Annotated in this window: 107 protein-coding genes and 4 pseudogenes; 55 read left to right on the top strand and 56 right to left on the bottom strand. The window is 69.4% G+C overall.

From position 1 onward, the window contains the following. The first annotated feature begins 82 nt into the window (after window positions 1-82). A complete protein-coding gene (locus tag JO379_RS00545; protein ID WP_209513246.1) occupies window positions 83-2,479 on the top strand; it encodes a collagenase in 2,397 nt (798 codons plus the stop codon). Between the two features lie 147 nt (window positions 2,480-2,626). On the opposite strand, the gene JO379_RS00540 is transcribed toward JO379_RS00545, so the two are convergent. Then, window positions 2,627-3,193 (bottom strand): hypothetical protein, encoded by a 567-nt coding sequence (locus JO379_RS00540; protein WP_209513245.1) that lies wholly within the window; start codon window positions 3,191-3,193, stop codon window positions 2,627-2,629. A 115-nt stretch (window positions 3,194-3,308) separates the two neighbouring features. Between JO379_RS00540 and JO379_RS00535 the strand changes: the two genes are divergently transcribed. Next, window positions 3,309-4,343: a D-alanine--D-alanine ligase family protein gene (locus tag JO379_RS00535; RefSeq protein ID WP_209513244.1), complete on the top strand. Its 1,035-nt coding sequence runs from the start codon at window positions 3,309-3,311 to the stop codon at window positions 4,341-4,343. Between the two features lie 133 nt (window positions 4,344-4,476). Then, window positions 4,477-5,136: an MSMEG_1061 family FMN-dependent PPOX-type flavoprotein gene (locus JO379_RS00530; protein ID WP_209513243.1), complete on the top strand. Its 660-nt coding sequence runs from the start codon at window positions 4,477-4,479 to the stop codon at window positions 5,134-5,136. A gap of 45 nt (window positions 5,137-5,181) precedes the next feature. Here the strand turns inward: JO379_RS00530 and JO379_RS00525 are convergent, their stop codons facing one another. Further along, complete coding sequence (locus tag JO379_RS00525) at window positions 5,182-7,356, bottom strand: hypothetical protein (protein ID WP_209513242.1); 2,175 nt, start codon at window positions 7,354-7,356, stop codon at window positions 5,182-5,184. A gap of 219 nt (window positions 7,357-7,575) precedes the next feature. On the opposite strand from JO379_RS00525, the gene JO379_RS00520 reads away from it, so the two are divergent. Then, window positions 7,576-7,887, top strand: a complete 312-nt coding sequence (locus JO379_RS00520) for a hypothetical protein (RefSeq protein WP_209513241.1) — start codon at window positions 7,576-7,578, stop codon at window positions 7,885-7,887. Window positions 7,888-7,938: 51 nt separating this feature from the next. Here JO379_RS00520 and proP read toward each other — a convergent pair whose 3' ends face one another. Next, on the bottom strand, window positions 7,939-9,459 hold the full coding sequence (gene proP, locus JO379_RS00515; protein WP_209518392.1) for a glycine betaine/L-proline transporter ProP: 1,521 nt from the start codon (window positions 9,457-9,459) through the stop codon (window positions 7,939-7,941). A 298-nt stretch (window positions 9,460-9,757) separates the two neighbouring features. Between proP and JO379_RS00510 the strand changes: the two genes are divergently transcribed. Next, on the top strand, window positions 9,758-9,967 hold the full coding sequence (locus tag JO379_RS00510) for a hypothetical protein (protein WP_209513240.1): 210 nt from the start codon (window positions 9,758-9,760) through the stop codon (window positions 9,965-9,967). A 67-nt stretch (window positions 9,968-10,034) separates the two neighbouring features. Here JO379_RS00510 and JO379_RS00505 read toward each other — a convergent pair whose 3' ends face one another. Then, complete coding sequence (locus tag JO379_RS00505; RefSeq protein ID WP_307841832.1) at window positions 10,035-10,454, bottom strand: MarR family winged helix-turn-helix transcriptional regulator; 420 nt, start codon at window positions 10,452-10,454, stop codon at window positions 10,035-10,037. Between the two features lie 93 nt (window positions 10,455-10,547). Here JO379_RS00505 and JO379_RS00500 point away from each other — a divergent pair, with 93 nt between their 5' ends. Further along, window positions 10,548-11,579 (top strand): YhgE/Pip domain-containing protein, encoded by a 1,032-nt coding sequence (locus tag JO379_RS00500; RefSeq protein WP_209513239.1) that lies wholly within the window; start codon window positions 10,548-10,550, stop codon window positions 11,577-11,579. A 74-nt stretch (window positions 11,580-11,653) separates the two neighbouring features. Beyond that, on the top strand, window positions 11,654-12,640 hold the full coding sequence (locus tag JO379_RS00495; RefSeq protein WP_209513238.1) for an NAD-dependent epimerase/dehydratase family protein: 987 nt from the start codon (window positions 11,654-11,656) through the stop codon (window positions 12,638-12,640). A 27-nt stretch (window positions 12,641-12,667) separates the two neighbouring features. Here the strand turns inward: JO379_RS00495 and JO379_RS00490 are convergent, their stop codons facing one another. Both JO379_RS00490 and JO379_RS00485 read right to left on the bottom strand, forming a co-directional pair. Next, the gene (locus JO379_RS00490) at window positions 12,668-13,144 is read right to left on the bottom strand and encodes a DUF6314 family protein (RefSeq protein ID WP_209513237.1); all 477 of its coding nucleotides are present in this window, start codon (window positions 13,142-13,144) and stop codon (window positions 12,668-12,670) included. Window positions 13,145-13,208: 64 nt separating this feature from the next. Then, window positions 13,209-14,801 carry a CocE/NonD family hydrolase gene (locus JO379_RS00485; protein ID WP_209518388.1) on the bottom strand — a complete coding sequence of 531 codons (1,593 nt, stop codon included), beginning with the start codon at window positions 14,799-14,801 and terminating at the stop codon, window positions 13,209-13,211. A 179-nt stretch (window positions 14,802-14,980) separates the two neighbouring features. Between JO379_RS00485 and JO379_RS00480 the strand changes: the two genes are divergently transcribed. Next, complete coding sequence (locus JO379_RS00480; RefSeq protein ID WP_209513236.1) at window positions 14,981-15,700, top strand: TetR/AcrR family transcriptional regulator; 720 nt, start codon at window positions 14,981-14,983, stop codon at window positions 15,698-15,700. A 191-nt stretch (window positions 15,701-15,891) separates the two neighbouring features. On the opposite strand, the gene JO379_RS00475 is transcribed toward JO379_RS00480, so the two are convergent. From JO379_RS00475 to JO379_RS00465, 3 genes are all read right to left on the bottom strand, one after another. Further along, complete coding sequence (locus JO379_RS00475; protein WP_209513235.1) at window positions 15,892-16,488, bottom strand: dihydrofolate reductase family protein; 597 nt, start codon at window positions 16,486-16,488, stop codon at window positions 15,892-15,894. Window positions 16,489-16,733: 245 nt separating this feature from the next. Further along, a complete protein-coding gene (locus JO379_RS00470) occupies window positions 16,734-17,795 on the bottom strand; it encodes a M20/M25/M40 family metallo-hydrolase (RefSeq protein ID WP_209518386.1) in 1,062 nt (353 codons plus the stop codon). A gap of 170 nt (window positions 17,796-17,965) precedes the next feature. After that, on the bottom strand, window positions 17,966-18,769 hold the full coding sequence (locus tag JO379_RS00465; protein WP_209513234.1) for an aminotransferase class IV family protein: 804 nt from the start codon (window positions 18,767-18,769) through the stop codon (window positions 17,966-17,968). Between the two features lie 140 nt (window positions 18,770-18,909). Between JO379_RS00465 and JO379_RS00460 the strand changes: the two genes are divergently transcribed. Continuing rightward, window positions 18,910-19,248, top strand: coding sequence for a MerR family transcriptional regulator (locus JO379_RS00460; RefSeq protein WP_209518384.1), 339 nt, complete (start codon window positions 18,910-18,912; stop codon window positions 19,246-19,248). Between the two features lie 45 nt (window positions 19,249-19,293). On the opposite strand, the gene JO379_RS00455 is transcribed toward JO379_RS00460, so the two are convergent. Continuing rightward, entirely contained in the window at window positions 19,294-19,509 is a 216-nt protein-coding gene (locus JO379_RS00455) for a DUF4287 domain-containing protein (RefSeq protein WP_209513233.1), read from the bottom strand. Between the two features lie 243 nt (window positions 19,510-19,752). Between JO379_RS00455 and JO379_RS00450 the strand changes: the two genes are divergently transcribed. After that, on the top strand, window positions 19,753-20,850 hold the full coding sequence (locus JO379_RS00450) for a mechanosensitive ion channel family protein (protein ID WP_209513232.1): 1,098 nt from the start codon (window positions 19,753-19,755) through the stop codon (window positions 20,848-20,850). A gap of 5 nt (window positions 20,851-20,855) precedes the next feature. Here the strand turns inward: JO379_RS00450 and JO379_RS00445 are convergent, their stop codons facing one another. From JO379_RS00445 to JO379_RS00395, 11 genes are all read right to left on the bottom strand, one after another. After that, the gene (locus tag JO379_RS00445) at window positions 20,856-22,298 is read right to left on the bottom strand and encodes a leucyl aminopeptidase family protein (RefSeq protein ID WP_209513231.1); all 1,443 of its coding nucleotides are present in this window, start codon (window positions 22,296-22,298) and stop codon (window positions 20,856-20,858) included. Window positions 22,299-22,300: 2 nt separating this feature from the next. After that, window positions 22,301-22,837, bottom strand: a complete 537-nt coding sequence (locus JO379_RS00440) for a DUF2087 domain-containing protein (protein ID WP_209518382.1) — start codon at window positions 22,835-22,837, stop codon at window positions 22,301-22,303. A 185-nt stretch (window positions 22,838-23,022) separates the two neighbouring features. After that, window positions 23,023-24,966 carry a RiPP maturation radical SAM C-methyltransferase gene (locus tag JO379_RS00435; protein WP_245381319.1) on the bottom strand — a complete coding sequence of 648 codons (1,944 nt, stop codon included), beginning with the start codon at window positions 24,964-24,966 and terminating at the stop codon, window positions 23,023-23,025. 7 nt (window positions 24,967-24,973) lie between these two features. Next, window positions 24,974-26,113 (bottom strand): cytochrome P450, encoded by a 1,140-nt coding sequence (locus tag JO379_RS33820; RefSeq protein ID WP_209513230.1) that lies wholly within the window; start codon window positions 26,111-26,113, stop codon window positions 24,974-24,976. 40 nt (window positions 26,114-26,153) lie between these two features. Further along, window positions 26,154-27,581, bottom strand: a complete 1,428-nt coding sequence (locus tag JO379_RS00425; protein WP_209513229.1) for an amidohydrolase family protein — start codon at window positions 27,579-27,581, stop codon at window positions 26,154-26,156. Then, window positions 27,578-28,408 carry an alpha/beta fold hydrolase gene (locus JO379_RS00420; protein WP_209513228.1) on the bottom strand — a complete coding sequence of 277 codons (831 nt, stop codon included), beginning with the start codon at window positions 28,406-28,408 and terminating at the stop codon, window positions 27,578-27,580. Before JO379_RS00420 ends, JO379_RS00425 begins: the two co-directional genes overlap by 4 nt. Then, window positions 28,395-30,302, bottom strand: coding sequence for a RiPP maturation radical SAM C-methyltransferase (locus tag JO379_RS00415; RefSeq protein ID WP_209513227.1), 1,908 nt, complete (start codon window positions 30,300-30,302; stop codon window positions 28,395-28,397). The genes JO379_RS00420 and JO379_RS00415 overlap by 14 nt, the downstream gene beginning before the upstream one ends. Next, complete coding sequence (locus JO379_RS00410; protein WP_209513226.1) at window positions 30,299-31,636, bottom strand: YcaO-like family protein; 1,338 nt, start codon at window positions 31,634-31,636, stop codon at window positions 30,299-30,301. The genes JO379_RS00415 and JO379_RS00410 overlap by 4 nt, the downstream gene beginning before the upstream one ends. After that, window positions 31,572-32,720, bottom strand: a complete 1,149-nt coding sequence (locus JO379_RS00405; RefSeq protein WP_209513225.1) for a YcaO-like family protein — start codon at window positions 32,718-32,720, stop codon at window positions 31,572-31,574. Before JO379_RS00405 ends, JO379_RS00410 begins: the two co-directional genes overlap by 65 nt. Before the next feature lie 67 nt (window positions 32,721-32,787). Further along, window positions 32,788-32,925, bottom strand: a complete 138-nt coding sequence (botA, locus tag JO379_RS00400; protein WP_209513224.1) for a bottromycin family RiPP peptide — start codon at window positions 32,923-32,925, stop codon at window positions 32,788-32,790. A 79-nt stretch (window positions 32,926-33,004) separates the two neighbouring features. Then, window positions 33,005-34,891 carry a RiPP maturation radical SAM C-methyltransferase gene (locus JO379_RS00395; protein ID WP_209518377.1) on the bottom strand — a complete coding sequence of 629 codons (1,887 nt, stop codon included), beginning with the start codon at window positions 34,889-34,891 and terminating at the stop codon, window positions 33,005-33,007. 545 nt (window positions 34,892-35,436) lie between these two features. Here JO379_RS00395 and JO379_RS00390 point away from each other — a divergent pair. Further along, a complete protein-coding gene (locus tag JO379_RS00390) occupies window positions 35,437-36,282 on the top strand; it encodes a class I SAM-dependent methyltransferase (protein ID WP_209513223.1) in 846 nt (281 codons plus the stop codon). Window positions 36,283-36,406: 124 nt separating this feature from the next. Further along, the gene (locus JO379_RS00385; protein WP_209513222.1) at window positions 36,407-37,660 is read left to right on the top strand and encodes an MFS transporter; all 1,254 of its coding nucleotides are present in this window, start codon (window positions 36,407-36,409) and stop codon (window positions 37,658-37,660) included. A gap of 55 nt (window positions 37,661-37,715) precedes the next feature. On the opposite strand, the pseudogene JO379_RS34295 reads toward JO379_RS00385, so the two are convergent. Both JO379_RS34295 and JO379_RS00380 read right to left on the bottom strand, forming a co-directional pair. Next, window positions 37,716-37,886 (bottom strand): annotated as a pseudogene (locus JO379_RS34295) (hypothetical protein); the annotation flags it as partial. A gap of 95 nt (window positions 37,887-37,981) precedes the next feature. Next, window positions 37,982-38,491 (bottom strand): MarR family winged helix-turn-helix transcriptional regulator, encoded by a 510-nt coding sequence (locus tag JO379_RS00380; RefSeq protein WP_209513221.1) that lies wholly within the window; start codon window positions 38,489-38,491, stop codon window positions 37,982-37,984. A 138-nt stretch (window positions 38,492-38,629) separates the two neighbouring features. On the opposite strand from JO379_RS00380, the pseudogene JO379_RS34020 reads away from it, so the two are divergent. The 4 genes and pseudogenes from JO379_RS34020 to JO379_RS00360 all read left to right on the top strand — a co-directional run. Beyond that, window positions 38,630-38,758: pseudogene (locus tag JO379_RS34020) on the top strand (malonic semialdehyde reductase); the annotation flags it as partial. Between the two features lie 121 nt (window positions 38,759-38,879). Beyond that, window positions 38,880-40,112, top strand: a complete 1,233-nt coding sequence (locus JO379_RS00370; RefSeq protein ID WP_209513219.1) for an MFS transporter — start codon at window positions 38,880-38,882, stop codon at window positions 40,110-40,112. A gap of 136 nt (window positions 40,113-40,248) precedes the next feature. Then, window positions 40,249-40,506, top strand: coding sequence for a hypothetical protein (locus tag JO379_RS00365; protein ID WP_209513218.1), 258 nt, complete (start codon window positions 40,249-40,251; stop codon window positions 40,504-40,506). Between the two features lie 290 nt (window positions 40,507-40,796). Next, complete coding sequence (locus tag JO379_RS00360; protein WP_209513217.1) at window positions 40,797-41,888, top strand: thioredoxin domain-containing protein; 1,092 nt, start codon at window positions 40,797-40,799, stop codon at window positions 41,886-41,888. Window positions 41,889-41,912: 24 nt separating this feature from the next. Here the strand turns inward: JO379_RS00360 and JO379_RS00355 are convergent, their stop codons facing one another. The 3 genes from JO379_RS00355 to JO379_RS32980 all read right to left on the bottom strand — a co-directional run bounded on the left by JO379_RS00355 (window position 41,913) and on the right by JO379_RS32980 (window position 44,607). Further along, window positions 41,913-42,770 carry a GNAT family N-acetyltransferase gene (locus JO379_RS00355; RefSeq protein WP_209513216.1) on the bottom strand — a complete coding sequence of 286 codons (858 nt, stop codon included), beginning with the start codon at window positions 42,768-42,770 and terminating at the stop codon, window positions 41,913-41,915. Window positions 42,771-42,883: 113 nt separating this feature from the next. Beyond that, window positions 42,884-44,170 carry an exo-beta-N-acetylmuramidase NamZ family protein gene (locus JO379_RS00350; RefSeq protein WP_209513215.1) on the bottom strand — a complete coding sequence of 429 codons (1,287 nt, stop codon included), beginning with the start codon at window positions 44,168-44,170 and terminating at the stop codon, window positions 42,884-42,886. Between the two features lie 170 nt (window positions 44,171-44,340). Further along, window positions 44,341-44,607, bottom strand: coding sequence for a hypothetical protein (locus JO379_RS32980; RefSeq protein ID WP_245381317.1), 267 nt, complete (start codon window positions 44,605-44,607; stop codon window positions 44,341-44,343). 386 nt (window positions 44,608-44,993) lie between these two features. On the opposite strand from JO379_RS32980, the gene JO379_RS00340 reads away from it, so the two are divergent. Continuing rightward, the gene (locus tag JO379_RS00340; RefSeq protein ID WP_209513213.1) at window positions 44,994-45,860 is read left to right on the top strand and encodes an AraC family transcriptional regulator; all 867 of its coding nucleotides are present in this window, start codon (window positions 44,994-44,996) and stop codon (window positions 45,858-45,860) included. Here JO379_RS00340 and JO379_RS00335 read toward each other — a convergent pair. Further along, the gene (locus tag JO379_RS00335; protein WP_209513212.1) at window positions 45,812-46,429 is read right to left on the bottom strand and encodes a hypothetical protein; all 618 of its coding nucleotides are present in this window, start codon (window positions 46,427-46,429) and stop codon (window positions 45,812-45,814) included. The genes JO379_RS00340 and JO379_RS00335 overlap by 49 nt on opposite strands. A gap of 173 nt (window positions 46,430-46,602) precedes the next feature. Here JO379_RS00335 and JO379_RS00330 point away from each other — a divergent pair, with 173 nt between their 5' ends. Further along, window positions 46,603-47,142, top strand: a complete 540-nt coding sequence (locus tag JO379_RS00330) for a hypothetical protein (RefSeq protein ID WP_209513211.1) — start codon at window positions 46,603-46,605, stop codon at window positions 47,140-47,142. 141 nt (window positions 47,143-47,283) lie between these two features. Beyond that, window positions 47,284-49,680, top strand: coding sequence for a M56 family metallopeptidase (locus JO379_RS00325; RefSeq protein ID WP_209513210.1), 2,397 nt, complete (start codon window positions 47,284-47,286; stop codon window positions 49,678-49,680). Window positions 49,681-49,879: 199 nt separating this feature from the next. Here JO379_RS00325 and JO379_RS00320 read toward each other — a convergent pair whose 3' ends face one another. Continuing rightward, the gene (locus tag JO379_RS00320) at window positions 49,880-51,106 is read right to left on the bottom strand and encodes a serine hydrolase domain-containing protein (RefSeq protein ID WP_209513209.1); all 1,227 of its coding nucleotides are present in this window, start codon (window positions 51,104-51,106) and stop codon (window positions 49,880-49,882) included. A 319-nt stretch (window positions 51,107-51,425) separates the two neighbouring features. Between JO379_RS00320 and JO379_RS33815 the strand changes: the two genes are divergently transcribed. Further along, window positions 51,426-52,571, top strand: coding sequence for a methyltransferase (locus tag JO379_RS33815; RefSeq protein WP_307841831.1), 1,146 nt, complete (start codon window positions 51,426-51,428; stop codon window positions 52,569-52,571). Between the two features lie 14 nt (window positions 52,572-52,585). Here JO379_RS33815 and JO379_RS00310 read toward each other — a convergent pair whose 3' ends face one another. Both JO379_RS00310 and JO379_RS00305 read right to left on the bottom strand, forming a co-directional pair. After that, window positions 52,586-53,461 carry an NmrA family NAD(P)-binding protein gene (locus tag JO379_RS00310; protein WP_209513208.1) on the bottom strand — a complete coding sequence of 292 codons (876 nt, stop codon included), beginning with the start codon at window positions 53,459-53,461 and terminating at the stop codon, window positions 52,586-52,588. A 200-nt stretch (window positions 53,462-53,661) separates the two neighbouring features. Then, the gene (locus JO379_RS00305) at window positions 53,662-54,720 is read right to left on the bottom strand and encodes an alpha/beta hydrolase (protein ID WP_209513207.1); all 1,059 of its coding nucleotides are present in this window, start codon (window positions 54,718-54,720) and stop codon (window positions 53,662-53,664) included. 316 nt (window positions 54,721-55,036) lie between these two features. On the opposite strand from JO379_RS00305, the gene JO379_RS00300 reads away from it, so the two are divergent. Then, window positions 55,037-56,023, top strand: a complete 987-nt coding sequence (locus tag JO379_RS00300) for an LLM class flavin-dependent oxidoreductase (RefSeq protein WP_209513206.1) — start codon at window positions 55,037-55,039, stop codon at window positions 56,021-56,023. A 79-nt stretch (window positions 56,024-56,102) separates the two neighbouring features. On the opposite strand, the gene JO379_RS33810 is transcribed toward JO379_RS00300, so the two are convergent. Then, the gene (locus tag JO379_RS33810; protein ID WP_209513205.1) at window positions 56,103-56,903 is read right to left on the bottom strand and encodes a helix-turn-helix domain-containing protein; all 801 of its coding nucleotides are present in this window, start codon (window positions 56,901-56,903) and stop codon (window positions 56,103-56,105) included. A gap of 314 nt (window positions 56,904-57,217) precedes the next feature. Between JO379_RS33810 and JO379_RS00290 the strand changes: the two genes are divergently transcribed. The 5 genes from JO379_RS00290 (at window position 57,218) to JO379_RS00270 (ending at window position 59,413) form a co-directional block, all read left to right on the top strand. Continuing rightward, the gene (locus JO379_RS00290; protein WP_209513204.1) at window positions 57,218-57,820 is read left to right on the top strand and encodes a hypothetical protein; all 603 of its coding nucleotides are present in this window, start codon (window positions 57,218-57,220) and stop codon (window positions 57,818-57,820) included. Window positions 57,821-57,847: 27 nt separating this feature from the next. Next, window positions 57,848-58,162 carry an SH3 domain-containing protein gene (locus JO379_RS00285; RefSeq protein WP_209513203.1) on the top strand — a complete coding sequence of 105 codons (315 nt, stop codon included), beginning with the start codon at window positions 57,848-57,850 and terminating at the stop codon, window positions 58,160-58,162. 14 nt (window positions 58,163-58,176) lie between these two features. Then, on the top strand, window positions 58,177-58,494 hold the full coding sequence (locus tag JO379_RS00280; RefSeq protein ID WP_209513202.1) for a hypothetical protein: 318 nt from the start codon (window positions 58,177-58,179) through the stop codon (window positions 58,492-58,494). Window positions 58,495-58,514: 20 nt separating this feature from the next. Beyond that, entirely contained in the window at window positions 58,515-58,913 is a 399-nt protein-coding gene (locus JO379_RS00275) for a DUF2690 domain-containing protein (RefSeq protein WP_209513201.1), read from the top strand. A 95-nt stretch (window positions 58,914-59,008) separates the two neighbouring features. Beyond that, entirely contained in the window at window positions 59,009-59,413 is a 405-nt protein-coding gene (locus tag JO379_RS00270) for a hypothetical protein (protein ID WP_209513200.1), read from the top strand. 243 nt (window positions 59,414-59,656) lie between these two features. On the opposite strand, the gene JO379_RS00265 is transcribed toward JO379_RS00270, so the two are convergent. Then, window positions 59,657-59,995: a hypothetical protein gene (locus JO379_RS00265; RefSeq protein ID WP_209513199.1), complete on the bottom strand. Its 339-nt coding sequence runs from the start codon at window positions 59,993-59,995 to the stop codon at window positions 59,657-59,659. A 36-nt stretch (window positions 59,996-60,031) separates the two neighbouring features. Here JO379_RS00265 and JO379_RS00260 point away from each other — a divergent pair, with 36 nt between their 5' ends. Together JO379_RS00260 and JO379_RS00255 are read left to right on the top strand one after the other, a co-directional pair. Further along, complete coding sequence (locus JO379_RS00260; protein WP_209513198.1) at window positions 60,032-60,580, top strand: WYL domain-containing protein; 549 nt, start codon at window positions 60,032-60,034, stop codon at window positions 60,578-60,580. A 113-nt stretch (window positions 60,581-60,693) separates the two neighbouring features. After that, window positions 60,694-60,912 (top strand): hypothetical protein, encoded by a 219-nt coding sequence (locus tag JO379_RS00255; RefSeq protein ID WP_209519031.1) that lies wholly within the window; start codon window positions 60,694-60,696, stop codon window positions 60,910-60,912. A gap of 68 nt (window positions 60,913-60,980) precedes the next feature. On the opposite strand, the gene JO379_RS00250 is transcribed toward JO379_RS00255, so the two are convergent. After that, window positions 60,981-62,456 carry an NF041680 family putative transposase gene (locus JO379_RS00250; RefSeq protein WP_307841830.1) on the bottom strand — a complete coding sequence of 492 codons (1,476 nt, stop codon included), beginning with the start codon at window positions 62,454-62,456 and terminating at the stop codon, window positions 60,981-60,983. Between the two features lie 145 nt (window positions 62,457-62,601). Here JO379_RS00250 and argG point away from each other — a divergent pair, with 145 nt between their 5' ends. Continuing rightward, the gene (gene argG / locus JO379_RS00245; RefSeq protein ID WP_209513196.1) at window positions 62,602-64,026 is read left to right on the top strand and encodes an argininosuccinate synthase; all 1,425 of its coding nucleotides are present in this window, start codon (window positions 62,602-62,604) and stop codon (window positions 64,024-64,026) included. Here argG and JO379_RS00240 read toward each other — a convergent pair. Further along, window positions 64,004-64,264 (bottom strand): hypothetical protein, encoded by a 261-nt coding sequence (locus tag JO379_RS00240; protein WP_209513195.1) that lies wholly within the window; start codon window positions 64,262-64,264, stop codon window positions 64,004-64,006. The genes argG and JO379_RS00240 overlap by 23 nt on opposite strands. A gap of 288 nt (window positions 64,265-64,552) precedes the next feature. Between JO379_RS00240 and JO379_RS00235 the strand changes: the two genes are divergently transcribed. Further along, window positions 64,553-65,455 carry a nuclease-related domain-containing protein gene (locus JO379_RS00235; RefSeq protein ID WP_209513194.1) on the top strand — a complete coding sequence of 301 codons (903 nt, stop codon included), beginning with the start codon at window positions 64,553-64,555 and terminating at the stop codon, window positions 65,453-65,455. 125 nt (window positions 65,456-65,580) lie between these two features. Here the strand turns inward: JO379_RS00235 and JO379_RS00230 are convergent, their stop codons facing one another. Next, window positions 65,581-66,345: an NUDIX hydrolase gene (locus JO379_RS00230; protein WP_307841829.1), complete on the bottom strand. Its 765-nt coding sequence runs from the start codon at window positions 66,343-66,345 to the stop codon at window positions 65,581-65,583. Window positions 66,346-66,487: 142 nt separating this feature from the next. Between JO379_RS00230 and JO379_RS00225 the strand changes: the two genes are divergently transcribed. After that, window positions 66,488-67,279 carry an SDR family NAD(P)-dependent oxidoreductase gene (locus JO379_RS00225; RefSeq protein WP_209513193.1) on the top strand — a complete coding sequence of 264 codons (792 nt, stop codon included), beginning with the start codon at window positions 66,488-66,490 and terminating at the stop codon, window positions 67,277-67,279. A gap of 22 nt (window positions 67,280-67,301) precedes the next feature. Here JO379_RS00225 and JO379_RS00220 read toward each other — a convergent pair whose 3' ends face one another. After that, window positions 67,302-68,288, bottom strand: coding sequence for an ArsR/SmtB family transcription factor (locus JO379_RS00220; RefSeq protein WP_209513192.1), 987 nt, complete (start codon window positions 68,286-68,288; stop codon window positions 67,302-67,304). A 141-nt stretch (window positions 68,289-68,429) separates the two neighbouring features. On the opposite strand from JO379_RS00220, the gene JO379_RS00215 reads away from it, so the two are divergent. Both JO379_RS00215 and JO379_RS00210 read left to right on the top strand, forming a co-directional pair. Then, window positions 68,430-69,632 carry an MFS transporter gene (locus tag JO379_RS00215; protein WP_209513191.1) on the top strand — a complete coding sequence of 401 codons (1,203 nt, stop codon included), beginning with the start codon at window positions 68,430-68,432 and terminating at the stop codon, window positions 69,630-69,632. A 492-nt stretch (window positions 69,633-70,124) separates the two neighbouring features. Further along, window positions 70,125-71,324 carry a serine hydrolase domain-containing protein gene (locus tag JO379_RS00210; protein ID WP_307841828.1) on the top strand — a complete coding sequence of 400 codons (1,200 nt, stop codon included), beginning with the start codon at window positions 70,125-70,127 and terminating at the stop codon, window positions 71,322-71,324. Window positions 71,325-71,352: 28 nt separating this feature from the next. On the opposite strand, the gene JO379_RS00205 is transcribed toward JO379_RS00210, so the two are convergent. After that, window positions 71,353-72,300, bottom strand: coding sequence for a zinc metalloprotease (locus tag JO379_RS00205; RefSeq protein WP_209513190.1), 948 nt, complete (start codon window positions 72,298-72,300; stop codon window positions 71,353-71,355). A gap of 160 nt (window positions 72,301-72,460) precedes the next feature. On the opposite strand from JO379_RS00205, the gene JO379_RS00200 reads away from it, so the two are divergent. Beyond that, complete coding sequence (locus tag JO379_RS00200; RefSeq protein WP_209513189.1) at window positions 72,461-72,778, top strand: hypothetical protein; 318 nt, start codon at window positions 72,461-72,463, stop codon at window positions 72,776-72,778. Between the two features lie 53 nt (window positions 72,779-72,831). Here the strand turns inward: JO379_RS00200 and JO379_RS00195 are convergent, their stop codons facing one another. Then, window positions 72,832-73,599: a hypothetical protein gene (locus tag JO379_RS00195; protein ID WP_209513188.1), complete on the bottom strand. Its 768-nt coding sequence runs from the start codon at window positions 73,597-73,599 to the stop codon at window positions 72,832-72,834. Window positions 73,600-73,675: 76 nt separating this feature from the next. Between JO379_RS00195 and JO379_RS00190 the strand changes: the two genes are divergently transcribed. Both JO379_RS00190 and JO379_RS33805 read left to right on the top strand, forming a co-directional pair. After that, complete coding sequence (locus JO379_RS00190; RefSeq protein WP_209513187.1) at window positions 73,676-74,218, top strand: alpha/beta fold hydrolase; 543 nt, start codon at window positions 73,676-73,678, stop codon at window positions 74,216-74,218. 598 nt (window positions 74,219-74,816) lie between these two features. Next, entirely contained in the window at window positions 74,817-75,371 is a 555-nt protein-coding gene (locus tag JO379_RS33805) for a DUF4232 domain-containing protein (RefSeq protein WP_307841827.1), read from the top strand. 492 nt (window positions 75,372-75,863) lie between these two features. Here the strand turns inward: JO379_RS33805 and JO379_RS00180 are convergent, their stop codons facing one another. Next, a complete protein-coding gene (locus JO379_RS00180; protein ID WP_209513185.1) occupies window positions 75,864-76,694 on the bottom strand; it encodes a class I SAM-dependent methyltransferase in 831 nt (276 codons plus the stop codon). A 59-nt stretch (window positions 76,695-76,753) separates the two neighbouring features. Here JO379_RS00180 and JO379_RS00175 point away from each other — a divergent pair, with 59 nt between their 5' ends. Both JO379_RS00175 and JO379_RS00170 read left to right on the top strand, forming a co-directional pair. After that, on the top strand, window positions 76,754-77,332 hold the full coding sequence (locus JO379_RS00175) for a TetR/AcrR family transcriptional regulator (protein ID WP_209513184.1): 579 nt from the start codon (window positions 76,754-76,756) through the stop codon (window positions 77,330-77,332). Between the two features lie 390 nt (window positions 77,333-77,722). Next, window positions 77,723-78,346: a PLL family lectin gene (locus JO379_RS00170; RefSeq protein ID WP_209513183.1), complete on the top strand. Its 624-nt coding sequence runs from the start codon at window positions 77,723-77,725 to the stop codon at window positions 78,344-78,346. A 34-nt stretch (window positions 78,347-78,380) separates the two neighbouring features. On the opposite strand, the gene JO379_RS00165 is transcribed toward JO379_RS00170, so the two are convergent. Further along, entirely contained in the window at window positions 78,381-79,259 is an 879-nt protein-coding gene (locus JO379_RS00165; protein WP_209513182.1) for an endo alpha-1,4 polygalactosaminidase, read from the bottom strand. A gap of 99 nt (window positions 79,260-79,358) precedes the next feature. Continuing rightward, window positions 79,359-80,240 (bottom strand): NmrA/HSCARG family protein, encoded by an 882-nt coding sequence (locus tag JO379_RS00160; protein WP_209513181.1) that lies wholly within the window; start codon window positions 80,238-80,240, stop codon window positions 79,359-79,361. A 107-nt stretch (window positions 80,241-80,347) separates the two neighbouring features. On the opposite strand from JO379_RS00160, the gene JO379_RS00155 reads away from it, so the two are divergent. Continuing rightward, on the top strand, window positions 80,348-80,827 hold the full coding sequence (locus JO379_RS00155; RefSeq protein ID WP_209513180.1) for a MarR family winged helix-turn-helix transcriptional regulator: 480 nt from the start codon (window positions 80,348-80,350) through the stop codon (window positions 80,825-80,827). 409 nt (window positions 80,828-81,236) lie between these two features. Here JO379_RS00155 and JO379_RS00150 read toward each other — a convergent pair whose 3' ends face one another. Further along, window positions 81,237-81,605, bottom strand: a complete 369-nt coding sequence (locus JO379_RS00150; protein ID WP_209513179.1) for a hypothetical protein — start codon at window positions 81,603-81,605, stop codon at window positions 81,237-81,239. Window positions 81,606-81,917: 312 nt separating this feature from the next. On the opposite strand from JO379_RS00150, the gene JO379_RS00145 reads away from it, so the two are divergent. Continuing rightward, window positions 81,918-83,246, top strand: a complete 1,329-nt coding sequence (locus tag JO379_RS00145; RefSeq protein WP_209513178.1) for a wax ester/triacylglycerol synthase domain-containing protein — start codon at window positions 81,918-81,920, stop codon at window positions 83,244-83,246. Between the two features lie 43 nt (window positions 83,247-83,289). Then, window positions 83,290-84,120 carry an NAD(+) synthase gene (gene nadE, locus JO379_RS00140; RefSeq protein ID WP_307841826.1) on the top strand — a complete coding sequence of 277 codons (831 nt, stop codon included), beginning with the start codon at window positions 83,290-83,292 and terminating at the stop codon, window positions 84,118-84,120. A 136-nt stretch (window positions 84,121-84,256) separates the two neighbouring features. Here nadE and JO379_RS00135 read toward each other — a convergent pair whose 3' ends face one another. After that, window positions 84,257-85,903 (bottom strand): flavin-containing monooxygenase, encoded by a 1,647-nt coding sequence (locus JO379_RS00135; protein WP_209513177.1) that lies wholly within the window; start codon window positions 85,901-85,903, stop codon window positions 84,257-84,259. A gap of 496 nt (window positions 85,904-86,399) precedes the next feature. On the opposite strand from JO379_RS00135, the gene JO379_RS00130 reads away from it, so the two are divergent. Then, entirely contained in the window at window positions 86,400-87,617 is a 1,218-nt protein-coding gene (locus JO379_RS00130) for a glycosyltransferase (RefSeq protein WP_209513176.1), read from the top strand. Window positions 87,618-87,899: 282 nt separating this feature from the next. On the opposite strand, the gene JO379_RS34015 is transcribed toward JO379_RS00130, so the two are convergent. Then, window positions 87,900-88,361, bottom strand: a complete 462-nt coding sequence (locus JO379_RS34015; protein ID WP_372449129.1) for an ATP-binding cassette domain-containing protein — start codon at window positions 88,359-88,361, stop codon at window positions 87,900-87,902. Between the two features lie 2,233 nt (window positions 88,362-90,594). On the opposite strand from JO379_RS34015, the gene JO379_RS00120 reads away from it, so the two are divergent. Then, a complete protein-coding gene (locus JO379_RS00120; protein WP_209513174.1) occupies window positions 90,595-90,978 on the top strand; it encodes a VOC family protein in 384 nt (127 codons plus the stop codon). A gap of 88 nt (window positions 90,979-91,066) precedes the next feature. Here JO379_RS00120 and JO379_RS00115 read toward each other — a convergent pair whose 3' ends face one another. After that, the gene (locus JO379_RS00115; RefSeq protein WP_209513173.1) at window positions 91,067-92,224 is read right to left on the bottom strand and encodes an FAD-dependent oxidoreductase; all 1,158 of its coding nucleotides are present in this window, start codon (window positions 92,222-92,224) and stop codon (window positions 91,067-91,069) included. Window positions 92,225-92,367: 143 nt separating this feature from the next. On the opposite strand from JO379_RS00115, the gene JO379_RS00110 reads away from it, so the two are divergent. After that, the gene (locus JO379_RS00110) at window positions 92,368-92,997 is read left to right on the top strand and encodes a TetR/AcrR family transcriptional regulator (RefSeq protein ID WP_209513172.1); all 630 of its coding nucleotides are present in this window, start codon (window positions 92,368-92,370) and stop codon (window positions 92,995-92,997) included. A gap of 40 nt (window positions 92,998-93,037) precedes the next feature. Beyond that, window positions 93,038-93,385 carry a GvpU-like protein gene (locus tag JO379_RS00105; protein ID WP_209513171.1) on the top strand — a complete coding sequence of 116 codons (348 nt, stop codon included), beginning with the start codon at window positions 93,038-93,040 and terminating at the stop codon, window positions 93,383-93,385. A 185-nt stretch (window positions 93,386-93,570) separates the two neighbouring features. Here the strand turns inward: JO379_RS00105 and JO379_RS00100 are convergent, their stop codons facing one another. The 3 genes from JO379_RS00100 to JO379_RS00090 form a co-directional block, all read right to left on the bottom strand. Beyond that, window positions 93,571-93,885: a hypothetical protein gene (locus tag JO379_RS00100; RefSeq protein ID WP_209513170.1), complete on the bottom strand. Its 315-nt coding sequence runs from the start codon at window positions 93,883-93,885 to the stop codon at window positions 93,571-93,573. 522 nt (window positions 93,886-94,407) lie between these two features. After that, window positions 94,408-95,229, bottom strand: a complete 822-nt coding sequence (locus tag JO379_RS00095; RefSeq protein WP_307841825.1) for a lipase family protein — start codon at window positions 95,227-95,229, stop codon at window positions 94,408-94,410. A 354-nt stretch (window positions 95,230-95,583) separates the two neighbouring features. After that, complete coding sequence (locus JO379_RS00090) at window positions 95,584-96,024, bottom strand: YunG family protein (RefSeq protein ID WP_209513169.1); 441 nt, start codon at window positions 96,022-96,024, stop codon at window positions 95,584-95,586. Between the two features lie 103 nt (window positions 96,025-96,127). Here JO379_RS00090 and JO379_RS00085 point away from each other — a divergent pair, with 103 nt between their 5' ends. Next, window positions 96,128-96,688, top strand: coding sequence for a hypothetical protein (locus tag JO379_RS00085; RefSeq protein WP_209513168.1), 561 nt, complete (start codon window positions 96,128-96,130; stop codon window positions 96,686-96,688). Between the two features lie 17 nt (window positions 96,689-96,705). On the opposite strand, the gene JO379_RS00080 is transcribed toward JO379_RS00085, so the two are convergent. Then, window positions 96,706-97,161: an SRPBCC family protein gene (locus JO379_RS00080; protein WP_209513167.1), complete on the bottom strand. Its 456-nt coding sequence runs from the start codon at window positions 97,159-97,161 to the stop codon at window positions 96,706-96,708. 326 nt (window positions 97,162-97,487) lie between these two features. On the opposite strand from JO379_RS00080, the gene JO379_RS00075 reads away from it, so the two are divergent. Further along, complete coding sequence (locus JO379_RS00075) at window positions 97,488-97,697, top strand: hypothetical protein (protein WP_209513166.1); 210 nt, start codon at window positions 97,488-97,490, stop codon at window positions 97,695-97,697. Here the strand turns inward: JO379_RS00075 and JO379_RS00070 are convergent. Next, window positions 97,680-98,453, bottom strand: a complete 774-nt coding sequence (locus JO379_RS00070; RefSeq protein WP_307841824.1) for a DUF998 domain-containing protein — start codon at window positions 98,451-98,453, stop codon at window positions 97,680-97,682. The two genes, JO379_RS00075 and JO379_RS00070, sit on opposite strands and share 18 nt — an antisense overlap. Before the next feature lie 529 nt (window positions 98,454-98,982). Here JO379_RS00070 and JO379_RS00065 point away from each other — a divergent pair. The 3 genes from JO379_RS00065 to JO379_RS00055 all read left to right on the top strand — a co-directional run bounded on the left by JO379_RS00065 (window position 98,983) and on the right by JO379_RS00055 (window position 101,984). After that, complete coding sequence (locus JO379_RS00065; RefSeq protein WP_209513165.1) at window positions 98,983-99,891, top strand: oxidoreductase; 909 nt, start codon at window positions 98,983-98,985, stop codon at window positions 99,889-99,891. 69 nt (window positions 99,892-99,960) lie between these two features. Continuing rightward, window positions 99,961-100,617: a TetR/AcrR family transcriptional regulator gene (locus tag JO379_RS33575; RefSeq protein WP_209513164.1), complete on the top strand. Its 657-nt coding sequence runs from the start codon at window positions 99,961-99,963 to the stop codon at window positions 100,615-100,617. Further along, a complete protein-coding gene (locus JO379_RS00055; protein WP_209513163.1) occupies window positions 100,614-101,984 on the top strand; it encodes a phenylacetate--CoA ligase family protein in 1,371 nt (456 codons plus the stop codon). The genes JO379_RS33575 and JO379_RS00055 overlap by 4 nt, the downstream gene beginning before the upstream one ends. A 202-nt stretch (window positions 101,985-102,186) precedes the next feature. Here JO379_RS00055 and JO379_RS00050 read toward each other — a convergent pair whose 3' ends face one another. Together JO379_RS00050 and JO379_RS00045 are read right to left on the bottom strand one after the other, a co-directional pair. Further along, window positions 102,187-102,468, bottom strand: coding sequence for an NUDIX hydrolase (locus tag JO379_RS00050; protein WP_307841823.1), 282 nt, complete (start codon window positions 102,466-102,468; stop codon window positions 102,187-102,189). A gap of 44 nt (window positions 102,469-102,512) precedes the next feature. Next, on the bottom strand, window positions 102,513-103,019 hold the full coding sequence (locus JO379_RS00045) for an HD domain-containing protein (protein WP_209513161.1): 507 nt from the start codon (window positions 103,017-103,019) through the stop codon (window positions 102,513-102,515). A 224-nt stretch (window positions 103,020-103,243) separates the two neighbouring features. Here JO379_RS00045 and JO379_RS00040 point away from each other — a divergent pair, with 224 nt between their 5' ends. Next, the gene (locus JO379_RS00040; protein WP_372449041.1) at window positions 103,244-104,290 is read left to right on the top strand and encodes an NACHT N-terminal helical domain 7-containing protein; all 1,047 of its coding nucleotides are present in this window, start codon (window positions 103,244-103,246) and stop codon (window positions 104,288-104,290) included. Here the strand turns inward: JO379_RS00040 and JO379_RS32960 are convergent. Continuing rightward, window positions 104,218-104,758 (bottom strand): annotated as a pseudogene (locus tag JO379_RS32960) (DUF1152 domain-containing protein); the annotation flags it as partial. The gene JO379_RS00040 and the pseudogene JO379_RS32960 overlap by 73 nt on opposite strands. Before the next feature lie 624 nt (window positions 104,759-105,382). Beyond that, window positions 105,383-106,675, bottom strand: a complete 1,293-nt coding sequence (locus tag JO379_RS00035) for a hypothetical protein (RefSeq protein WP_209518367.1) — start codon at window positions 106,673-106,675, stop codon at window positions 105,383-105,385. A 631-nt stretch (window positions 106,676-107,306) separates the two neighbouring features. Here JO379_RS00035 and JO379_RS00030 point away from each other — a divergent pair. Continuing rightward, on the top strand, window positions 107,307-108,605 hold the full coding sequence (locus JO379_RS00030; protein WP_209513159.1) for a NucA/NucB deoxyribonuclease domain-containing protein: 1,299 nt from the start codon (window positions 107,307-107,309) through the stop codon (window positions 108,603-108,605). 41 nt (window positions 108,606-108,646) lie between these two features. Here JO379_RS00030 and JO379_RS00025 read toward each other — a convergent pair. Next, window positions 108,647-109,179, bottom strand: a pseudogene (locus tag JO379_RS00025) (transposase); the annotation flags it as partial. A 215-nt stretch (window positions 109,180-109,394) separates the two neighbouring features. Between JO379_RS00025 and JO379_RS00020 the strand changes: the two are divergent. Further along, on the top strand, window positions 109,395-110,135 hold the full coding sequence (locus tag JO379_RS00020; protein WP_209513158.1) for a class I SAM-dependent methyltransferase: 741 nt from the start codon (window positions 109,395-109,397) through the stop codon (window positions 110,133-110,135). Between the two features lie 36 nt (window positions 110,136-110,171). Then, complete coding sequence (gene vph / locus JO379_RS00015) at window positions 110,172-111,035, top strand: viomycin phosphotransferase (protein ID WP_209513157.1); 864 nt, start codon at window positions 110,172-110,174, stop codon at window positions 111,033-111,035. A gap of 165 nt (window positions 111,036-111,200) precedes the next feature. On the opposite strand, the gene JO379_RS00010 is transcribed toward vph, so the two are convergent. Then, window positions 111,201-111,779 (bottom strand): dihydrofolate reductase family protein, encoded by a 579-nt coding sequence (locus JO379_RS00010; RefSeq protein WP_209513156.1) that lies wholly within the window; start codon window positions 111,777-111,779, stop codon window positions 111,201-111,203. 293 nt (window positions 111,780-112,072) lie between these two features. On the opposite strand from JO379_RS00010, the gene JO379_RS00005 reads away from it, so the two are divergent. Next, window positions 112,073-112,585, top strand: a complete 513-nt coding sequence (locus tag JO379_RS00005; RefSeq protein WP_307841822.1) for a GNAT family N-acetyltransferase — start codon at window positions 112,073-112,075, stop codon at window positions 112,583-112,585. Window positions 112,586-112,677: the final 92 nt, after the last annotated feature.

Raw genomic sequence — 112,677 nt, 5'->3', positions numbered from 1 at the left:
GAAGCACCGCTGCGCCGTCATCGGCCCGCACGCCGTCCCTTCGCGTGCGGCTCACTCCACACCTCCCACACAGGAGTCATCGGTGTACCAGTCCACAACCCTGCGCAGATCCCTGCTCACCGCCGCGATAGCGGCGACGCTCTGCGCCACCGCCGTCCAAACCGGCTACGCGGACTCCTCCTCGCCCGCGTCCTCGCCCGCTTCCTCATCCGCGGCGGCTCCCGCGGCGACCGCGCGCCCGGACACGCCCACCCCGAACCCCTTCGACGAGGTCACCCGACTGGCCGAGGCCCCCCGGCCCGCCATCCAGTCACCGACCGCGCCGGGCGGCCTCACCGACGGGCGCGTGCCGGGCCTGCGCGCCGACAAGCCGAAGACCGGCAAGGGCAAGGCCGATCAGGGCAAGGGGAAGCCCGCGTCCCCCGCCCCCACCGCCACCGTCGGGAGGACCGCGGTCCCCTGCACGCTCGACGGCATCACCAGGCTCGGTCCCGAGCAGTTCGCCGACTTCCTCGCCGACCGGGCCGTCACCGCCGACGGCTGTCTGCGCGACATCCTGTGGACCTGGGACCAGCGGCTGGTCCCCGTCATGTCGAAGGCGCACGTGCAGGCCGTCTCCCGCCGGATCGAGAGCCTGGCCGCCGCGCACGACGGGAAGAACGGCACTCACCTGCTGGAGATGTTCACCTACCTCCACGCGGTCGCCTACCACGACTTCTCGCGCGACGAGATCGACGTCACCGACGCACCGACCGTGGACGCCATGCGCCGCGCGGTGTACTCCTTCGGCTCGGCCGCCCGTACCTTCGACGTCACCCGCACCAACGCCGAGTCCCTGCGCGAGGCCCTCTACGCGGCGAGCGCGCCCGGCCTGCGCCAGCACCAGCTCCCCCTGATGAAGCGCGTCCTGGCCACCATGGACGCGGCCCACCCCGCGACCTCACGGGACACCTCCTGGGCAGGTGCCGCCCTCGCCGCCCTCTCCCTCAACTACCTGGGCGTCTACCCGGGCAACCACGACAGCGCCTTCCACGCCGCGGTGACGGCCGACCCCTCCTACCGGGCGGCCCTCAAGGCCTTCGCCGACCACACCCACCTCAAGGGCACGGCCAACGCCTGGGTGGCCCGCGACGGCGTCAGCGAATACGGCAGGCTCGGCCAGGTCGGCGCACTCAAGAGCGAGATCACCTCCGCCCTCGGCGGGCTGCTGAGCACCACCGTGCGCAACTTCGGCGAAGGCAGCGAGCCGTGGGGCAAGGTCGTCACCTGGCTCAACGAGTTCGAGGCGTGCAAGCAGTACGGGGTGTGCAAGACGGACATCGAGCGCCGCATCTTCCCGCACACCTACACCTACGACAACGGCGCCATCAAGGTCCGCACCGCACTCGCCCGGACCACCGTCGACCGGCTGTACTACGCGAGCAAGCAGGTCAAGGCACAGTTCCACCGCGTCCTGGGCACCGAACAGCCGCTGGCGGGCGACACCAACACCAGCCTGAACATCGTGCTGTACGCCTCGCGCTCCGACTACGAGATCTACCACCCGCTGCTGACGGGCATGAGCACCAACAACGGCGGCATCTACATCGAGAAGGGCGCCACCTTCTACACCTACGAGCGCCGGGTCCCGCAGGACTCGACCCTCACGCTGGAGGAGCTGTTCCGCCACGAGTACACGCACTACCTCAACGGCCGCTGGGCGGTGCCGGGCTTCTTCGGCGAGGGCCCGTGGTACCAGGGCGACCGCACCACCGCGATGGACGAGGGCACGGCGGAGTTCTTCGACGGCGCCACCCGCGACGACGGCATCAAGGTCCGCAAGTCGCTGGTGCAGAGCATCATCAACGACACGGCCGGCGGCAAGCCGCGCATGAGCGTCGACCAGCTGCTGCACGCGGAGTACGACCGGGACGGCTTCCGCTTCTACTCCTACGCCGGAACGTTCTTCGAGTTCCTCTGGTCCGAACGACCGTCGCTGCTCAAGGAGATGTACGGCTACACGCGGGCCAACGACCCGGCCGGCTTTGACGCCTGGCGCAACCGTCTCGGCAGGGACGCCAACCTGCAGCGCGCGTACGACACGTTCCTGAACCAGCAGATCGCCAAGGTCAAGGACCTGTACGTGCCGAACACCACGTACACGCCCGTCGGCGGGCTGGACGCCGGCCACCCCGCCACGGTCCGCGCGTCCTTCGCCGCCACGACCGGCACCAGGCCCGACTGCCGCAGCAACGACGACCCGCAGCGCCCCCGCTTCGTCTGCACGGGCCGCATCACCGCCAACCTCAGCAGCCCGGGCAACGCCGATCTGGTCTTCAAGGACATGTCCGAAACAGTCGACTACTTCATTCTCGACCGGACGAAGAAGGGCACCAACAACTTCGCCGACATGAACTGCTCCTTCGGCAAGATCGACCTCTGGGCCGACCGTCCCGCGGGCTCGGCGGACTTCACCTGCGAAGGCCCCCTCCGCGGCTGACGGAACCACCCCGTGATCCGGGCGTGTGCCCCGGCCGGAAAACGCGTCCCAACGGGCCCGACCAGCTCGCGACGGACGTGAAGACAGTGAAGGGCCCGACGGAACGCCGGGCCCTTCACGGGCGGGGAGCGGGGGCGGGAGGAACCGTCAGCGGCCCGCGTCACCGATGACGGCCGTGGCGAGCACGGACCCCGTGTTGATCATGCTGCGGGTGACGTCGTCGATCTGCCTCCGTGCGGCGACCGGCAGGCAGCCGTCCTCCCATGCCTTGACCGCGCGGTCGCCCAGGGTCCGCTCGGCCTCCATCCGGGAGCATCCGTGCCGCTCGGCGTGGTGCACGACCTCGTCCGCCGTGGGCAGGACGGGCGGGTCGGCCAGCCATGCCCGCTCCATGTGGTGGGCGAGCGGGCCGAAGGGCCGCGCCGGGGCGACGTACGACCGCAGGAGCGTCACTATGGGGCTCCCGGACGGACACCGGGACCGCCACTGGTCGACGAGAGCGTCCGCCATGCCCACCAGGTCCGTGAGCCAGGCCAGGTACTGCGTCGTCCACGGGCCCCACGGCTCCGGCCGTACGGGCATCGCCGGACGCGGGTGCTTCTGCAGCTCACCGCGGCGGAGGAGGAATTCCCCGCCGAGATCCTGTTCGTTCCCGGTCGGGACCCATTCCCGCTGGCGCAGAGCGGCCTCGATGGCCTCGACGGTGTCAGTCACCCCGCCACCGTACGGCCCCGGCCGCGCCGGGCGCTCTCCGGCCCGCGGCTGCCCCGGCCCGCCCCGGGGGAGGTGGCGAGCGAGGTCCGGAGGGGGAGTGCGGCAGAATCCCAGTATGCGAATTGTGATCTTGTGCGGTGGAGAGAGCCCGGAGCGAGATGTCTCCCTGGCCTCGGGCTGGTCGGTCGCCCGGGCCCTGCTCGAGCGGGGACACGAGGCGGTGCTGGTCGACCCGGCCGCCGCGGAGCCGGTCCTGGCCGGGCCGCTGCGCCCCGGTGATGTGGTCGACGCGGTCGCGGTCGGCAAGGAGCCGCCGTCCCCGGCGGAGCGGCACCTGTTGCGGGGGCGCATGCACGCCGCCCTGACCGGCGGCCCGGTCCTGGAACTGCTGCGTGACGCTGAGCTGGTGTTCCTGGCGCTGCACGGCGGCTGGGGCGAGGACGGGCATGTGCAGGGGCTGCTGGAGATGGCCGGTGTGCGGTTCACCGGTGCGGACAGCGCGGTCTGTGCGGCGGCGTGGCACAAGGGCCGGGCCCAGGCGGTGCTGGGTGCGGCAGGGGTGCCGGTGGCCGAGCGGGTGCTGTGGCGGCCCGGGGTGAGTGACGTGCCCCAGGAGGTGCGGCGGCTGGTGGCGGCCGGCCCGGTGGTGGCCAAGCCGGTCGCGGACGGTTCGAGTGTGTCGGTCCACCGGGTCGACTCGCTGTCACAGCTGGCACAGGTCGCGGCCGAGGTGCACTCCGGTGATGCCGAGCTGCTGGTGGAGCCCTTCCTCCCGGGCCGGGAATTCACCGTGGCCGTGGTCGGCGGCCAGGTGCTCCCCGTGGTCGAGATCGAGCTGACGACGCCGATGTTCGACTACACGGCCAAGTACCAGCCCGGGGCCGTCAGTGAAGTGTGCCCGGCGCGGGTCCCCGCCGACTTCGCCTCCCGCCTGCAGGAGCTGGCCCTGCGCGCGCACGAGGCGCTGGGGTTCGGCGATGACGCGTACTCGCGCACCGACTTCCGCTGCGACGCCGACGGCGAACCGATGTGCCTGGAAGTGAACACGCTCCCGGGCCTGACGGCGACGAGCCTGCTGCCGCTGGCGGCGTCCGGGGCCGAGTGGACCTACCCCGACCTGATCCAGCGCATCGTGGACCTCGCGACGTGACGCGCCCACCGAGATCGCGTGCTGCCCGGGAGTGACCGCCCGGCGCTCGCTGCGGGGCCGGGCCCGAGGCCGGAGCCCGGTCCCGCCCGGCCGTAACTGGGCAGACCCGAAGGCATGTTTTAGGGTGCGCTTCATGACTGACGCCGTCACCACCAGCCTGTTCGACGAGCTGCGCAAGGATTCCGTACGAGACGTCGCGGGGCTGCGTTCGCTGTACGAGATGCCGGGCGCCGCCGCCGTCCGCAAGGAGATGGGACACCTCACCGACAAGACACGCGAGTTGGTGGGCCTCTCCTCCCTTGTCTTCGTCGCCACCGCCGACGCGGACGGCCGCTGCGACTCGACCCCGCGCGGCGGGCCGGCCGGCTTTGTGACCGTGCTCGACGAGCGGACCCTCGTCATCCCCGACGCCACCGGCAACAAGCGCCTCGACAGCATGCTGAACGTGCTGGAGAACGGCCACGTCGGCCTGCTCTTCGTCATTCCCGGCCGTACGTCCACGCTCCGGGTGAACGGCCGGGCGTGTGTCTCCGCCCGGCCCGAGCTTCTCGACCAACTCACCGCGGTGGGCAAGCGGCCGGTCAGCGCGCTGGTGGTGGAGATCGACGAGGTGTACCCGCACTGTCCCAAGGCCCTGTTGCGCGGCTCGGCCTGGAAGCCCGACGAGTGGCTCGCCCCCGATGCGCAGCCGTCCTCCGCGGAAGTGACGCTCGCCCAGTTGCGCATGCCGGGCATCACCGTCGAGGACGTCCGGCGCGCCGAGGAGGAGTCCCTCAAGTACCGCTACGCCTAGGAACTGTCCGGCGGACGCGTCCGTACCGGGGCGCACCCGGCCCGGTCATGCCGTCCGGCCGTCCGGCATCAGTTCGAGATCGCTGAAGGTGTCCGCGACCCGCGACCGTCCGCCCGCGTCCTCGTTCGTGCTCCGTGTGCCGCCGCCGTCCAGCGTGCGCAGCCGGGAGACCGCCTCCTTCAGGTGGTAGGCCCCGCCTCCGAGCACGACCCACTTGCCGACGTCCGGATGCATGGCCAGGGCGGCGTCCCGGTTCTCGGCGTCGGACGTGGGACGGTCCACCCAGATGTCGCAGTTGCCGGTCACCCCGACCGGCAGGCCGCCGGCCGACCACGCGACCGTCACCGTCACCGTGTGCCGGCCCGGTCGTTCGAGCGGGAACCCGTCGGAGCTCCAGAACACGCGGTAGCTGCCTTCCAGGGTGCCGCCCGGCTCCAGCGGGGCCAGCTTCGCTTCCTCACAGGTGATGACGAAGGGGCGGACCGGCCTCTCCTCGCCGCTCTCGTCGAGGCTCGACATGGTGGTGTACAGCGCCTCCATCCGGAGGTCGTTGGGGACCAGCAGGTCGGCGTCGGAGGTGTTGGTCAGCTTCCACGAGACGGTGACGGGTGCGCCCAGGGGCGCGCGATCGGTCTCGGCACTGACCTCGAACTTCAGCTCGCTCGCGTAGAAGAGGTTGCGGTCGGACGCCTGCGGGGCACCGGCGGGGAACCAGCCGCCGAACGGCCAGCCGCCGGGGCGCACCACCGGATCCGGCATGTGCGCCAGATGGTTGCGCACCGTGGTGTTGAAGCCGAGGCTGATCTGGTCGGGGAACACCCCGGGCGCACCGGTCGTGGGGCCGCCCAGGACATCGGCCACGCTCGGCGTCGTGGTCATGATCGAGTTGTCCGCGGCGGTCTCGGTCTCCTGGTGGATCTGGTTGAAGGCGTGGGTCACCTCGTGCGTCGCCGACCGGAGGTAGGCACGCAGTACGTCCCGTTGCCGCTGGTCGGCCGCGGTGCCGAAGTTCGGGGAGCTGCTGCTCGGGTAGCCGTCGTCGCTGAAGCTGGCCGACCCCTCGCGCGGGGCCCCGATCTGGTCGTACATCACTCCGCGGGAGCAGCCCATGGTCGCCGGGACGACCACCAGGTGGGTGCGCCACTCGGTGTCCAGGTTGGTGCCGGCCTTGCGTACGCTCGCCATGAGGGCGTGCAGGTCGGCCGTCGACCAGCAGGCGTTGGGGTCGACGCCCGCGGGTGCCGGGATGTCGGTCTGCCCTTCGGCGCGGTCGATGGTCAGCTGCCAGCGGGCCGTCGCATAGACGGTGTCGAAGAACTCCGTTCCGGTGCCGGACGGGCTCGGGACCGGCTCGGGCGGGACGGCCCCGTTGAGCGTGTCGATCTCCAGGACGGCGCGGCGCAGGAAGCTCGACACCCAGGTGAGGGTCACCGAGCCCCGGTCGATGCCGCCTTCGAGGATGCGGCCCTCGAACCTCGGTCCGGAGAAGAGCGGGGAGGGGGAGGTGCCCGGCACCTGGTTCAGCACGCATCTCAGCGACCGGCTGGGCGCGTCCGGGAACGACCCCTGGAACGAACCGGCCGACGGCTGCGTGTAGGCGAACTCGTCCACGTCGAGGGTGACCTGACACGGTTGTCCCGGCAGGGAGGCGCTCGGTACCACCAGGCGCGTGCCCTTGAGATAGGAGCGGTACTGGTCCCGGGGGAAGATCGGGATACGCCGTCGCGGGAAGGGGAGCGGCCCGTCCGCCCGGCTGGCCGCGGCGGCGACGGACTCGCCGGGGGCGCCCGGGACCACCGGCGTGTCCTCGTCGAGCACGGCACCGGACAGGGACGACGACCCCGGGGCGTCCCCGACCGGTTGCGCCACGGGTGGCGGCTGCCGGTACAGGTCGCCGCTGATGATGACGCCGTCCGGCCCGGCGGCCGGTGCCTCCCGGTCGACCCGCAACGTTCCGACGATGCTCTGGAAGGAGCCCAGGGTCGGGCGGATCGTGATCTGGTAGCAGCCGTCGCGGAAGTCCGGTCGGCACGGCCTCAGCGGAGAGGACGGCTGCGGGGCGGGCGCGTCGGCGTTCGCTGCGGAGGTGCCCGGTGCCGCCGGTGACTCGTCCTCGACCGTGAGCGGGACGGCGACCGGGACCCCGGGAGGAACCACGTCCGCGCTGTTGGGCGACAGGTGTTCGTCGACGTCGGAAGTCTGTCGTGCGCGGTCACACATGAAGTCCTCCTGGGGTCGATACGGGCCGATACGCAGGGGGGACACGGTCCGTGCCCTGTCCCTGTCCGCACCGGTCCCCGCCCCCCTCGGCCCCGGACGCACGGGCCGGACACGGCAGAGACTTCTCCCAACTCAGCCTGCGCCCCGAGAGGAAGCGCGGCAACATGGCGAGCGGCGGTCGGCCCCGGCCAGGCGAAGCCGCCTATAATTGACCGCACTATGACGGATCCGGGCGCTTCAGAACCGCGGCTCGTCTCGGGCCGCTGGCGTCGCGTCTCCGACTCCGAGTGCGCTCGGAGATACCCGGCCGCACTCACCATCGGTCCGGGGACCCGGTACCTCGCCACCCGCGACCCCGACCAGGGGCTGCCGGTGTGGGACGTGGGCACGGCCCAGATGCCGGACGAGTCGACGCTGGTGATGAGCACCTCCAGCGACGAACTCGTCAGCTATCCGGTCGAGGTCGTCGGCGGCCGGTTCACCGTCACCACCCCGGACGGGTGCGTCGTCACCTTCGAGCGGCAGGACTGACCCACGGGGCTCTTCCCCCGGACGCCGGTGCGGGGGAACGGCCGTCCCCGCTCAGCGCTCTTCGTCATGGCTGTGGCCCGGGTGGCGCAGGCGCGTCCAGATGTCCCTGGCGTGACGGCCGGCCTCGGTCCGGCTGTCGGCGACCAGCAGCCGGGCCTGCTCCGGTGTTTCCACCATCGGCCCCGAGCCGCGCAGCGGCTTGCCCGCCGTCTCATGGAGGAAGAACGCCGAAACGAGTCCGATCGCGCCCGCGGCCATCAGGTAATACGCGGGGATCATGGCGTTGTCGGTCGTTTCGAGGAGCGCGGACACCACCAGGGGAGTGGTGCCGCCGAAGAGCGAGACGGAGATGTTGTACGAGACGGACAGCGCCCCGTAGCGCATCCGGGTCGGGAAGAGCGCCGGCAGCGTCGCGGCCGCGGTGCCCGCGAAACACACCAGCAGCAGCCCGAGGACCAGGCAGCCGAACGCCGGAAGCAGGGCCCCGTCGGCGCGGACCAGGAGCATCGAGGGGACGGCGAGAGCGATCAGGGCGGCGCTGCCCGCCATGAACATCGGCCTGCGCCCCCAGACGTCGGAGGAGCGTCCCACGACGGTGATGGTCAGAGCCACCAGCACCATGGTGCCGAGGATCAGCAGATGGGCGGTCGTGGCGTTCTTGCCGAGGGTTTCGGTCATGTACGTCGGCAGGTAGGAGGTGACCATGTAGCTGGTGACGTTGTAGACGACCACCAGCCCCATGCAGATCAGCACGGCCTCCCAGTGCCGGGTGAAGATTTCCTTCAGCCGTCCGTGGCCGGACTGGCGTGCCTGCTCGACCTCTTCCTCATGGGAGCCCACGGCGCCCGATGTCCGCGCCCGGGCCGCCTCGGTCTCCGCGCGGAAGGCGGGCGTCTCCTCGAGCCGCATCCGCATGTACAGACCGATCAGGCCGAGGGGCCCGGCGATCAGGAAGGGCAGACGCCAGCCCCAGTCGGTCATGCCGTCGGTACCGAGGACCGCGGTGAGTACCGTCACCAGCCCCGACCCGAGCGCGTAGCCGACGAACGTCCCGAAGTCGAGCCAACTGCCCAGGAACCCACGGCGGGTGTCGGGTGCGTACTCGGCGATGTAGGTGGTGGCTCCGGCGTACTCACCGCCGGTGGAGAAGCCCTGCACCAGACGGCAGACGAGCAGCAGCACGGGCGCGACGAATCCGGCCGTCGCGTAGCCCGGCAGGAAACCGACGGCGAACGTGCTCACCGCCATCATGATCATCGTGGCGGCGAGCACCCGCTGGCGTCCGATGCGGTCACCCAGCGGACCGAAGACAAGGCCTCCGAGAGGCCGGACGAGGAAGGCGGCCGCGAAGGTGGCGAAGGCGGCGATGACCTGCGCGCCGGAGGAGCTGGAAGGGAAGAAGACCTTGCCCAGGGTGACCGCCATATAGGCGTACACGCCGAAGTCGAACCACTCCATCATGTTGCCCAGCGCTGCGGCCAGCACCGCGCGGCGGACCTCGGGGCGGTCGGTGACCGTGACGTCCTCGATGCTCAGCTGTTTCTTGCGGCGCCGCAGCAGGGTGCGGAGCATGCGGTCGGTGGCCACCGCGCCACCGCGCGAGGGGGCGGTGCGCCCGGCCTTCGGGGTCTTCTTGCGATCGGCGCTCACGGTCACCTGCCGGTGGGTCGGGGATCCAGGCGCTGGGGCTCCTGGGGCGTTCATGTACGCATGGGCCGTATCTTGCGGTTTATGCATTGAACCGTGTCCGGGCCCCGACGGGCCCATGACCCGCCCGTCGCGCCGGACCCGTGTGAGTGGGAGCACCGGCGCCGGTCCCGGAGGTCGCTCCCGGGATGCGTCCGGGCCCCGGCGGACGGACGCTGGAACCATGCCAGGACATGTGCGGATCGTCGTCCACCCGCCGTCTCCGTCGGGTGGCCGGCAGGTGACGGTCGGCCGGGAGGTCCTGGGCACGGCGTACGGGGTGATCGACCTCTACGAGTTCATGCGCCGGGCCGGGGTCCCGAAGGACGACGTGCGACTCGAGGACGCGGCGCTGATCGACTGGCAGGGCGGGGGCCCCGGCGTCTGGTCGTGACGCGAGGGAAGGGCCGGCCCGGAGGCGGAGCCGCACCTCCCGCCGCGGGCTCTTGCCGGCAGCCGGTTCAGGACGTGTTGTAGCGCAGCAGGTAGGCGGCGAAGCGGGCGAGGTCGGTCTCGTCCCAGTCGGCGAGGCGCTCCCGGAAGGCCGCGCGGCGATGGCCGCCGACCTGCGTCAGGGCGGCGGTGCCGCGGGCGGTCAGATGCAGCATCTGCGCCCGCTGGTCGTGCGGGTCGGGGCGGCGTTCCACGAGGCCGAGACGTTCGAGATCGGCGACCTGTCGGCTGACGGTGGACTTGTTGAGCAGGAACTGGTCCGCGAGGTCGGTGGCCCGGCAGCCGCGCTGGTCCTCCAGGTGGGCGAGGAGGGCGAAGGAGACCAGTGACAGCTCGGGGTGCATCCGGGCGGCGGCGGCCCGGGAGCGCCGGGCGAAAGCCGTCAGCTCGCGCTGGATGGTCTCGACGGAATCGTCGCGGTCGGACACGGTGGCCTCTCTTCCCTATCTAGATGTACAGTACAACCGGATTAAGTAGTTGTAGATGCCAACCATTCCCTTCGGGGGAGTCGAGGAACCACCATGAAATCCGCGACGGGCGGCGCGCTGCGCCATGTCCTCACCCATCTGCTCACCCCGCTGCTCATGTGTGTCGGCATGGGCTTGGCCTACCTCGGCGCGTTCGCCGATCCCGCACCGCACGACCTGCCGGTCGCCGTGGTGGGATCCGGCGCCGGCGCCCAGGACCTCGCGCGGACCCTCGCCGGCAAGGCGGGTGACGCCCTCGTCGTCCACACCGTCGACGACCGGGCGCAGGCGGAGGACCAGCTGCGCCACCAGGAGATCTTCGGCGCGTTCGTCCCCGACGGGAAGAGCCCCGAGCTGCTGGTCGCCTCGGCCGGATCGGACACCACCGCCACCGTCGTGCAGAAGGTGTTCACGCCCGTGGCCGCCCGCCAGGGCGCCCCGCTGAAGGTCACCGACATCGCGCCGCCCGCCAAGGACGACCCGACCGGGCAGGGCATCTTCTTCCTGCTGGTCGCCGTCAGCATCGGCTCGTACGCGTCCGTCGCGGTGATCGGCGGCGCCGGTGCGGTCCTGCCCATGCGGATACGGGCGCTGCTGGCCGTGGCGACCTCCGTGGTGGTCAGCGTGATCGGCGTGCTCCTGGCCGGGCCCGTCTTCCACCTCGTCGACCACGGGCTGGGCGGACTGTGGGGGATGGCCTGGCTCTACTCCGCCGGTGTCCTGTTGATCGGCACCGGGCTGCACACCTTCCTCAAGCGGTGGACGACGCTGACGATGATGGTGCTGTTCGTGATGCTCAACTTCACCAGCTCCGGGGGCATTTTCCGCCCCGAGCTGCAGAACGGCTTCTTCGCCTCCCTGCACGGGTTCTGGAACGGTGCCGCCTTCGTCGAGGGCACCCGCGGCCTCGCCTACTTCAACGACGCCGGCTTGAGCCGGCACGTAGGGACACTGGCCCTGTGGCTGCTCGCCGGCCTGGCGGTGACCGGCCTCGCGTGGGCAACCGAAGCCCGGCGGCGGACCCCGGCCACGACCACGGTCGCCGCCGACACCGAGGAAGAGATGGAAGAAGCCGTCGGCGTCTGACCCACCGCCCGCCCGTGGATCCGCTCGTGGCGAACCCTATTGGTGCCCGCTGTGTGCGGTGCTTGAGTGCGGGCATGGAGATCCTTGTTCTGGGTGGTACGGCATGGGTGGGCCGCGAGTTGTCGCGGCAGGCGGTCGAGCGTGGTCACCGGGTGACGTGCCTCGCGCGCGGCGAAAGCGGAGAAGTGGCGGACGGAGCGGTGCTGGTGCCCGCCGACCGGCGCGACCCTTCCGCGTACGAGCCGCTGCTCGACCGCATGTGGGATGCCGTTGTCGAGGTGTCATGGCAGCCCGGCTTCGTTCGTGGAGCCCTCGACGCGTTGGGCGACAGGGCACGGCACTGGGCCTACATCTCCTCCGTCAGCGCCTATGCCTCCCATGCCGAACCGGACGCGGACGAGTCGGCGGCGCTCCTGCCCCCGACCGATCGGAGCGAGGTCGGCCGCGAGTTGTACGGCGAGGCGAAGGCCGCCTGCGAGCAGGCGTCGACGGAGGCCGTCGGCGACCGGCTCCTCGTCGCACGGGCCGGCCTCATCGGCGGCCCCGGCGATCACAGCGGCCGCTCCGGCTACTGGGTGGCTCGGGCCGCACGGGATCCGCGGGGTCCCATGCTGGTGCCGGACGCCCCCGCCATGCCGACCCAGGTGGTCGACGTCCGGGACCTCGCCGCCTGGCTGCTCGACGCCGCGGAGGCGGGGACCGTCGGCACGTACAACGCCGTCGGCCCCATCGTTCCCTTCGAGGAGTGGATCGCGCTGTCCCGCACCATCGGCGGGCACACCGGCCCGGTGGCCACCGTCGACGCGGCATGGCTGCTCGCGCACGGCGTGGCCGAGTTCGCGGGCCCCGAGTCGCTGCCGATGTGGGCGGTCGAGCCGGGCTGGGAAGGCTGGTCGGCCCGCAACGGTTCCGCGGCGCGTGCCACAGGGCTGCGGCATCGCCCCCGGTCGGACGTGCTGGCCGACACGCTGCTCTGGGAACGCGGGCAGGGCCTCGGCCGCGAAAGGCGTGCGGGCCTCAGTGCCCGGCGCGAGCGCGAACTGCTCGACGCTCTCGACTGAACCCCACGCCACCCGTTGCCGTGGCCTCTACCGCCGCCGGTACACCGAGCGGTGCAGCTGGTCCTTGGCCGGGCCGGTGGTGCGCCAGCGCAGATGCCATTCGTCCCGGGAGACGACGGTGAACGTCCCCTCATAGAGGTCGTCGGCGCACGGGTGGCGGACGTTCCAGCGGCCCGTGCGCAGATCCAGGGAGTGAAAGAAGCGGCCGTCGGTGAAGGTCACCTCGGCGGTACCGTCCGGCCCGGGGTACAGCCGGAGCGTCCGGCCCGCCCGGTTGACGGTGCCGTTCCAGGTCAGTTCGCCGTCCTCGACGTGCAGGACGTACGCGGGGTCGCCGGACGCCCGGAACGCGGCCGTGCCGCGGAACGCCCCCTCGGTACCGGTGGCCAGATCGAGGAGCGTACGGTCGACCGCCCACTGCCCGCCCAGATAGGCCACCGCATCGGGAACGGGATGCGGGGCCGGGGCCCCGGCGGGGAGTGGATCGTGGGCGGTGGAACTCATGACCGCATTATCGCCCGGCGCCGCGCGCCACCGGTGAGCGGCCATCGGTACGGGGCCCGGCCCCTTAGGCGCCCTGCGGCAGGTCCAACGCCGAGTCCGTGTGCAGCGTGATGTGCACCGGCACGAAGCTGGTGGCATCGGCCGCCGGTTCCCCGGTGCCGGGATTACGGGCATAGCGCGGATGGGCGCCCCCGCTGATCTGCAGCCGTATGCGGTGACCGGCGGCGAAGCGGTACGCGGTGGAGCTCATCGCCACGGTGACGTCCGAGGCAACCTGACCGGTGGACCGCAGCCGGGTCAGCCCGTCGCAGACATTGGTGGAACGGCCTTGTGCGTCGACGTCGCAAAGGCGGGCGAAGACATCGGCGTATCCGGTGTCCGTCGAGATCCGCAGTTGCGCGGTGACCGGTCCGAGGACATCCATCGGCTCGGTCAGCGGCGGGCCGGTGAAGGTCAGGACGTCCTCCCGTGCCTCCAGGGCCCTGTTGTCGCGGGGACCGGCACCGCGGGAGAGCAGGGGCCCGCCCACGGAAGGGGTGGGATCGGCCGGGTCGTAGCGGAAGGTCGTCAGCGGTGTGGAGTCCGTAGGCGGCTGCCGGGTGAGATGCCCGTCCGGGGTGGGGAACCAGGAAACCGTGCCCGGGGACTGCGGCCATTCGGCGAGGTCCCGCCAGGTCTCCCCGCCGCCGACGTGCACGCGCACTCCGGTGGCGCGCAGGCCGGAAGGGTCGTCGCACAGGTGCGCGCGCAGCCATGCGAGGCTCTCGGTGAACACCTCGGGCCAGCCCTTCTGGAGCGCGGAGGTATGGGTCCAGGGGCCGACGAGCAGGGCCGTCTCGCACCCGGCCCGACGCAGTCGGCCGTACTGCTCGAGGGTCTGGTCGAGCAGTACGTCGTGCCACCCGGTGATCAAAGCGGTGGGCACGGCCAGTCGCTCGGCTGCCTCTCCCATGGACGTGCCGCGCCAGTACGGATCGTCGGCGTCGGTGTTGGTCATCGCCTCGTCCAGCCACGGCACTTCACCGAGGGCGGACGCGTGGGCCCCGCGCAGCGGCTGCGCGGTGGTGATCTCGCGCAGGCGGCGCTGCAGGCGCAGGGTCGCCTTCAGCATGGGTGCCATCCCCTGGTGCTGGAACGTCATACCGGCGCCGGAGACGAGGACGTTCTCCAGGTTGAGCGCACCGCCCGCGTGGAAATAGGCATGGGGATCGTGCATACCGACCTGTACCACCATCGCCTTGAGCTCCGGTGGCGGATCCTGGGCGAGGGCCCACTGCGTATAGCCCAGGTAGCTGGGGCCGATGGTGCCCAGGGTTCCGTTGAACCAGGGCTGCGCACGCAGCCAGGACACCGTGGCCCGGCCGTCGGCGGCCTGGTTGCGCCACAGGCTGAACTCGCCGCCCGAACCGCCGGTGCCGCGGCAGCTCTGCAGGACCACGTGGAAGCCCTGTTCGGCGAAGAGCACGCCGTACAGGGGTGACCACGGCAGGCCCCTGCCGTAAGGGGAGCGCACGACAAGGGTGGGGAAGTCGCCCTCGGTGCGGGGGAAGTAGTGGTCCGTGACCAAGGGACTGCCGTCGGCGGCCGGTACCACGAGCCCGGGCTCCCACCCGATGTCGTGCTGTTTCGCCGGAAGGCCGCGCCACGTCGCCCTCATCATCCGCGAGCTCAACGGCGGCTTCCCCGTCGGTGCGGTCCAGGCGGGCTTCGACACGACGTCGTGCGCGTGTGTGGGCATGTGGATTCTCCTCCGTCATTCCCGTACGTTGTACGAGAATAGCGGATGCTTGGATGGCCTCCGCAACCCCCGGCGATCGGGAGAGGGAAGAGAAGAACATGACCCGTCGTGATGGGACCGGCGCCACCGGCATCGATCCCCAGCAGCTCTGGCTGAGCCCCGGCCGGCCCGGCAGGGGCCGCAAGCCCACCTTCAGCCGTGAGGCGATCACGTCCGCGGCCGTCGCCCTGGCGGATGCCGAGGGGCTGGAGGCGGTCACCATGCGCAAAGTCGCCTCCGAGGTCGGGGCCGGCGTCATGTCGCTCTACAGCTACGCCCCCGACAAGGAGACGCTGCTGGAGCTGATGGTCGATCACGTCAGTGGCGAACTCCCGGTGACGGATCCCCTCACCGGCGACTGGCGCACCGACCTGAAGGCCATCGGGCATCTCCAGCGCGCCCTCATGCTCCGCCATCCCTGGCTCCCCGCCGCGCTGTCCACCCGCCGAACGCTCGGCCCCAACACGCTGGCGTTCCTGGAGCGCGCGCTCGCCGCCCTGCGGCCCACCGGGCTGGACGGCACCGCGAAGCTGGAGATCTTCAGCCAGCTCACCGGCTTCGTCACCGGACACGTCGGCTTCGAGATCGCTCAGTCCGCGGCCGCGGACCAGCCCGACCGGGCCGCGGCCGAAGCCCGCTACCTCGCCACCGTCGCCGCCGACGGACACCACCCGGAGCTCGCCGAAGCCCTCTCCGCACCCGGGCGCCCCACGGCCCCCGAAGCCACCTTCACCCGCTTCCTCGACCGCTTGATCGACGGCCTCGACGCCTCCCGATGACGCTGTCCGCTCGCCGTGTTCACGCCGGAGCGGACAAGGGCCGTGGGCTGTCGGGGCGGTAGAGCCGGGCGAACTGACCGGCGGCGTCGCGGAGAAGCACGCGCGCCCCGGGCCGGCCCCGGTGGGCGCGCGCGGCCGCGTCCCTCACGGAGCACCTTCAGGGGCAGGCCGCACGACGCCGCCGGACCGGCCTACCGCTCGGCGACCGGCCGGTAGGTGCACACATTCACGCCCGTACCGCTGGTGACCGTGGAGACCAGCTCGAACGCGCGCAGCACACCGTCGTCGGGGAAGATGGTCTTTCCACCGCCGAGGATCACCGGCTCGACCATGAGCCGGAGCTCGTCGACCAGACCCTCGCTCAGGAGGGCGCGCACGAGCGTGGGGCTCCCCATGACCAACAGGTCGCCGTCGTCCCTCGCGCGCAGCTCCCTGATGCGGGCGACGGCCTCGTCGCCGGGAATGCGTGTGGTGTTGTCCCACGTCAGCGTGTCGTCGCCCAGCGTCCGGGACACGACGTACTTCGGAATGGCGTTCATCCGGTCGGCGAACGGGTCACCGGCTCGCCCGGGCCAGGCCGCGGCCATCGTCTGCCACGTCCGACGCCCGAACAGCAGCGCCCCGGCCTTGGCCAGCGCGTCGTCGAAGACGCCGCCCATCACCTCCGGATCGAAGAACGGGTGCGACCAGCCGCCATGGGCGAAGCCACCGTCCGTGTCCTCCTTGGGCCCGCCCGGTGCCTGCACGACGCCGTCCAGGCTCATGAACTCCGTGACCACGATGCGCACGGGACTCGCTCCTCATCCTCGTCCGGAGGCACGGCACGCTCGCCCGGGCCACAGCACGGGCACCGTCGCACCACTCGGCCCGCCGCCGGCCCACCGGCCGGTCCACCCCGGCCGGTTCACCGCCACGATCCGTCTTCGGATCCGACCCTAGCCGAGCGGCCGGGAGCAACGCGGTATGACGTGACCGCGCGCGATTCCCGGCGCGGGACGCCACCGTCGGAGCTCCTCACGCGGCCCGGGACCTGCTATGCGTGCTGCACCGCGTGCACCAGTCCGGCGACGAGGTTCGCCCGCTCGGCCATGGCGTCGATCACCAGGAACTCGTGGTCGGCGTGGGCACCACCCCCGACCGCTCCCAGGCCGTCGAGTGTCGGCACGCCCAGGGCGGCCGTGAAGTTGCCGTCGCTGCCGCCGCCGACTGCCTTGCCTTCGAGGCCGGGAAGCAGGCGCCGTGCCACGGCGAAGAGCTCGACCGAAGCCGACTCGGGCATCGGGGGCCGGCTGATGGATCCCCGAACCGTGATCGTCGCCTCATCGAGATGCGGAGCCAGTGCCGCGAACGCGGATTCGATGCGCTCCTTCTCGTCGGCCGACTCGACCCGGACGTCGACGACAACGGTCGCCGCCGCGGGAACGACATTGTCCAGGGTCCCGGCGGACGCGACGGTCGGGGTCACCGTCGTGCCGACATCGGGCCGGCCGAGCGCCGCGATGTCCAGTACCTGGTGTGAAGCTTCGATCAGGGCGTTGACCCCGGCCGCGGGCTCAAGGCCCGCGTGCGAGGCCCGGCCCGCGATGGAGACGTGGAACGTGCCGCAGCCTTTGCGGCCGGTCTTCACGCCTCCGCCGTCAGCGGCGCCCTCGACCACCAGCACGGCGCCGCAGGCAAGGGCTCGTTCTTCGATGAGAGCGCGAGAAGAACGGGAGCCGACCTCCTCGTCGGCGGTCACCAGGATCTCGACGCCCGACGGGTCATCGAGCGTCGCCAGGCCGTGCACGGCCTGCACCAGACCGCCGAGCATGTCAAAGACCCCGGGGCCGGTCGCATGCCCGTCCGCGACCATGAACGGGCGGCGTTCCAGGGTGCCGAGCGGGAACACCGTGTCGTGGTGACCGAGGAGCAGGACTTTGGGTTCACCACCGGCGGACCAGTGGACGTGCGGTCCCGCTTCGCTCTCCACGAGGGTGGCCCGCCCGCCGAGACGGTTCTCGATGACAGCGGCGACAGCCTTGGCCGATGCCGCCAAGGCCTCGGGGTCGCGCGACGGGGACTCGATTTCGACGAGTGTCCTGAGGTCGTCGAGCATCGCGTCAACGCTCACGTCGACGGTCTTGTGCTTGGTCACGTCGCCAGGGTACTCGTGGGCCGTGGCGGAGTGGAGTACACCACGACCGGGGCCCGTTGACCGGGAAGCGCTCGTACCACCGGCCGAGGGGCCCTCGCGCGTTCAGTACCGGGACTCGGCCCGACCGGCCTTCACAGCGAGGTGAGCGGCTCGGCCCGGTAGGCCCGGTGAAGCAGTTCCAGGAAGGACGGTGCCTCAGGTAGGGGCACCGAGCCGATCCGGTGCACCGCCACCCCCGGCGTCCACGAGTTCATGACCACAGCCCCGGCCAACGCCGGCAGGTCGGCGCGCGTGACTTCCTGGACGCGTTGGGGGACGCCGAGACGGTCCAGCTGCCGGCGGACGATGCCCATGGTCGTCCCGCCCAGCATGTCGGCCTCGGGCCACACCACCGCGGCGCCGTCCCAGAAGGCCAGATTCCAGATCGTCCCCTCGCTGAGCCGGCCCCGGCGGTCGACGAAGGCGGCGTCGTCGAAGCCCTGCCCGACGGCCTGCCGGAGGAAGTACGTCTTGGCCACCTCCCCGACGTGCTTCACGGCGGGGAGGACCCGTTCGTACTCGACCGTCGCCAGTGCCAGCGGTCCCTGGGGGCCGGACGCGGCCGGGCCGGTGCGGACCAGCACCTCCGGCTGCGCACCGGCCTCACCCGCGGTGAACTCTCCCGTCGGCGAGTAGACGGTGGCCGTCAGCGAGACGTCGGCCGGACCGTCCTCCAGCGCGGCCCGCAGGAAGGCCCGCACCTGATCGTCGGGCCGTGCCTGACCGAACAACTCCACCGAGGCCGACCGCAATCGCTCCAGGTGGAGATCGAGGCCCCTGCCCCGGCCCCCACGCACCTGCATGGCCGTGAAGTGGGCGTAGCCCGCGAAGGCGAGCGGCGCCAACTCCTCGGTGGTCGCCGCCCGGCCGTTACGTTGCACAACAAAAGAGGTCACGCTGTCGCTCCGCGGTAGGAATCGAGAGGAGGCAGGAACAGGCCGCCCGGGCACGGTCCGCGTGCACGGAATGTTTGCTCCTGGGGCGACGTTAAGGCTTCACACCAATGGGAAGGTCAACCTCGGACGGGGTGGAATACGTGCTGATCGGGGAGTTGTCCCGGCGAACCGGGGTCAGGCCGCGGATGCTGCGGTACTACGAAGAGCAGGGACTGCTCGACGCCAGTCGTGGTGCGAACGGTTACCGCGACTACGACGAGGAATCCGTGGTCACCGTGCGGCAGGTGCGCGCCCTGCTGAATGCCGGGCTGTCCACCGAGGTGATTCGTTCGGTGTTGCCGTGCGCCCGGGGCGAGCGGCCGGAGCTCGACATGTGCGTGGACCTGCGAGCCGTCCTGGGACGGGAGCTGGCGGCCACGGACGAACGTATCGACGAGCTCCGACGGAGCCGCGACGCCCTGGCCGGCTACCTGACGTAGTCCGGAGTCGGTGCCGCGTTCATTCCTCACGGCAGCAGGGGTGTGCTACTTACCGCCGTCGGCCTCCGCGAGCGTGTGGGCGACGAGGGCGCTCGCGTGGCCGTGCCCCAGGCCGTGCTCGGCCTTGAGCCAGCCGACCAGCTCCATGTGCTTGGTCAGGGGCGAAGTGCGGATGAGGTTCTTCCACTCGGCTATCGGCCTGCCGTACTTCTTCTCGATCGACGGAAAGTAGCTGGCGGGACCCTTCACGTTTTCAGTCATGGCCGCAGTCTGCCACCGACCACTGACATCCGGCCCTGCGCTGAGCCCCCTTCAGGTACCCGGGCGTGCGAGGGGGGAACGGAGGTGGTGCAGGATGACTTCTCGCGCCGGCCCACCTCACGGCCCGGCGCGTGTTCGAACCGTCGGGACAGGCAGGGACTACAAGGTGACGAAACATCACTCCGGGCTCACGGCAGCGAGCGACCCCGTCGCTCCGCTCCACGGAACGGAGGGCGCACGCCGATGAACCGGGCTCTGACACTGCACGACGTCATCGCCGCGGGCATCGCGGTGGCCGCCGGCCTGGCCCTGGCGCTCGTGCTGCGGGTCATCCTGCGCTGGCTCGGCGAACGGGCCCGCAGGACCCGATGGACCGGGGACGACATCATCGTCGACGTGCTGCGCACACTGGTCCCCTGGTCCGCGGTGGCCGCGGGCGTGGCGGCGGCAGCGGCCGCCCTCCCGCTGACCCGGCAGGTCGGACACATCGTCAGCCAGACGCTGACGGCCCTCGTCATGCTGACCGCGACGCTCACCGCCGCCCGAGTGATCAGCGGGCTGGCGCGGTCCGTGGCGCAGTCGAGATCCGGCGTGGCCGGATCGGCCACGATATTCGTCAACATCACCCGCGTCGTGGTCCTGGCGATGGGCTTCCTCATCATCCTGGAAACCCTCGGCGTGTCCATCGCCCCACTGCTCACCGCCCTCGGCGTGGGCGGCCTGGCGATCGCCCTCGCGCTGCGGGACACGCTGGCCAACCTCTTCGCGGGCGTCCACATCCTCGTCTCGAAGACGGTCCAGCCCGGCGACTACATCCGGCTCAGCAGTGGCGAGGAGGGCTACGTCCGCGACATCAACTGGCGTAACACCGTGGTGGAGGATCTCTCCAACAACCTGGTCATCATCCCGAACGCCCAGCTCGCTGGCACGAACATGACCAACTTCAGCCGGCCCGAACAGCAGCTGACCGTCACGGTGCAGGTGGGCGTCGGCTACGACAGCGACCTGGAGCACGTCGAACGGGTCACCAACGAGGTCGTCGACGGCGTGATGAAGGACATCACCGGAGCCGTGTCCGACCACGAGGCTGCCGTCCGGTTCCACACCTTCGGGGACTCCCGTATCGGCTTCACCGTCATCCTCGGGGTCGGCGAGTACAGCGACAAGTACCGCATCAAGCACGAGTTCATCAAGCGCCTGCACCAGCGGTACCGCAGCGAGGGCATCCGGATCCCCGCTCCGGCACGAACCGTCTCCCTGGAGCAGAGCGGGGAGGCCGTGATCCCGCATCCCCGCCCGTCTCTGGACGCCGCCCCGGGCCGCCTCGGTACCACGGCCTGACCGTCTCAGCGTCCATGGTGCTGCGCCGACAGGAGCCTCAGCGTCTCGATCAGTGTGCGCACGGCGAAGCCCGTGCCGCCATGCGGCACCTCGTCGTACGGAGTCTCGTCGTTGTACGCGGGTGCCGCGATGTCGAGATGCGCCCAGGGAGTCCCGGGGGTGATGAAGTCCTGGAGGAACAAGGCGGCCTGAACCGTGTCGCCGTGCCGGTGGGAGCAGTTCACGCGGTCGGCCACCGTGGAGCGCAGATGCCGGCGTTCATGAGCGAGGAGCGGCAGTCGGCAGAGCGATTCACCCGCCCGGCGCGCCGCCGTCAGGATCGTGTCGGCGAGCGAGCCGTCGGGGGAGAAGAGGGCCCCGGTCCGGGTACCGAGCGCATGGACCGCGGCCGAGGTGAGGGTGGCCACGTCGATCACGAGATCGACGCGGCCGGGCCCGGGGCGGGTGGCGCGCACGAGGACGTCGGCCAGGATCACACGCCCCTCGTTGTCGGTGTTGGTGATCTCGGTGGTCGTCCCGTCGAGGTGCCGTACGACGTCACCCACGCGCAGAGCCCCGCCGCCCGGCATGTTCTCCGCCAGCGGCAGGTACCCACGGACCTGTATGGGAAGACCCAGCCGGGGCAGGGCGGCGAACACCCCGACGACCGCGGCCGCACCGCCCATGTCGGCCTTCATCGCGTGCATCTCGCCCGGCGGCTTCAGGGACAGTCCGCCGGAATCGAAGGTGACGCCCTTGCCGACCAGACCGACCGTGAGAGCGGGCGGCCCGGCCGGTGGCGTGTAGTCCACCTCCACGTATCCCGCTGACGCGTGGGAGCCCCGGCTGACGGCGGCCAGGCCGGCGAGCCCCAGATCCGTCAGAGCCTGCCCCTCATGCAGCGTGCAGGACAGCCCGACGGTATCCGCCAGGTGCTGGACGCGGTGGGCGAACGCCGTGGGCGTCAGGGCGTCGGCCGGGCAGTTGACGAGGTCGCGGGCCAAGCAGGTGCCGTCGCAGACGGCCAGCGCCTCGGCGACGGCACCGTGCTCGGACGTCGCCACGGTCACTTCGCGCAGAGGGCTCGCCGACTTCTGCGACCGGAAGTCGTCGTAACGGTACAGACCGAGCACGGCCCCCTCCGTGACGGCGCGGGCCCGGTCGGCGGCCGGGACGCCACTGTCGTCCGGCAGGGCGAGATCGAGTCGGAGCGTGCGCGCCGGGCCCGCCGCGCGCACCGCTGCCACGGCCGCACGGCGGAAGGCGCCGGCCGTGGCTGAGCGGGCCGGGCCCAGGCCGACGTTGAGGACGATCGAGCGGCCGTCGGGGGACGGTTCGGCGACCACCTGACCCAGTCGGGCCGTAAACCCACGGCGTCGGCAGAATGAGCTCGCGGACGCCCCCGTATGCCAGGGCCGGGCGGTGACGTCCGCCGGTGTGCCGGCGTCACCGGCCGCAACGCGGACCACGGTCAGACGCGTTCGTACGCCGTGCCGGACCTGTTCCTGGTCAGCAGCCCCTCATCCACGAGGGCGCGGCGCAAACTCACCCAGTCGTCGAGCCATTCGCCGCAGATCGCGTTGACTTTCGCCTCGCTGTAGGCCACACCGGGCTCGAACGAGTCGGTCACCACGGTCAGCACACGATGGCGTACCTCCGCGTTGCCGGGGATGGAGGTCAGCCGGCCGCGCCGGAAGTAGGACCCCGCGCCGTCGCCGTCGCCCCGGCCGGAGATTTTGACCTCCGCTTGGACCGCCAGCCGGAAGGTGTCGTCCAGCAGTCTGTAGGTGTGCTTCTCACTGTCGTAGGCGGCGATCCGCCCGTCCGTCAGCTTCCGCAGCGCCGCGGCGGCGGCCGGCGGACGGAGTTTCGCCAGGTCGGCGACTTCCGCGACGGAGGTCGCCCCGAGCGCGAGGGCCGCATAAGCGGCGCGCCGGTCGCTTTGCGCGAGGATGCCGACCAGGTCTCGACAGGAGGGCGGATGGTCCTCAGCGGGAGCCGTGTTCATGATGTCCATCTTCCGGTTGTCGTTCGGGGCGCCGAGGCCGTCGGCTGCGTGGCCCAGGTCCAATGCCACGATCCACGTGAAACGGGCTCACGTGCCACGCATCCGCTGCCACAGATCCACAGGTCCACTACAAGTACCGCGATCCCAGGCTTCGGTGAAAGCGTTATCCAGCGAAGCGGCACATTTCAGCCTGTCCGCCGGGACAGGGGTGGAGCGCCGAGCGTCAGTGGTATGGGGGTGCGGGCCAGCCGGGGTGTGCCCTTGGTGGGTGGGGTGCGGTAGGCGGAGGGTTTCTCGCGTACCGCGAGGGCGATGATCTTTGTGCCTTCGGTGTAGACCCACCGGTTGCGCTGCCAGTTGTGCAGTGTGGTGAGGGCTTGGTCCCAGCGTTCCCCTGTCCACTCTTGCCCCTGAAGATCGCGGTGCCGGGTTCCGCCGATGACGGCGCGGAAGAGCCGGGCGTCGTCGCCGCGGAGGACGACTTCGCGTGGGGGGAGTCCGGGGCGGTGGTCGTGGAGGGCGACGGAGTCGAAGCCGAGGCGGTAGGTGAAGCTCGCCTTGTCGTGGTGGGTCCGCCACAGTCGTACGCGGGCTGCCAGGCGTCGCCGGATGTCGGTGTTGCGGCTGTCGTCGGTGAAGTCGCCCTCGAAGTGGTAGGCGATGTCCCACAGATCTTCCGGTGACAGACCGGCGTACACGTACTGATAGCCCGGCAGCGGGCGAGACAGCACAAGACCGTACGACTCGGGATGCTCCACATACGGACTGAAGCGGTCGAAGTGCACGGTCAGAATGTCATTGTCCGGTGGTTCCAGATGGCTGAGCGACGGCAGCAGCTCGATCTGGGTCAGCATCGACTCGGGTGTCTCGTTCGGGTAGCCGGTAAGAATATTCCATACGGGCAGGACGCCGTATTCGGCGCAGCCGAGGAGGAAGCGTACGTTCTGGAAAGCGGTTGCGCCCTTCTTCAGCAGGCGGAGCCCTTCGGTGCTCAGGCTCTCGATTCCCGGCTGGACGGAACGGACTCCGGCGCGGCGCATGCCCCTGATGTCCGCCCATTCCATGTTCGCTTTGACTTCGAAGAACAGGGAGTGGTCGGTGTTGAGTTTCTCGACCAGGGGGAGGGCTGTGTCGAGGTATTTGAGGTCGAGGATGTTGTCGACGGCGAAGAAGTCGAGGACGCCGTAGCGGTCCATCATGTACCGGAGTTCGTCGGCGACCGCGTCGGGGTGTTTGCTGCGGTATTTCATGGTGGCGCCGTTGAGGCCGCAGAAGGTGCAGTGGGTCTTCGCTCCCCACCAGCAGCCCCGGGAGAATTCGACGGGGAGGGTGATGTCGGGCTCCAGTTTGTGCAGCCCGGCGGCCCGTAACTGTTCGAAGAACCCGTCGTAATTGGGCATCGGCACCTGGAGGGACTCCTCCGGCGCGCGCCCGGCCTCCTGTCCTTGCGGGGGCGCGGTCCGGGTGATCAGCCGGCCCTGGGAGCGAACCGGCTCACCTGCCTGGACCTGGCGCAGCAGTGCGACGAAGGCGTCCTCGCCGGGGCCGTCCACCACGGCGTCGACGGCGGGGTAGTTGGCCAGCAGTGCCCGGCCCATCGGACCCTCGCAGTTGCTGCCTCCCAGCACGATGACGCCTGTGTATCCACCGGACCGCAACCGTTCGGCCACCGCCAACGTCGGCCCGTTCTGACTGAAGGTGCTGGTGAATCCGATGATGTCGGAGGCAGAGGCCAAGAGCGCCGCGGCCGTCTCCTCCACGTGCCGGTCGGCCACCTCGCGCAACGCTTCGATCAAGGAGATCGCTGCCTCATCGATTCCGCCGGCACGCAACTCGGCGAAATACGCGTCGCGTCGCGTGGTGTCCACGTGCCGGCAGGCGAAGATCCAGTCCCCGACCGCCAGATGGTAGAGCTTCTCGGACACCATCTCATAGGCATCCGCCCATGCGTTCCGGCTCAGTCCCAGCATCCGCTGGGCAAGGCCGTAGAAATCGAGATAGGCGTAATGCGCGTCGACGTGCCATCCCTCGGCCTCGGCCACCGACCGCAACGTGCCCACCTGAATCGACGGACGCAGCACGTTGTTCCACGGCATCGCGACGAGCGTCACTCGCCCGGGGCCGCTCATGGCGCCCTCACCAGACCAGCCTCAGGTCGTAGGCGTTGCGGAGGAACGGCGGTTCCCCGGTGTCCTGCCCCGGCGGCAGTCCGTAGTGGGGGATGAGCTCGTGCCACTCCTCCAGGGCCGTGAGGATCTGCGCCCGCGCGAAAGCCGCGCCGAGGCATTGATGCGGACCGGTGCCGAAAGCGATGTGCGGGTTCGCCTCCCGGTCGAAGTCGATCCGTTCCGGATGGGGGAACACCTCGGGGTCGTAATTCGCGAGGGCCAGGGGCAACAGCACCGGCTGTCCCCGCTCGGCGATGCCGCCGACGCCGTCATCGGCGGCCATCCGCCCCGGATACATGCACGAATTGGCCCGCAGGAACTCCTCCACGGCCGCCGATCTGATACCCCGTTCGGCCAGGAACCGTGCCCTGGCCTCCTCGTGACACGCGAGATGCTGGATGGCGTTGGCCATGTGGTTCACCGTGGAGTCGACCCCGGCCAGGAAGAGCACACACAGCAGCGAGGCCCGGTCGTCATCGGTCACGGGGGAGCCGCCGATCTCCCAGTCGAAGCTGGCCGTGGTGAGATCGTCGGCGGGCTCGGCCCGCCGGAGCTCGATGTGCCGGCGGGCGTACTTCTCCAGCGCCGGGAGGCCGAGATCGGCATAGGCCGCCTCACGGGGGTCCGGCGCGGACCGCGAGTCGATCATGGCCCGGTCGATGGCCAGCAGATGGTCGAGCCCGTCCAGGGGCCAGCCCACGGCGGTCATCAGATTCTCCAGCACATACGGTCGGGCGAAGTCCTCGTTGAACGACACATCGCCCCGACCGACGAAGTCTTCGATCCGGCGCCGGGCGTTGCGGCGGATCCGCGGAGTCAGCTCGCGTATCCGCTGCGGGGTGAACCATCCGGCCAGCCGGCGACGCCACTCGGTGTGCTCGCTGCCCTCGACGGTCAGCGGGACCCAGCGTTCCTCCTCGGCGCCCTCGGCCGCGCTGACCCGTCCGACGGTGAACGCGTCCTCGTCCTTGAACGCCTCGCAGATACCCTCATAGGTGGTCAGTACCCAGAACCCCGGCCCCCGGCTGCTGTAGAAGGCACCCCCGTGAGCGTGCTCCGCCGCCACCCTCCGGTACTCCGAAGGGCCGTTGAAGAAGTCGAACTCCACGGGGCCCCTGTCCGACGGACCCGGGGCTCCGGGACAACGGTCAGCCTGCACGAGCGGTCTCCTTAGTCAGTCGGTCGCCGGCCACCGGCGGATCGAGATCACCCCGCGCCCAGGCGGAGGCGTCGAGCCCCGCCACCGCGAGGCGCAGGCTCCAGAGCCGGTCGAGGTCGTCACCGTCGAGAAAAACACCGTCCACCAGCAGAGCGTCGGGCCGGGCCAGGGCGGCGGCCTTGCCGTCGGGAGGCTGCCGGTAGAAGACGAGATTCGCGCCGCGGGCACCCGGCTCCCCACGCCACCCCATGACCTCGTACGCGTTGGTGGTCATCGCGCCGAGAAGGGTGGCGAAGTCCAGTCCGGACCGGGAGAGCTCGGCGACCTCCTTGTGGTAGGAGGGCCCCGCGAGGACGAACGGGTTTCCGCAGTCGGTTCCCACCAGCAGCCTGGCGCCCTCGTCGGCCAGCTCCCGGGTGATGCCGCCGAGCCGGTCGATCAGGCCGCTGCGCCGCTGCGCCTCGGCGGGGTCGAGCCGCAGCGCGTCCCGGGCCGTGGCCTGCCACGACCGCCTGCGGCTCGGCGTCGCCGCCTGCAGCGCCGTCCTCGACGGGCGGGTGAAACGGCGCTCCCCGCTCCGCGCCCGCCAGGCGACCAACGTCGGGCACACGAAGCAGCCCGCCGCACCCGCCCCGACGCCCCGGCGCCCCTGCCGACCGCGCCCCAGCGCGTCGGCCAGGGCATCCCAGCGATGGGACGGCGGCAGCCGGAACACATTGGGCACGATGCCGTAGAGGTGCTCGATCGACCTCATGGTCCGGTACGCCACGTCGATCGGCACCGACTCCGGTACGTGCCCCACGACGGGAATGCCCGCCCGTTCCGCCTCCCGCGCCAGGAAGTCGAACACCGGTCGCTCGAGGTCGTCGTACACCTTGATGCCGTCGAAGCCGAACGCCAGCACGTCCTCCACGACCTGCCGGACCGCCCGCTCACCGTCCACGACGGTGGCCGCGTGAGGGATACGGGAAGCCGGGCCGTCAACGACGCCGGCCGTGACCCACGGCCGGGGCAGGACGGCGTGCCGGGCCCGGTGCACGCCCGCCGAGTAGAGATGCGCGGGCTCCCCCCACATCTGCCGGTAGGCGGTCACTCCGTGGACCAGGAGGCCGACGAGGTCGGACACCGACGAGACGTGCGCGTGGGCGTCGACGAAGCCCGGAACGACGTACCAGTCGCACGGCGCGTCCCGGCCGCCGACGGGCGGCGTCGGACCCCAGCCGACGATTCTCCCGTCGACGACCTCCAGATCCCGCGGTGCCGCCGCCTCGCCGGTGACCGCGTCGATCCACGCGACCGCGCGGAAGACATGGGTGCGGCTACGGTCCGCCAGCTCCTGCAAGGCGGTGACCAGCCGGTCGCCGTCCGGCAGCAGACCCCTACGGTGACGCCACATGGCGTCCTCGGGCCCGGTCATCCTGCCCCCGTCCCGGCCGCACGGGCACTGTCGGGCGCCGCCTCCAGCAGCCCCGCCACGCGGTGCCCGACCTCCGCGAGACGGGCGGCCGCCTGCACCCGTGTCGGGCTGTCGACGAGCCACAGCCGGGCGCCGAGCCGCTTCTCCCCGGCGTGGAAAGTCGCCATGTCGGCATCGCCCGCCGCCGTGATCAGCACCAGGTCCTGATCCGGGTGGCCGCGCTCGGTCCGCCGGTGGGAGCCGTGGAGCAAGCCCCGGGTCGCCGCCCCGAGCTGGCCCCCGTCGACCCGGCCGCATGCCTCGACCATCCACGCGGGCGCGCCCTTCGCGGTGAAGTGGTCCCGCAGATACGTGTGGCCCCCCGGGCCTTCGACCGCCCGTGCCTCTTCCTCGACGGCGTCCGCGGGGATCTCCACCTCCTCGCCGTGCGCGCAGAACGAAATCGCCCGTACCACCCGGGTGTCGGCCCCCGCGACCTGCAAGGCGATCCGTCCCCCGAAGTAGAGGCCGAAGACGATGTACCGTTCGCGGCCGAAGCGGTCGAGGACCGCGCGGACGTCCTCGACGTAGCGGTCGAGAGCGTGCCCCGCGGCAGTGCCGACATGGCTGCTCGCCCCACGGCCCCGCAGGTCGACGGCGACGACAGGAGCGTCCGGGAGCCCGTCGAGGAATCCCGAGTCACCCCAGACGCGGCTGTCCATGGCCACGCCGTGCACCAGGACGAGCGTCTCGCCGGATCCGGGCCTGCTGATCCCGCGGATCACCGTGCCGTCCGCGGAGGAGACGGCAAAGGCATCCCATCCGCTGTGGCCGTTACCGCTGCGCACTCTCTCCCCTTAGCTCGAGGGCCCGCCCCAACTCGTCCCGCATGCCGTCGCGCAGGGCCAGCACCAGTCCGCGCTTGCCTTCCAGATGGATCCAACCGCGCTTGGCCCACGTGCGCAGCGTCTCGTGCACCTGCTCCTCCGTCGTTCCCGTCATCTCGCTGACCTGACCGACCGCCTGCATGAGGCGTCCGCCGTGGACGAGGGAGCGGAACAGCTGGTCGTCTCCTGCCCTCAGCACATACCGACCGGTGCCCACATGCGGGCGGTAATCGTGCAGGACGGTGACTTCCGGCCCGAACCGGAAGGAGAAGCGGGACTGCCCGTGCAGCTTCTTCCACAGTCCGACGCGCGCGCCCAGCCGACGGCGCAGGGCGAGCATCTCCGCGTCGTCCGCCTGCCGGACCGTCTGCTCGTGCTCGAAGGAGTAGGCGAGCGCACTCCGGTCGACATCTCGGCCGGAGTGGATGTACTGGTACTTCTTCTCGGGCCCGCGCAGCGCGATGCCGAAGTCGTCGGGCTTCTCGAAGTACGGGCTGTAGCGGTCGACCCGCACCTTGCTGACCGTCGACGGCGGCGCCAGGTGGGTGATGAAGGGAATCAGCCGGAGCTGCTCCTCCAGCATGCCGGGCGACTCCTCGGGCATCGCCGAGAGCAGATTCCACTGGGCGTCGATGCCCAGCTCCTGGCAGATCACGAGGAAGCGCAGATTGTGCAGGCTCGTCGCGCCCTTGCGCAGCAGCTTCAACGCACCGCTGCTGAGGCTCTCGATCCCCGGCTGCACCATGGTGACGCCAGCCGCCCGCATTTCGCCCAGCTCTTTGGGGCCCAGGTTCGCCTTCACTTCGAAGAACGTGGTGATGTCGACCTCCGCGTCGGCGAGCGCCGACAGGCCGTTGTCGTTCCTGGCGAGAATCGTGTCGACGGCGTACGTGTCGAACACGCCGTGCCTTTCCGTCAGCGTCCGGAGGGTTTCGGTGAGCTGCCGGCCCGGCTTGCTGCGGTAGACCATGCCGCTGCCGTTCTCGCCGCAGAACGTGCACTGCATCTTCTCGCCCCACCAGCAACCCCGGGACATCTGGAACGGCAGCGCCACCTGCGGGGTGATCAGCTCGCTCCACGGCAGGGCGCGCAACCGCTCGAAGTACCCGTCATACCGGGGCACGGGGGCCGACGTGGCCGGCTGGACCGTCGGCAGGGAGACCCGCAGGGCCCCCTCGTGCCGCAGGACCAACCCCGGGGCGGCCGTCAGGTCAGCCACGCTTCCGGCGGCGGACACAGCTGCCACCGCCCCTTCGCCCTCACCTTGCACCACGGCGTCGACGAACGGATAGGCGTGCATCACGGCCTGACCCATGGGGCGGTCGCAGTTCGCCCCGCCGAGCAGCACCAGCCGGTCGGGCGCACGGTCCTTGATGGCTTTTCCGACGGCCAGGGCGGGCACCAACTGGCTGAACGACGTGGTGAATCCGAAACAGTCGGCCCCCGTGGCGACCAGCCGGCCGGCGAGCTCCGCGGCGAACCGGGGAGCCACCTCCCGGAGGCCGAGCACACGGGTCACCAGCTCCTCGGCCACCCCGTGCTCGCGCAGGAACGCCGCGTACTCGGCACGGGCGGCCTCCTCGCCCTGGGCACCGGAGGCCGCGAGGGCGCCACCGAAGATCCAGTCACCGACGCCGAGCCCGTACAGCTCCTCACCGATCGTGTCGTACACGGTGACGAACTCCTCCGGGGAGCACCCCAGCGACCCGACGGCGAATTCGAACCAGTCCAGGTACGCGTACACCGGTGTGATCGGATCGCCATGCCCTTCCGAGGCCAGTGCCGCGAGGGTGGCGACCTGGATCGACGGCCGGTAGAGGTTGTTCCACGGCGGCGCGACCAGGACGAGCTTCACTTCGCTTCACTCCTCCGGGACGGCAGCCGCTCGCCCAGCCGTCCGGTCGGCAGCACCGGGTAGCCCGCGCGTGCCTTGTCCAGCATCTCCAGACCAGGGGCGACGACATCGACGACGGTGACGGCGCCGGGCCGGGTCAGGACGCGGTAGTGGAGATCGACACCCACTTTCCGCAGCCGGTCGACGAGATGCCGCAGCAGTTCCTCGGGCGTCGCGGTGGCGGGCAGCCCGTCGTCCGGACGGAACGGCTGTTTCTCGTGCGGCAGCCGGTGGACGTCGAAGCGGGCGGCGGCCAGGTGACGGGGATAGCGGGCCAGTGCGGTGGTGATCTGCCGCGCCTCCCGGTCCGCGTCGACAGGTCCGTGCTCGAACATGGTGCGGACCTGGAGATACTCCAGGAGCGCCCGTTGTACCGCGTAGGTCTGTACGGGCGACGCGCCGCTGCCGATCAGCCGGACGTCCTCCCGGCTCTCGGCATCGCAGACCACGTAGGCGGGCACACCGGTGTCGCAGTCGATGGAGACGATGAGAGCCCGGACTCCGGTCACCGCCTCGACCGTGCCGACCAGTTCCTTCAGCTCGGAGGTCAGGGTGTCGTGGTCGATGACCCGCAAGCCCGGGCCGCCGTCGGCCAGACCGAAGTACGACCGGGCGAGCTGCAGCGACCAGGCGTCCCGTTCGATCAGTTCGTTGACCGCGTGGACGAGCGCCTCGTGGAGCGTGGCCCCGGCCGCGTAGCCGGCGCTGGAGGTGTAGTGCCAGAGTGACGTGAACGCTCCGCCATCGGAGGGGTGCGGCCAGTTCCGGTATCCGCCGTCGCGGAGGAACACCGGCTGACGGTGCGGGGCCGCTCCTGCCGGCGTCTCTTCCAGCGCGGCGGCCACCGGCCGGTACTCACGGGTGAGGAAGGGCGAGTCGGCCGCGATGGCGCCGAGGCGCTGGAGCAGCGCGGACCGCCGCGCCGTGGGCTGCCGGGCGATCTCGCCCCCGCGGAGGAAGACCGACTCCGAGGCGCGGGGGTCGCGCCGCCAGTCGAGGTGGTAGTGCTCGGCGCTCTCGAAGAGCGCGCTGGCCATGCTGCGGTGCCCCAGTCCTTTGCCGGAGCTGCGCGAGCACAGCACCCCGTCGGCGTCCTCCAACCGCACCTCGTACGTGGGTGCGGAGTCGATTCCGTACTTGCGGATGTCGGCCGTGAGCCGCTCCGAGGCGAGCCAGTCGCCGACGGCGCCCAGGGCCTCTCCGATGGGGGTCTCACGCTCGGGTGGGACGTCATCCTTGAGCGTTCCGTCCAGAAGGGCAACAGTCAGCAGGTCGTTCTCGGCGGGACGGGTCAAGGATCTTCCTCACTTCCCCCGTGTCGAACACGGGTATGCCTGCACGGACAAGGCCCAGGAGCGGCTGCGGATCCGACACCACATGTGCGAAGTAGAGGCGGGTCCTCGCGATGTCCGGGCCCGAGATGTCTACGGCGCCGGAATCGGCCCATGCCGCGATGCCGTTGGCTGCCAGCTCTTCGAGGGGAGAGGGGCACGGCCGGTCGTCGGGCGGCGCGTCATAGGTGCTCAGATCGAAGTCCAAGGTGACGCAGCGTTTCAGCGGAGGCCATCTTTCGAAGCGGCGCAGGAAGAACCGCTCGGCTGACACGGCGGTCGGGTTCGACCGCCAGAGCGTCTCGGCCTGGGCGAGTTCAAGCAGCGCGCGGTCGGTGGCCTCGGCGCGTGTGGTGCCGCAGCCCAGTCCAGTGGCCGGCATCAGCCGACCGCCGCCCCTCGACACGGCGAGGACGGTCGGTGTCCGGGTGGCGCCTTCGAGAAGCAGCCTCAGCACCGGGGGTCCGCTGTCCTCCCGGTCGCCGGACGCGTGATGCGGTGAATGCGTCAGATTCCGGTAGAGGAAGGCGCCGTAGTTCAGCAGCTCGGTCAGCTCGAACAGGGCGCCTTGCAGGGCCGCGGAGGGGGACGGCCCGACAGCCCAGCCGACCGTGCTGGACAGCCGGGCTGCCTGCGCGGTGAGCTTCGCCGACCGCAGTTCACGGCCGGCGAGCCAGGGCGACGACCAGAAAAGGGGTACCCGCCGCGGTCGTTCTCCCGTCAGCGACCGGTAGTGGCGCGCCGAGCAGCCTTCGGGCGCGGTGCGTACCCCGTCGGGCCGACGGGCGGGATCCTCATCCCGGCCCGCCGTCGTCGTCGGTGGACGGGCGACCAGGGCGAAGGGGGTGCACGCCAGGAGCCGTTCCACGGCTTCGGACAGCGCCTTCTTCCGTGCGACGGCCTCGGTCGCCGCGGTGCCGTAGCCCTCGGCCGATGTGGTGCCCGATACCGGATGCACCGTGCACCGCACCGTCACCGTTCGATCCGATCGAAACGATGCGTAGGCGACCTCGCGCAGGGCGCAGTCCACCGCCGATGCCTTGAGCATGGTCCCCTTCTTCCCGGCGAACCCGTCTCACCGACTTCATGCCCGGTGTCTGGTCAGAACCCGGACCTCAGGTGGTCGGGTCGGTGTCGGACCAGGCACCCCACGACTCGAGCTCCTCCATCTCGAGGGCGCTCAGTTCCGCGTTGTTGGGATCGTCGTTGAGGAAGTCCGCCGTCATGCAGTCGAATACGACTACGGGTCCCATTGCTGTGATCCTTTCGTCTGTTTGCCGGTCGGTCTGGTGACGTCCTGCGCGGTGCCCCGCCGCGGTGAGAGCGACCTCCCTACTGTCGGACGGTGAGCGTGAGTGGTATGGGGGTGCGGGCCAGCCGGGGGGTGCCCTTGGCGGGTGGGGTGCGGTAGGCGGAGGGTTTCTCGCGTACCGCGAGGGCGATGATCTTTGTGCCTTCGGTGTAGACCCACCGGTTGCGCTGCCAGTTGTGCAGTGTGGTGAGGGCTTGGTCCCAGCGTTCCCCTGTCCACTCTTGCCCCTGAAGATCGCGGTGCCGGGTTCCGCCGATGACGGCGCGGAAGAGCCGGGCGTCGTCGCCGCGGAGGACGACTTCGCGTGGGGGGAGTCCGGGGCGGTGGTCGTGGAGGGCGACGGAGTCGAAGCCGAGGCGGTAGGTGAAGCTCGCCCGGTCGTGGTGGGTCCGCCACAGTCGTACGCGGGCTGCCAGGCGTCGCCGGATGTCGGTGTTGCGGCTGTCGTCGGTGAAGTCGCCCTCGAAGTGGTAGGCGATGTCCCACAGATCTTCCGGTGACAGACCGGCGTAGACATATTGGTAGCCCGGGAGCGGGCGTGACAGCGCGAGGCCGTACGACTCGGGATTTTCCACGTACGGACTGAAACGGTCGAACCGGATCAGGGTGATATGTGGCGGCGTCAAGTGTGTCAGCGAAGCGACGAGGTCGAGTTGCGCGGTAATCGATTCGGGTGTCTCGTTCGGGTAGCCGGTGAGAATGTTCCAGTCCGCCCGGACGCCGTATTCGGCGCAGCCGAGGAGGAAGCGTACGTTCTGGAAAGCGGTTGCGCCCTTCTTCAGCAGGCGGAGCCCTTCGGTGCTCAGGCTCTCGATTCCCGGCTGGACGGAACGGACTCCGGCGCGGCGCATGCCCCTGATGTCCGCCCATTCCATGTTCGCTTTGACTTCGAAGAACAGGGAGTGGTCGGTGTTGAGTTTCTCGACCAGGGGGAGGGCTGTGTCGAGGTATTTGAGGTCGAGGATGTTGTCGACGGCGAAGAAGTCGAGGACGCCGTAGCGGTCCATCATGTACCGGAGTTCGTCGGCGACCGCGTCGGGGTGTTTGCTGCGGTATTTCATGGTGGCGCCGTTGAGGCCGCAGAAGGTGCAGTGGGTCTTCGCTCCCCACCAGCAGCCCCGGGAGAATTCGACGGGGAGGGTGATGTCGGGCTCCAGTTTGTGCAGCCCGGCGGCCCGTAACTGTTCGAAGAACCCGTCGTAATTGGGCATCGGCACCTGGAGGGACTCCTCCGGCGCGCGCCCGGCCTCCTGTCCTTGCGGGGGCGCGGTCCGGGTGATCAGCCGGCCCTGGGAGCGAACCGGCTCACCTGCCTGGACCTGGCGCAGCAGTGCGACGAAGGCGTCCTCGCCGGGGCCGTCCACCACGGCGTCGACGGCGGGGTAGTTGGCCAGCAGTGCCCGGCCCATCGGACCCTCGCAGTTGCTGCCTCCCAGCACGATGACGCCTGTGTATCCACCGGACCGCAACCGTTCGGCCACCGCCAACGTCGGCCCGTTCTGACTGAACATCGAAGTGAATCCGATGACGTCGGGTCCGGAAGCCAGCAGGGCAGCGGACGTTTCCTGAACGTGCCGGTCGGCCACCTCACGCAATGCGTCGATCAGGGAGATGGCCGCTTCGTCGACGCGCCTGGCACGCAACTCGGCGAAATACGCGTCACGCCGCGCGGAATCTCCGCTCCGGCAGGCGAAGATCCAGTCGCCGACCGCCAGATGGTAGAGCTTCTCGGACACCAGCTCGTAAGCATCCGCCCACTCGTCCTGCGTCAATCCCAGCATCCGCTGGGCAAGGCCATAGAAATCGAGATAGGCGTAATGCGCGTCGACGTGCCATCCCTCGGCCTCGGCCACCGACCGCAACGTGCCCACCTGAATCGACGGACGCAGCACGCTGTTCCACGGCATTGACACCAGAGCGGTGCTTCCCACATCGGGCACGGAACCACCTCTCTCCGGACCGGAGTTGCGAAGACCTCATCCAGAGTGGTTCTACGTGCAATTTCTGTCAAGGCCATGCAAATGTTGGCGAGAAAGCAGCGTCATCCTGTCAGGGGCGTGCCGAGCGGAGATCGCCCGGCAGGGCAGTCATCGGGCGCCCCGAGAGCACGGCGATCGCACAGGTCACCTGCACACTGACGGCCTTCTCGGCCGGGTTGCCGACGGGCGTGAACGGCCGTCGAAGACCTTGCGGAGTCAAAAGAGATCTTCTAGTGTTCCACGGCTTGATGAGGGCACTCCCGGAAAAAGGGGCCCCGAGTTCTCGAAGGCATTTCCGCCACTTCCTGTCCCCCGTGAAGAAAGGCGATCATCGTGCCTGACCTGGTCCTTGGTGTGACCGGCCCCCGGCGGCACAGGCCTGGCCGGGCCGGACAGCAGCCACCATCCGGCCTTGATCCCTTCCTGCCGTCACGCCGAACGAGTCCGGCCACTGCCGGCCGACGGAGCCGGATATGAAGGTTTCCCTGACCGGTGCGGCGGAGACGCTGCTCGCTCCCCTCTACGCGCGGGCCCTGGACGCCCGTTCTCCCCGTCCGCTGCTCGCCGACCCGGTCGCGGAGGAGCTCCTGGCGAAGCTCGACTACGACTTCAGCCGGCTGGGGATGCGGCAGTCCAGTGCCATCGGTGTCGCCCTCCGGGCTCGGTACTTCGACCAGCGTGTACGGGAGTTCCTCGCCGCACACCCGGAAGCCACCGTGCTGCACCTGGGATGCGGTCTGGACAGCCGACTCCAGCGCATCGCACCGGGACCGGACGTGCGCTGGTTCGACGTGGACCAGCCGGACGTCATCGAGCTGCGCGAGCAGCTCTACCCGCCCCGGCCCCACAGCGAGACCGTCGCCGCATCCGTCACCGACCCCAAATGGCTGGCACGCGTACCCACCGGCCGACCGGTACTGGTGGTCGCCGAGGGCCTGACCATGTACCTCGCCGCTGACGAAGGACCGCGCATGTTGCGGAGCCTGGTGAAGCACCTGGCCCGAGGGGAGATGGTGTTCGACACCTACGCCCGGTTCGCCGTGCGGTCCACCCGCTCGATGGCGCTGTTCCGGCAGACCGGCGCCCGGCTGGCGTGGGGTGTGGACGACCCCCGTGAACTGGAGCGTGACGTTCCGGGGCTTCGGCTGGTCAAGGCCGCCAGCGCCTATGCCACCGCGGCCGACGCCGATCTCCGGCACCTGCCGCTCGTGCTGCGGCTCCGGCTCGCATTCGACACCGAGGTCCTCTCACGGCTGCCGCTGCTCCGGCGGGTAGGCCACATCTCCCGGTATGCCTTCGGTGAGGATGAACGCATTTGAGACGGAACCGAGGTCCTGGAACACTGCGCGTACCACCTCTTGCCGGGAACAACTCCTTTTCACGCCAAAGAGATCGCGCCAGCTACGCGGCTGCGTCACGCAACGGCTCTGCCACACTGCCCCTGTGCTGACCCGATACCTCCTCTCCCATGGCTTGTCCTTACTGGGAAACACCGTGGCAACCATCGCCCTCCCCTGGCTGGTGCTGTTGCGCACGGGCGACGCCGCGGCGGTCGGCCTGGTCGCCGCCGCCAGTGCGCTGCCGATGCTGGTGTCCGCGGTGGGCGGAGGAGTGCTCATAGACCGGGTCGGCCGACGCCGGCTGTCCATCGGTGCGGATCTGGCATCCGCGGCATGTGTCGCGGCGCTGCCGGTCATCGACAGCGTCTCCGGTCTCACGGTCGCCTGGTTCGTCGTGCTCGGGATCGCCGGCGCCCTCTTCGACGTGCCGGGTATGACTGCCAGGGAAGCGCTCGCGCCCGATGTCGCGTCCGCCGCGGGAATCGGCATGGAACGCCTGGCCGGGCTGCGGGAGAGTATCGGCGGTGGCGTCGTGATGCTGGGTCCCGCAATGGCCGGCGGGCTCATCATGCTCGTCGACCCGACGACGGTGCTGTGGCTCACCGCGGCCTGCTCGGCTCTCGCGGCGCTCACCACGCTCACACTGCCGCGGTCGATCGGAGCGCGGCCTGTCGCCCCGTCTGCGGCAGGCGGGCTCCGGGCGGACGTCGCGCGAGGATTCAGTGTGCTCATCGGTGACCGTGTGCTGGCTTGCATCACGCTGGTGTCGGCGGCGAGCGTGGTCGTTCTGGCGCCCTTGCAGAACCTCGTACTACCGGTGTACCTCGTGGACAAGGGCTCGCCCGGCGGCTTCGGCTTGGTGGTGTCCTTGCTGGCGGTGGGCGGGATCGGCGGCGCGGGGCTCTACGCGGCCATCGGGTCCCGCTGGCCGCGGCGTTCGGTCTTCCTCGCGGCGCAGGTCATGTCCACGGTCGGCATCGCCGGCCTCGCCCTGCTCCCACCGGTCCCCGTGATGCTGGGGGCCGCCGTCCTCGCCGGGATCGGGGCCGGCCCGCTGCCCGCCCTGTTCCTCGTCCTGGTCACCGAAAGGATTCCGGAAGAGGTGCGCGGCCGGGTGCTGGGATTGCAGAACGCGGTGTCGATGACGGCGGTTCCGCTGGGCACCTTGGGCGCCGGCCTGTTGGTCGAGTGGATCGGGCTGCGGCAGACCGGGGCACTCCTTGCCGTCGGGTGGGCCGCGGTGGCCCTCGCGGTGGCCGTGCTTCCGGCGCTGAGACACTTGGATGCCGAGCCGAAGGACCGAGGGGTGACGACGGCTGATGCCGGCGCGGTCACCCCGGCCGTGACGGAGCAGTGAGCCTTCGCGTCCGCCTGACGAGGTATCCGTCACGGCCCGGCGTCGGCGGCGGGTATCAGAAGGAGAACCCGATGATGCCGAAGCCGGGTCGGCTCTCCACGGAGACCGTGGTGCTTCCCAAGGCCGTCAGCCCTTGATCAAAGATCGACAGCCACTCGCCCTGGTACGGGCAGAAGCAGGAGTTGTCGAGGAAGGACCCGGTCAGGGAGCACAGCCGCTTGTACGCGTAGCCGAAGGCTCAGTGAGGAACTCATACGAGGAACCTCGACGCGGCCACTGACAACGCGGCGAACGGACCTGCGGCGGTGAGCGGGGGAGCGGTCACGTGATGGTGGTGTCCCCGAAGGAGACGAGGAGCCGGCGCAGCATCTCCGCGAGTTCTTCGCACTCCGCGCGGTCGAAGGGTTCCAGCATGCCGGCCTCGTGCACGAGGTGGTCGGTCATATAGGCGCGGGTGATCTCGTGTCCCCGGTCGGTGAGCCTGATCTTCACGGAGCGCCGGTCCGCGGTGTCCCGCACCCGTTCGACCAGGCCCTTGGCCTCCATGCGGTCGAGGCGGTTGGTGATGGCGCCCGAGGTCACCATGGAGGCCTTGCGGAAGGCGCCGGCGGTCAGCTCGTACGGCGGGCCCGAGCGCTGGAGTGTGGACAGGACGTCGAACTCGCCGAGCTCCAGGTCGCGTTCGGCGGCGAAGGTCCGGAGCCTCTTCTCCAGTGCCGTGCCGAGCCGCTGCAGCCGGCCGAACACCTCCACCGGCCACAGGTCGTCGGCCAGGTCGGGGCGCTCCGCGACCCACTGCTCGATGATCTCGTCCACTGCGTCGCCGCTCATCGCTCTCCCTCAGCCGGTCCGGTGCCCCCCGTATGTCACCGCCGATGGTATCTCAACGTTGAAACACTTGACGTTGAACGATCATGATGTTTTTATCTCAACGTTGAAACAATCAACCTTGAGCAAACGGAGACCACCGTGTCCACGTGCCCCCTCGTCCTCGATGCCGACGCCCAGAGCCTGCTCTTCCGCGAGGCCCGCACCGCGAATGCCTTCTCCACCGAGCCGGTGACGGACGAGCAGATCCAGGCGGACTACGACCTGATGGTGATCAACATCGGCAGGCCCGGCGAGAACGCCTGGTACCCGCGCGCCCCGCGCCTGGCCTACGGCCAGGCCGTCACCACCGTCTGACGCCCGCCTTCGCCTGCCCCGCCCAGGAGTTCTCATGTCCGACCAGTTGGTGGCCGAGCCCGCCACCGCCTCCGCGTCCCCGCTCACCGGCAAGGCGCCGTCCGGGCAAGTGCCGGCCCTGTGGCTGGCCCTCCTCGCGGCCCCCATGGCCATGGGGGCCAACGCGCCCGTACTGATCCTGCCCGCCATGGCCCGCTCCCTCTCGGTCCCCACCGCCACCGCGACCTGGCTGGTCACGGTCTTCGCCTGGGCGATGACCATCGGCACCCCGCTGTGCGCGGGACTGATCAGGCAACGGGGGCTGCGACCGGCCCTCCTTCTGAGCGGGACAGCCGTCGCCGTCGGCACCACGCTCGTCACCACCGCGCCCTGGCTGCCCCTTGCCCTCACCGGGCGCGCCGTCCAGGCCATCGGAGGCGCGGGCCTCGTGGCCGTGGCCATGAACCTCACCGGGTCCACCCGGCGCATGGGCGTCATCACCGCCGGATTCGGGATCCTGGGCGCCTCGGGGCCGCTGCTCGGCTCGGTCCTCGCGAGCGCCGTCTCCTGGCGCCTGGCCCTCGCGCTGTCCGCGGTCTCACTCCTCGCGATACCCGCGGTCTGGCGTCACACGCATCGGACACCACCCGCCGCCACCTCCTTCGACGCCAGGGGAGCCGGTCTCGTGGTGGCCCTGGCCTCGGCACTCATCCTCATCCCCACCGCGCCGCTCGCCGCCGCACTCGCCGCCCTGGCCATCGCTGTCCCCCTGACGGTCCACGCGAGGCGCCGCCCCGACGGGTTCGTCCCCGCCGCCCTCCTGCGCTCACCCGCCTTCATCGGATCCGCGCTCCTTGCCTGTGCGTTCTCGACCTCGTACTTCGCCCTCCTCTTCAGCCTGCCGAGGCTGATCGCACAACGCACACCGTGGACCACGGACGCCATCGGCACCGGGCAGCTCATCGCCCTGCTCCTCGGCTCGGCCCTGTCCTGGCTGCTCTCCGCCTCCTCCGGACGTCTGGCACCCCGCACTGTCCTCACCGCCCTGATCACCCTCGGCGCACTCGCCCCCCTCACCGCGGCTTTCGCCACCTGGGGGCCGCTGCTCCTGCTCGCTGCCACAGCAGCCGTTCTCGTCTCCACCGGCAGCAACGCCGTCCTGTCCATCCGGGCCACCAAGGACGCCCCGGACCACCAACGCCCCACGGCCATCGGGCTGTTCGTGCTCTGCTATCAACTGGGCGGAGCCCTGGGCCCCGCGCTCGCGGCCCTGCTGGTCCTGACATGAGACCGCCGCCCGGCGACTGTCGGGCCCAGGTGGTCGATCGGATGACATGACTTTTCGGATGCAGTGCCTCCACACGCGGTGGCACTGCGCTGTGCGCGCCGGTGACGTCGGGCGAAAGGGCGGGCCCAATGGTGGTATGGACACGATTCCAGCCCGCCGCGACCGGGCTCACCAGAGTCAAGTCGACGCGTTCGCAGAGCTGAGCGCCGACGCCGCCGCCGAGATCGAGGACGCATTCACGGACCTGTACATCGCTCCGTCCGCCTGTACGGCACCCGCTCCCGTGGCGTTCTGCCTGCCGGAGGGGGCCGAATGCCTACCCGGCATCGACGTCTGTTGCTCGGGATTCTGCTTCACCGCCGCGGGGGAGCTCAGGGCCCACTGCCACGGGTGACCGGCGCGGGAGGAAGAGCGGTGACCGTTCAGCTGAGCCCTGACGCCCGGTTGGTGGAAGTCGACGGCGGCGCCATACTGCTGCGCTGCGACGTTCCCGCAGCCGCCTGGGTATCTCCTGCCGCGCTGGACTGGGCACGTGGTCTCCCTGTGCCGCCTGAGCACACGGCCGACTACGCGCGGTGTCTGGAGACATGGCGGTCGGCAGGCCTCGTCAGGGGCCAGGGCCTTCGAGACGATCCGGCTCTCGCGGAGAACCCCGCGGGCCGGGAGGGGGCGGGACCCGGCCGCATGAGCGCATCCCACCCGGTACTGGTGGTGGCGTCCTCTCCCGACTGCGGCTACTGCCGACAACTACGGTCTGATCTGGACGCCAACCGGCACACTCTGATCCACCGAGGTGCGTCGGTGCTCCTCCTGGGCGAGGGCAGTCCCCTGACGTGGGGTGCCGCACTGGAATCGGACCGCGCCGACGAGCTGGCCGCGACGTACGCGGAGCTGGGGCGGCTGGGCACCCCTGCCGCGGTCCGGCTGTCACCCGGCGGTCCCCACCGGGCGGTGCGCGGATTCGAAGCGGTGACCGCTGCCCTGGTCGAGCTCAGCGGCTCGGAACCGGGCCGGGTGATCTGCGAAGTACCGACTTCCTGCTCGGTCGGAGTGAACGGTGCGCCCGTGGACGCATTGGTCATCGCGCGGGCCGGTGCGAGGGCGGTCGGGATCGCCGCGCGGGGCGAGGGGGCAGTGCGGATGGCCACGCTCGCGGCGGAGGACACCCCCGCAAGCAACACCGTACGGGGATACGTACCGATCACCCTGCTCGTGGAACGTCCCGGAAACCTGTGGTTGGTGTTCCGCGGTGGTGAGCTGGCAGCCCGCTCCCGCAGCGAGAACGAGACACTGGACGCCCTGAGACGTATCGTCGCCGGGTTCGGGCCTCCCGGGCCCCGGCAGGTGCGGCTGATGTGCGGGGCGCTCACGCGGACCGAGGGAGAGCGGGCTCTGCTCTTTCCCAGAAACTGGATGTCGTATCTGGTGGAACACAACTCCTCCCTGGCGAGAGCCGGTTGGCGACTTGCCCCCGATCCTTTCGCCTGTCTGGAGCCCGGCCCGGACGGTGCGCCCCTGCTCAGCCACCCGTCGCGGACGGCTGGGCTCGTCCAGCGCACACCGGTGGTGGGAGTGCTCGTTCCACGACCGACGGTGGTGACGCCGGGGCCGGCCACCCGGGCGAGGCTGCTGACCCGGATCGTCAATTGGGCTGTGCGGCCCGTGTCACCCGATTTCGTCGGGACCGTCTGCGCGTGGGTCGCCGACTTGCCCCTCCATCTGGGCACACAGGAAGAAGCACTCGCTTTCCTCTCCCGCTCTCCGGACGCCGTATGAGCAGCGGTTCGCAGGAGAGGGTTCTCAGTAGAGGATGGAGGGCAGATACGCTCCGGCGGGCTCGTTGTAGAGCCCGATGGTCATCAGGCTCATGAGCTGCTGGACTTTCAGGCCGCGCCGCAGACACCACTGGAGCAGGGCGCTGTTCCGCGCGGGGACGAGGATGCCGGGGCCGCCGAAGGCGGGAGCCGCGGCGATGAGCGCTCTGATGTCGTCGGTGCTCTCACCGACCGCGTGGGCGAAGAACGACAGGTCCGTGGCGTAGCCGGTGATGCGCCCGTCGTGCTCGGTCACACGGGCCGTGCCCATGGCGATCGCGTCGCTGACCTCATCGCTGCGATCGGCCCCGTGGACCTTCCGGCACACTTCGTCGCAGGCTGCCAGGTCCGCATCGGTCGCCGCCCGCACTCCGTAGCCGGGCACGCTTCCTCCGATCGGCTGCCCCTGCAGACACGCCAGGGTTTCGCGGAACTCGAAACCGAGGCCGGCATAGAGCGCGAACGACCGTGCGTGATAGCCGCTCTGCAGCAGCCGGATTCCGGGTGCCTGCCGCTCGGCCGCCCGTCGCATGACGTCGTGCATGAGACGGCGCCCGATGCCGCCATTCTGGGTGGCCGGGTCCACGGTGATCGGCCCGACACCGACGACGGGCGACCGCTCGTCGAGGAAATTGCTGCCCACGATCCGGCCGTCGAGTTCGGCGACGACGCTGTAGAAACCGGGGTGGCCGATCAGCGTTCCGCACACTCCCGCGGCCACGTCCGCACCGGGAAAGTCGGAAGCGAATCCATGCTCACGGGCGATCCCGGAAAACGCCTCGAAGCAGATCCTGCCGCACTCCGTAGCGTCATCCGCCCTTCCGGGGCGCAGTACGAGATCCACGATGGCATCTCCTTCCGGCCTGCAACCCGACCGAGGCTCTCCTTCCATCAAACGCGCTCGCCGCCGCATCGGCAAACGGGTCTCCTCGGCCGGCTTCCCGGGCGCCGACGGCGTCATCCGTAGAGGAGGTGGGCGCGGCGGTCGGCGTCGAAGGCGGCGAGTTCGTCGTGCCAGGACGCGGTGATGTCGTCGAGGCCGGCCCCGGCGTCGGTCATGGTGCGCAGGCGGTCGGATCCGGCGAGCTTGTCGATGAAGTGATCGGTGCGCCAGGCGAAGCCCTTCCAGGTCTTCCTCGCGGTGAGCAGCAGCGCCACGGCGGTGCGGACGGGGTCGTATGCGGCGCGGTCGTGGACGTGGATCTGGAGACCGCCGACGACCTTGCCCGCGTACCTGGAGAACGTCGGCGTGTAATACGCCTCGCGGAAGTGGGCGCCCGGCAGGCCGAGGCCGTTCACGGCGTCGGCCCAGGCGCCGTCGACGCCGGGGGCGCCCAGCATCTCGAAGGGGTGGACGGTGCCGCGGCCCTCCGACATGTTGGTGCCCTCGAAGAGGCAGGTCCCGGAGTAGACCAGGGCCGTCGCGGGGGTGGCCATGTTGGGGCTCGGCGGAACCCACGGCAGGCCGGTCGCGTCGTAGAAGTCGCCGCGACGCCAGCCTGCGACGGGAACGACCTCCAGATCGACCCGGCGGCCGGCCGCGGCGGGGAGGAACCGGTCGTTGAAGAGGAGAGCGAGCTCGCCGGGCGTCATCCCGTGGGCCTGGGCGATCGGCTCGCGGCCCACGAAGCTGGCGTACTTCTTGTCCAGGACCGGGCCGAGGGCCTGGCGTCCGCCGACGGGGTTGGGCCGGTCCAGGACGACGAACCGCCGACGGGCCATGGCGGCGGCGACCATCGCGTCGTAGAGGGTCCAGTTGCAGGTGTAGAAGCGGGCCCCGCAGTCCTGGAAGTCATGGACGATGGTGTCCACCGCGGAGCGGTCGATCACCTCCGCGAGGGCCTTGCCGCTCCTGAGGTAGGTGTCGAAGACGGGGAGCCCGGAGGACCGGTCGACGGTGTCACCCTCCGACTTGCCGGCCTGCGGGGTGCCCCGGTAGCCGTGCTCCCCGGTGAAGATGGCCGTCACCTTCACCCGGTCGTCCGCATGCATGACGTCCACGATCGAACGGCAGTCACGGGTGACGCCTGACATGTTCGTCAGCACCCCGACCCGCTGTCCCTCCAGCATCCGGTAGCCGTCGGCGGCCAGATTCTCGAACCCGGGCCGTACGGAGGGCAGTACGGGGCCCTTCCGCCTGCGGCCACCGTCGGTGCCGGCAGCGGACCCGTTACCGGGCGTCAGCAGCATGGCCGTGCCGGCCGTTGCCGCAGCTCCGAGGAGCGAGCGCCGAGAGGTCGTCATGGCCACGGACAGTAGCGGTAGCGGTGCAGGGGCATGACCGGGGCGCGCGGGGTTGGGCCGTGTGAGAGCGCGTCGGTATGACGTCCGAGGGCGGGTGTGAGAGCCGGAATCGGCTGTCACACCCGCCCTCGTCGGCGCACCCCTGACTGCTTGTCAGGACCTACCGGTCATCAGCAGGTGGGGCCGGCCGGCGGAGTCTCGAAGGTCTGACCGTTGGCCTGGAGCAGCCCCACGTACTTCTTGTTGCAGGGGTAGCTCATGTTCCAGGTCGTGTTGGCCCGCTCGCCGGTGCTGATGGTCTTCCACGGGCCCCAGTCCGCGCTGTTGGTGCGGAACCCGAGGCGCGCCTGGATGGTCGAGCCGGCCTTCTTGGTGTAGAAGACCTCGATGCGGGAGGGGCTGGTGTTGAGCGAAATGCAGAGCTGTCCGTTGCTCATGCTCGTGCACTTGACCCTGTCGCTCCCCGACGCCGCGGCCGGTGCCGACGCCGGCGCTGACGCCTGAGTCGACGCCTCACGCACGGATGCGTGGGCGGGCGCGGCGATGAGCGAGGTGCCGGCTGCTACGCACGCGGCGACAGTCAGAGCGATCCGACGGCTCATATGGTGTTCCCCCTGGTGGTGTTGGTCAAGATCAACGGTGGCGAGACTACAGGGAGGTGATCGTGTTTTCCATGGTTGGAAGGTGCCGATGATGACTGATCCGGGCGGGCCAGGTGCGGGCTGCCGGCCGCTGCCGGACCCGACAGGACCGGGCACAGGATGTCGGGTCCGGCAGGGTGGGTTCCTCCTAACGTGAGTGATCGAAAGGGAAGGAGGCCGCGGTGCTGGAGTCACTGAACCAGGCCATGGAGCACATCGAGGGCCGCCTCGATCAGCGGATCGAGGCGGCTGACCTGGCGCGGATCGCGATGACGTCGGAGTACCACTTCCGGCGGTTGTTCTCCGCGTTGGCAGGGGTTCCCCTGTCGGAGTACATCCGGCGCAGGCGGCTCACCGTCGCGGGAGCCGAGGTGCTGGCCGGGGACCGGACGCTGCTGGAGATCGCGGTGCGGTACGGCTACACCTCGGGGGAGGCGTTCGCACGGGCGTTCCGCGCCCTGCACGGCGTCGGTCCCGGCGAGGCCAGGCGGTCCGGTGCGCGACTGCAGTGCCAGCCGCGGTTGTCCTTCCGACTCACCGTCGAAGGGAGCAGCAGCATGCGGTACCGGATTGTGGAGAAGGATGAATTTCGAGTGGTGGGCAGGAAGGCACGCGTCCCCCTCGTGCACGAGGGGGTGAACCCGGCCATCGCCGCCTTCATCCGGGACATCGGCCAGGACACGCTGCGCCGCATACGGAGCCTGTCCGATCAGGAGCCGAAGGGAATCGTCTCCGTGAGTGACCAACTGGACGACAGCCGAGCCGAGGGAACCGAACTCGATTACTACCACGGGGTGGTGACCGGCGCCGCCGTGCCCGAGGACCTGGACGAGCTCACCGTCCAGGCCGGGACGTGGGCCGTCTTCGAGAGCTCCGGACCGTTTCCGCAGGCGCTCCAGTATCTGTGGCGGGACGTGTTCACCCAGTGGTTCCCGTCCAACCCCTACCGGAGCCGGCCGGGGCCCGAGATCCTGCGCACCCAGTTGTCGCAGGACGGGACTCAGGCTGACGCGGAACTGTGGATCCCCGTGGAACGGACCGCGGTCTGAAGATGAACCTCCAGGATGACCGCGGTGCCCGCGACCGTTCGATCCTCGTGCATGGTGATCCGCTCACCGGGCCGGACGTGCTTCCACTGGGAGGGTGTGAGGGGCACGAGGCGAACCGTGGCCCGCCCGCCGGGCTCCAGATACGGCATGTCCTCCACCCAGAGCCCGGCGATGTCGACCGCCGGTTCACCGGTGGGTGACAGGTGCCCGATGTCCCACATGGGCCGGAGAACTCCGGGGCTGGGGATCGGCGTGGTGCGTCGTGCCTCGGCGGCAGGACGGAGCGTCAGGTCCGCCCGGATCACGCCGTTGCGGATCTCGGAGCACCGCCAATGGCACCAGGCCGCGCTTCGCTCGAGCCGGAGCTGGTCAGCTGCGTCGGCGAGTTTCTCCCAGAACGGGAGGGGGAGTGGATGACCGTCCCCGAGTTCCTCCAGCAGGCCGAGGGCGATCTCCCACTCGTCGTGGACGAGGTAGTCCCAGATGTCTCCCACCGTGATGTCGTTCTCGGTGGCGATCTCTTCCGGCACCAACAGGGAAACCGATTCGAGCAACTCAGGGACATCCATGCGGTCATTGTCGACCACCTCAATTCACTACCCCTCCTGCGCCCCCGTATGCGCGCAATGCGCCCCCACAATGCCGCCGTGCGCCCAGAGATGTGAGGCGATCTGTTTCGGTCAGCGGCGCTGGCCTTGATACTGACGTAACGCCATGGGCGGGCACGGACGGGGGAGAAACGGTGGCACGCAAGCGAGCACGCGAAGACGCACCCGATCGAGCATTGATCACAGAAATTGCCAAGGATGTGATCGAGGGGATAGCCCGGGAAGAAATGCCGATGTTCTCGGCGGCCAGCCAGGCATACTTCGCCGATCCACAACGGGCGATCTCCGGGAGAGGGTCACGGCAGGCGCCGCTCGGCTTCGGATCCGGGATGGTCGAACTCATCTTGACGCCCATCGTGCTGGCCGCCACAGCCAAGGCCGTCGAGTGCCTGGCCGAAACCATCCTCGAGCGCACCCCGGGAGAAGGCACCACCGCGGCCCTGCGACGGATCTTCCGGGTCGGGCATCGTTCCCCCGGCACCCCGGTACCCGATGATGCTGATCAGAGGACACCCTCCGGAGCCGTCGCCGTCGAATTGCGGCAGGAAGACATCGAACGGCTCAGGCAGGTGGTGGAAGCCACCCTCCATGAGTGCGGGACCGCTCCGGAAAGTGCCCGTCTGATAGCCGACGCGATCATAGGCCGGTGCCGGACTCCACGGCCGACCAGCTAGCACCGCGGCACCGCGATGACCGCGATCAGGGAAGCTTTCACCGGGCGGCGTAACGGACACCGCGCATCACCAGGCCTTCCCGGTGGTACCACCAGCCGGCTCGTCCTCCTGATCGCGGCAGTGGGTGCGGGCGGGCTGTATGTGTTCCTTCAGACATACTTCCTCGTCCCACAGAACGCGGACTTCTTCTTCGGCACGTTCAGCCGGTGCTTCCAGGACCCTCGGATCGGGTTCCCGCAGCAGAGCAGCCATGCCTTCGAGGAAGCGCGGCGCCTGATGTCGGCCTGTCAGCAGCCCGCTTTCGTCCACCAAGCGCAGTGGGTCGGCATCGGCTTCTTGCTGCTGTGCGGCGTGTCGTTGGCCTGCTACCTTTCCCACCCCTGGTGGGTGACCCGCAGCAGGTGCGAGAGATTCCCAGCACTGCCGAGCCTGCGTTCGCGCCCGCTGTCGCGATTTCCGTCGAAGGACGACCCCGACGGGCGGGAGATCGCGGAGTACCTCGACCAGCAGTGCCGCACGGTCGGCGTGCACCCCCCGCCCGTCTGGATGCTGGACGCCCTGGCACGTTCGTCCAATGGGCTCGCCTTCGGGATGCCCTGGCGGCGGCGCGTCATCATCGACGCCCCGCTGGTGAGGTGTTTTCGCACCGATCGCGACGTGTTCCGCGCCGTGATCGCGCATGAGCTGGCACACCTGCGCAACCGCGACGTGGACAAGACCTATCTGGCCTTCGGAATCTGGTGGGCCTTCCTGACCGTCGCGGTGATGCCCTTCGGAGTACTGACCCTGCACAGCGCATGGTCCGGCGGGCCACCCGTGATCCCTCCCGGCGCCGTGCGGTACCTGGTGGACGTCCCGCATGCCGTGGGGCTGATGGCCGCCCTCACCGTGCTCGTCCACCTCATCCGGAACTCGGTCCTGCGGGCTCGCGAGTTGCACGCCGATGCCACGGCTGCGGCGCAGCGCGGGTACGAGGGTGCGGCGGCGATCCCCCGCGCCCTGCTGGACCCCGCCACGGCAGGCCAAGGCCACGGTTCCGCACGCGTCGCCCTTGGCCGGCTCACACGCCGACTGGGGTACTGGCCGACGCCCGAGAAGCGGCAGCGCGTCCTGCGCGAACCGGCCCTGCTCACCCGCCCGACGGTGTGGGAGCTGCTGGGCGCCGGAGTCGTGGCAGGCGTCTTCACCGCCAGTGCCGACGACCTGGTGGACACGCTGTTCCGCCTGCTCTGGGGCAAACTCAACACCCGCATGGGTGATCTGACGGTCGGCTGTGCCATCGGCGCCGCACTCACGGGAGTGCTCGCCGCAGCCGTGTGGCGCACCGTCGCGGCGTCCGATCTGGAACCTCGGCCTCCCAGGGCCGCATGGCTGGCGCTTCCCGCCGGGCTCGTCGGGGGATACCTCGCCGGAGCCAGCCTCCCTCTGCTCACGGACGGAACCGAGCTGCCTGCCACCACACTCGAGGGGCAGGGCTTCGGGTGGCTGCTGAGGGCGGGGCCGGTGCTGCTGGCCGGTGCCGTGTGTGCCACGGTCTGGCTCGTCTCCGTGGCGCGCGGTCTGCTTCCCCGGGCCCGTGGCCGCAGGGCCCTGTACGCGGTGGTGGCCACGTCCGTCGTCTCCTTCGCCCCGTGGTTCGCCGTCTGGTACTCCGTCCGGCGCACCGGACGGAGCAACGGGTTTCAGCCCCTGCTGGGGGACGCCCCGGACATCGGCTCCTCGATCGGCTGGTACACGGCACTCAGCCGGTGGACAGGCTTCACATGGCAGCCGCTCACCGTGCAAGGGCGGCTCCCGTTCGCCCTGGTGGGTCTGATGCTGCTCTGGCTCGTACCGCTCGCCTTGCTCCTGGTCGTGGGCAAGGCAAGCGGCACCCACGCGGACGTCCGGCCACAGATCAGGACGGCGCTGCTCCTGGGCCTGGCCGGAGGGGCATCAGTGATCGTCACGGCCGTGGCGTTGCCGTTTCTCGCGCGGGCCGCACTGCCACCCGCTGTTCTGCACTATCCCGGAACGCAGCAGGACATGGGGTTCCCGGGCGTCTACTGGCACACCTACATCGCCCTCGCCTGCGTCGCCCAGGGCGCTGTGGCCATGTCGATCTCCGCCACTGTCCCAAGGCACCGGCCCGCGCTCGTCCTGCTCGGCACAGCACTGACCGCGCTGGCAGCGGATCTCGGCCGCGCGTTCGCCTTCGCGATGGCCGGCTGCACGCGCCTCTTCGGCGCATCTGTCCGCCAGTGTTCCGTCCCGTTCGTTCCGGAGGTCCTCGCGGAGGACCTGCGGACCATCGCCCTGCGCGGGTTGGCGGCCGTAATTCCCGCGACCTTGCTGGGAGTCGGCACAAGAGCGCTCGCACAAAGCCGGACGGCCACACAGCACGGCACGCGCACCGCGAGCGGGCGCCGGAAACACGACCGGACCCGTACGTGGCTCCTGGCTACGGCCCTCATCGTCCTCGTCGCAGCCGACGTCGCAGCAGTGGCCCTCGCGCTTCCCGGAGACCACGACGTCTGGAAGACCTGGCTCAGAGGCTGATGCCGCCTCCTGGCCCTCACGGGAGGGGACCATGCCCGGGCGCGTGGGCGCCGCCGATGTCAACGGATGCCGCGATCGCCGGGCCGTCCCCGTGAGGGTGACGGCCCGGCGGACGGAGCGAGTTGCCTCAGCCTGCGCGTTCGGCTCTCGGCTCTCGACCTTGAGTGCTGGGCTCAAGGCTCCGTGGTGTGCACGCTGGTCAGATGCGCGTGTCCTCCACTGCGGGGACGAAGGGGCTGCTGCTCTTGTTCCCCTTGAGGGAGCGGCGCGGCGCGGGCGCCGTGGTGGACTTGCTGCAGAACGCGGGCTCAAGGGTGTTCGTCAGGCTCTGGGTGACGGCACCGTTGTTGGAGGCGTTGGCGAAGAGCACGACGGTGCGCTTGCCGTCGGGGGTGGCGAAGGTCTGCGTCTGGTAGCCCTGGACGATTCCGCCGTGGCCGAGGACCTTGCCGCAGGAGAGGGTGATCTCCCGCAGGCCCAGTCCGTAGCTGATCTTTGCCGTGTTGGTGGGAAGCACGCTCGCCATCTGCCGCAGTGAGTCGTCGGACACCAGCCCTCCGGAGCTGCCGGCGAGCAGAGCGGTCAGAAAGCGGTCGAGGTCGGAGGCGGAGGAGACGACGCCTCCCGCGCTCCAGATCCAGGACGCAGTCTGCTCGGTCGAGTCCAGCAGCGGCTTGCTGCGGTCGTCATTGGTCAAGTAACCGGTGATGCGCGGGCCGGCGATGCCCTTCTCCGGCACGGTGAACGAAGTCTGTCGCAGCTTCAGCGGCTCGAAGATCTGCTCGCGCAGCAGCTCGGAGTAGGGACGCCCGGTGAGGTGTTCGACGGCCATGCCCAGTAGCACGTAGCCCGTGTTCGAGTAGGCATACGCGCCACCCGGGGCGTACTGCGGACCGCGCTTGACCGACATGGCCACGAGGTCCTTGGGCTCGTATACGTTGTTGCGGATGCGCTTTTCGAAGGCGTCGGTGGTTTCTTCACCGCTCTGCTCGAGGAGGTTGTTGGTGTGGTCGTACACCCCGGCGCGGTGTTCCATCACCTGGCGCGCGGTGATGGGCCAGCTCTGCGGGAGAGTCCCCTCCGGCAGATAGTCGCGCAGCGGCTTGTCCAGGTCGATGCGGCCCTGTTCGGCGAGGCGCATCACGAGGACGGAGGCGAACATCTTGCTGTTGCTGCCGACTCTGAACCGCCAGTCGGTGTTCATGGGCGTGCCGTCCAGATCGGCCTTGCCGATGGCCAGCGACCGGTCGAGCCCGGGGTTGCCGTGGTCGCGGATCACCGCGAACGCGCCCGGTGCGCCCGAGTCCACGACGCGTTGCAGCGCGGCCCGCACCGCGGAATCGTCCGACGTGACAGGGGCCTGCTGGGCGGACGCGCTCACCGCGCCGCCGGCCACCAGCACCACAGTGGTTGCGAGCGTGGTCACCGAACGCGTGAGCCTGGTTGTCACCATAAATACCTCTGTCCCCCGGTGACTCGCAGAGAGTCCCGGTTTCCTCACCTGTATGGGACCAAGATCGTATATGGGTGCTGGGGCCCGTTCCTCCGTGGTGCAGGTGTCCGCAGCGACGCCGGCCCTTAGCGGGTTGATGGTGCCGAATCCTCGAACGTGCAGGCGTGCTCCTCGCTACGCTCGGCAGGCCGGGGGTGCGGTGCGGGGCTCGACCTACGCGGCCCGCAAGCGCGTTCTGTTCCAAGGCGCTCCTGGAGCTTTCCGACCACCACCGGAGCATCGAAGGACCCTTGTGACGGAAGACGCGTGGGAGTTGGTCAGGCGCCTGACCGAGCGGCTGGACGACCACAGCACGCTGCCGGTCGAACAGCGGCGGATTCTCCAGACCCTGAAGATCAGCGAGGAGGCCGGTGAGGTCGCCGAGGCGGTGATCGGCGCGTTGGGGCAGAATCCGCGCAAGGGGTTCTCCCACACCTGGGACGACGTGCGGGCGGAAGTGTGCGATGTGATCACCACCGGCATGGTCGCCCTCAACCGGCTCACCCCCGATGCCGCCGAGGTGTTCGCCCGGCATCTGGCGCGCATCGCCGAACGCGATCTCGGAGAAAGGCCCCAGTCCGTCCAGGCGCCTGCCCCTGCGCCGTCACCGTTCGCAGGGACCGCTGCCCTCTACCGCCGCTACCGCTCCGGGCCGCCGGCCCCGGCCGCCGCTCTGCTGGCCCGCTCGGTCGCCGACGTGGCCGAGCCGGTCCTGCTGGATCTCGGCTCCGGTACCGGTCAGGTGCCGCTGGCGCTGCACGCGGTGTTCGCGCAGGCCGACATGGTCGAGCCCGATGCCGGCATGGTCGCCGAGACCGAGCGCCTCCTGCCGTATCTGCGGGGACCAGGGCAGTCCGTGCGCCTGCACCAGGTGAAGGCCGAAGACTTCATCCCGCCGTCCGGGACCTGGCGCGCGGATCTGGTGACGATCTGCAGGGCCTTCCACCGGGTCGGCCGGGACACCGTCCTGCGGCAGCTGGACGCCTGGACCACTCCGCAGGCCACGGTCGCGGTCATGGGCGACAGAAGCCCGTGGACCCTCGACCATGGCTGGGCCAAGGCGCTGCGGCTGCTGATCCAGTCGTTCCTCGGGGACGACCGGTGCACCGGCCCCGGCGATATCTGCGACACACAGGGCCGTCCCTACGCCGACGTCCTTGCCGAATCGGTCTTCGGCGATGTGCGGGAGTACCGCTTCGAGGAGCAGCGGGAGTGGACGCCCCGCCAGGTCATCGGCTGCCTCTCCTCGACGTCGTTCGCCTCTCGGGCCGCCTTCGGGGACCAGTGGCAGGCCTTCGAACGGAAGGCGCTGCGGCTGCTGACCGAGCACTGCGACGAGGGGACCGGCCTGCTGACGGAGGACAACACCTTCACCGTCCTTCTTGCCAACCGCCCGTAAAGTGCCGGCGTTCTTCAGCCTTCCAGCAGCGGACGCAGTTGGGCATGAGCCCACCCGCTGAGCGGGGTGGGGGTGGTGGTGAGCAGGTCACGGGACTGCTCGGGCACCAGGTCGCGCGACCCGGTGGTCATCCCGACGATGCCCTCCACCGCCGCTGCGGGCAGCCCGGCCGCGCGCAGCGCGTCCCGCGTCGCGTCGTCGCTGACGGGGTTGAGCCGGACCGGGCGCCCGAGCGCCTCGGTGAGGATCCGCGCGACCTGATGGAAGGTGAGGTCCTCCGGCCCGTGGACGGCCTGCACGACCCGGCCCCGCCAGGCATCGCTCAGCAGCCGGGCCGCGACCACGTCGCCGATGTCGCGCGGATCGACCCACGGCATCGGGTGGTCGGGGTCGAACGCCGTGGTCAGGATGCCCTGGGAGAGTCCTTCGAGGTCGAGCAGCAGGTTGGTGAAGAAGTACGCGCACCGCAGATGCAGCACATCCGCTCCGGTGGCATCGAGTTGTTCCTCGATCCCGGCCAGGGCGTCGATATGCCCGACCCCGTGTCGCTTCTCCGCCCCGACACTGCTCAACAGCACCACCCGCCCCACATCACCCACACGGGCGGCCTCGACCAGCGGTGCCGCGGTCCGCAGTGAGGCTTCGATCGGGTCTGCCGTCGTGTGGGGAGTGGGATCGACCCAAAAGACCGTCCGCACTCCCGCCACCGCCTCGCGGACGAACTCCGCGTCCGTCAGGTCACCCCGGCGCACATCGACCCGCGCGCGGGTCGCCTCGTCCAGGCGGGCCGGGTCACGGACCAGAACGCGGGGACGGACGCCGGCCTGGAGCAGCAGCCGCACCACGCGCGATCCCACGTGTCCGGTCGGTGTGGTGACCACGATGGTCATCGGTATATCCCTTTCGTGCACGTCGCTGGCGTTCCACGCACTCTAGGGCTCCGTGTGGCCGCAGTCGCCTCAGGAGACAGGCCCACACCGCGAACCAGCCATTTCCGCCGCGGCTCATGTCCCGTGTCGGAACCGGACCTTCAGCTGCCAGGCACCGGCCGCGCGGCGCACGGTGAACCCTGTGGAAATCAAGGGCCCGTTCATCCGGCAGGGCGCCTCCTCGCGCCGGACTGCGCGAGGAGGCGCCGGAGCCAGCGGGTACGGGCGTTGCGTGCGTCGTGGCTGAGGGCCGCCTGCGGGGCCATGCCGTCGAAGCCGTGGTAGGCACCGGGCCATACATGCAGTTCGGCCTGGCCGCCGGCCTGCCAGATCGCGTTCGCGTAGGCCACGTCCTCGTCCCGGAACATCTCGGCCGACCCCACGTCGATGTAGGCCGCAGGGAGTCCGGAAAGGTCCGTGGCGCGGGAGGGGGCCGCGTAGGGCGGCAGGTCCGCAGCACCGTAGCGGTCACCCAGCAGTGCCTTCCACACGGTCGCGTGGGAGATCCGGTCCCACACGCCGACGCCCGACATCTGATGGGCGGAGAAGGTGCTGTCGCGATCGTCGAGCATCGGGCACAGCAGCAGCTGCCCCAGTGGCTCGGGGCCGCCGCGGTCACGGGTCAGCAGGGCGAGGGCCGCGGCGAGACCGCCGCCGGCGCTCTTCCCTCCGATGACGATGCGGTCCGCGTCGATGTCGAGTTCGGCCGCGTGTTCGGCCGCCCAGACGAGTCCGGCGTAGCAGTCCTCCAGCGGTCCCGGGTACCGCGTCCGCGGCGCCAACCGGTATTCGACCGAGATGACGGCCATCCCCAGCGGGAGGGCCCACTCGCGCAGAATCCGCGGAAGCACGGACCATGCGTTACCCATGATCATCGCGCCGCCGTGCATGTAGTACAGCAGAGGCAGCGGGCCTGCGAGCCCGGACGGCCGCGCGCTCACGAGCGTGACGTCCGGCCCGCCCGGGGGCCCCGGCACACAAAGCTCCGTCACCTCGAAACGGCCGTCGGCGCACAGATCCCCGGCCGTCGGCCTGGGCCGGGACGCGGCGTCCCGCTCCTGACGGGCCGCAAGGTTCTCCGGTGTGACCGGCTCCCTCGACTCCTCGCTCAAGGCCTCCAGTACGGCGCCCAGTTCGGGGTCGAAGGGGGGTACTGCCTTCGGTGCCGGGAAACGGCCGGACTCCGACGTCGACTCCGCCGGCGCACGGCGGACACTCATGACCCGCTCTCCGGCCGGACAGCGGGATACCGTCCGGCACGCTTGCCGGAACAACTCGGCTGTACACACGTGCACTCGGAGAATATTCGCCTGAGACCCATACGGCGTAGCCAATCACACCGCCGATCCCCGGGGACGGGGCCCGGCTGCCGCCGGTCCGCTGTCACGGATCGGAGAGCGCGCAGCGGCACTGGGTGAACGCCGGCCGGCAGCCCTTCCCCGAGACGCAGCGGGATCCGACGCGTAGGCCTCACCGGCGGTGGATGTGATGCGTCGGACAGATCCTGGCCGATGGCGTGATCCCTATGCTGACGACATGATCAATACACCTCTGTCAGCCTTGGAAGTCGCGCTGGTCCAAACGGGCGCCCGAGCCGTGGACACGCTGCGCGACACCGCGGCCTTCGCACAGGGACTGGAGCGGCTGGGCTACCACCGGATCTGGTACGCCGAGCATCACCACTCGCCCGCAATCGGCGCGTTCCCGCCAGTCGTGTTGACCGCACACGCCGCCGCCTCGACCTCATCCATCCGCCTCGGTTCGGGCGGAGTGCTGGCCCCCAACCACGCACCCATCACGCTGGCGGAGCAGTTCGGAACACTGGCCGCCTTGCACCAGGACCGCATCGACCTGGGAATCGGCCGTGGCCCTGGAACCTTCGACGAGGTCACCGCTCGGGCGCTGCGCCGCGGAGCCGGACCGGCGACGGATGAGGAGTACCGAGGCGACGTAGCCGCGATCTTGTCCCTTCTGGTCGACGAGGTCGCACTCGGCCCGCTTCCGGAGCCGTGGCTGCTGGCATCCAGCACCGCGGGTGCCGCTCTGGCCGCCGAGCTCGGCCTGCCCATCGCCATCGCCCACCACATCCGGCCGCAGAACACCCTCGCGGCCCTGGAACGTTACCGAGCGGAGTTCACCCCGTCCCGTTGGTGCGAGCGACCTCGGGTGCTGGTGTGCGTGGAGGCGGTGTGCGCCGAGACGGAAGAAGAGGCCGCGCGGCGCCTCGGACCGATGGAAGTCGTCAAAGCCGGACTCCTCAAGGGCCGGAGCGAGATCCCCTTCCCCACGCCGGAGGCCGCGGCCGCCCACCTCTTCACAGCGGAAGAGCGACAGGCGCTGGACGGCTTCCGTGCGCAGCAGGCCGTCGGGACACCCGAGGCCGTCGTGCACCGGCTCACGCAACTGGTCCGTGAGACCGGAGCAGACGAACTCATGCTGACGACCCCCGTCTACGACCTCCGCGACCGCATACGCTCGTACGAACTCATCAAGCAGTACATCGACGCCAGGGCAACCCGGTAGGGGCAAGGGCGGATCGCCGCGAGCGGGCCGGGTCCCGGGGGAGCCCGCCTCGGCGCCCGCACCCGGTCCCACACGTGGGTCAATGCGGTCGGACGGTCACGATCCGTCCGTAGACAGGCACGGCGGTGGTGTCGCCGGGCGTGTTGGCGAGCCGACGGAACTGATTTGCCGTCAGGCCGGTGAGTGCACGGAACTCGCGGGACAGGTGCGATTGGTCATGGTAGCCACACAGCGCGGCCAGCTCCGCCCAGTTCCTGTCGGGAGCGTGCGGGATGGTGATGACTCTTTGGAAGCGCAGGATCCGCGCCAGCCGTTTCGGCGGCAGCCCGATCTGTTCACGAAACAGCGCCTCCAGCCGGCGTCGGCAGCGACCGGTGAGCGTGGCGAGGTCACCTATCGTCATCGTTCCGCCCGAAGCGCTCAGCCGTTGCCACGCTTCCGTGACGACCGGTGAGGGCTGCGGACCCATGGCCAGCCGTCCGGCGACCGCCTCGTCGAGCACCTTCCAGCGTCTGGCCCAGTCCGAGGTCTGGGTCAGGCGGCCGACGAGTCGGTCCACCCAGGGTCTGCCCAGCACGGCGGCTGGATCCACCATCATGTCCGCCAGGTGCCGCATCGGCAGGCCGAACATTGCGTATGCGCCCAGCGGCGTCAGCTCGAGCTGTACCCCCTGAGCCGTACCACCGACCTCGGTGGTGACGGCCGTGGTGTGGAGGCCGACCAGGGCCATCTCCCAACGCGTACCCGCCAGACCGTCGTTCCCGCTGGCGACGACCCGCATGGGGTCACCCCAGGACAGCAGCAGGCTTACGGTCGTCGCCGGGATGAACAGCTTGCGCCGCGGAGGTGCGCCGTGCAGGCGGTACCCGGCGTAGCTCACCACGTGGGCCCTCAGCCAATCAGGCGCGGGCCTCAGGGCCAGCTCGACCGTTCCTCCCGGCTGCACACGTCTCCCCATGATCTGCCTCCCTGTACTTCGCATTCGTACAAGACGGCAACCCGCCCCCGGCCTCAGTGTGGACCCACGCACGAGCCCTCTGTAGGACAGATCGAGCCGAAGGGGACTTCATGCGCTCGGGCAGGGTGCCGATGGTCGGCACGACCTGCCGCAGCGGCATGCCGACCCAACGCATGCCGTGGAGGCGGCGGCTCACGGAACGAACGGCTCGCCCGACAAGGAATCGAGGAAGCAGGATGAGGAAGTCCGCTCTGGTCGCGTTGGTCGGCGCCCTTCTGGCCGCCGGCGCGGCATTCGAAGCGTCGGCAACCGCGACGGCTGCCGCGAACAGCACCACCGTGAACGCCTCCGCCGGCGCCGGCGCTGTCGCGGCGCTGCCCGAGAAGTTCGCCACGCACTCCGCGGCTCTCGCCCGGCTCCGGGAAGGGGGACTGGCCTCCAAGTTCCCCAAGCCGAGGTCCACGGGCAACTGCACGACCCGGGCCAAGGGAGTCACCAACTGCACCTCCCTGGAAAAGGTCAACAAGAAGACTGTCGACGGCATGAGGATCTTTGCCCAGAAGAGCGGATGCAAGATCCAGATCACCGGCGGCACCGAGTGGGGTCACGCTCCGCGCAACGTGTCTGACCCGGACAACCACACCAAGTACAAGAGTCACTGGAACGGCTACAAGCTGGACGTTTCCACGAAGGCAGGGGACGGCGGCACCTGCGTCACCGACTACGTCACGACCCACTACCGGCGCTACGGCTCGGTCGACGGCCACCCGCGGTACATCTCCGGTGGCGGCAACTGGTACGTCAACGAGGGCAACCACTGGGACGTCACGTACTTCTGACCCGTTCCGCAGTCGAAGGGGCATGTCATGAAAAAGACCCGCAAGGCGCTGACCGTGGTCGCCGTGGTCGCCGCCGGACTCATGGCGGCGGGCCCGGCCCACGCCTCCGCGCCCGGCGTCATCACCGGTGACGGTGTACGTATCCGCTCGTGCCCCTCCACCGGCGGCGACTGCCGGGTCCTGGCCACCGCGAACCGGGGCGACAAGGTCACCCTCCACTGCCTCGACGGTACTCCTGGTGACCCCTGGTTCCACGTCCGGCATGCGCGCAGCGGCAAGTCCGGCTACGTCAACGGCGGTTATGTCCGCAGGTCGGGCCCCGGCACCATCCCCATCTGCTGAGCGAGGAGTACGTGATGCGAGGAACGGTACGAGGTGTGCTGGCCGGACTGGTCGCGGCCACCACACTCGCGGTCGGCGCCGCACCCGCGGCGGCGTCCGTCGCCGGAAGGATCAGCGTGGACGGCGCACGCATCCGGTCCTGTGCGGGCACCGGTTCGGCCTGCCGGGTGCTGGCGCTCGGCTACTTCGGGGACGCCGTGACGATGAAGTGCGACACGACCGTGGGCGGCCTGCCGTGGGTCAAGGTCCACCACCACCGCAGCGGCAAGACCGGCTTCGTCTACGGCGAGTACGTGTACCAGGACGCAAGCGGCTCGATACCCCGCTGCTAGATCTACCAGAAGGAGTTTCCGTGCATCTGCGTAACACCGTCGCCACCGCGCTCGCCACAGCGGCAGGCATCACACTCGGCCTGCTCCCCGCCACTGTCACCACCGCCGTGGCGGCACCCGCCCCGACGGCCAACGCGTGCACCCCCGGCGACGCCCGGGTGGTCCGCAGCAGCGGCATGGCGGGTCCGCTCGTCGAACTGCTCTACAGCCCGTCGTGCCGCACCGCATGGGGCCGGGTCAGGCACGCCTCTTCCGGAGACCAGGTCGAGGTCAAGAACCGCCTCGGTGCCTCAAAGACCGCGACCGTCGCCCGTGGCAGCACCACCGCCAAGACCGGATCGGTCAACGACAGGAACACACAGGCATGGGCCTGCGTCACCACCCGCTCAGGCAACGTGGCATGCACGGAGGGGTACTGATGCGCATGCAGCACCGCGCGGACCGTGGGTACCAGCGGCACCAACCTGGTCCGGAACGTTTTCCTGGAACGTCAGGCCCTGAGAGGAGACGCCTGATGCGCTTGCACAGAACCCTCGTGGGGGCGGCGTGTGGCACGGCCCTGGCTCTGGGCGTCGCGGCCGCGCCGGCCCAGGCGGCCCGGACTCCGGCGATGTGCGGTTTCGAGGTGTGCCTCAGCACGACCAACGGATCGGCCACCCTCTACTTCGACCGTTACGGCGCGAGTGCGTGGAAGGTGTGTGACGACGCCCCGGACGGAAGGCGGGCTATGGCCGAAGTCCGGGGCCCCTCGGGTCAGGTGCTCAGGCTGCGTACCGCGGACGGATTCGGCAGTTGCAGCCCTGAGCAGGTCCTCCATCCGGAGCCCTCGAGCGGCAGCGTGCTCTCGCTGAAGGTCTGGGTGCAGAAGGGTTCAGGGGGAACGCCTCAGTACCACGGGTACGACAGCTACCGCTGGTAGAGCCCTCGGAAGCACCGGCGGAACCGACACCCGCCGCGCGCCACGGCGACCGCCCTCATCACGGGGCGGCCGCTGTAGGCGTGCGATGGGTGCTATGGGGCGACGCGGGGAAACGTCCGCTTGGTGCGGACTCAGCGGTCGGCTGTGTTCACCGGCGAGGTCGGGACCTGCGCGCAGGGCCGGTACGTCCACCGGGCATGCGGGCCCGGCACGCATGGTGGGCAGTTGGGCCGCCCACGCTGTTCAGTACGTTCTCGGCAGGCACGGCTCGCAGGGGCTTTCGACGGATCGCAGGGTGAAGCCGTGCGCGGCCAGGGTGCGCACCTCGTTCTCGAAGCGGACGTCCGGCACGACGACGGGGCGAACATCACCTGTACGTCGTTGGCCGGGCATGGGTGGGGCGATCACGCTGGATGAACCGAAGTGGATCGAGCCCTTCTCGGGAGTGCTGTCGAGGTGGGTGAAGTAGGCGTAGTGGCCGATACCGGGTGCGATCTTCCAGGGCAACACCGGCGGATACCGGCTGGTCGCCGGGTCGGCGATGCCCCCGCTGCTCCTGGACGACGACGAGGCCGTCGCCATCGCGCTCGGCCTGCGCACCGCCGCCTGCGGCGCCGGGTGGCCGCCCTGTCCCGGGCCGCCACCGTCATGACCCACACCGGACCGGCCGCCGATCCGGGCCTGCTCGCCGACCTCGCCGCCGCGTGCATGACCAGCGAGACGGCCCGCTTCACCCACACGCCCGCCGACGGCCAGACCTCCCGCCGCCACGCCGAACCCAAGCAGGTGGTGACCTCCGGGCGATGCTGGTACCTGCTCGCTGCGACCTGGACCGCGCGGGCCGGCGCACCTACCGCCTGGGCCGGATCAGCGAGCTGCACCGCACCGGCGCCCGCGTTCAGCCCCCGCGACCTGCCCGGCGGCCAGGACCCGGCCACCGACCTGGCCGATGCCTGGACCAACGCCCCGGGCATGCTCCGTGCCCGCCTCCTCGGCAGTTCTGACACAGCTACTGAGCCGAGCTTCACTCGTCTGCCGGTAGGAGGAATTCACGTGACTCGCCTGCGACCTCGCGACACGGGGGCCACGGTGACGGCCCCGAAGCGCCAGGCAGTGATGGAGCCCGCGGAACTCCAAGCCAAGGGCGAAGGAGCTGCCAAGCGATAAGGAAGTTCGATGGGTATGCTGACGCGCGCGCCGAAGGAATGCGGCTCGTGGTTCTGGGACCTGGACGACGTGGTGGAGCCGGTCTGCAGTCCGTGCTCAGGGTCGCGGGGCGCATGAGTGCGGTGCTCCAGAAGCGCGCTGTGCTGGAGCCGGACTCGCTTGAGTGGAACTGGTTCCAGCAGAAGGTCAACAGCCGGGCGTTCTCAGACGAAGGCGAACCCATGACACCGATGCCACCTGCTGCTGCAGGGATTGCGGTGATGAGCCCAGTTCATGCGGCAGCTGCGGTGAAAAACAGAGCTGCAACCGATCTTCGTCTTGTTATTCCATAACAACGAAGGTAGCTACGACATACGAGCCTCGTCTCCGCCAGTTCGAAAACAACTTCTAAGCTTGTTTTTTAACCAGTTCGGCGCGGTTTTGTGCCGACTTTGTGGTGGGTGGGGCGGCTGAATGCCTCGCCGGTGGCGAGGACTCTGCCCACGTCATGGCGGGTGGCTGGGCGGCGGTTCTTCGAGCCCGGCGGCCTGCCTGGGCCGGGCCGGGACGGTTTCGGTGCACCGGCCGGAGAGCCGGTCTTGGTGTGGAGGTTTCTGAACCCTCTGCGGACGCGGGCGGGTGTCAGTTTGTTCGGCGGAGCCGGCTTCTCCCAGGGTCTGCGGAGGTCAGTGGCCAGCGGTCGGGCGAGCCGGAGCTGGGCATAGGCGGCGATCACGAGCCAGGTCCATCGGTCGGCCGCTTCCGAGCTGCGAAGCCGGGGCCTGGTCCAGCCGAGGGTCTGCTTGAAGAGGCGGAATGTGTGCTCGATGTCGAAGCGGCGGAGGAATGACTGCCAGCAGCGGTCGACGTCCGCTTCGGTGGCGCCGGCGCGCGACCACCACAGCCAGACCGGCTTGTTCACCCCGCCGCTGGGCAGCTTCTCCACGACCAGCCGGATGACGGTGCCCTCGATGATGGGCAACGGCCCGTCGTGGTCGAGCCACGCGGCCCGGCGGGTCAGCCGCGGGTGCAGACGGTCCCACGCCTGCGCGGTCGCTTGCCCGTAGAGCCGGGTGTCCGTGACCGTCACGGCCTGCTCGACACCCCAGGTGGTGGGGTCGCCGAAGACGAACTCGCCGCCGTGCTTGGGCGGCCGGCCGCCCTTGGGGTTGGCCAGGTGGAACTCATGGCGGGAGGGTGTCGGACGCCGCATCACGCGATCTGAACGGAGCCGGCCGAGGACCTCGACGGGCAGGTCACCCAGCAGGTGAGCGATGCGCGGGGCGTCGTATCCGGCGTCCAGCACGACCAGGACCTCCTGGTCGCCCGGCCGCCACTGGCCGGCGGCGACCAGCCGCTCGACGACCTCTCGGATCTGCACGGTGGTCACCGCGGCGACGTCGGCGCCGGGCTCTAGGCGGACCGCGTCCAGCACTGCCGTCCAGGACGTGCGGCCGGTCTCCAGCGCGGCCACCACCGAGTACGGCCAGCCGGGCACCATCTGATGCTTGCCCTCGCCCCGGCCGAAGGTGTGGCAAAAGGCCCGGTCAGCAGACGTGCTGGCATCCGGTCGCAGCCACGGCGAGACATCCACCGCCAGCACGAGCCGGCCGTCCGCCGCCCTCGGCAACGGCAGCCCAGCCAGGGCACGACGCAGCCGGGCGACGTCGATCCGGCCCTGGTTCAGTCCGCCGTACAGAGCCCCGTGCCCACGGCGGTGTTCGGGCGCGAGCGCGAGGCCGACCAGCGTCCGCACCGGCCCGTCCGTGCACAGCAGCGCGTCGCATAACTCGAACAACGCGTCGCCCCGCGCAGTCAGACACGCGTACAGCTCCGACCGGAAGTGTGACACTTCCGCGAACGCATCCCGCAGGACACCCTGACGCACCAAACTCACGACCACGGCCTTCGCGCTGATCCACTCTGTGACGGAGCACAGGATCAGACGAAGGCCGCCTACGTGTCCGCTGAACTGCGGAAACACCGATCAAGTTCGAGCCGCGTTCGATGCCGGTCGTTAAATGACAAGCTAAGGTGCAAGCATGTCGAAGGTCTTGAGCAAGCTGCCGGTCGGCGAACGGATCGGAATCGCGTTCTCCGGGGGACTGGACACCTCGGTCGCGGTGGCTTGGATGCGTGAGCGCGGCGCCTTCCCGTACGCGTACACCGCCGACATCGGACAGTACGACGAGCCGGATCTCGCGGAGGTACCGGAGCGCGGTCTCGCCTACGGAGCGGAGCGGGCGCGGCTCATCGACTGCCGTGCCGCGCTGGTCGAGGAGGGCCTGGCCGCGCTGGTGTGCGGTGCCTTCCACATCCGGTCGGCCGCCCAGGTCTACTTCAACACCACTCCGCTCGGCCGTGCCGTGGTGGGCACCCTTCTGGTGCGGGCGATGCATGAGGACGACACCTCCATCTGGGGCGACGGGTCCACCTACAAGGGCAACGACATCGAGCGGTTCTACCGCTACGGCCTGTTGGCCAACCCCAATCTGCGCATCTACAAGCCCTGGCTGGACCGCGGGTTCGTGGCGGAACTGGGCGGCCGGCACGAGATGTCCGCCTGGCTCGCGGAACGCGACCTGCCCTACCGCGACTCGGCGGAGAAGGCGTACTCCACCGACGCGAACATCTGGGGCGCCACGCACGAGGCCAAGCTCCTGGAGTACCTCGACACCTCCCTCGAGACCGTGAAGCCGATCATGGGCGTGGCCTTCTGGGACCCCGAGGTCGATATCGAGACCGAGGACGTCACGGTGGAGTTCGCGCACGGACGGCCCGTACGGATCAACGGGCGCGAGTTCGCCGACGCGGTGGAGCTGGTACGGGAGGCCAATCGCATCGGCGGCCGCCACGGGCTCGGGATGTCGGACCAGATCGAGAACCGCATCATCGAGGCCAAGAGCCGCGGTGTGTACGAAGCTCCCGGCATGGCGCTGCTGCACGTGTGCTACGAGCGGCTGCTCAACGCCATCCACAACGAGGACACCGTCGCGATGTACCACAACGAGGGGCGCCGGCTCGGGCGGTTGCTGTACGAGGGCCGCTGGTTCGACCCGCAGGCGCTCATGCTCCGCGACAGCCTGCAGCGCTGGGTCGGCTACCCCATCAGCGGCAGTGTCACGGTGCGGCTCCGCCGTGGCCAGGACTACTCCGTGATCGACACGCAGGGCCCGAACCTCAGCTACCACCCCGAGAAGCTGTCCATGGAGCGCAGCCATGAGCCGGCGTTCGTCCCGGACGACCGCATCGGGCAGCTGACCATGCGGAACCTGGACATCGCCGACACGCGGAAGATGCTGGAGGAGTACGCCAAGCACGGTCAGCTCCGGCCCTGGAGCGGTCTGATCGGCGAGCTCGCCCCGGGCGGTGCGGTGGCCATCGCCGCGGGCAGCGAAGAGGCGGAAGCCGCTGCAGCGGCTTCCGACACGCTCGACCATGCGGCTATCGAGTCGGGCACGGACTGAGAGGCCCGCGCAAGGACCCGGATGCTGCGGCGGGGACGGCGGGCACGCCCGTGCTCCGGCGGTAGTAGGAGAACTGGGTCACCCCGTGGTATCCGTAGCTCTCCGGGTGCAGTTCGTGCAGTGCGACCCCGCCGCGGGACAGCGATCCGAGAAGGTCCGACAGCAGCTCACCGGCTCGGGCGATGAAGGCAGCCTTCTCCTCGGCGCTGTTCGTGCCCAGGGTGATACCGGCCTCCACGTGCGCGTCCCGGCCGCCGGTCTGCGGACCTGACCCTGCTACCGCTGACTCCCCGGACCTCCCGCCGTCTCGTACTGACCGGACCCCATGCCCGGCCCTGGCACCCGGCAGTCCGCACGCTGGCAGAATCAGCCGCTGACCTCCTGGCCCTGAGCCCAAGGCCACCGCGGCGCGGCGGATCGCCAACGGCGATGGGGACCTGAGCCCGAGCCCAGTGCGGACGTCCTCTTGTGGCGTCACCATCCGACTGTTCCCATGGTCTCGGGGTGCGATGGGTCAGGGGGCGGCATGGCTGAGTTGAAGGTCTCGCGATGGCGTAATTTCGGACACGACCGGCTGTATGTGAACCTGCCCGACGGTACTGCCGTTGCGTGGGCCGACTGCCGAAGCGGCAAGGTGAAGGTACTGGTCGAGGAACACCGCCAGGAGGCTTTGGCGCTCTTGAAACTGCGCCTTGCGGACCTACCCGCTCCTGCAGACCCGGACCCCAAGCGGCCGCCCGAGGCCAAGCGCGCACGGCCAAAGCCAGTGAACCGGCCGACCCCTCGGAAACTGCCTCCTCTTACGTCACCCGACGACCTGGCTCTCAACCGGCCCGGCTCCGGGATACGGGAGATGCTCCGGTCGAAGGGGCCGAGCCGGGTCCGACGCATGCTGGACAGGTTCCTCCGCAGGAAGACCGAGTGGGACTCGTGGTTCAAGGGGCTCGCCGGCGAGCAGATAGCAGGGGCTGAACTCGACCGCCTCAAGGCTCAAGGCTGGAAGGTTCTCCACTCGATTCAACTCGCCCGCGGTGGGGACATCGACCACTTGCTCGTCGGGCCAGGAGGAGTCTTCACCGTCAACACCAAGAATTTCCAGGGCAAGTCGGTGTGGGTCGGTGACGACATGGTCAAGGTCGACCACGGGCCACCGCACCCCTATCCGGCCAAGAGCAGGGCCGAGGCCGCATACGCACGCGGTGTCCTGGAACGCTACTGCCCCTTCCCGGTAGAGGTGGAGCCGGTCCTCGTGTTCGTAGGCGTGAAGGAGTTACCCAAGGAGGCGACACAACTCCAGGTCCGGGTGTACCGGGTAAGGGAGGTCGCCGCCCTCGGACCTCTCAGCGGAAGGCTCACGCCGGAGCAAGTCGACATCGTCTACGAGGTGGCGCGACACCGCAGGGCCTGGCTCGACTCTTCCCGGCCCTGAAGGGCGTCGGGCCCTGCGTCGAGGCTGCGGAAATCTCGCTCGAACCGGGATCGCGTCGACTGGGAACGGCTGCGTCGGGAGGCATTCGCCCGGACAGCGGAGGCCCATAGCTGTAGGCGCACGTGTCAAGAGCCGGTCGGACTGCAAGCTGTCTCGACGTATCGGCGGACAACCGGATCGAGGTAGTCGACTCGAGGCCCACCGAGTTCCGCCAACTCGGTCCCGGAGCGGATCAGGGCGATCCGGTCGAGTTCCGAGTCGCGTCCCAGCGCCGTCTCCGAGGCCACCAGAGCCGCGAACCGTTCGTGCAGCAGCTCGGCCGGTCGCCCCGGAGCGAGAAACACGAAACCGACGTTCCCGTGCTCTCCTCGCGTGATCAGCCACAGAGTCAGGTCCGTGGGCGGCGTGTCGACCCCCGTCTCTTCGAGAAGCTCCCGAGCCGCATGGTCGCGGAGCGCAGCCACATCGAGCGGCTGCCCGTGATGCGGCGGCTCCATGGAACCGCCGGGCAGCTGCCAACGGCCAGGAGCGGCTGTCGACGACGACATGCGCCCGACCAGCAGACGTCCGTCATCTGCCGCCTGCAGGACGCAGACGAACACGGAGGACACCGAGGGAGCGCCGGGAACCCGGCGCAGGGCGCGACACCGATACGTCGACCTCGCCCAGGAGAGGACCAAGGTGCCCGCCTGCTCCTCCCAATTCAGTCCCGTGCACGCTACCGCCGGCCCGTCGAAGAGGCTCGAGTTGGCCTGGACCGCCTCGTCCCACACGCGGTTCATAGCCAGCTGGTCTGCCGCCGACAGCCGGGGCCCGGCCCCTTCCACGAAGCGGATCCGGTGAGCCTCGAAAAGATCAACACGGGAGGATCGCAGCGGTGGCTCGGTCACCGGTTCATGCTGGCACACCGGAGAGCCGAGCGGTCGGCTGTCCGACGCACGAGTTCGTCACGGTGCGGTGACCTGGATCCGTCCGGCGAAAGTGGCGCGGGCTCTCCTGGCCTGATGGTGACGACGGTGGGATCATCCCGTCATGGATCTGCGCGACGCGAAGGTGTTGGTGACGGGCGCCACTGGCGGGATCGGGCAAGCGCTGGCGGCGGCCCTGGCCGCCCGCGGGAGTGACGTGGTGCTCACCGGGCGCCGTACGGACCTGCTCGAGCCGTTGGCCGAGAGGCTGGGCGGCCGGGCCGTCCCCGCTGACCTGGCCGACCGCGACGCGATCGAGGAACTGCTGGCGGCGGCAGGCGAGATCGACGTGCTCGTGGCCAACGCGGCGCTGCCGGCGGCAGGTCTGCTGGCCGACTTCTCCATAGGAGAGATCGACCGCGCGCTCGACGTCAACCTCCGCGCGCCCATCGTGATGGCGAAGCTGGCCGGGGAGCGCATGGCCGCCCGCCGCCGCGGTCACCTGGTCTTCGTTTCCTCGCTCTCCGGCAAAGCCGCGTCCGGGCAGGCCTCCCTCTACAACGCCACCAAGTTCGGAATGCGCGGCTTCGCCCTCGCGCTCCGCGAGGACATGCGGCCCCACAACGTCGGCGTCTCGACCGTCTTCCCCGGCTTCATCAGGGACGCGGGCATGTTCGCCGACTCCGGCGCGACCCTGCCCCGCGGAGTCGGCACCCGTTCGCCGCAGGACGTGGCGCGCGCGACCATACGCGCCATCGAGAGAAACCTCGCCGAGGTCGACGTGGCCCCGATGAGTCTGCGCCTGGCCGCCCTGTTCGGCGGCGCCGCGCCCAGCGTCTCCGCCGCAGTCCAACGTCGCGTCGGCGGCGACAGGACCACCGAACAGCTCGCCAAGGGCCAGCGCCACAAGCGCTGACGCTCTTTCAGGCCCCGTGGGGTCACGCCGACTGCCGGCCGGTCAGCTGATCGCCGAGGGAGCTGCGGCGATACAGGACCTGCCGTCCGTCGCGCGCCCGGGTGACGAGGCCCGTGGCGTACAGCACGCGCAGATGCTGGGACACGGCACTTGAGGTGACCCTGAGGCGGCGGGCGATCTCGACCGTGGGCAGCGGCTCGTCGAGGAGGCCGAGCAGTCCCGCTTTCGGCGCACCCAGAAGGGAAATGAGAGCAGGCGCGTCAACGACGGGCGCCCGGCCCCAGAGCGTCGCCACCCCGCGGCTGGGATACGCCAGCATCGGCGGTTCCTCCGGACTGACCGGGGGCGCGGGCTTGTGAGCGAACACGGACGGTACGAGGAGCAGGCCCCGGCCGGACGACGCGACACGGTGCCGGCCGATCATCTTCTCGATGTGCAGCACACCGTTGTGCCATCGCAGATTCGGATGCATGTCGGCGAACAACAGGCGGGCGCCCCCCACGGCCAGTTGCCGCGCGCGGTAGGTCATGTCGGCCTCCAGCAGCAGTCGCATCTGCGGCCACATCGGCTTGATGGCGGACTCCCAGTACTGCCCCAGGAGTTCGCAGATGGCATCGCGGAGCCCGACCACGGGCGCGTCGTCGGCAGAGGTGGCATCGAGCAGAGCGCGGGGGAGCGGGTCGGGGGCGTGTGCGGCCAGGAGATCGCGGCGGACGAGATCAGGGGACGTCTGGCGGACGGATGCCAGTTCCTCCTCGAAGGACGGGGCGAAACTCGCAGGCCGGGGGGTCAGGAAGTCGGGAAGGGTACGTCTCACCGCCACCAAGGACATCAGCAGGTCGGTATCGAGCGCTTCAAGTCCGCCGAGAACAGACCTGCGCCACGGAAGGTGCAGCGCGGACAGCCCCGGCTCGCGCAGCACGCGCAGACTGAGCACCGTTTCGTGCAAGGGGGAGAGGGCGAACCGCGTGTCCGCAAGGTCCTCGACGCCGAGCTCGAAGCTGATCATTAAGCCATACGCTACATCGATTGGCAGCGGAGCACCGGTGCCGTGAACTCCACACATGAGACACGCGGCTCACGCACACTGCGAAGCGATCGTCAACGGAGCGGTACGTAGTACCGGTCGCGGCCGGGACGGTGGGCCCAGATGAGCCGCCGATTGGTCCTGATCCTCGCTCTGACCTGCGCCGTAGGCGTGGGCAACATCTATTTCCCGCAAGCGATCAGCCCGTTGGTCGCGGCGGGACTGGGTGAGGCGCCCGAGTCCGCCGCCCTGGTGGTGACCGCGACCCAGATCGGTTACACAGCCGGGATCCTACTGCTGGTGCCGCTCGGTGACCGGTTGCCTCACCGCTCGTTCCTCGTCACCTTGCTCGCCCTCACCGGCGCCGGTCTGCTGGCCGCGGGCTGCGCTCCCACCCTGCCGATCCTCGTCGCCATCAGCACCCTCATCGGCATCACCACGGTGGCCGCCCAGATCATTGCCCCGCTGGCGGCCGGGCTGGTGGCCGCCAACCGCCGCGGAGCGGTCATGGGCACCCTACTGAGCGGATCGATCGGAGGCATGCTGCTGGCTCGCACGTTCAGCGGCACGCTCGGCGAATGGCTGGGATGGCGCGCCCCCTACCTGGTGGCCGCGGTCCTGGTCCTGCTGCTCGCAACCGTCCTGGCGTGCACCCTGCCAGTCACCACCCCGCCCTCGCGCCAACCGTACCGGGCGCTCCTGACGGAGCCCTTGCACCTGCTCCGCACCGAGCCGGACCTGCGTCGCTCCTGCCTCTACCAAGCGACGATCTTCGCCGGGTTCTCGGCCACCTGGACCTGCGTGGCACTTCTCCTCACCGACCCGGCCTACGGTCTGGGCGCCCCAGCGGTGGGCATGCTCGCCCTGGTCGGCGCGGCGACCATGCTCTGCACGCCGTCCGCCGGACGGCTGGTGGACCGCAGGGGGCCTGACCCGGTGAACCTGGCCTGCATGCTGGGGGTCCTCGTAGCGGCCGCAGTCCTGACGGTGGGCGCCAGGGGCGGCGTACTGGGGCTGACCGCCCTGGTTCTCGGCACGCTGCTACTCGACATCGCCATGCAGTCCGGCATGGTCGCCAACCAAGCCCGGGTGTTCGCCCTGCGCCCCGACGCCCGCAGCCGGCTCAACACCGCCTACATGACATGCGCTTACCTGGGCGGCAGCGGAGGCTCCTGGGTCGGGGTACGCGTGCACGGCCAGGCCGGCTGGCAAGGGGTATGCGCGCTCGTGGCGTTCCTCGCCGCCGTCGCCCTGGCCCACCACCTCGTGGCGCTGTACGGCCGAAGCGGGCCTGTTCTCCCGAAGCTGCCGCGAAGCGACAAGTAGCCGGGCAGGGCCCGCTGGAGGGGTCTGGCGCCTGCCCGGCGCCGCACCACGGTGTGCGCATGTCGTCGGTGAAGACCGCCGGCCGGCCGCCGTGCTCGCCCGGGCGGACGGCGGTATTCGAGCCCGCCGCCTTGAGCCCGATCAGTGGCAGCGTGCCTCCGGCGAAGCCAACGACGCTGCACCAAGCCCCAACAGGGCAACGGCACCAGCAGCGGCTTCATCTTTGCCCGACACCCGGCCCCAAGCTCCGATAAACAGGAGGAAACTGTCCTGCCGCACGGGAAGCGCCGAACGCGCCCCTACCCCTGCAGCCTGCGCTCACCGGAGCTCGGGCCGGCCCTACGCCCTGCCCCGGACCCCATCGGCTGAGCGCATCGGGGGTTAGCCCTACCTGGAGTGGGCGGGTGGCAGGATCGTCGCCGGTGATCGCCTCCGGACAAGCTGGGCCCTGTACACCCGCTGGTTTCCCGTCGCTTCTCTAGGAGTTGGCTCGTGCGTGAGCAGGCAAGGCAGACGTTTCGTTCTTCCGGGCAGCAGCGGAGTGGTCCGCGCAGAGCCGCGTCGGCCGTGGCCGCGGTGGCCGTGGGCGTCATGACGATGGGCGCCCTGGCGCCACCCGCGGCGTTTGCCGCCGCCAGGCCGGACCCCGTTCAGCAGGGTCTGAACGCACTGGTGAGCAACGACGGCATGCCCGCCGCGCTGGCGAGCGTCAAGGACCGTGACGGCCGCACCCGTACCTACACCGCCGGGGTCGGCGACCTGGCCACCGGCTCCAAGGTTCCCGACGACGGTCAGGTGCGGATCGGCAGCAACACCAAGACGTTCACCGCGGTGGTCGTTCTGCAACTGGTCGGTGAGGGGAAAATCGGTCTCGACGAACCGGTCGACACCTATCTGCCGGGCCTCGTACGCGGGAAGGGCATCGACGGAAGCCGCATCACCGTCCGTCATCTCCTGCAGCACACCAGCGGACTTCCCAATTACGTCACGTACCTCGGCGAAGACATCCGGCGCTACGAACCCCGCGACCTCCTCGACATCGCCCTCCAGCACGAGGCCGTCGCCGAGCCCGGGAAGAAATGGGAGTACAGCAACACCAACTACGTGCTGGCGGGCCTGATCATCGAGAAGGTCACCCGGCATTCCCTCGTCGAGGAGATGGACCACCGCATCATCAAACGCCTCGGGCTGCGCCACACCTACTTCCCCGCCCCCGGTGACGTGACCATCCGCGAACCCCACCCCAAGGGCTACTACCAGGATGCGGCAGGCGCACCTCTGCGCGACGCCACGGAACTGGATCCCTCCTGGGGCTGGGCGGCCGGTCAGATGATCTCGACCAACTCCGACCTCAACCGGTTCTTCACCGCACTCCTGACCGGTGATCTCCTGGCCCCCGCGCAACTCGCCCAGATGCGCACCACCGTCCCGGCCGGCTTTCCCTTCCGCTCCGGAGCCGAGTACGGCCTGGGGCTCGTGAGCACGCCGCTGTCGTGCGGTGGTGTCTACTGGGGCCACGGCGGGAGCACGACAGGGTACGAGACCCGGGGAGGCGTCACCCTCGACCGTCACGCCGACAGGAGCCGCGCCACGAAGAGCCGCGCCGTCAACGTCGCGGTGACCATCCAACCGACCGACAAGACGGCCATGAAGCGGGTCGAGAGCCTCGTGGACACGGCCCTGTGCCGCTGAGCCGTGCCCGGTAGGGACGGACCGGCCGTCAGGCGCCGTTGAAGGACGACCGGGCGCTGTCGAGGGTGGCTTCCATGCGGACCACCTGTCCCTTGGTGAACATGAACATGGCCCGGTCGTCGGTGTAGTCCATGTAGTTGACGAACATGTCGCCGTCCGGGCCATTGCTGCACGAAAGCGTGGGGAAGGTCGGGGCCTGGAAGTTGGGGCCGCCGCAGTTCGGGGTGTCCGCGACGAGGTCGCTGCCGTTGCAGCCGCCGCCGTCGTCACCCCAGATGTGGAACAGGTTCAGCCAGTGCCCCACCTCGTGGGTCGCCGTGCGCCCGCCGTTGAAGGGAGCGGACGCCGTGCCGGTCGTGCCGAAGAACCGGTGACCGATGACCACCCCGTCCGTTTTGGCGGGGCCGCCCGGGAACTGGGCGTAGCCGAGTATCTCGTTGGGGTCTCCGGGATCGAAGATGCGCGGACAGACCCACAGGTTGAGGTAGCGGTCGGCGGGCCAGGCGTCGTGGCCGCCGCTCGACGCGTGCTTGACGGCGTTGGTCCGTATGTTGAATTTCGCGGCCTGGCTCTGTGTACGGGTGATGCCGTCGGTGGGCTGCCCCTGCGGATCCTGTGTCGCGAGGTGGAACTCGATGCGGCTGTCGGCCACGAGCGGCTTCCAGACCGGCGGCACCTGGTCGATGTCCGGGTTGAGAGCCCGGAAGTCCTGGTTGAGCACGTCGATCTGGCTGTTGACCTGGTCCTCGCCGATGTTCTGTTCGGCGGTGTTGAACACCACGTGCACAACGACCGGGATGCGGGTCACACCGACACGTGCGGTGGTCTCATCGCCGGTCTCATAGGCGAAGGCTTTGTTCTCGATCCGGACACGGGCCTCGGCGTACGCCGGGTTATCGGCCATCAGCAGGTGGTGCACCGGCATGGTGCCGCAGCCTCGGCGGGCGGGAGCGGTGGTCGCATCATTCTCAGGCATATCACACCTCCAGATTCGGCCGCGGCTCGCGGCTGTGGCCGGGTGAGGCATTACCGTTTTCCGGTAAATGAGCCATGGTGATACGAATGAATTAGCCACTAAAAGGCTATCATTTGTTGCGAATCGCGGCAAAATATGCACCCGAGGGAAGGCCGGGACGATGAGTGAGCTGCCTGCCGAACTGTTCCAGCGGTGGACACACTCCTACGAGGAGGACACCGAGGGCGTGACCGTCTACCGCCCGATCGACTACTCCTTCCCGCCCGCTCGGGGCCGCAGAGGCATGGAGATCATCGCGGACGGCACCTACATCGATCACGCCATCGGCGCTGCCGACGTACCCGACGCCATTCCCGGCCGTTGGTCGACGGCGGACGGAAGGTCACTCGTCATCAGCTTTCCCGGGTCGGACCGGCCCGACCGCCGGCTCGAGATCCTGCAGTGCGACAGCAAGCTGCTGAAGGTACGTATGTCCTGAGACGGCCGCACGATCGGCGGCTTCCGCCCGAGCCGCTTCCCGTATCGCTCCCGCTACCGGTTCAGGTGCGCGCGGGCAAGGGCTGTGAGGACGCTGCGGGTCTTGGAGGCCTGAGGCGAGAGGGACTCGAGGCCCACGTCCAGGAGAGCCCGTTCCAGCAGGTCCTGTGCGCCGGAGGCGTCTGCGGGGCGTGCCCGGAGAGACAGCTCCAGGAAACGCAGGTCAGGGCCGACGCTCCAGAATTCCGCGGTGAGCGGGTGAATGAGGTCGCGACGGGAGGGCTTCCACTTGATGGCCTGCACCGGGCCGAGGGGCACCAGGTCCTCCAGCTCGTCGTCGGTGACCCCGGCGCTCGACAAGAGTTCCTCTTGCTCCTTGGACAGTCGGGGCTGACGCGAGCCCCCGTCATCGCCGTCTCCGGCATCGGTGGTGGGCCGGGCGAAGTCGCCTTCCACCTTCAGCGAGGCCGCCCACACGCAGTTGCGGCCGCTCCAGTCCTCCTCGACCTTGAACTCCCAGTCCTTGCCGTCACGATTCGCCCGCCAGTCGGCAGGCAGCGCGTCCGGGACGCACGGCCGTAGTTTCACGGTCAGGTCGTCCGCATCGCCCTTCGCGGCCTTCCGCAGTCGGAGAATGACTCCGGCCTCCGAAAGGGGGAGACGGATGTCGTCGCCGTCCGCCCACGGGTTTTCCCAGAAGTAAACCGTGAGGCCCTTGCCGTCGTCGGCATCCAGCCCGAGCAGCCGGCGCGCGGATTCGGCGGCCTCGTCGGACACGGTGGACTTGACTTCGACATCGGCGTTCTTCAGCGCATCCGCCATATTTCCTTTATCCCACGGGGATACCCCATGTGCATCCGCCAACCCTCCGCGATGACGCTCTGCGTATCATCCGTAGATGGTTGATCATCGCTCGGTCGAGACAGGAGCGGTCCGGCTGGCCTACCGGGTATCCGGTCAGCCGGATGCTCCGCCGCTCGTCCTGCTGCACGCGCTGGGCGAGAACGCCGCTGACTGGGATGCGGTGGCGCCCGCCTTCGCCCGTCACCGAAGGGTGTTTGCCCTCGATCTCCGCGGTCACGGCCGAAGCGATTGGCCGGGGGACTACTCGCTCGAACTGATGCAGGGCGACGTGATCCGCTTCCTTGACGTGCTGGGGCTTGGCCAAGTCGACCTGATCGGCCATTCCATGGGCGGGATCGTTGCTTATCTGCTCGCGGGAAACCATCCGCAGCGGGTGAGGCGGCTCGTCCTGGAGGACGTTCCGGTCCCGCCCCAGGACGGCATCGCCGAGCTGGCCCGCCGCGTTCCCGCAGGGCGAGTGATCACCATCCCGGTCGGTCACCTCGTTCACCGCGCGGCGCCCGAGACCTTCACGGAGGCAGCGTTGGCCTTTTTGCTGGTGAAGGAGGGGCGCCGTCGTGACCGCCGCCAAACATGAGCACGCAATCACAGGCCTATACCAGGTAGGCGACTGGGCCGGTAGCCCCAGCGGCCCCGGTAAACAGCACTCCGGCCAATCGCGGCACCAGATGAAGCTCCCGTCGGCCTCCTTGCTCGCCTGTAACCAGCCCGTTGCCGGAATCGTGGCTTCCGTCACAGCCGACATGGTCTGGTCCTGATCGACTCGGTGGATGCGTAACGCCTCCCTCACCCCTCCCATCGTCGTCCTCGCCGGCGCCCTGCTGCTCACGGCTTGTGGATCACAGAAGGCCGATTCCCGAAGCGGTGGCTTGACGCAGAGACCGAGGTCCGACTCCACGGACCCTCTCAGTAAGTCCTCCTGTGGGGCGTCGAACTCAAACGCACCGACCAGGCCCAGCGCTTCGGCCCTGTCGGGAAATCCCTCCTACCTGGAGAAGGGCGGAGTCAAAATTACCGGCTCGAGCGGTGGCACCCGTGCCTGCGCCGAGTTCGACGTGACCAACCACGGGACCGAACCCTTCACCTACACGATCGGCTTCGAGTTCTTGTCGGACTCGGGCGAGGTGTTGACGCATACGAAGCAGACAGTGCCGTCCGTCAAACCCGGTCGGACCGTGAAGCGCACAGTCACCATGGGTGAAGTTCCCTCGCATCCCACCGGCGCGGCACGGGTGCGGATTGCCGAGGTGAGGAGCGTCCCCGCTGCCGAGGCACCCTCCGACAAGGGCACCTGCCCGCCCTCAGGAGTGCGCGTCTACGCCGATGACGGCGATGCCGCCATGGGATTCCGCGTCGTGAGCCTTCATTTGGAGAACTGCGGCACTCGAATCCACCGGCTCAACGGCTACCCGCAGCTCCAGCTCCTCGACGAGGGTCACAAGCCCGTCAACGGTGTGAAGATCTTCCAAGGCGGCAGTGCCATCGCCACCGGCACCGGAGCCGACGGCACACCCCAGCCGCTGGACTTGAAGCCCGGCGAGCGTGCCTACGCCGGCCTGGTCTGGCGCAACACCGTCGAAGGCGGTGTCGGCAAGCCCGTGAACGCGCCCTACGTGAGGGTGTGGGAAACGCCCGGCGCCGACCCCGTGATGGTGATCCCGGAGTTCGACCTGGGTACTACGGGGAAGCTCGGTGTCGGCCCTTGGAAGATGGGTGCATCCGGCAGGTGAGTCGTACGCGGAGGCGGTCAGACAGCAGCAAGGGGGGTGCCTTGACAGAAGGCGGACAAAAGCTGACCTACATGGCACTTACTGTTCCTCATGCCCCGGCCGAGGCGACCGGTCTGCCCGGCGACGTCGAAGTGGTGGGCGGTGACCTGGCGAGACCGCAGACGTTGGCAGCAGCTTTCGAGGGAGCATCCGCCGTGCACCTGCTCGTAGCCACAGGCCATGACCATGCCCCGCTGCGGACGGGGCCGCAGATCATGGCAATGGCCGCCGAGGCGGGTGCCACATCGTCTCGGGACCTGAAGCGCTCACACCGGCCGAGAAGGCTTCCGCCATCGCGGCGGCGACCGGCCGCCGGATCCGCTTCACCGAGCTGACCGGTGATCAGGCACGTCGGCAAGGGCGGGCCGACCGACTGGCCACTGACGGGCTGACGGCCTGACGGGGGATCGGACGGGCTGGAGGCCATCGTGGAGCCGACTCCCCTGCGGCGAATCAGGTGGCGCCGGTTCGCGTCGCGGTGACCGCCACTGTGGCGTAGAGCATCGTGAACGTGCCGCCCATCCCGTCGATGGCAGCCCCGACGTGGTCCAGCACCTCCGCAAGTCTGTCCGGGGGGAGCCGGGTGAAGGCGCCCTGGGTGGGCATCTGCTCCAGCCACTCATCGCGGGTGTAGGAGCGCTCCCAGTCGAATCGCCACTGCTCGGGATCGCTGAACCCGCCCGCCTGCCGTATCCCGTCGGCGGCCCGGGTGAACTGCGTCCGGTACATGTCCAAGGCCGGCGCCGTCATCGCCGCCCGGTTGAACGGCGCGTCCGGCATCACCCGTTCGCAGGCGGCGACGACGGCCTTCGCCACGTTGGACGGCAGCTGGGGCACGTGCCAGAACGGTGCCAGCAGGCCTCCGGGTCGCAGCACCTGGCCGGCTTTGGTGGCGCCCGCGACCGGTTCGACCCAGTGCCAGGCCGTCCCGGCGACGACCGCGTCGAATTCCCGCCCCGCAGAGTTCCAGGCTTCGAACGTCGCCACCTCGGCCTCCACCCCGCTTCGCCGCGCCAGTTCGGCCATCCGCGTGTCGGGTTCGACCCCGAGCACCCGGCAGCCGGCTGCCTGGAACTGCCGGGCGGCGATGCCGGTCCCGCAGCCGACGTCGAGGACGTCGGGCCCGGGGGTGCCGGCGACGATCCGCCCCACCAGGGCGTCCGGATAGGGGGGGCGGGTCCGGTCGTAGCGTTCGGCGTCCGTGCCGAACGACTCGGCTGTCTCTCGGTGCCGATGGGGCTCGGGACCGGAGGGGCGTGTTTCTTCAGGCGGTAAAGTGGGCATGTGCCCACTGTAGTGGGCACATGCCCACTCTTCAACGGTGCAGGGAATGAGACGACACGATGCCGACAGGGACAGCGCTCCGCGACGCGCGTGAGCAATTGTTCGACGCTGCCGAACGCGTTCTGCTCCGGGACGGATCGAGCGCGCTGACCAGCCGGGCGGTCACTACGGAGGCCGGCTGTGCCAAGGGGGTCCTGCACCGGCACTTCGCCGACTTCGACGCCTTCCTCGCCGATCTCGTCATGGACCGCATCGCCCGGATCGACAACCAGGCCGCCGCCCTGCGGGACTCCGCCGGGACCGGAACCGTCGCCGACAACCTCACCGGAGCGCTGACAGAACTCTTCGGGCCGGTTGCTGTCGCGATCGTCGCTCTCGTCACTTCCCGGGACGGCCTGCGCGCCCGGCTGCGTCAGGCCGGAGTGGCCGGAATCCCGATCGTGACGGAAGCCACGGCCATGATCGCCTCCTACCTCGTGGCCGAGCGTGAACGGGGCCGCGTCGCACCGGACGCCGACATCAATACGCTCGCTCCCACGCTCGTCGGAGCGGCACATCTGCTGTTCGCCGACCGGAAAGGCACCCCGCCGGAGGCCGAAGCCGTCCACAAGGTCGTGACCACGGTCATCCGCTCCTGATCGACCGGCGCGCTCGCGGATGCGATCGGACGGCCCGGCGCGAAGGCGGGGGTCTCGCGGGACGCCGCCGGTGCGGAGTCCTGATAAGTGCCCGAGTCGGCTGACGACACATCATCGCCGGCCATTCACGGCGCTCTAGCCGGTCGGCGTACGACGCGCGAGGATGCGATCCGGCCCTGGGATCACCCGGAGCCGCTGTCGAGCGCTGGAGGTCGACCGGTCGTGCACCGAAGACTGTTACAAAGCGTGCTGCACAGTGTGATCGCGATACTGCTTGCCTGCACCGGAAGTGTGCTGATCCCTCCCATCGCGCACGCCACGGCCGCGTGCGCGGGCGACAGCAACGCTCGGGGCCTCGCCTCCCGGCCCGCTCCGGGAAGCCTGGTGGCGGTGACGCGGGCTGACGGGCGGGTCGAGCAATTCCAGCAGTTCTACGACGACTCCTCGACGAGCGGTCTGCCTTTCGTCTGGCACCGGGCACAGGACGTGGCCGGCGGCCCCTACGGCGGCTGGGAGCGGGTCAGCGCCGTCCCCGCCGGGCCGAAGCTCTACCAAGTGACTGCGGCAGAGAACGGCATCGGCGGGCTGGAGGCGTTCATCCCCTCGTACGGCCGCTTCTGTCACACCGTGCTGCCCGTGTCCGGCGGCCGATGGGGCCCGCCGGAGGACTTCGGCCTGCAGCCGGCTCCGTACCACGGCGGCATCGTGCTGTTCAAGGAACGTGACGGGCGCCTGCACGCCTTCGCCTCCAGTGGCAGCTCATACTCCTCGATGGACGTACGCAGCCAGTACGGCTCTTCCGAAGCACACTGGGCCGACGTGCGGTGGCTCGGGAAGGTCCCCGAGGCGAATGTGGGGCTGGGTGCGCCGACCTCGGTCACCCAGCTCGCCGACGGGCGGCTGCACATCGTCGCCCGCGAGTGGAACCGCGACCGCTACTGGCAGACCACCGAGCGGGACCGCTTCCTGTCCTGGGAGCCGTGGCAGATGTGCGCGGATGCCATGTGCACGTGAGCTCTTGACGAAGCGGGGCGACTTCGGAAGGCGCTCAGCAGGACTGGTAGGTGTAGCCGTCGGTGCCGGCAGGACGGACGTCGCGGTCGCGCAGGGTGATGGACAGGTCCTTCCCCCAGGCGCGGCAGGCGTCGGCAAAGTCCTTCTTCGTGTACTCGATGTCGAAGACCTTGTCCCCGTAGGCGTCGCTGAACTCGGGGCACTCCTTGTAGCGTCCGCATTCTTCGACAACGGCGAAGTCGAAGCCGATGCGGGCGCGTTGAGGGAGCAGGTCAGCGGTGTTCTTCTGCGCGATGGCCAAGTGACGCTGGTGCGCGCGGTCGGCCAGGAGCCGGGCGAAAGCAGCGGCGTGCTGGGGTGTGAGTTTGCCTTCGGACCGCTCGTAGGAATCGAGATTGTCCGGTTCCACCGCGTCGTAGTGCGCTGCGGCGCAGCCGTCGATCCAGGGGCCGACGATGTTCATGAGCGCTGTGCGCTTGGCCGCGGTGGAGATGTCGAGCAAGGGCTCGGACCAGTCCGCATCGATGACCAGGTCTCCGTCGTCGTTCTTCAGGAGCAGCTCCGGGTGGTGTTTCTTCCACCAGGTGACGGCTTCACCGGGCTGCGTCTGGAAGGCGTTGACGTAGCAAATGTTGTAGAGACCGTCGACGGGCTTGGCCTCGCGGTCGCGGGACACGGCTCGGACCTTGCCGGGAGGTGGGTACGCGCCACCGAGTTGGTAGTCGAAGGCCGCGTTCGCAGTCGGCGCCCGAACTTCCGTCGGGGCGCCGGCACCGGAACCCGTGGTGGCGCCGGTGTGGGCGGGCTTCCGGGGACTGTCGCCCTGTGGTGATCCGGTGGTGGAGCAAGCCGTGGCAAGGCCTACGGTCAGGATCACGACAGTGAGAACGGCGCGGGAAGGGAAATGGGTCACGGAGGCAGCCTACGGTCGGGGCCGCTGTGGGTCCGCGGGTAGCCGGGAGCCGGGGAGCTGCGGGCGATGCCCGGCATCCGCGCCCCTGGACGGCAGATGTCACCGACGTGCGGGCGCGGGGGACAGGAGTGCGGGCCAGTCCTGGCCGGCGGCCCAGTCGGCGAAGCTGTGCCAGCCCACGTCGGGGTGGTCACGCCGCAGGCAGGCGACGTCCACGTCAAGTCCGACGGTGGTGAAGTAGTCGAACATGGCCGCCAGGTCGGCGGATCGGGTCCGGACGTGGGCCAGAGGCACCTCTTGGTGGGTGATCGGGCGGCCGATGGCCGTCGCGAGGATCTCCGCGATCTGACGGGGGGTGCGCTCGTCCGAGGCGATGTCGATGCGGCGGCCCGTGAACTCATCGCGGCGCTGGAGGACCAGCGCGGCGAACGCGCCGATGTCCGCGGCGGAGATGAGAGCGAGCGGCCGGTCGGCAGGCATGGGCCAGGCGAAGGTGCCCTCGCGCAGCCCGTCGAGGATCCAGCCGCCGGCGTAGTTGTCCATGAATGCCGCCGGGGCTATCACGGTCCACGGCACGCCTGCTGCGCGCAGATGCTGCTCGACCAGGTGCTTGCTCCCATAGTGCGGGATACCGGTGTCGCGGTCCGCGTGGGCGACGGAGGTGAGCACGATGTGCCCGATCCCGGCGGCTGCGGCGGCGCCGATGAGAGCTTTGCCCTGCCGGACCTCGCCAGTGACATCGGCGCCGAACGGAGTGGTGACCGCGAACAGGGAGTCGGTCCCGGTCAGAGCGGCGTCGAGGGAGGCGCGGTCGTCGAAGTCGGCGTGGCGTACCTCGGCGCCAAGGGCTCGTAGGGCGTCGGCGGCAGGCGAATCAGGGTGGCGGGTGAGCGCGCGGACTCCGTGGCCTGCGTTCAGCAGAGCGCGGGCGGTCGCTCCACCCTGGGTCCCCGTGGCACCGGTGACGGTGATGGTGGACATGGAAGTGGCTCCCCCCGGTAGGATAGCTGCGTGACGCATTAACTGCGCCACGCAGGAGACTAGCACTGCATTAGCTGCGTCGCGCAGTGATTTAGGGAGTGAGCCGGATGACAGACGCTCGCCGGGCCAGGCTCCACGAGGAGCTGTCGATCGAATCCCGTCGCTATCTGGCGGCCTATGTGTTGTTCAACCAGGCCCTCGCCGATCACCTGGGGATGCACCCGACCGACGTGCAGGCGTTGAGTCTGCTGACAGCCGCACCCGGGCCGCTGACGGTCAAGCAGATCGCCGACATGACGGGCCTGACCACGGGCTCCGCCACACGGCTGGTGGACCGGCTCGAACGAGGGGGCTACGTGGTCCGCGCACCCGACCAGCAGGACCGTCGCCGCGTGTTGGTCACCCCGGTGGCTGATCGCGTCGCCCGTGTCACGGCCGTGTGGGACGACCTCGGCCAGGCCTGGCAGACCCTCCTTGACGGCCATACCGAGGACGAGCTCGAGGTGATCACCCGTCACATGCGGCAGGCGCACGATCTCAGCCACGAACAGATGCGGCACCTGCGCTCCCGGCCGAAGCCGGACTGAGTGCGCACCAGCCGGCCCGGCCCGGGGAACAGCGGTACGCGCCCCTTCTCGGTCGTATCCGGAGTGGGGGGGGCGTCCGGAGCGCGGGTCGGCGGCGGGTCTCGGCCGAGTCGGGCGCGCTACGCCTGTGTGGCTTTCGCGTCCACGTTGCGGATCATGCGCTGGAGAACGGACAGTGCGATCACGTACTCCTCGTCCGGGATGCCCTCGTGGATCTCGGCCCGCAGTCCGTCGACCAGCTTCTTGATGCGGCCTCGCGTCTCCCGTCCGGTGTCCGTGAGGCGGAGGCGCTCGGCGGCATCGGCGGTGAGCCGGCCCTTCGTCGGCGCCGCTGACGTGGTTGATCACCCACCAGTGCGGCTGGGGGAAAAGGGCTCGTCATCGCACCTGACCACGTCGGCGCCCTGGCTCAGGAGACGCGCTTCAGCTGCCATGCGTTGTGGCTGAGGCTGGGCGTCGCCGAGTAGCGGCAGCTGCTGCTGTAGTAGGAGCTGGTCTGGATCCAGCCCGCGGGCTGGTAGGTGGAGGCGCAGGCCTGGACGACGGTGCCGACGGGCAGCCCGGTGAGCTGCTTTATCTGCTTGATGTTCGGGCTGAAGTTCTGCGTGCCGCAGCTGCTGCTGTAGCCCCAGCTGACGTCGACGAAGCCGGTCGGGGTGAGGACGCTCGCGCAGGAGGTCGTGACATCTCCGGGAGCGGCCTGGGCGGGCGCGGCGGTCAGGGCGAACATCGCTGCGGCGCCGACGAAGGCCATACCGGCGGTGCGAAAACGAGTCATGGGTGATGGCTCCTTTTGTTCACGGACGGCCGGTCAGGCCGAGAAGCCATTACTACGGGGTGGCGTTCGGTTTCTGATAGCGACTTTCAAGCCTAAAGATCCGGCCGTTGGGGGAGGGAGGATGACATGAGGGGAATATGAGCGAACATACCTTTTGCGGGAAGGCATCCCAACGGCCTGTCATCCGAATATCCCGTGCCTGCTCTGTTAGCTTGCGGTCCATCACCGCCCAACCGTGTAGGCGTGCAAATGCGGCACCTGCTCCCAGCCCCCTCATCGGTTCGCAGTCGAACCAAGCCGTCCGTTCCGCTGGTGCAGAACGCGGCCGCTCCCGCCGTACCCGGAGTCGCCGACAGGCTTTTCATCCACTACGACCGCACCGTCGCCTTCGGCTTCGTCCTCGATATCGACGGAGTGGCACCGAGCGTGGACGCCCTGCGGGAGCACCTCCGTCACCGCACCGGGCCCCTCGCGGCGCTGCATCTGTTGCCGCACCGTGCTTCCTCGGGCTGGCACAGCGTTGACCGTCCTCTGGATCTGACCGTTCACGTCACGCAAGGACCCGACGCCCGTTCCGGGCGCGCGAGCGACGAGATGATCAACGAGCTGATCCGCAAAGACCTGCCCCAGCCACCCCACCCACCGTGGGACATGTGGCTGCTCACGAACCAGGGGCACCGCTCCTACCGCATCTGCTTCCGTATGGACCACGCCCTGTGCGACGGCGTCGGAGCCGCCTACTACCTCGCGGCTCTTCTGGCCGACCAGGAGCTGCCTGCTCCGCACCTGCACCGGCCCGCTCGGCGCACCCTGACAGCTGCCTCCCGCTTCGCCCGTAACTACCTCCACCGACCGCCGCGCGGCCGCGCGTGGCCGGACCTGTCCGCCGACTATCAAGGCGGAGCCCGGATCGCGTACGTGGACGTCCCCGATGACCGCCTGCGTGCCCTGGCCCGCGCATGGGGAGTGACGGTCAACGACGTGTACCTCACAGCCTTGGCTCTCGCCCTGCCCGTCTGGCACAGCCGGGCGTTCCCCAAGTCGCCCTTTCTCGGACTGACGGCAGCGGTTCCCTTGTCGGTCCGGACATCCGGGAACGAAGGGGCGCCCGGCAACCACGTGGTCTCCATGGACCTCGCCCTGCCCTCCTCACCATCCGACCCTCGGCACTGCCTTGAGGCAGTGCTGAAGCAGACTCGTCAGGCTGCGCACACCGGGTACCGCGACACAGCCCACTTCTTGATCGAGCGCCTGCTCTCCCCTTGGCTCACTCGCCCGAACCCACGCCCCCGTCACGCGCTGACTGCCACCCACCTCAAGCTTCCGTCGCCCTGGACCGTTTTCGGCTCCTCTCTTACCGCAGCCGGCCTGTTCTGCGTTCCGGCCGGGAAAATGCCCTGCTACGTATCACTGACCAGGACGGCCGCCACTGCCAGATTCAGCGTGGTACACGACCGGCGCACCCCCGGAGCGACCGGGCTGCCCGAGCTGTGGAGGAATGCGCTGAGCGAACTGGAAAGCCGGGTGGACCGACTGGCTGGAGCGCCCGTGACCGGCGCCTGCCTTCCCTACCCTGATCGGCCGGGCCCCCGGCCGGACCTCCTCGAGCCGGGCACCCTTGAGCCGGGCACCCTTAAGTAGGGTGGGCGCGACAACACACCGTGAAGCGGAACAAGGAGCAGACGTGAGCGAGCCGGCGTCCATCGCCCTGCAGCAGGAGATAGCCCGGGAACTCCAGGTCGCCGAGACCTTCGAGACAGAGCGCGAGGCCGAGCGCCGGGTGGCCTTCCTCGCCGAGCGGCTGACCTCCACCGGTCTGCGCTCCCTCGTGCTCGGCATCAGCGGCGGCGTCGACTCCACCACCACCGGTCGGCTGTGCCAGCTCGCCGTCGAGCGGGCCCGGGCCGCCGGGCACGAGGCGCGGTTCTACGCGATGCGGCTGCCCTACGGGGTCCAGGCCGACGAGCACGACGCCCAGCTCGCGCTGTCCTTCATCCAGGCCGACCACGTGCTGACCGTGGACATCAAGCCCGCGAGCGACGCCGCGCTCGAGGCCTCACTGGCCGCCGGAGTGAGCTTCCGCGACGCCCACCACCAGGACTTCGTGCACGGCAACATCAAGGCCAGGCAGCGCATGATCGCCCAGTACGCGGTGGCCGGCGCGCACGACGGCCTGGTCGTCGGCACCGACCACGCCGCCGAGGCGGTCTCCGGCTTCTTCACCAAGTTCGGCGACGGTGCCGCCGACCTGGTCCCGCTGACGGGCCTGACCAAGCGCCGGGTGCGCGCGGTCGCGGACGCGCTGGGCGCGCCCGCCGAGCTGGTGTGGAAGACCCCGACGGCCGACCTGGAGACCCTCGCCCCGGGCAAGGCCGACGAGGACGCGCTCGGGGTCACCTACGACGACATCGACGACTTCCTCGAAGGCAAGCCGGTGGACGAGCGGGCCTTCGAAACGGTCGTCCGTCGCTACCGCATCACCGACCACAAGCGTCAGCTGCCCGTCGGCCCCTGAAGCGCGGTGCGGGTAGGCATGACAAGAGTCCCGCCGGACGAGCCGGCGGTGCCGTCGCGACCCGGCTGTGGCTGAGCGGGCTGCCTGGCCGGAGTGGCCAGGCAGCCCGCTCGGACCCGGGCCGGGGGAGCGGGTCTCAGGTAGCTCCGCCGGACAGGGCGAAGCCGCGGTACCCGTCCCGGGCGGCTGCGTCGCACTCCGCCCGGTACCGGTCCGCGCCGCCCGTGTAGGCCAGGAACACGCGCGGCTTGCCCGGCACGTTCGCTCCCGTGTACCAGGAGGCGACATCCGGGTAGAGGGTCCGGGAGGCGAGATCGGCAACGTGGGCGCACCAGTCCTCCTCGGCGCGCGGGGTGGCGTCGATCTCGGTGAGGCCGTTCCGCCGCAGGTGGGCGATGCAGTCGGTGATCCACTCCACATGCTGTTCGATGGACACCACCGCGTTGCTGAGCACCGACGGGCTGAGGGGACCGATGATCGTGAAGAGGTTCGGGAAGCCGGCCGAGACCAGGCCCAGGTGATTCCGGGGGCCGGCGGCCCACTTCTCCCGGAGAGTGGTGCCACCCTTGCCGACGATGTCCACGGCGACCTGGGACCCGGTCATGGCGTCGAAGCCGGTGGCGAAGACGATGACATCGACGGAGTGTTCCCGCTCCGAGGTCCTGACACCGCTCGGTGTGATCTCCACGATCGGTGTCCTGGTGAGGTCCACGACCCCCACGTGCGGCTTGTTGTAGGTGGCGTAGTAGTCGGTGTCCAGGCAGGGACGCTTGGTACCGAACGGGAAGGTGCGCGGTGAGAGCGTCTCGGCCGTCTCCGGGTCGGTGACGATCGACCGGATCTTGGACCTGACGAACTCGGCGACCGTCTCGTTGGCGGACCGGTCGCCGAGGATGTCGGTGTATGTGCGCAGCAGACCGCTGAGCAGGCCGGATTCCCAGCCCGCCTCGTATGCGGCCGTGCGCTCCGCCTCGTCCACCTCCAGGGCCGACTGGGTCGGCAGCTCGAAGACGGTGCCTCCCCGGGACTTCCGCTGGGCGGCGCGGAACTCCGGATAGCGGGCCTTGAACGCGGCGGTCTCCTCGGCGGTCAGCGGCCGGTTCAGGGCCGGCAGCGCGTAGACCGGCGTGCGCTGGAAGACCGTGAGTCCGGCGGCCTGCTCGGCGAGGAGCGGGATGGCCTGCACGCCGGAACACCCGGTACCGATCACGGCGACCCGTCTGCCGGTCAGGTCGACGCCCTCATGCGGCCAGTCGGCGGTGTGCAGGGCCCGGCCGGCGAAGGTGTCGACCCCGGGTATGTCCGGCTCCTTGACGGCCGACATGCAACCCGTGGCCAGCACGACGAACCGGGTGGTGACCGTCTCCCCGGTGTCGGTGGTGACCTGCCAGATGTGACTGTCCTCGTTGTACACCGCCCGGGTCACACGGGTGCGCAGGACGACGTCCTTGCGCAGGTCGAAGCGGTCGGCGACGTGATGGAGGTAGCGGAGGAGCTCCGGCTGTGTCGCGTAACGCTCGCTCCACTCCCACTCCTGGTCCAGTTCGGGCGAGAAGGAGAAGGAGTAGGCCGTGCTCTCGACGTCGCAGCGGGCACCGGGGTACCGGTTCCGGTACCACGTTCCGCCGATGTCGTCGCACGCTTCGAAGACGCGGGTGCGCAGGCCCAATTCACGCAGTCGGTGCAGCTGGTAGAGACCGGAGAAACCGGCCCCGACGACGACGGCGTCGAGCTGCGGGGTGATGGTGGCGGACGGGGAAGAGGGCCGGGGGGCCGAGTGCATGCCGTTCTCCTGACAGGTGTCTCACGCCGAGTGGTGCGGGCGGACGCGCGCCGGTGCCGACGGCCTCCGGTGCGCGACGCCGCGAACCCGTCCGGCGAGGCCCGCCGGTGCCGATGACCGGCTCCTTCGCGCGCTTCCCACAGGGGGACATCCTGGTTCACCCCCCGCCCCTTGGGAAGCCCCGGGCCGGCGCCCGGAACCCGGCGCCACCACGACGTCGGACGGCTCGTCGACGCCAACTCCGCCCCGTCAGGCCGGATGTCCGCCGCGCCATGGCGGCAACCGCGACACAGCTGGTCCGCCCGCTCGAAGTGACGCCCGGTGATCGCCTGCAGGGGCACCGAGCTTTCGCCCACTGCGGAAGGTGCAGGGAAAGGGGAGCGCTCACTCCCCTTCATGATCAACGTATAGCGGACCGGGGGGCTTGCGGCAAGGCCCCGTTCGTACCGCACAATCACCCACCGAAGCCAGAACCTGCGGAAATGAGAATCACGACATGCGTGTGGTGTTGTCGACGTACGGGTCGCGCGGAAGCGTCGAACCGATGGCGGGACTCGCGGTGCGGCTGCGGGAACTCGGCGCGGAGGCGCGGGTGTGCGCGCCGCCGGACGAGGAGTTCGCGAAGCGCCTGGCCGAGGTCGGCGTGGAGATGGTGCCGACCGGCCGGCCGGTGCGCCCGCTGGTGACCTCGGTGACGCCGGGTTCGGCGGTGGGCCTGGCGCAGCGTGCGGCCGAGTTGATGGCCGCGCAGTTCGACACGGTCGCCGCGGCCGCCGGGGGATGCGATGTGCTGGTGGCGACCGGCCCCTTGCCGGTCACGGCCGCTGCGCGGTCGGTGGCCGAGAAGCTGGGCATCCGCTACGTGCACGCGAGCCACCAGCCCGTCATCCTGCCGTCGCCGCACCGTCGCCCGCCCGGTCGGCGGGGCCGGCCGTTGCCATCGGATGTGAGCGACAACCGGGCACTGTGGTACCTGGACGCCCGGATCGCGAACGCGATGTTCGGCGAGATGCTCAACACCCAGCGGGCGTCGCTCGGTCTGCCACCGGTGGACAACGTCCGCGACTACGCCTTCACCGCCCACCCGTGGCTGGCCACGGACCCGGTCCTGGCACCGTGGCAGCAGCCGGCGGACCTCGATGTGGTGCAGACCGGTGCGTGGGCCCTGACCGACGAACGTCCGCTTCCCGCTGAGTTGGTGACGTTCCTGGACGCCGGTGCACCGCCGGTGTACGTGGGCTTCGGCAGCCTGCCCATGGGCGATCCGGCAGACATCGCCCGGGTGGCCATCGAGGCGATCCGCGCGCAGGGCCGCCGCGCGGTCGTCTCCCGCGGCTGGGCCGAACTGTCCCTGATCGACCACGAGGACGACTGCTTCGTCGTCGGCGAGGCCAACCACCAGGCACTGTTCCGCCGGGTGGCTGCCGTCGTGCACCACGGCGGCGCGGGGACCACGACGACCGCAGCCCGGGCCGGCGCGCCTCAGGTGGTGCTCCCGCAGGGGGCGGACCAGCCGTACTGGGCCGGCCGGGTGGCCGACCTGGGCATCGGCGCGGCACACGAAGGTCCGACTCCGACCGTCGAGTCCCTGTCGGCTGCGCTCAAGACAGCCCTGACCCCCGAGGCGCACGCACGAGCAACCGACCTGGCCCGCACGTTCCGCAGCGACGGGGCGACGGTGGCTGCGAAACTGCTGCTGGACGCGGCCGGTTGAGATCCGCCGACGCCCGTGTGCACCACGCGGGACCGTTGGTCCAGGGCAACGCTCGGCGCGGATCGGGCGGAACACCGGGCCTGTCAGTCTCAGTGTTCGGTCCCGCCACCGAGGCGTTGACCCGACCGGTGAGGCGCTCAGTCACAGCTCGTGTGACTGAGCGCCAGGCCTGGTGGCGGCCGTTCTGCCGTGATGGCTGCAGCTGGAGTGACGGGGCGGAGGAGGGAGCTCGTTCCGTGGCGCCTTCGAGGACCTCGGTCCGGGGTGTCTGCGAGGACCTCGTCAGGCGCCGACGTAGGCCGCGAGATGCTCGCCGGTGAGGGTGGAGCGGTCGGCGACGAGGTCGGCGGGTGTGCCCTCGAAGACGATCCGGCCGCCTTCGTGGCCGGCGCCGGGGCCGAGGTCGATGATCCAGTCGGCGTGTGCCATGACCGCTTGGTGGTGCTCGATGACGACGACCGACTTGCCGGAGTCGACCAGCCGGTCGAGCAGGCCGAGCAGCTGCTCGACGTCGGCGAGATGGAGGCCGGTGGTCGGCTCGTCGAGGACGTAGACACCGCCCTTCTCGGCCATGTGGGTGGCCAGCTTGAGCCGCTGCCGCTCGCCACCCGACAGCGTGGTCAGCGGCTGGCCGAGGCTGAGGTAGCCGAGCCCGACGTCGGCGAGCCGGCTGAGGATGCGGTGCGCGGCCGGCGTGCGTGCCTCGCCGTCGCCGAAGAACTCCTCGGCCTCGGTCACCGACATCGCCAGCACCTCGCTGATGTCGCGGCCGCCGAGGTGGTATTCGAGAACCGCTGCCTGGTACCGCTTCCCCTCGCACTCCTCGCAGGGGGTGGAGACGCCGGCCATCATCGCGAGATCGGTGTAGACGACGCCGACGCCGTTGCAGTTGGGGCAGGCCCCCTCGGAGTTGGCGCTGAAGAGCGCCGGTTTCACGCCGTTGGCCTTCGCGAACGCCTTGCGGATCGGGTCGAGCAGCCCGGTGTACGTCGCCGGATTGCTCCGCCGTGAACCGCGGATCGCCCCCTGGTCGACCGACACCACATCCGCGCCGGCGGGGATCGACCCGTGCACGAGCGAGCTCTTGCCGGAGCCGGCGACGCCGGTGATCACGCACAGCACCCCGAGCGGGATGTCGACATCGACGTTCCGCAGGTTGTGGGAGGTGGCACCGCGGATCTCCAACGTGCCGGTGGACTTCCGCACCGTCTCCTTCAGCGTGGCTCGGTCGTCGAAGTGGCGGCCGGTGATGGTGCCACCGGACCGCAGTCCCTCGACGGTGCCCTCGAAGCAGACGGCGCCGCCCGCCGTACCCGCGCCGGGGCCGAGGTCGACGACGTGGTCGGCGATCGCGATCGTCTCCGGCTTGTGCTCCACGACCAGCACCGTGTTGCCCTTGTCCCGCAGCCTCAGCAGCAGGCCGTTCATCCGCTGGATGTCGTGGGGGTGGAGGCCGACCGTCGGCTCGTCGAAGACGTAGGTGACATCGGTGAGCGAGGAGCCGAGGTGACGGATCATCTTGACGCGCTGTGCCTCGCCGCCGGACAGCGTGCCCGACGGTCTCTCGAGCGAGAGGTAGCCGAGACCGATCTCCACGAAGGAATCAAGAGTCTGCCCCAGCGCGGTGAGCAGCGGCGCCACCGACGGCTCCTTGAGATCGCGGACCCATTCGGCCAGGTCGCGGATCTCCATCGCGCAGGCGTCGGCGATGCTCAACTTCTTGATCTTCGACGACCGGGCCCCCTCGCTGAGCCGCGTACCGTCGCACTCGGGGCAGACGGTGAACGACATCGCCCGTTCCACGAACGCGCGGATGTGCGGCTGCAGCGCGTCGATGTCCTTGGACAGGAACGACTTCTGGATCTTCGGGATCAGACCTTCGTACGTCAGATTGACGCCGTCGACCTTGATCTTGGTCGGTTCCTTGTGGAGAAGGTCGTGCAGCTCCTTCTTGGTGTACTTCCGGATCGGCTTGTCCGGGTCGAAGAAGCCGCAGCCGCGGAAGATGCGGCCGTACCAGCCGTCCATGCTGTAGCCGGGGATCGTGAGCGCGTCCTCGTTGAGCGACTTGCTGTCGTCGTAGAGCTGCGTGAGATCGATGTCGGAGACCGTGCCCCGGCCCTCGCAGCGCGTACACATGCCGCCGGTGCGGTGGAAGGTCGCCTTCACCGCCTTCTTCGCACCGCGCTCGACGGTGATCGCACCGCTCGCCCGGACCGAGGCGGTGTTGAAGGAGTACGCGCCGGGCGGGCCGATGTGCGGCTTGCCGAGCCGGCTGAAGAGAATGCGCAGCATCGCGTTGGCATCGGTGGCGGTGCCGACCGTGGAACGGGGGTCGCCGCCCATCCGCTGCTGGTCGACGATGATCGCGGTCGTCAGCCCGTCCAGTACGTCGACCTCGGGCCGCGCCAGCGTCGGCATGAAGCCCTGCACGAAGGCGCTGTACGTCTCGTTGATCAGCCGCTGCGACTCCGCGGCGATCGTGTCGAAGACCAGGGAGCTCTTGCCCGAGCCGGAGACGCCGGTGAACACCGTCAGCCGGCGCTTCGGGATCTCGATGCTGACATCCTTGAGATTGTTCACACGCGCGCCGTGCACGCGGATCAGATCGTGGCTGTCGGCAGCGTGTGGCGCGGACGACTGCGCGTTCGTCCTCTTGACCGTGCTCATCATGTCTCCATCTGTGAGGCGGGGCCGCCCTCGCGGTCTCCGTCGGCGACACCTGGCCCGATCTAACCAGCTTCGAACAATACGTCTGTCGTCCTTCGTCGGCGCGGTCGTGGCAACGTCCGCCGCATGCCTGACAGGCGGTATCGGTCGGCGTGCGCCGCCCCTCCGGCTGACGCCAGTCGGAGGTCGCCCCCGGTGCAAGCTCCAATGCAGTCACGCCGCTTCGGGGCCCGTGGCGCCTTTGGGCTCGGTCACGCGGTCTGCGCGGCCGACGACCGGTTCGGGTTGCCCACGTACACTGACGGGCATGGCATGCCGCATCAGCGAGTTGGTCATCGAAGCCGCCGATCCCGACCGGCTCGCCGCGTTCTGGAGCGAGGTCCTCGGCTACGTCGAGCTCGGCCGGGAGGACGACGGGAGCATCGAGATCGGGCCGCCCGACGTCGGTTTCGGCGGCCCGCAGCCCATCCTCATCCTCAGCCCGAACAGCGAACCGCGGGCCGGGAAGGTCCGACTGCACATCGACGTCAACGCCACCGACCGCGACCAGGATGCCGAGCTGGAGCGGCTGCTCGCTCTCGGCGCCAGGCCCGCCGACGTCGGCCAGACCGGCACCGAGAGCTGGCACGTCCTGGCCGACCCGGAGGGCAACGAATTCTGCCTCCTGCACACCCGGCTGAAGTCCCTCTGACCCTGTGTGTCCTGGCGCCGAGCCGCCCGTCGCCTCACAGCCGTCGGCTGTGTGCTTGTCGCACGTGCCCCGCGATGGCCGGACGGGCTCAGGCCTGCGGCTGGCCGGGACGCCGCCGTGACCCCGGGACGGGCTCCGGCTGCCCCTCCGGCGGCAGGAAGTGGTTGAGCCCCTGCGCGGTGCCTGCGGCCAGATCTGCCGCGCGCGGCAGCATGACCTCCTCGTAGGCCCGTACCGCGGCATCGACCTCCGGGTGCGCGAGGAGGGCCAGGGCGAGTTCGGCGCCGTCGAGGAGGGCGAGGTTGGCGCCGACGCCGAGCGGCGGCATCAGGTGGGCGGCGTCACCCACCAGCGTCAGGCCGGGCACGTGGTCCCAGACAGGGGGTACGGGCAGGGCGTACAGGGGCCGGTTGACGAATCCTCTGTCCCCGGCCCGCAGCAGGTACAGCAGGCTGTCGTGCCAGCCGTCGTACATCTCCAGCAAGTGGGCGCGTACGGCGGCGGTATCGGCGAAGTCGAGCCCGGCGGTGACGTACCAGTCCTCCGGGGCACGGAACATGGCGACGGCGTCGAGGTGACCGCCGCTGTTGCGCTGGGCCGACAGCCCCCTGCTGCCGGACCGGGCGGACATGGTGCCCTCGCCGACCAGCCGGGCGAACGCCGGATGACGGCTGTCGGAGTCGTGGAATCCGGTCCCGACGAAGGTGACGCCCGTATAGCGCGGCACGGCGTCGGACAGCGCCGGACGGACGCGCGACCAGGCGCCGTCGGCGCCGACGACCAGGTCGAAGTCCTCGCCTGTGCCGTCCTCGAACAGCAGCCGGTGCGTGCCGTCGCCGTGGGGGACGACACGGCTGACCGGACGCCCCCAGCGGACGGTTCCGGTCGCGAGGGAGTCGAGCAGCAGCCCACGCAACTGCCCGCGGTCGATCTCCGGCCGGCCCGCGTGGCCGTCGGCGGGCCGGTCGACCTCCAGGACCTCGGCGGTGAAGGGGTCGAGCCGCCGCCACACCTCCCCCTCCGGCCGTGCCAGCGCGTGGAACCGGTCGAGCAATCCCGCCTCGCGCAGCGCCTGTTGGCCGGTGGTGGAGTGGATGTCGAGCGTGCCGCCCTGGGTGCGCGCCGCAGGGGACGCCTCGCGCTCGAAGACGGTGACGGACCAGCCGTGCAGCTGCAGGATGCGGGCACATATCAGCCCGCCGGGGCCGGCCCCGACGACGGCGATGCGAGCGGAAGTGGCGTTCACGAAAGACTCCTTCGGCGGCGGGAGGATGCGGAAGTGCGTGCCGGATGCGGCACTCCCACGAAAGCACACCCACTACGAAGGTGCAATAACTAAACTTTTTGCCCGACTCAACCTGAGGGGTGTCCGCGGGGTATGGTGTGCCGGTGAACGCACCGACCGGACGCCGCGAGCGCAAGAAGGCCCAGACCCGTAAGGCCCTGGCCGACGCCGCCTTGGAGCTCTTCCTCGACCGCGGCTACGACCAGGTCGGTGTGAAGGACGTGGCGGACGCTGCCGACGTGTCGGTGACCACGCTGTTCAAGCACTTCCCGTGCAAGGAGGCCCTGGTCTTCGACCTGGACCAGGACATCGAGGCGGCCCTCGTCGCCGCCGTGCGCGAGCGCGCGCCCGGCGTCTCCGTACCGCAGGCCCTGCGGGAGCACCTGCTGACGGCGGTGGGCCCGCACACCCTGGTGCTGAGTCCGCACACCCTGATCCCCCATCCGCCGGGCGAGCAGACCGCGGGGACGAGGCTGGCGGAGTTCAGCCGCATGGTGGAGGAGACTCCGGCACTGCGCGAGTACGCACACCGGATGTGGATGCGTCACGAAACAGCCCTGGCCCGGGCCATCGCCGAGGAGACCGGCGCCCCCGAGGACGACGCCGCCTGCGCCGCCCTGGCCCGCTTCGCCCTGAACGCCCCCCTCCTCGCCCGCAGCCACCCCGACCCGCACCGCGCCGCGAACGAGATCTTCGCCCTGCTCGAACGGGGCTGGAGCGGGCCGAGCCGGTAGAACATGCCTGCATCATCGCGATGATCAATAGAGTCGCGGCATGGCCATACGAGACGAACTGCTCATCGACTTGATCAACCGAACCGAGATGGAAGGCGGCGGCCCGCGCATCACCGTCGTGGCGGAGGGCGTGGTGATCACAGGCCGCCTCGCGGCGCACCGGCACTGGGCGACGCAGATCGCCGACCGGCTCGGTGATGCCACTCTGCCCGACGAACGCTTCGCCGAAGACTTCGCACGGGAGGCGGCGGAGCCCCTGGCGTATCCGCCGGAATACCTGCACCTCCAGGGTTGCCAGTTGATCTCCGGCGCCAGCAGCCTCCCCACCGCGCTGGGCGAGTTCTTCCGGGTGCCGCTGTCCGGAGTCAGTGCATGGAGCGTGCGCTGACCGCCGGCCCCGTGGACCCGGCCCGGCGGAACCGCGCGCCCCTCGGGCACGCGCCCGGGTCCCTCCTTCCCGCCCACCGCCGGGAAGGAGGGAGGCGATGCCACCGCCACCGTCCTCTCACTGCCCGGAGAGGCCTGGGCCCCGTCCGCGGAACGGTCACGGTGACGCAACGCCGAGCGGAGGCGTTACGGGTTGAAGACCACGCTGGAGAACGTCAGGCCCCGTGCCCCGTGCTGCCCCGGCCCCAGGCGCGTCGCTGCGCCCTTGCACTTCTTGCCCGAGTACACGACAAGCGGCTTCTTCGTCTCGTTGTGCGGAGCCCGGGCCTCCTGTCCCATGTCGAGGCACTTGCGGTCCGGGGGGTTCTGGACCGAGTAGATCTTTCCCTTGGGTCCCTCCCAGATGAAATGGCCCCCTGCGGCAACTGCCGAGGTGGTGGCCAGTGAAACGGAGAGCACAAGCCCCCCGAAGGTGGTGACTCCAATGCGGAACAGGCGCATGACGGCTCCTTGAGGCGACGAGACAATGGGCTGTCGATACGGACAACGACGCTCCCCGCCGAACGAAACTCAACGCGGTCCGGTCGCCACGAGCCGGAGTGCTCAAGGACAGGCGGGCTGTCGTGCCTGCAGGGGGACAGCCGTCGTCCGGCGCCGGTAGTACGCGATGGCTGCCAGCGTCAAAAGAGGCGCCCAGGCGAGCAGAGGGGCGTAACAAGCGACGAGGAGCACCTTCTGGGCCGCCGAATCCATGACGCCGCCCGCCGCCATGTTCGAAGTCTGCAGGTAACCGACCCAGCCGCTCCGGAGACCACGGTCAGCGCGAGGACGTACAGCACACCCCAACGGTCCGGACGGGCTCTCCATGATCGTTCACCGAGGCGTCGCCGACCTCAGCCTGAGGGCCCGTCCCCTCCGCCGAATGGGGGGATGCACGTACGACCAACACGTCGGCAACCGGTACGGCCGGCCACCGAGCACTCCAACGCCGGGCGGCGGTAAGTGGTTCGCGTCCCGTATCGATCAGACGAGGTTGTGTTCCAAGGCGGCGATGTACTTCTTGATGGAATGATCACGCACGCCGTCGCTCGTCGGGGCGAACATGTCGGCGGTCATGCCCCGGACGCGATCGGTCAGGGTGCTGAACCGAGGTGGGGAATTGTGGACCTTGCCCGTGGAGTCGATGTAACGCAGGGCTTCGACGTGGGTATAGGCGGGCTCGGGCGGCATCTGGGGCACGATGTCGTTGTTGTTGACGAACCGGTAGAGCCGGTCCTTGAAGCCCTTGTTGCAGGCAGCGGCCAGGAGCCGGTCGCAGGTGCGGGGCTGGCCGAAGGTGTAGACACCGTCCGCACGCAGCCTCGGCTCCTCCAAATACATCCGGCATCCCGCGAGCATGGCCAGCGCGCCACCGAGGCTGTGGCCGGTGAACCAGACCGTCTGCTCCTGGCGGCGCAGTTCGGCGAGGCTGTCGCGAACTGAAGGGAAGACCGAGTCCAGTGCTTCGCCGAATCCGTAGTGGACGTACCCGGTCCTGGCCGGGCCCGGCCACGGAGGCGTGGTGGCGTCGGACAGCCAGTCACGGATCTGCGCCGGCTCCGTGCCACGGAAGCCGATGATGATCATGTGATCGCCGGCCATGGTGTACGCCTGTGTGTCCTCGAGGGGGAAGGGCGGCGTGAACCGGGACTCGTGGTGGCGGACCTGGTCGAAGCCCCACTGCCCGGCCTGCCGCTCGATGCTGGCCTTGTCCTTGTAGGCCAGGTCGGCGGCCTGGGCCATCCAGTAGGCGTGCTGCAGGCTGTAGCCGGTCGCGTGGTGATCGATCACTGACGGAGGGGACACAGATGGACCTCTCGGGCGGGACAGCCGTGACGGCTGCCCAAGCGGCTGGGTCGCCACCTGTCGTATCCGGCCGCGGTGGCACGCCCCATGCCGCCTCGCCTGGCCTTCACCCGGAAGGGGGCACAAGTCCCTGCGAAAAGGCCCGTTCGTCGTGGAAGGGCTTCCGGACGCCAGGTCATTCAACGGCAGGAGCAGGCAGTCCTTCGAGCCCACCGACGAGCGGCACGCCGCCGCCCTGCTGGAATTGGCGGCGGCCGGCTCGCTGGACGGCTCGGTGCCGGCGAATCCCCGTGGCAGGGCCCCGCTGGGGCCACCGCCAAGCGCTCCGCCGTGCACCGGACCTTCGGTTCCGGCTCAGCAGGCGGAGCCGGCTGTCGCGGTCGCAGCCGACGGTAGAACCGCCGTCCGTTGCCGGACGAGCTTCTCCGTGACACGGTCGCGGAGAAGCTCGTACTCCTCGCGGAGCCGGTGCCACTCGGTCACCGGCGGGCGGGGGATGACGATGCCCCCGGTGATGACCTCCTCCGGCCGGAACTGCTCTCGGGTGAGGTCGATCTCAACGCCCATGCCCAAGCGGTTCCACCAGTGGTAGTCCGTGCGTTCGCCGTTGACATGGACTTCTCCGCGGATCAGCTCACCGCCGAGAAGGTCGTTGAGGACCATGGCGGTCACGCCGCACTGGTCCCGGGCCGGGTTGTCCGGGCTCCAGTGCGGCCGGAATTCCGGGGTGCACGTATCGGCGCTCCAACTGCTGCGAACGGCGTATTCGATGTCGCTGAGAAGCAAAGTCGTCATGGTGGCATCCTTGCCGAGACCACTGACAATCGCCGGGAGGTCGGCCGCCAGCGGGGGACACCCCGCATGTACCATGCGACCGATCCGCAGCAAGGAAGGGCAATTGACCCCGTACTCTCTGGCGTTCTACATGGACGTCGTCACCACCGGCACCGTGCTCGGCTTGCGTCCCACGGACTCTCCCGACCGCGTCACCCAGGTCCTGGGGTCGAACTTCGGTGAGAACCGGTTCGGCGACCGCAGCATGTGCCGTGACTATGGCCTGACCGAGTTCTACTGGGACCGCGCTTCCGTGGAACTCCCCTGGTCAGGCCACCACTTCACCTTGCAGGTGCACAGACTCGCATACCGGGGCCGGACCCTCGGGCCCACCGAGGAGACGCTCCGCGCCCGGTACGGCCGATTCACCCCCAGGCTTCGCTTCGAGAAGCTGCAGCGCCTGCTGGAGCGGCGTGGCGTCCCCCTGCTGGAGATCCCGGAAAGCCCGGCGAACGCACCGTACTACCGGACGTTCTGGCAGCCCGATTCCCAGGTGGCCGTCTCCGTCATCGGCACCTACGGCGAGTACGGCACACCGGACAATCCGCGGGTCGGTGACGTGGACAGCATCCGTGCCCCGATGACCGCTGACGAAGTGGAGTGGCGGAGGTCGCGGGTCGGGTAGCCGTTGGTTGCCGCTGCTCAGGCTGGTTCGCCGGGTTGCCGGGGGGAGCGTTCCACCACAGCGGCGAGGTTGCCGAGCATGCGGCGGTGGCGCAGTTGCAGTACGGCGTCGAGAGCGGTGTTGTGAAGCCGCGCGCTCGGCCCGCGCAGGGGGTGTTCGTCCATGGTGAGGAGACTGTGGCGGCCCCAAGGCTGGATCTGGATGGCGATTCTGACGGTTCCCAACGGCCCGCTGTCCACTTCGAGTTCGAGCCTGTGAGGCGGCTCGCAGCGGCGTACGTAGGTGTGGCCGCAGGCCGTCCACGGGCCGAGCCGGACGGTGTATTCGATCGCGGAGCCCAGCTCGGGCCAGGTGCCCTGGGCCGGGGCCGACCTGGCGGTGCCCACAACCCATTCGTCGTAACGGGAGCCGTCGGCGAGGACAGCCCAGACCGCCTCCGGGCTCCGCTCGATCAGCTGGTGCCGTACCGCCATGGATCCTCCGGCGTCGAGGTGAACCGGGCTTCGTCGCTCAGACGTCTCCAGCCTAAAACCGTCGGCGATTCCCGGCCTGCCGAAGAGCGCCCTGGAAGAACGGGCGGGGCCGGGGCCTCTTCGTCCACGTGCGCATCGGCTGACCCGTCAACCGTCAAGCTCGTGTGCCGTGCCTGCCCACCTGCGGAATCCAGCCAGGAGAACGCTTTACTGCCAATTGCACATATCTCCTACACAGTGCTGCCGACGTCGGGCTAGACAAGAGGGCTGGGGACCTCCGTTGCCTTTGGGCGAGGACGGTCGTGGTCTGGCGGGAGGCAAGGCGCTTGCTGACGATCAACGTGACGGTACTGCTGGCGGTCATCGTCGTTCTGCGGCTGCGCCGCCGTACGGAGGCCAGAAGCAGGTCCGACGAGAAGCTGACTGTGGTCATCGTTCTGGCGCTGGGAGTTCTCATAGCGCCGACCCCGGTGGGGCAGGGAATCCTGGACCTTATCGGCCAGCTCGCGAGTGGAGTCTCACAGTCCGGCCGTTGACCGCAGACCGTCCTCCTGAGACGTCGCTGCCGATACGCCGCTGCAGCGACCGGGTGGGGTGTGCGCGGCTGTCGGATTTCCGGTAACCGGCTGGTCGTGGGCCAACGGCCTGACCAGTGCCACCGCCAGGAGAGCGAACCAGGTTCCCACCAGGACCAGGTGTGCCCGCTGTGGAACGCCATGCCAGCCCGGCCCGCCGAACAGGGGGCCGACCGTAGCCACCGCACACACCATGGCGCACGGCAGCACCCAGGGTCCCCAGCGGCGGATCAATGGCAACCTCGGGCGCCCGGCCTTGGCCGCGGCGCTGAGCAGTGCCATGGAGGAGAAGATCGCGAAATGGACCAGCGCACTGGTTGTCGTGTGCCACGGGTTCACAGCCTCGCAGGAGCGTTCCACCGACGGCGCGCAGCGCATCGGCACGATGGTGTCGGCCACCGAGCACCCGGCGAAGGCAATCGCCGCCCACCAGCCGGTAGCGGCCAGGCGGCCCGGCAGCGTGCACCGCGCCAGCAGTGCCCCTGCGGTCACGAGCAGCGCGCAGGTGACCTCGATCCCGCTGAACAGCCGGTGGAAGGGCTGGTCGGCTGCGTACAGCTCACTTACGTAGGAATGCCTGGGGTCCAGGCCTGTAGGCAGAAGGAACTCCAGAAGCCAGCCGTTGTAGGCCACCGCTGCTGTGCCCAGCAGCAGCGCGGCCCACAGCCTGCGCCGGCGTCCGCGCGGCGGCGTGTCGTACTCAAGGGCTTGGTGCACGGTTCTCCTCGGAGTCCGGGTTGCGTGTGGCTGCCAGCGAAGAGGCTCTGTCCGTGAAATTCCTCGAAGCGTCACGGATCTCTGCGGCAGCGAAATGTGGGTTCAGGCAGCCGAACGGAAAGCAGTGCTCCGTCACCCCTTCCGTATTGCGGCTGAAGAGCCGCTGGGGCTCCTCGCAAGAGTGTCTGAGACACCCTTCGCAACGACACCCGACGCATCGAGCTGCTGGGCCATCCGGGTGGCACAGTGCACCTCTTGGCGCAGAGCGGCTCATGTGCATCTGGCAGGGCAGGCGACAGCGAAGCCAACCCCGACGACATGCTGGTGGAGGCCCTGGCCGACCTGCTAAATTGTTCCTACACGCGAGCCTTCTCGGTGCGGATTTCGGTCCGCCGGGAAGGCTTTTTTCATGCCCGGGGGCAGCCTGCCCCCGGCACCGGTGAACCTGCTTCGAAGGCGCCCGCCCCGCCGGGCGACCTGTACGCACCCACGGGTCCCCGTCCCCAGCCCGCAAGAGGAGATCCATCTCATGAGCCCACGAACGAACACCGCGGCAGTCCCCAGTACTTGGCAACTCGGTGATCTGACCGTCAACCGCGTAGGGTTCGGCGCGATGCGCCTGACCGGTACCGCGCCCTTTGGCAACGGCGTGCCGCGTGACCGTGAGCAGTCGATCGGCGTGCTCCGGCGGGCGGTCGAGCTCGGCGTGAACCACATCGACACCGCCGCGTTCTACTTCTCGGCGACGAGCTCGGCCAACGAGCTGATCAACCGGGCGCTTGCGCCGTACCCGGACGATCTGGTGATCACTACCAAGGTCTGGCCGGGCCGCGGCCCCTCGGGCGAGTGGTGGTGGGCCACACCGGCGCAGTTGCGCGGCCAGGTGGAAGAGAACCTGCGCCAACTCGGCCGCGATTACCTGGACGTGGTGAACCTGCGCGTGCCGCCGAGCCGGCGGACCGGCTCGATCGGTGAGCACCTTGGTGTGTTGGCCGAACTGCGCGAGGCCGGGCTGATCCGGCACCTCGGCATCTCCAACGTCACGTCCGAGCAACTGGCCGAGGCCCTGGCCATCACCCCGGTGGTCTGCGTGCAGAACCCTTACGGGATCGGCGCGTCGAACGAGGACCGGGCTCTTCTGCGGCTCTGCGGTGAACTCGGCATCGCCTTTGTCCCGTTCTTCGCGATCGCCGGTTCCGGGCGCGAGGCGGATCCAGTGGCCCGGGACAGTGAGGCGGTGGACGCCGTCGCCCGCGCGCATGGTGTGTCGCCCGCACAGGTCCGCCTGGCCTGGACCTTGCACCAGGGGCCGCACGTGCTGGCGATCCCGGGGACCGGAGACCTCGGCCACCTCGCGCAGAACGTGGCAGCCGGCGCGCTGCGGCTGACGGACGAAGAGATGACACGCCTCACCTCGCTCCGGTCGGCCGACGCATAACGGGCGGCTGAGGGACATCCGCACCGCTTTCCTAGTTACGATACAGAGCTGTGCTGTATTGTAATTTCCGTGAAGCCTGGCAACGACAAGGGCGGACACACCGCCGACACGCCGACCCCGACCGCGCAGCCTCCCGGCAGGCCCCGCAGCCGGGAGGCGGACGAGGCGATCCTCACCGCGGCACTCGACCTGCTGATCGAGCGGGGTGCCGGCTCGACCAGCATCGAGCAGGTAGCGCGCCGTGCCGGGGTCACCCGCGCCACCGTGTACCGGCGGTTCCCGACCTTGACCGACCTGCTCGTGCGGGCGGTCGAATGGGAATACCGGGACACGGCCCCGGACGCACTGGACTGGCGGGACATCGACGGCATGCTCACGGACTGGGCCGACCATCTCAGCCGACCCCGCGCCCGCCGACTGATCCGCCGCCTCTACGGCACAGTGGACGATCTCCCTGAGCTGCTCCGCGCCTATGACAGTGCCCATGGCCGCCACCGTGGCCGGGCGGTGCGCACCACCCTCGAACGGGCACGCGCGGCCGGACAGCTCCCGCCGGGCAGCGACCCGGGGATCCTGCAACAAATACTCAGCGGCGCGGCGCTGCAGCACCTCGCTGCCTACCCCGACACCACCAGCGCGGAAGAGATCAGGACCTATTTCTTCGCTGTCCTCCGACAGGCAGGCCTACCGGCCGTACCCGCTACCCGAAGGAGCACCGGTCAATGAGTGAAAGCACGGCGTGGCTGGGGCGGGACATCCGCCGCGCCCGCAAGCAGGGCATGGCCGCGATCACGCGGCGGCAGCGCGATCGGTTAGCCGGCATGGTCGCCCACGCCCGCGCCGCATCGCCGTACTACCGCGAGCTCTACCACGGCCTGCCCGAGCGAGTGGAGGATCCGGCACTGCTGCCGGTCACCGACAAGAAGAAGCTGATGGGGCGCTTCGACGACTGGGTGACCGACCGCGACATCACCCTGGAGAAAGTACGCACATTCGCAGACGACCCGGACCGGGTCGGGCAGCGGTTCCTCGGAAAATACCTGGTGGCCACCACCTCGGGCACCAGCGGTCGACGCGGCCTGTTCGTCCTCGACGACCGGTACATGGACGTCGGCTCCGCGCTGACCTCCCGCGCACTCACCACCTGGCTGGGCCCGACGGGTATCCTCCGGGCCACTGTCCGCGGCGGACGTTTCGCCCAACTGGTCGCCGTCGATGGGCACTACGCCGGGTGCGCCGCATACTCTCGCCTGAACCGCGAGGGCGGGTGGCGAAGCAAGCTGCTCCGCGCGTTCTCGGTGCAGACTCCCATGCCGCAGCTGGTCGCCCAACTCAACGCCTACCGCCCCGCCATCGTCATCGGCTACGCCGGCACGATCATGCTGCTCACCGCCGAGCAGGAGGCCGGCCGCCTGCACATCGCCCCCCTGTTGATCCAGCCCGCCGGCGAGACGATGACCACGCGCGACACCGACCGTATCGCCGCAGCCTTCCACACCACGGTCCGCACGATGTACGGCGCGACCGAGTGCACCTACCTCAGCCACAGCTGCGCGGACGGCTGGTACCACGTCAACAGCGACTGGGCCGTACTCGAGCCGGTCGACGCCGACTACCGGCCCACCCCGCCCGGAGAGTTCTCGCACACCGTCCTGATCAGCAACCTCGCCAACCGCGTACAGCCGTTCCTGCGCTACGACCTCGGCGACAGCGTTCTGCTCCGCCCTGATCCCTGCCCCTGCGGCAACCCGCTGCCCGCGGTCCGCGTGCAGGGCCGCGTCGGCGACATCCTCACCTTCCCCACCGGCCGCGGCGACCATGTCCGCCTCGCCCCATTGGCCTTCGCTACCCTGCTCGACCGCACCCCGGGCGTGGAGCAGTTCCAGATCGAGCAGACCGCTCCGTCGACCCTGCGGGTACGCATCCTCCCGCGTGCCGGCGTCGACCCGGACCGCGTGTGGCAGACCGCCCACAAGGAGCTGACCCGCCTGCTCGCCGACAACAAGCTCGACCACGTCACCGTCCAACGGGCCGAAGAGCCACCCCAGCAGGCACCCGGCGGCAAGTACAGGACAATCATCCCACTCGCCTGAGCGCGCTTCCCGCCCCGACGGCCCGGATTGCCGACACGCACCGCTTGGTGGGGGTGATGTTCGCCGAGGAGGCGCTGAAGGCCGGGTCGAGGTCGAGCTATCTACTCGGTTCAGGGGGTGGGCAGGACGTGTACCCCTCGCGCCTGATCATTCCCAGCGCATCGATCGCGGCTGGGGACAGCACCGACTTCTCCAGGTCGTACTAGGGCGTTCGCGCATCCACCAGGCGATCGTCAAAGAGTTCAAGGCCGGTCTCCTCGTACAGCTCGCGTTCCAGCGTCTCCCGTGGTTGCTCGCCCGGCTCGATTCCCCCGCCGGGCAGATGCCACAGCCCCGGCGAAAAGACGGGTGAGGCGTCCGAGAGCTGGGTCAACAGCAGTTGGCCCCGTGTGGCAGCAATGACATACGCCGATACACGCGAACGTACGTGCCTCCCCAACGTTGCCCTCCAGGTTTCAGTTCCGCGGCTCCGCTCCGGCCGCACAGGGCAATCTATCGATCACGTGACAGGGGAGGGTCGCTCTGAGGTCACTGGTGTTCGTCCAGCTCTGCGAGCAGTGAGGGGTTGACGACACGGACGATGGCCTCGATGTCGTCTCTGCGTGCGAGGGGCCAGAGCACGGCGCGCGCGGCCCGGTACTTGTCGGCGAGGCGTGCCCGTTTGTCGGGCGACAGCCGGGCGGCCCTGTCGGGGTGGGAGTTGTGAGCGTTGTCGGCGATCTTCACGAGCGTCGCCTGGGCGTCGCCTGTGATGCGCTGGATCCTCTCGGTGTAGGAAGTGCCCGGCTGGTTGGTCACCGCCTCCACGATCTCCACGACCCGCACGGGGATGCCGGCGGCACGCAGCTGCCCGGCGGTCCAGTCGGTGTCCTCGATGATGTCGTGCAGAAGCCCAGCCATGACGAGTTCGTCACCGAACGGCGCGAGCCCGGCGGCTACGGCGCGGACGTGCTCGATGTACGGCACGCCGATCTTGTCGACCTGCCCGGCGTGCGCGCGGTCAGCCAGGAAGTCAACCTCGTTGACGGACGTCACGTCTGCTCCTCCGTATTCTCCGCCGCGATGGCGATGGCGACGGCGGCCTCGCTGGTGGCCCTGGTTCCCACCTCACCACAGCCTGCCGCCGGGCTGAAGCGCGCCTGGCAACGACCTTGCGGGCGTGTGCCGGCCTCTGGGACAGGGGCGTGCCATGAAAAGGGGAGTGCCGGCGTGCGCGCCCGAAGCTCGGCGGCGTCCTGGACGCAGGCAGTCGGCGTCCCGTGTGCCGAACAGCGCCTTCGCGCCGTGCCGCTGTGCCACAGCGACCGGGGGCGTGGTGGGGTACGCACGCTGCTGTCGTTTTCGGACGCGTTGGCGTGGCGTTGCTGGGCAGCGACCCACCCGCCGTCGCCGTGCTGGACCGGGCGCTCGGAGGAGCCTTGAGCATCGGGACTGGCGGGGTCGGCGACGGGCTCGTGCGGATCGCCGATGCCCGGGGCAGTGTGCTGACTCCCGGCCGTGGCGCCGTGCGGAGCATCGGCCGGCGCTTGGGCCGCGCGGACGGCCGTGCCGAGCGCACCGAGTTGCTGCACGCCGCCCACACCATGATCGTCGTCCTCGCCTGGTTCCAGGCTCTGGAGGAACGACATCTGCCCGTCCGCCTCGAGGCCTTGGAGTTGACCCGCCGCGAACGGCTCGCCCTCGCGGGTGCGCCGCAAGTGGGGGAGCGGGGAGCCGCGTTCGCCCGCTCGCTCGCCGCCACCGACGCGCCGAGCCCCGTGCCCCACCGGCCCTTCGAATCGGTCACGGACCAGCTGCAGCGCTGGTACGAGGGTCTGTCGGTGACATTCCTCGACTTCGCCGAGGGACTCCGCGTCTGGAGCACGCAGACAGAGACCCTCCGAGGCGAGGCCCGGCGGGTGATCCGCACCGAGCTGCCCCACGAGGCGGTCCGGCAGTACGAGTCCCTGTATGCCCAGCTCGCCAAAGAGGCACCGGAGTTCGGGTTCTGGACGACCCGAATCGAACACCGGGCAACCCGGACCGAGGTGCGCCGCTCCCTCGGGGGAGTCACCGGGCTGCTCGCCGACCTGGCCGCACAGAGAACGCATAGGGCGACTGCTTCAGCACGAGTGACTCCCGCTGCCGTCATCGCCTGCGTTTTCCTGCGGCGGGGCCGCACCCGCCGGGCCGGTGCCCCTCAGCCTCCTCGGAGAGCAGGTTATCGACGTGCTTGCGGGGAACATGCAGGTTTTCAGTGTGGGAAGCGGCGAGGTGAGCGGGGCACTGTGGACGCGCGGAATTCAGTGATCCGAGAGTGGACTTGACGCATCAGGTGGGTGTCCTCGAGTCGGTCCAGGTAGAGGCAGCGGGCTGCAAGTCCGGGGAGTTCGAAGGCAAAGTACAGGGACATCAGCGGGTTTACGAACAGATCGCTGCCTCGGGTGCGGTCGGTGAACTGGACATCGCCGAACGAGCCGCGCACGGCTGCCGCGATGGAGCCGTTCACAATGCTGGGGTGTTCCGGCGTGTGGTGCTGCGCGTGCGTCACCGCGTCCAGGTAGAGAGCACCCTCGCGGGTGGCGCGCGGTATTGAGAATGCGCCAAGGTATGCGCCGTCGCGTTCCAGCGCGGGCGATATTCTCCAATACTTGCACGTGGTTTACGCCGTGATAGGTGTCTATGCCGAACCCGACCGACACCACGAGCCGGGTCTCTATGCTGTCCAGCGCGGCCAGCGCCGCCACGCTGGTCAGGTCCTCCTCAGGGGTGCCCAGACCGGATTCGTCACCGCGAGCCCGGTGTCGACCCGGGAGGAGGCGCAGCCCCCTAAGGCGCGACAGGCTGGGACGACCCGAGGCCTGTACGTACTGGTGGGGGAGCTGGCCGGGCACGGCCCCGGCCGCGGCCACACGAAACAGTCGTCCACTGCCCTAGGCCCAACCCTCATCGACGCCTTGCCGGAGCAGCTGCCTCCCAGTTCGTCATGGCGGGGGGATGGTGCTCCGCGGCCTCTGGCTTGCTGCTGGGTAGGTCGATCAGGCCAGCGGAATGGCCGACGGGGTATGACCGGGTGTGAGAATCCGCAGGTCCCCGTCATGCGGAACGCGGTCATCGGGACAGCCCACCGTTGTCATACCTCAGGGCTAGGGCCTGTCTGGTGGGTCGGTGACGAACGGAGACGAGAACTCGTAGGCCTCTGCCAACAGGCCTTGTATACGCAGGGGTTGAGCTCGCTCCTGTCGTCGGGTTGAAGCGCGAACCGCCTTGGCAGGGGTTCGCCGCGTGCAGCGGGGACGTTCAGCCGCGGGCACCGGTCCCCGAGGCTGGACTCGGGGTAGTGACGCGGAGGGCCCCGCACGGAACCGCCGGGAGGCCGGGGGTTCACGTGCGGGGCCGCGCTCACTTGGTGGGGGCCGTCAGACTGCGGTCAGGGTGTACGTACCGGTGCCGTCCTGCCGGCCGCTGGAATACTGGCGGATGAGCTCCCCGTCCGCGTACCGGTCGTGGCCCAGCATGGAGCCGGTGTACTTGTTCTGCAGACCGATCTTCGGGCTGCCGGGTACGTCGCGGTAGATGTAGAACCGTTGGAGGTCGTCCTCCGCGCAGGTGGCCGTCGTCAGGTAGGCCTGTTCCCGGTTGGCGATGTCCGCCGGGATGGTCGCGCATCCGCCGTTGCCCCAGTTCCACAGGGACGCTTCGATGACCCCGTTGCGCTCCGTCACGTTGCACAGCCGCCAGTTGTCCAGGTGGGCGCTGGTCCAGTTCGATTCGCGCAGGCGGATGCCGTCGTTGGCCAGGAGCGGTGCGCTCCAGTTCAGGGGCTTGCCGGGGACGTGGATCCTGTAGACGCCGGATTGGCAGTTCAGGGCGGCGCGCGGAGCGGGCTTGGCGGCCCGGGTGGCCTTCATCCTCTGGGCGGCCTCGGCGGCTGTGGCAGCGTTGCCGGCGTCGCGCTTGGCTTGGTCGGCCTTGGCCGAGGGAACGGGGCCTGCCGGGTGCTTCGCGGTGGCGGCGGGGGAGCCGCAGTCCAACAGCCCCTGGGCCTTGGCCATGATGCTGTTGGCGGGAACCTTGTCCTCGCAGCGCACCGCGCCTTCTTCGAGAGTGGTGAAGGTGGTGTAGCTGCCGCTGTCGGGTCCCTCGGTCCACTTCAGCGCCCAACTGCCGCCCTGTTGGACGCGGTTGCAGTTGAGACTGCCATAGGTTCCGGTGACCTTCTTGGTGCCCTTGTAGAGGCCGTAGTAGCCGGGGGTGCGGAAGTTCCATGTGACGGACGTCGACGTGCTGCTGGTGGAGGTGTAGTTCACCTGCACGTTCAGGCCCAGGCTCGCGCCGACGGAGCCGAGGGTCTCGACGGCGAAGCTGCCCTGCACGGTGCCGTTGAGGCCGACGGAGACGGAGATGGTCTCCGTCGTGTTCGTGTTGACGCTCTGGTTACCGGTCGAGCCCTCGGTGACGTACCAGCCCTTGAAGTGTGTGACGGTGGGAGCGACTTCGGCGCTCTTGATGATCGGGTGACGGGTACCAAGATCGGCGGAGGTGCAGACGTCGCCGAGCTTCGGCTTGCCGGCGGTTATGGCGGGTTTCAGTTGCCCTGCCGCGGCGGCGGGGCCGGCCACGGCAGTTATGGCGGCCAGCGTCGATGCAGCGGTTACGGTGAGGGCGACCAGCCCTCTGGCCCAGCGGCCAGCAGATCTCAAGTGACCCATCATGCCCTTTCCCTGGCCGGGCGTCATGTCGCCCCAAGCCGGAGCTCTGTCAGTTATGCGGCGGGGGTGGTGGTCGATCAAGGTCAATGTAGCGGCGGCAGCGACGCAGTGACGATGACGGAATCAGCCGGTCCGAGGCGAAATCCATGACCCTTCATGGGCTGCAAGGAAGCCTTGACCTGCCGGTGGCTCATCAAGATTTCATCCGCGTAGCTAAGATCCGCCACCGGCACCGCAGAAATAGGCTGTTCAGGCGTGATTCTGCTGCTGTCACCGCGACGACCAGGGCCCGCCAGGCCGGCCTCTCATCATCCGCCCGGCGCAGCCGACTGCCGCCAAGCCATCACGACATTCGGCCAACTTGACCGTTCTGAAACCGACGGCCTTCGGCGGCCGCGGCGCCTTAAATGTTTGCGCGCCAGCGTGAGCGGCCCTATGAACGATTGGACGCAGACAAAGTCGGCACAACAGAAGGGAATTCAGCGGATCGAGCCAGACGGCGTCTGGCGGTGAGCCGGAAGCAGGAACGCCGGTCCCGACGACCGGCCCGGCAGCGTCCGCATGAGCCCCGAGCGCATCCAGCACGGGGCAGGAAACCCCGGCCAAACGGAAACACAAGGAGAAAACGAACATGCCCCTACCACGTTTACATCGCCACCACGAACGCGTCAGACGACTGCTGGCGGCAATAGCCTCACTTGCCCTCACCGCCGCCCTGCTGGACCTGGGAACCTCCTCGGCCGCCGCTGCCCGGACCACGGCCCTGCCTGCCCCCCAGGGCCGCGGCACCTGCACGGCTGTCCCCTCTGGCAGCGGGGCCCCCAAGGGCGCGGCGTGGGCCTGCTACGAGGCCAAGCCCGGGGCGTCTGCCCCCGCCCCCGCCACCGCACGTGCTCTTGCCCCCGCTCCCCGCGACGACCAACCGGACCCGGAAAGCCCGGAAGCCCTGTGCGGCAAACAGCCCCCCGACAACTCCACCCGCCTCGTGTACTGCATTGAAAAAGAATTGTTGTGGATCTACTACGGCCCCGACCAGAAGGAGGTGATCGGTGCCGCTGCGGGCAGGCTCTACATCTACTCCAAACTCAAGGCCGTGCCGCATTCCAACTGGAAAGAGAGCGTGATCGTCACCCTGGACAGCAAAACGGAAAATATTCCCGCCGTGGAACTGGTCCTGCAGGCCATCTGCACCGGGCAGTGCTCCGCGTCGGCACCCCTCGTGGCGAAGCTGTCGAAAGTGGGCGAACACGTCGGCGGGACCATCGACTACAATTCTCCGGTCGGCCCAGGCGGCGAAGCACTGGTCCAGCCCCAGTACCACGCAATGCTGAACCTCCTGGTCCCCGGGGTGCCTTTGCCGCCTGCAAACAACGACTGGGTCGGCCCCCAGATACGCTGTGACGGCAAGACCGGCGACTGGACGGGCTGCGTCATCCCGGAGCACATGGCCAACGTGACCATCCGCAGGTCCCTCTACCGGGCCGCCGCCATCACCTACGAGTGGGCACAGAACAACCTGACCACCCTCAGCATGGGCACCAAGAACAAACCCCTGCACTACAAGAAAATGACCGAAGAGGAAAAAAACCGCAGTCGAGACCTCACCTGCAACCGGGCGCCGGACAGATTCGTCAAAGACCCTTCGGTGCCGGACGACTCCTGTGACGAGTTCCCCTTCGCCGCGACCCAGGAGGGCGGCAAAGCGGGCACCCTGTGCGTGGACATCCTCCCCCAACAAGTGGGCGGCGTATGGGACGTTAGCAACGTCAAGGTCCTACGCAACGGCAATGTCAAGACAAACGCGCCCTGTGTACGCGGCCACGTCACCAACAAGGACAACGTCGATGCGGGCAGTAAAGAATTTGGCGCGGCGGTGCGGTCCGACCGCATCCTCGACGGCGAGGCCTTCCAGGTGATCATCGCCCCGTAGGCAGACCAGGGGCCGGTCAGGTTCCGTCTGACGGGTCGTGCACGAAGCCACAGGCGTATGGTCGCAAGGGTCACAGTGCCGTGAAAGACATAGGCTCGCTTGTCGAACCTCGTGGCAACGGCCCGGTTGGGCTTCAACTTCCCGATCAGGCGCTCCACTTCGTTCCTGCGAACGTAGCGGGCCTTCTCGAAGCTGGTGGGCCGACCGCCTCGGCTCCCACGGCGCAAGCGATTGGCTTGCTGATTCCTCGGCTCAGGGATGGTGTGCTTGATCTGTCGGCGTCGCAGGTAGCGGCGGTTGCGCCGAGAGCTGTAGGGGCGATCGCCGCTGAGGTGGTCCGGGCGAGTGCGCGGGTGCCCGCCCTTCGGCCGCGGGACGCGGATGCTCTCCAGGACCGGAATCATCTGAGGCGCGTCGCCCCATTGTCCGGGTGTGATCAGTAGGGCCAGGGGCCGCAGGCCGCCCTCACCCACCACGTGGATCTTGGGATACCGGTCCGCAACCGGAACAGAACCCCGTTGATCACCCTGCGGTGACACTTCCAACGCCCGCCCCGCCCAACGTTTCCTGGCAACTACGGCTTCAGCCTGGCCCACTCCGCGTCACTGAGATCTTCCCGTCCCACATGCCCGAGAACGAGTTCTCCTCTCGGTTCGTCACCGACCCATCAGACAGGCCCTAGGGCTCGTCCGGCGGATCATGGGCCGAGCCAGGGCCGGACCGAGGCGAGGGCCGGCCAGTGCCCTCATCGTGTTGACTGCCCCCGGCAGGCAGTGCTGAAGTCGGCACGTGGACAGCATCCCCGCCAACCGGCGGCTCTGGAACCAGATCAGCAGCGCCTACCAGCACGAGCACGACCCGCAAATCGGCGCCACACCCCGGCTGTGGGGCATGTACTCCATCCCCGACGCGCACCTGCGCGCCCTGGGCGACGTGACCGGCAAGCGCGTCCTCGAACTCGGCTGCGGCGCCGGCCAGTGGTCCAGGGCGCTCGCCGCCGAGGGCGCCACCGTGGTCGGCCTCGACCTGTCCGAAGCTCAACTCGCCGCAGCGGCCCACGCGATGGGAACGGCCCGTTACCCTCTAGTGCAAGGTGCTGCCGAACAACTCCCCTTCGCCGCCGACAGCTTCGACCTGGTGTTCTGCGACTTCGGTGGGCTCAGCTGGGCGCCCCCGCACCTGGCAGTCCCGCAGGCCGCACGCGTCTTGGGCCGAGGCGGGCGCCTGGTGTTCAACGTCGCCAGCCCATGGTTCGAAGCTTGCTACGACGAAGCCGCCAGCCGTGTGACCACGACGCTGCAGCAGGACTACTTCGGGCTGAACACCATCGCCGAAGGCGACGGCGCGACCAGCTATCAGCTCACCTACGGTGACTGGGTCAAGGTCCTGCGCGGCGCGGGTCTCATCATCGACGACCTCATCGAGCCGCGGCCCGAACTCGGTACACCCAACGGCTACAACGAAACCGACCCACCCGACTGGGCACACCGCTGGCCGGCGGAACTGCTCTGGGTAACCCACAAACCGTAAGTTCCGCCGCGCCGAGACGTGAAGGCATCCTTTATCGTGGACATCCGCACAACGCACCACGCTCTGCTGAGCCGTCTGCTGCCTGACGACAAACCAGAGGATCTCGCCCTACGCCAGGGGCAATTCCATAACGTAGTCATGGGAGCAGACCGCGTCGTATGCCTGCCTCGCACTCGGGCGGCGGCCGCCCGGCTGCCCGAGCGGATGGCCACCCTGCGCGCACTTGCCGGGCTCGACCTCGGCTTCCGGACACCTGAGCCGCTGTTCGAGGGCGGAGCCGATGGTACTGGCGAAGTGCCGTTCCTGGTGCTCAGCCGCATTCCCGGGGAACCGTTGGAGGCTGACATGCTCAACGATGCCCGAGTGGTTGACACTGTGGCGGCACAGTACGCCACGCTGCTTGCCGGACTCAGCCGTGCCGGCACCGACGAGACGGTACGAGCGGTTCTGCCTCAGGCAGGGGAAGGCCGGTGGCACCGATTCGCGGAGAACGTGCGCGGGGAGTTGTTCCAGCTCATGTCCGACAGTGGGCGCCTACGGGCTCGGCGGGAACTCGCAGCACTCGACAGTCTTCCCCACCTCACCCGTGCGGTGGTGCATGGTGACCTCGGTGCCGAGAACGTCCTGTGGGAGTGGAGAAACGGCCTGCCGCACCTCGCCGGAGTACTCGACTGGGACGATGTCACCCTCAGCGACCCGGCCGAGGACCTCGCAGCCATCAGCGCCAGTTACGGCCGCGCCCTCCTGGAGCGGGTGCTAGCCCTCGGCAGCCGGTCAGACAACGGACTGGCCACCCGCGTTGCCGCGTTTCGCGGCACATTTGCCCTGCAACAAGCTCTCTACGCCATCCGTGACGGTGACGAAGAAGAGCTGGCGGACGGTCTGGCCGACTACTGCTGATACATCGGCCGCGAGACCGCCGCTGGGAGCGGTCGGACAGCCATGACCAAGCCCACCACCTCGTCAATCGGGGTGGCGTTGCGGCAGGCGACTTTCGTAGCAGCCTTCGTCCAGGGGCGAGACGGAGGTGAACCAGGCCGGGGCGTCAGCGCGGGGCTGCCATTTCTAAAGTACGGCCTGGCGGCGTGCCACGCGGTAGTGGAGGTAGACGACTCTGGAGCTGAAGGTGCGGGTTTCGACGAGTTCGAGATCTACCCGGCGCTCGCGCTGGGGAAAGAAAGGAATGCCACCGCCAACCAGCACCGGGTGGACCATGGCCTGGTACTCGTCGATCAGACCCAACGCGGCCGCCTCGGCGGCGAGAGTCGCGCCGCCGATCGCGATGTCGCCCTCCCCGGGCTCGGCTCGCAACCGCTCGATTTCCTCCGCCAGGCCGCCCGAGGCCAGGCGGGCATTGCCCTGCACCGTCGACAGCGTGGTGGAGAACACCACCTTTGGGAGGGGCTTCCAGATGGCGGCCCACTCGAGCATTGAGTCATCGAGTGATGGATCCTGGTCGGCGGTCTCCCAGTACAGCATCGTCTCGTACAGCCGTCGTCCCAACAGGTGGACGTCGACTTGTCGAATCTCGTCGATCCAGAAGCGGAAGACCTCCTCGTCGGGCGCTGTCCAGTTGAAGTCGCCCTCCGGCCCGACGATGTAGCCGTCAAGTGAGACGCTCATCGAATAGGTCACGCTGCGCATCAGTAGTCCTCCTCGGTGACGGTTCGACAGTACGACCGCCGGGCGCCGTAGGACTCGTCACGGCACGCAGGATCCCCTCAGATTTCCCCACCACGCGAAAATCATCGCGAAGGAGGGCGATCTCTCGTCAGCGTCGCTCCGCGGTTTGGCTGCCTGCCAGGGCTGCGGGCGCGGGGTGGTAGCGCTCACGGTGGCCACGATGCCCGATGGGGGAGGTCGGTGCGGCAGTTGAGCGGTGTTGAGCCCCTGATTCCCCTTCAGGAGAAGCGGACGCTTGTGCGAAGATCGCGGGCGTGAGCGATCTGCTGTTCCGCCTGGCCGTCGGGCCTGACCTTGCCACCGTCGTACGCCTTCGTGATGACGCCGCACGCTGGATGAACGCCCGGGGCATCACCGGCCAGTGGCAGCCCGGGGAGCTGGGTGAGGAGCATTTCCTGCGGATCATGGACGGTGGGGAAGTCTGGATCGCGGAGGCCGACGGCCGTGCCGTCGGGGCTTGGGAGTTGTGGTGGGAGGACGAGGATGCCTGGGGAGCCCAGCCCCCGACGGCCGGATACGTCCATCGGTTGATGGTGGACCATGACGCAGTCGCGCCGGGGGCGGGGCGGCGGCTTTTGCAGGCCGCCGAGCGCCGCGTGGCCGCGGCGGGCCGAAGTTTGGTCCGCCTCGATTGTCTGGCAGGCAACGCTCGGCTGACCGCGTACTACCGCGACTCCGGGTACCAGGTCGTCGGCCACAAGGAGGGCAAGCCGCAGCCGGGCGGTACGGCCAAGTCCTTCACCCTCCTGGAAAAGCTTGTGCAGTAAGACGGTTGCTGAACTTTCCCGGTGGGCTGTCGCGGGGGTGGCGGCGGTGTGACCGGTGTGGCACACCGCGGCGCTGGTGTGTGGGTGGTTAG

This window comes from Streptomyces syringium (assembly GCF_017876625.1).
Lineage (GTDB): Bacteria > Actinomycetota > Actinomycetes > Streptomycetales > Streptomycetaceae > Streptomyces > Streptomyces syringius.
Note: the sequence above shows the minus strand (reverse complement) of the source record. Positions and strands in the feature narration are given on the sequence as shown.

Excerpts from the sequence above, each read along its gene's own strand:
- JO379_RS00425 (WP_209513229.1), bottom strand. The coding sequence starts at position 27,581 with ATGACCGGGCCCGAGGACGCCATGTGGCGTCACCGTAGGGGTCTGCTG.
- JO379_RS00010 (WP_209513156.1), bottom strand. The coding sequence starts at position 111,779 with ATGCGCAGCGTGACCTATTCGATGAGCGTCTCACTTGACGGCTACATC.
- JO379_RS00365 (WP_209513218.1), top strand. The coding sequence starts at position 40,249 with ATGGACACGATTCCAGCCCGCCGCGACCGGGCTCACCAGAGTCAAGTC.
- JO379_RS00220 (WP_209513192.1), bottom strand. The coding sequence starts at position 68,288 with ATGATCAGCTTCGAGCTCGGCGTCGAGGACCTTGCGGACACGCGGTTC.
- JO379_RS00360 (WP_209513217.1), top strand. The coding sequence starts at position 40,797 with ATGAGCGCATCCCACCCGGTACTGGTGGTGGCGTCCTCTCCCGACTGC.
- JO379_RS00270 (WP_209513200.1), top strand. The coding sequence starts at position 59,009 with ATGCGCTTGCACAGAACCCTCGTGGGGGCGGCGTGTGGCACGGCCCTG.
- JO379_RS34015 (WP_372449129.1), bottom strand. The coding sequence starts at position 88,361 with ATGTCGGTGACCGAGGCCGAGGAGTTCTTCGGCGACGGCGAGGCACGC.
- JO379_RS00390 (WP_209513223.1), top strand. The coding sequence starts at position 35,437 with ATGAAGGTTTCCCTGACCGGTGCGGCGGAGACGCTGCTCGCTCCCCTC.
- JO379_RS00300 (WP_209513206.1), top strand. The coding sequence starts at position 55,037 with ATGATCAATACACCTCTGTCAGCCTTGGAAGTCGCGCTGGTCCAAACG.
- JO379_RS00305 (WP_209513207.1), bottom strand. The coding sequence starts at position 54,720 with ATGAGTGTCCGCCGTGCGCCGGCGGAGTCGACGTCGGAGTCCGGCCGT.
- JO379_RS00235 (WP_209513194.1), top strand. The coding sequence starts at position 64,553 with ATGGCTGAGTTGAAGGTCTCGCGATGGCGTAATTTCGGACACGACCGG.
- JO379_RS00180 (WP_209513185.1), bottom strand. The coding sequence starts at position 76,694 with ATGCCCACTTTACCGCCTGAAGAAACACGCCCCTCCGGTCCCGAGCCC.
- JO379_RS00310 (WP_209513208.1), bottom strand. The coding sequence starts at position 53,461 with ATGACCATCGTGGTCACCACACCGACCGGACACGTGGGATCGCGCGTG.
- proP (WP_209518392.1), bottom strand. The coding sequence starts at position 9,459 with ATGCTCCGCACCCTGCTGCGGCGCCGCAAGAAACAGCTGAGCATCGAG.
- botA (WP_209513224.1), bottom strand. The coding sequence starts at position 32,925 with ATGGGACCCGTAGTCGTATTCGACTGCATGACGGCGGACTTCCTCAAC.
- JO379_RS00335 (WP_209513212.1), bottom strand. The coding sequence starts at position 46,429 with ATGGATGTCCCTGAGTTGCTCGAATCGGTTTCCCTGTTGGTGCCGGAA.
- JO379_RS00535 (WP_209513244.1), top strand. The coding sequence starts at position 3,309 with ATGCGAATTGTGATCTTGTGCGGTGGAGAGAGCCCGGAGCGAGATGTC.
- JO379_RS00190 (WP_209513187.1), top strand. The coding sequence starts at position 73,676 with ATGGTTGATCATCGCTCGGTCGAGACAGGAGCGGTCCGGCTGGCCTAC.
- JO379_RS00435 (WP_245381319.1), bottom strand. The coding sequence starts at position 24,966 with ATGAGCGGCCCCGGGCGAGTGACGCTCGTCGCGATGCCGTGGAACAAC.
- JO379_RS00105 (WP_209513171.1), top strand. The coding sequence starts at position 93,038 with ATGGCCATACGAGACGAACTGCTCATCGACTTGATCAACCGAACCGAG.
- JO379_RS00160 (WP_209513181.1), bottom strand. The coding sequence starts at position 80,240 with ATGTCCACCATCACCGTCACCGGTGCCACGGGGACCCAGGGTGGAGCG.
- JO379_RS00440 (WP_209518382.1), bottom strand. The coding sequence starts at position 22,837 with ATGAACACGGCTCCCGCTGAGGACCATCCGCCCTCCTGTCGAGACCTG.
- JO379_RS00205 (WP_209513190.1), bottom strand. The coding sequence starts at position 72,300 with ATGCCTGAGAATGATGCGACCACCGCTCCCGCCCGCCGAGGCTGCGGC.
- JO379_RS00120 (WP_209513174.1), top strand. The coding sequence starts at position 90,595 with ATGGCATGCCGCATCAGCGAGTTGGTCATCGAAGCCGCCGATCCCGAC.
- JO379_RS00530 (WP_209513243.1), top strand. The coding sequence starts at position 4,477 with ATGACTGACGCCGTCACCACCAGCCTGTTCGACGAGCTGCGCAAGGAT.
- JO379_RS00080 (WP_209513167.1), bottom strand. The coding sequence starts at position 97,161 with ATGGCGGTACGGCACCAGCTGATCGAGCGGAGCCCGGAGGCGGTCTGG.
- JO379_RS00065 (WP_209513165.1), top strand. The coding sequence starts at position 98,983 with ATGAGCCCACGAACGAACACCGCGGCAGTCCCCAGTACTTGGCAACTC.
- JO379_RS00395 (WP_209518377.1), bottom strand. The coding sequence starts at position 34,891 with ATGCCGTGGAACAGCGTGCTGCGTCCGTCGATTCAGGTGGGCACGTTG.
- JO379_RS00100 (WP_209513170.1), bottom strand. The coding sequence starts at position 93,885 with ATGCGCCTGTTCCGCATTGGAGTCACCACCTTCGGGGGGCTTGTGCTC.
- JO379_RS00470 (WP_209518386.1), bottom strand. The coding sequence starts at position 17,795 with ATGCTCGACGACCTCAGGACACTCGTCGAAATCGAGTCCCCGTCGCGC.
- JO379_RS00195 (WP_209513188.1), bottom strand. The coding sequence starts at position 73,599 with ATGGCGGATGCGCTGAAGAACGCCGATGTCGAAGTCAAGTCCACCGTG.
- JO379_RS00290 (WP_209513204.1), top strand. The coding sequence starts at position 57,218 with ATGAGGAAGTCCGCTCTGGTCGCGTTGGTCGGCGCCCTTCTGGCCGCC.
- JO379_RS00035 (WP_209518367.1), bottom strand. The coding sequence starts at position 106,675 with ATGGGTCACTTGAGATCTGCTGGCCGCTGGGCCAGAGGGCTGGTCGCC.
- JO379_RS00225 (WP_209513193.1), top strand. The coding sequence starts at position 66,488 with ATGGATCTGCGCGACGCGAAGGTGTTGGTGACGGGCGCCACTGGCGGG.
- JO379_RS00265 (WP_209513199.1), bottom strand. The coding sequence starts at position 59,995 with ATGGCGACGGCCTCGTCGTCGTCCAGGAGCAGCGGGGGCATCGCCGAC.
- JO379_RS00055 (WP_209513163.1), top strand. The coding sequence starts at position 100,614 with ATGAGTGAAAGCACGGCGTGGCTGGGGCGGGACATCCGCCGCGCCCGC.
- JO379_RS00280 (WP_209513202.1), top strand. The coding sequence starts at position 58,177 with ATGCGAGGAACGGTACGAGGTGTGCTGGCCGGACTGGTCGCGGCCACC.
- JO379_RS00150 (WP_209513179.1), bottom strand. The coding sequence starts at position 81,605 with ATGACTCGTTTTCGCACCGCCGGTATGGCCTTCGTCGGCGCCGCAGCG.
- JO379_RS00455 (WP_209513233.1), bottom strand. The coding sequence starts at position 19,509 with ATGACTGAAAACGTGAAGGGTCCCGCCAGCTACTTTCCGTCGATCGAG.
- JO379_RS00200 (WP_209513189.1), top strand. The coding sequence starts at position 72,461 with ATGAGTGAGCTGCCTGCCGAACTGTTCCAGCGGTGGACACACTCCTAC.
- JO379_RS32980 (WP_245381317.1), bottom strand. The coding sequence starts at position 44,607 with ATGAGCAACGGACAGCTCTGCATTTCGCTCAACACCAGCCCCTCCCGC.
- JO379_RS00380 (WP_209513221.1), bottom strand. The coding sequence starts at position 38,491 with ATGAGCGGCGACGCAGTGGACGAGATCATCGAGCAGTGGGTCGCGGAG.
- JO379_RS00285 (WP_209513203.1), top strand. The coding sequence starts at position 57,848 with ATGAAAAAGACCCGCAAGGCGCTGACCGTGGTCGCCGTGGTCGCCGCC.
- argG (WP_209513196.1), top strand. The coding sequence starts at position 62,602 with ATGTCGAAGGTCTTGAGCAAGCTGCCGGTCGGCGAACGGATCGGAATC.
- JO379_RS00500 (WP_209513239.1), top strand. The coding sequence starts at position 10,548 with ATGAAATCCGCGACGGGCGGCGCGCTGCGCCATGTCCTCACCCATCTG.
- JO379_RS00155 (WP_209513180.1), top strand. The coding sequence starts at position 80,348 with ATGACAGACGCTCGCCGGGCCAGGCTCCACGAGGAGCTGTCGATCGAA.
- JO379_RS00405 (WP_209513225.1), bottom strand. The coding sequence starts at position 32,720 with ATGCTCAAGGCATCGGCGGTGGACTGCGCCCTGCGCGAGGTCGCCTAC.
- JO379_RS00215 (WP_209513191.1), top strand. The coding sequence starts at position 68,430 with ATGAGCCGCCGATTGGTCCTGATCCTCGCTCTGACCTGCGCCGTAGGC.
- JO379_RS00255 (WP_209519031.1), top strand. The coding sequence starts at position 60,694 with ATGAGTGCGGTGCTCCAGAAGCGCGCTGTGCTGGAGCCGGACTCGCTT.
- JO379_RS00490 (WP_209513237.1), bottom strand. The coding sequence starts at position 13,144 with ATGAGTTCCACCGCCCACGATCCACTCCCCGCCGGGGCCCCGGCCCCG.
- JO379_RS00175 (WP_209513184.1), top strand. The coding sequence starts at position 76,754 with ATGCCGACAGGGACAGCGCTCCGCGACGCGCGTGAGCAATTGTTCGAC.
- JO379_RS00370 (WP_209513219.1), top strand. The coding sequence starts at position 38,880 with ATGTCCGACCAGTTGGTGGCCGAGCCCGCCACCGCCTCCGCGTCCCCG.
- JO379_RS00510 (WP_209513240.1), top strand. The coding sequence starts at position 9,758 with ATGCCAGGACATGTGCGGATCGTCGTCCACCCGCCGTCTCCGTCGGGT.
- JO379_RS00350 (WP_209513215.1), bottom strand. The coding sequence starts at position 44,170 with ATGACGACCTCTCGGCGCTCGCTCCTCGGAGCTGCGGCAACGGCCGGC.
- JO379_RS00495 (WP_209513238.1), top strand. The coding sequence starts at position 11,654 with ATGGAGATCCTTGTTCTGGGTGGTACGGCATGGGTGGGCCGCGAGTTG.
- JO379_RS00485 (WP_209518388.1), bottom strand. The coding sequence starts at position 14,801 with ATGAGGGCGACGTGGCGCGGCCTTCCGGCGAAACAGCACGACATCGGG.
- JO379_RS00525 (WP_209513242.1), bottom strand. The coding sequence starts at position 7,356 with ATGTGTGACCGCGCACGACAGACTTCCGACGTCGACGAACACCTGTCG.
- JO379_RS00520 (WP_209513241.1), top strand. The coding sequence starts at position 7,576 with ATGACGGATCCGGGCGCTTCAGAACCGCGGCTCGTCTCGGGCCGCTGG.
- JO379_RS00090 (WP_209513169.1), bottom strand. The coding sequence starts at position 96,024 with ATGACGACTTTGCTTCTCAGCGACATCGAATACGCCGTTCGCAGCAGT.
- JO379_RS00480 (WP_209513236.1), top strand. The coding sequence starts at position 14,981 with ATGACCCGTCGTGATGGGACCGGCGCCACCGGCATCGATCCCCAGCAG.
- JO379_RS00135 (WP_209513177.1), bottom strand. The coding sequence starts at position 85,903 with ATGCACTCGGCCCCCCGGCCCTCTTCCCCGTCCGCCACCATCACCCCG.
- JO379_RS00030 (WP_209513159.1), top strand. The coding sequence starts at position 107,307 with ATGCCCCTACCACGTTTACATCGCCACCACGAACGCGTCAGACGACTG.
- JO379_RS00450 (WP_209513232.1), top strand. The coding sequence starts at position 19,753 with ATGAACCGGGCTCTGACACTGCACGACGTCATCGCCGCGGGCATCGCG.
- JO379_RS00130 (WP_209513176.1), top strand. The coding sequence starts at position 86,400 with ATGCGTGTGGTGTTGTCGACGTACGGGTCGCGCGGAAGCGTCGAACCG.